Origin of the sequence: Massilia sp. UYP11 (genome assembly GCF_050434805.1) — a bacterium.
Classification (GTDB): domain Bacteria; phylum Pseudomonadota; class Gammaproteobacteria; order Burkholderiales; family Burkholderiaceae_D; genus Telluria.
In genome coordinates, this window is record NZ_JBNDJE010000001.1 from 1 (window position 1) to 115,343 (window position 115,343).

Genomic DNA, 115,343 nt, shown 5'->3' on the forward strand with positions numbered 1-115,343 from the left:
CCACCGTTTCTTCCCTGACAAAAGAGCTTTACAACCCGAAGGCCTTCTTCACTCACGCGGCATTGCTGGATCAGGCTTGCGCCCATTGTCCAAAATTCCCCACTGCTGCCTCCCGTAGGAGTCTGGACCGTGTCTCAGTTCCAGTGTGGCTGGTCGTCCTCTCAGACCAGCTACTGATCGTCGCCTTGGTGAGCCTTTACCTCACCAACTAGCTAATCAGATATCGGCCGCTCCAGGAGCACAAGGCCCGAAGGTCCCCTGCTTTCATCCATAGATCGTATGCGGTATTAGCGTAACTTTCGCTACGTTATCCCCCACTCTTGGGTACGTTCCGATATATTACTCACCCGTTCGCCACTCGTCAGCGGAGCAAGCTCCCTGTTACCGTTCGACTTGCATGTGTAAAGCATGCCGCCAGCGTTCAATCTGAGCCAGGATCAAACTCTTCAGTTCAATCTCTGTTTGTTGACTCTTTCGAGTCATCGGCTATTGCTAGCCGAGTCGCTCACTCAAAATACTGACCGTCACTTCATTGCTGAAGCAACGTTTAATACTTTGTGCGAACATTTGATATTTTAAGTATGCAAGAACCGAAGTTCTTGGCACCTTCATCAAACGCCCACACTTATCGACTGTTAATTTTTAAAGAACTTTATTCGGTACTGCACCCCTGCCGTTTGCTTCGAATCGTTTTGTTCGTCAGCAGCAGAGGAATGAGATTATGCTCGTCCTGCTGAGCTTCGTCAACACCTAATTTTTCAGTTTTGTGACGAAACCGCGTCGTTACGGAGGATGTCGACGAAGGCCTTTATCAGCCGGCGCACGATATATAGCCTCAACCAGTCTTCGACCACCTGGCGGCAGCCAAGCTCAGCCTGCCGCAGGACGTGCTGGCGCAGCGCGAAGCGATCGCTATTCCCGCAGCGTGAGCGTCGTATAGTTCGGATCGGCCCCGATACGCTCTTGTGTAAAGGGAAGGCTCGGCCACTCCTTGCGCGAATACATCATGGTCTGGTCGGCATACCAGGGCGACCTGGGGTCGGTCGACTGGCCATAGGTCAGCATGGCCTGGGCCACCGGCCCTTGCTCGTCGAACGTGACGGTCTGGATATAACTCTGGCCCCAGTGCGCGCCAACATAGCCCTGCGCCGTCAATCCACTGCGCATGGTCAGCGAACCATAGCTTCCTTCCTGATTACCGTTGCCGCCATGCAGGGGAATGCGCACGCCGTTACGCGGCTCGACCTGGTAGTCGCCCAGCCGGCCGTCGAACGGCACGTCGAGCGACTGCAGCTTGTCCGCCGCGCCTTTCAGCGCTGCCAGCAACGCCGGCATGGCCTTTGACGCCACCCCGGACGGCGTATTCACCGGGTCGGCCGGATCGAAGGGCACCGCCCATTTATCCGGAATCGCCGCCGCCGCGCGCCAGAATTCGCGGAACAGCACCGCCCCACGGCTATCTAGATCGGCGCGGCGATCCCAGCCCTGCAGCGCCGTGCAGGCCCGCCTCAGCAGCGCATCGTTCGCCGCCGCACAGGCCGGCAGCAGTTCCGGCAACACGAGCTCGGCCGCATACACGCGGTTCGAGAACGCCAGTGCCTGCATATCGCCCAGGCTCAGTTTACTGCGCCGGGCCAGCATATCCTCGACCTGGCGGAAACCGATCCGCGTGCGCAGGCTTTGCTCGACATTGGTCCGCCCATACAGCGGCGAATAGCCCAGCGGCGCCGGCCCGGTCAGCAAGGCCTTCGGGTTGGTCAGCCAATAACTGTCGTTCGAATTGCCGACATAGTCGGTGCGCATCATCCACGGGGCATTGGCTGGAGAATAAATGCCGGGTGGCGCCCCCGCATCCTGGCCCCAGCCGCAGCTGCTGCGTGAACCGTCGAACAGCAGCGCCGCCTGCAGCAACAGACAGCCATTGGCGAATTTGTCGGCGTTCATGTGCGGCACGACGCTGGCGTCCGCATACAGCGTGTTGCCGTCGCGGTCGGCCGCAACCGTATTTACCCACGGCAGGCCCACCACCTTGTCCAGCGAGTCCTTGAGCGCACGCACGTTGCTGGCGCTACCGATGCCCAGCCATTGCGCGAGCATGCGCGTATTGCTGCGGTTCGGGTCGGCCAGCACATAGGCCGCCTCCGCCGTCCACGTCATGCCCGCCGCCGGCCGGCTGATGACGGCGCCCTGGTGGCTGAAATAGAAGGTCTTGCTGCGCCGGCCAACCAGCCCGTCCGGCAGCAGCGCATCGACGTGGACCGTCTTCGCGGTCATCCTGCGCCGCTCGCCGTCATAGACATAGGTGGTGCCGCTGGCGTCGGCCGGATCCAGCGTCAGCCGGAAGGTGGTGAAGTGATAGGCGAACGTCACCGTATGGCTCCATGCCACGTCGCGGTTGAAGCCGATCACGACGGCCGGGACGCCGCCGATGATCACGCCCATCGCGTCATAGCGCCCCGGCACGGTCAGGTGGGCCTGGTAGAAGCGGTCGGTCGTGGTCCAGGGATAGTGCGGATTACCCAGCAACAGCCCCCGCCCATTGGCGGACAAGTCCTTGCCCACCGCCAGGGCATTGCTTCCAAACCCTTGTCGGTTGAGCTGGTCCAGCTGCGCCACCAGCGTCGAGGCGTCGATCTTGCGCGGCGCCCTCCTGGCCAGGCGCACGCTCGCGCCGGGAACCCTCCCGGCTGCGACAAAATCCCTGGCAAAGGCCTGGCCCGACGCGTGCAACGCCTTTTCCGCCACCACCAGAACCATATCGTCGAGCGTCATCGGCCGCACCCACTTGGCGTCGGCGCAGGCGGCCGGCAGCTTGCCGCCGGCATCCTTCAGGTAGCGGTTATAGCCGTCGACAAAGCCTTCGAGCAGATCGCGCGGCTCGCGGGGCCCCGCGGCATAGCCGGCGCGCAACTGCCCGATATCGAGGTAGCCCTTGAAGAAAAAGTCGCTTTCTTCATTGTTCAAGTCCATGAAACCGCTGCCGCCGCCATAGTCGTCGCCCGTGCGCTGGCGCGGACGCGCATCGGCGCCGAAGAACAGCGAGCGCTCGCCACGCACGGTCAACAGGGAATCGGCAAACATGCAGACGTTGTCCTGGGCATAGGCATACGCCAGCCCATAACCGAGGCTATGAAAATTATCGGCGCGCACGTGCGGCACGCCATGCGTGGTGCGTGCGAGCGAAACCTGGACACGGGCGACCGGCTCGGAAGGCGGCGGGGGCGGCGCCGGATCGTCGCCGCCGCTGCAAGCGCCTAGCGCCAGCGCAAGCAGCGCGCAGACAAGAAACCGGATCGCAGGGACAGGAGGCTTCATGGAGGCGCTTTCTGCGGCAATGGCCGCATGGTGATGGCGGAACGAAGGGCAAAAGGTGCAACAACTTTAACCCTGAATTAATGCCCGCATACCATTACTTACGCGTAAATCCTCAAAATAGATGATTGACGCAACGCCGTCGTGTCGGACCGCCAGAAAGCAAAAAAGCCCACCAGACATCTGGTGGGCTTTCTCTCTATTGAATAGCCTGACGATAAACTACTTTCACACTGGTTGCAGCACTATCATCGTCGCAATGTCGTTTCACGGTCCTGTTCGGGATGGGAAGGGGTGGTACCGACTTGCTATGGTCATCAGGCATAACTTGCTGGAAAACTGTTCCTCTACTGGGCAACAGACTTCCTGAATTCCGGCGAGCATTCTATCAGGCAAATCCTCGGAGCACCAGCGTTATCACGCCGCGGTCAAAACCGCGGCAAGGGACGTACTGCGCCGGATTGCATCCGCGCCTGGCGAATCGCCGCCCGTAATGCCGCGATGCGTGCATCCATCGATGGATGCGACGCCAGGTAGTGCGTGAACGCCGGCGTATCGCCCTCCGCGCGCCGCAGGCTTTCAAAGAATTCGGTGGCGCCGCCGGCGTGTCCGTAACGGCACTGCAGGATGTCCAGCGCCTTGCCGTCCGCCGCCGCTTCGCGCCCGCGCGAATAGCGCGATTCTCCCAGGGTTTGGGCCGGCAACAGCACACTGGCCGCTCCCGATCCATCCCCGGTCAGCAAGGTGGCGGCCGCCACCAGCACCAATCGCCGCCCGAGCGCGCGCAAGTGATCGCGATGCGCGAGATGGGACAGTTCGTGGGCCAGCACGAACGCCATGCCGTTCTCGGAACGCACGCTGTCGAACAGCGCCGAATGCACGACGATCAGCCCGCCAGGCGCGACCATCGCATTCGGCGACGTCGATCGGGTGATCCGCACCGTCACCGGCTCGCTCACCCCGGCGCATGTCTTCATGCCATCGACCAGGGCCTGCGCCCACGCCTCATGTTTGCGCAGCGCGGCTTCGGCGGGCGGCGGCGTCCACGCCACCAGCCGCGTGAGCCTGGCCTCGGTCCCAGGGTCCATGCGCTCGACGACCACGTCCACCAGCCATCCCAGCGCCAGGTAGGCCGCGAAAATCGCCGCCGACAGCCCGGCCAGGATCAGCACGAAATCCTTCAGTGGATGTTCGTGCGAGATATTGTCGTTGTGCTCGGGCAGCGACGCCTGGTATTTCATGCCGGTGCGGACCGCTCCACATAATAGATGGCGGTGCCGTAGGCCAGTACCTCGACCCCGGTCACCTGGCGCGGCTGACTGCCGGCCAGCGGCATGGTTTCCAGGCGCACGTTAACGATCTCATGAGCGCCGGGACAGCTTTCCTTCAGGCGCAGCAGCGCTTCGCGCTTGGCGCGGTCGAGCAGGGATTCATACGACTTGACCGAGCCGCCCACGATCGAGCGCAGGGCCGAAGCCGCCTTCTTGAAATGGTCGACCGAGATGACCACGCTGCCCGTCACCAGCTCGCTGCGCGCCACCGGTCCGGCGCCCAGTACCGTGCGCAGCGATGTAGCGGGCAGGTGCACGAACGCTTTTTCGCGCTCGATGATCGAGCGGTAATGCCGGCGCTCGGCCATCCTCCCAAACACATAGCCCAGCACCACGGGGATCGTCCAGAAGGCGATCAGAAAGAGGATTTCCATTATTCGACCGTCACCGCGGTGCCATAAACATAGATCTCGGCGGCGCCAGCGGCCACCGACGAGGTCGAGAAGCGCACGTTGACGATCGCATTCGCGCCCATCTGCGCCGCCTGCGCCTTCATGCGCTCGGTGGCCTGGGTGCGCGATTCTTCCAGCAACTCGGTATAGCCGCGCAGCTCGCCGCCGACCATGTTCTTCAGGCCCGCCATGATGTCCCGTCCGACGTGCTTGGAGCGCACCGAACTGCCGGAGACGATGCCGTGGCAGACCGTGATGTTCTTGCTGGGAATGGTTTCGATATTCGTGAGAAGCATGATGGCCCTGGATAAAAAAGAGTGGTCGATTGTAGACAGTAATCTTTACCACAAGCAATTCGCACTGCATAGTCGGCGCGAATGGCGCTTCAAGCACAGTAAAATACCGCCTTCGCGCCAGCCATCCTTCGCTTCCCCACCATGACGATCCTGCTCTCAACGCTCAATGCCCGCTATACGCACGCCTCGCTCGGCCTGCGCTACCTGGCGGCCAACATGGGTCCGCTGCAAGAGCAGACCACGATCCAGGAATTCGTCATCGGCGCCAAGACCACCGACCTGGTCGAGCGCATCCTGGCGCACGCGCCGCGCATCGTCGGCTTCGGCGTCTATATCTGGAACGTGGAAGAGACCACCCGCCTGGTGGCCCTGCTCAAGCGCGTGGCGCCGCAGCTCACCATCATCCTGGGCGGCCCGGAAGTCTCGCACGAGACGGGCGAGCAAGAGATCGTCAAGCTGGCCGACTACGTCGTCACCGGCTGGGGCGACGTCACCTTCCCCAAGCTGTGCCGCGAGATCCTGGACGGTCCCAAGCCGATCATGAAGGTGCATGCGGGCGTGCAGCCGCCGATGGGGGACATCGCCCTGCCCTACTCTTTATATGGCGAAGAAGACATCGCCCACCGCACCCTGTACGTGGAAGCCTCGCGCGGCTGCCCGTTCAAGTGCGAATTCTGCCTGTCCTCGCTGGACAAGACGGCATGGCCCTTCCCCCTGGATACCTTCCTGGCCGAGCTCGAGCTGTTGTACTCCCGGGGCGCGCGCCTGTTCAAGTTCGTCGACCGCACCTTCAACCTGAACGTCAAGACCAGCCTGCGCATCATGCAGTTCTTCCTCGACAAGATCGCCGCCGCGCCAGGCGACCCGGTATATGCCCACTTCGAGCTGGTGCCGGACCACCTGCCGGAAGCGCTCAAGGAAACGATCGCCAGATTCCCGGCCGGAGCGCTGCAGTTCGAGATCGGCATCCAGAGCTTCAACCCCGAAGTGCAAGGCCTGGTCAGCCGCCGCCAGAACAATGAAAAAGCGGCCGAGAACATCCGCTGGCTGACCCGGCACTCCACCGCCCACCTGCACGTGGACCTGATCGCCGGCCTGCCGGGCGAAGACGTGGCCAGCTTCGCGCGCGGCTTCGACCACCTGGTGAGCCTGGGCGCCGAAGAGATCCAGTTCGGCATCCTCAAGCGCCTGCGCGGCACGCCGATCATCCGCCATACCCAGGAATTCGGCATGGTCTACGATCCCTACCCGCCTTATACGGTGCTGGCGACGAACAGGATCGACTTCGCCACCATGCAGCGCCTGGTGCGCTTTGCCCGCTACTGGGACCTGGTGGCCAATTCGGGCCGCTTCGCCAACACCATCCCGGTGCTGCTGGGCGAGACGCCGTTCGACAACTTCATGGCCTTTTCGGACTGGATCTATGCGCACACCGACGCCACCCACCGCATCGCGCTGGACCGGCTGGCCAAGCTGGTGGCCCGGTGGCTGCAGGTGCGCGGCATGGCCGCCGACGAGGCGGCGGCGCTGCTGGCCAGCGACTATGCCGGCAAGGTCGACGCCCCGACCCGCCTGGTGACGCCGGCGGATGCGCCGAAAGCGGTCGCCCCGGCGCGCCAGGTGCGCCATCTGGCCGCCTGACGGGGCAAGCACGCAAGAGGATCGCGGCTGGCAACACATATGATTCTCTTTTACACTGGCGCAATGCGGATTGAAAATGCGCCAACATTAACCATTCAACAGTCCGGCCAGGGAGCCGGCCAATCCGTCATTGCCGAGGGGGTCTGGCAAGTCCACGGCCTGTCGCAGCGCGGCGTCCTCAAGGGCATCACGCGCCAGCTGGCCAGCCTGAAGGACAAGGGCGCCTGCGAATGGGACCTGTCCGGCATCGAAAGCCTCGACCACATCGGCGCCCAGCTGTTCTGGAATACCTGGAACAAACAGCGTCCCAAGCGCCTCAAGCTCGACCCGCGCCAGGAAGACCTGTTCCGCCGCATCGAGCAGGCCAGCGCCATCAAGCTGCCGCGCCACCGGACGAGCCCTTTCCATTGGGTGATCATTCTGGGCGCCGGCATCCTGAACTTCTTCGAACACCTGCGCAGCTTCATCGGCCTGATCGGGATCGTGGTCCAGGACCTGGGCCGCTTCCTGCGCCGTCCCCAGACCGGGCCGTGGCGCGAAATCTCGGCCAATATCTATCATTCCGGCTTCCAGGCGCTGGGCATCACGGCCCTGGTCGGCTTCCTGATCGGGATCGTGCTGTCCTACCTGTCGTCGCAGCAGCTGCGCATGTTCGGCGGCGACGCATATCTCGTCAACATCCTCGGCATGGCGGTGATCCGCGAACTGGGCCCGCTGCTGGCGGCGATCCTGGTCGCCGGCCGTTCCGGCTCCTCGATCACCGCCCAGCTGGGCGTGATGCGGGTGACCGAAGAACTCGACGCCATGCTGGTGATGGGCATCTCGCATGGCTACCGCCTGATCATGCCGAAAGTGGTCGCGCTGGCGATCTCGATGCCGCTGCTGGTGGTCTGGACCGACGCCATGGCCCTGTTGGGCGGCATGGTCTCGGCCAAGATCGAGATGGGCATGTCGTTCCGCTACTTCCTGCAAAAGCTGCCGGACGCGGTGCCGATCGTGAACTACACGATTGGCCTGCTCAAGGGCGCTACTTTTGGGGTGCTGATCGCCCTGATCTCGTGCCACTTTGGCCTACGCATCAAGCCCAACACCGAGAGCCTGGGCCGCGGCACCACCACCTCGGTGGTCACCGCGATCACGGTGGTGATCCTGGCCGACGCGGTGTACGCCATCATCTTCAGCGGGACGGGCTTCTGATGCCGGAAACCAGCAAACAACGCCGCCAGGAGCTGAACCTGCGCCCCGACGAGGAAGTCGGTGCGCCGGTGGTCCAGATCCGCAACCTGTGGACCCGTTTCGGGCGCACGGTGGTGCACCAGGACCTGAACCTCGAGATCTACAGCGGCGAAATCCTCACCATCGTCGGCGGCTCGGGCACCGGCAAGACCGTGCTGCTGCGCCAGATGCTGGGCCTCGAGCGGCCAGCGCAGGGCAGCGTGCACGTGTTCGGCGAGGACATCAGCGCGGCCTCGCCCGAACAGCTGCAGCGCATGCGCAACCACTGGGGCATGCTGTTCCAGCAGGGGGCGCTGTACTCGGCGCTGAGCGTGTTCGACAACATCGCCCTGCCGATGCGCGAGCTGCGCGCCCTGCCCGAGGACGTGATCCGCGACGCCGTGCTGCTCAAGATGGATATGGTGGGCCTGGGCCCCGAGCACGCCAACAAGATGCCGGCCGACCTGTCGGGCGGGATGGTCAAGCGCGCCGCGCTGGCGCGCGCGCTGGCCCTCGAGCCGCAGCTGCTGTTCCTGGACGAGCCCACCGCCGGCCTCGACCCCGACCTGTCGGACGCCTTCGTCACCCTGATCCAGACCCTGCACCGCGAACTGAAGCTCACGGTGGTGATGGTCACGCACGACCTGGATACGCTGTTCGCGCTATCCTCGCGCATCGCGGTGCTGGCCGAGAAGCACGTGCTGGCGGTGGGACCGTCGTGCGACGTGCTGCAGGTCGACCATCCCTTCATCAAACACTTTTTCCTGGGCCCGCGCGGCCGGCGGGCGCTGGAAGTGCTCGACGAGCGCCATGCCCAGCATGAATCGGAGAATCGATAGTTATGGAAAACAGGTCGCATGCCCTGATGACCGGCATCTTCACGATCGCGCTGCTGGTGGCGACCATCCTGGTCGGCCTCTGGTTCAGCCGCGACAAGACCGAGCTGGTGCCCTACGAGATCGTCACCACCCAGTCGATCCCCGGCCTCAACCCGCAAGCCACGGTGCGCTACCGCGGCCTCGAAGTGGGCCGCGTCGACGCGATCGTGTTCGACCCGCGCGTCACCGGCCAGATCCTCATCAGGCTCTCGGTGGACGCCGCCTCCCCGATCACCAGCACCACGTATGCGACGCTCGGCTACCAGGGCGTCACGGGCATCGCCTTCATCCAGCTCAACGACGACCGCACCGGCTCGCCGCGCCTGCAAACGGGGGATGATCGTATTGCCCGCATCCCGCTGCGTCCGGGCCTGCTCGACCAGCTCGAAGTGCGCGGCCTGGCGATCCTCGGGAAGGCAGAGAAAGTGACCGCCAGCCTCGACGAGCTGCTCAGCGAAGACAACCGCGCCAAGATGGTCGGCGCCTTCGAGAGCGTCGACCGCGCGGCCGACGCCTACGCCGCCATTCCCGAGCGCCTCGATCCGGTGATCGACCAGCTGCCCGCCCTGATTGGCAAGGTCAACCGCAGCATGGATTCGGTCGACACCCTGGCCACCAGCGCCACCTCGATGACCCGCAACTACGACCAGCTGGCGACCCGCCTGCAGGCGCCGGACGGCCCGATCGAGCGCCTGAACACCACCATCGGCGCGCTCGGCGCCGCCACCAGCGAACTGGAGCTGGAAACCCTGCCGCACGTGGTGCGGATGACCGACGAGGCGCGCTCTTCGCTGCGCGCGGTGCGGCGCACCGCCAACTCGTTCTCCGACCGCCCGCAGAGCATCCTGTTCGGCACCCCCGGCGACGCGCCCGGCCCCGGCGAGCCGGGCTTCGTGCCCCCGACCAAATGAGGACCACCGTGAACCGTCAATCCTTCCGCTTTCCTGGCGCCGCCGCCGTTGCCGCAGTTGCGTGTTCCGTGCTGCTGGCCGGTTGCGCCGGCCAGGAACGCGCGCAGAACACCATCTACGACTTCGGCGCGCCGTCGCTGGGGCCAACCGCCCCGGCCACGCCGCCCGCCGCGCCCCTTGCGATCGTGGTGATGGATGTCACCGGTCCCAGTGGCCTGGACACCGAGCGCATGTTCTACCGCCTGAACTACGCCGACGCCCAGCAGGCGCGCACCTACGCCAGCAGCCGCTGGAGCGCCACGCCGGTCGCCCTGGTCACCACCCGCCTCAAGACCCGGCTGTCGCAGGCGCACATGAAGGTGCTGTCGGCCACCGACGCCGCCAACGGCATACCGGTCCTGCGCATCGAGATCGACGACTTCGTGCATGCGTTCCCGAGCGCGGACCGGAGCGAAGGCCGGATCATGCTGCGCGCCTCGGTGTTTCTCGAGCACCGCCTGGTCGACCAGCGCAGCTTCGAGCGCAGCACGCCGGCGGCAAGCCAGGACGCGGCCGGCGGCGCGGCGGCGCTGGCGGCCAGCACCGACCAGCTGGCGGCCGACATCGGCGCCTGGCTGGCCGCCCTCGGCCTGCAAGGCAAATGACCAAGGCGGAAGTCCCTGCCGACGTCGCCGCCGGCCGCTCGCGCGGCTCGCCGATCGTGCGCGCCGCGCTGCTGGCCTATTTGCTGCTGATCGTCTACGCCAGCTGGTTCCCGTTCACCGGCTGGCGCGACAGCGGCATCTCGCCGCTGGCCTTCCTGAACCTGGTCAAGCAGCGCTACTGGACCGGCTTCGACGCCGGCGTCAACATCGTCGGCTACATCCCGTTCGGCATGCTGCTGGTGCTGGCGATGTATCCGCGCGTGCGCGGCGTATGGGCGGTGCTGCTGGCCACGCTCGCGGGGCTCCTCACCACCGGCACGATGGAAGCCGTACAGACTTACCTGCCCAGCCGCGTGCCGTCGAACCTCGACTTCGTCACCAATGCCGGCGGCTGCTTCCTGGGCGCCATCCTCGGCGCGCTGTGGGCCCCGGGCCTGCTCGACCGCAGCCGCCTGTTCAAATTGCGCCAGCGCTGGTTCGCGCCGCACGCCAGCCAGGGCTTGGTGCTGGTGGCCATGTGGCCGCTGGCCCAGATCTACCCGCAGAGCTACCTGTTCGGCCACGGCCAGGTGCTGCCGATCCTGTCCGGCTGGCTGTCGTCCTGGTTCGGCACCGAGATCGACCTGGTGGCCATGCTGCGCCCCGGCGACGACATCATGAGCGTCGAACAGTACTGGCTGTCCGAGACCATCATCACCGCCTGCGGCATGACCGGCGCCGCCCTCACCCTGATGTGCCTGGTGCGCCGCGGCGCCCCGCGCTTCTGGCTCATGCTGGCCCTGCTGGCCGGCGCACTCGTGGTGAAGGCGTTCGCCAGCTCCCTGCTGTTCCGGCCCGATAACGCCCTGGTGTGGGTGACGCCGGGCGCCGAAGGCGGCTTCTTGATCGGCCTGATCATGCTGTCCGGCCTGGCGTTCGCGCCCCAGGTGGCGCAGCGCCGGCTGGCGGTCGTGACCCTGATCCTGGCGCTGGTGGTGGTCAATACGATCCCGGTCAACCCGTATTTTTCGTCCACCCTGCAGGGCTGGGTGCAGGGCAAATTCCTCAACTTCAATGGCGCGGCCCAGTTCCTGTCACTGGCCTGGCCCTTTGTTGCATTGTGGTTCTTGCTGCTGCCCTCGCATAAACTCAATCGGCAATAGAGCCTGTCCCGGCAGGTGGGGCCTCCCACCTGTCGGGATAGGCGCGATAGCGCGTATCATGACGCTTTGGCGCGACGCCATGCCACTCTTTCCAATGAGAACGACATGAACGACCACGTGAATGACGAGCAGTTTTACAAGCACCATGTATTTTTCTGCATGAATGTCCGCGACGGCAAGGATGCGCGCCCGAGCTGCGGCAAGTGCGGCGCCGAGAAGGCGCAAAAGCATGCCAAGAAACGCATCAAGGAACTGGAACTGAGCGGCCCGGGCAAGGTGCGCATCAACCAGGCCGGCTGCCTCGACCGCTGCGAGGAAGGCCCGGTGCTCGTGGTCTACCCGGAGGGCACCTGGTACACCTACGTCGACAACGACGACATCGACGACATCATCGATACCCACCTGGTTGGCGGCAAGGTCGTCGACCGCCTCAAGATCTGATCCGACAAGACGCTCTATGAACATCCATTCGCACAAGTTCACCCTCGACGGACACGCCGGCAAGATGCAATGCCTGCTCGACCTGCCGGAAGGCGCGCCGCGCGGCGTCGCCCTGGTGGCGCATCCGCATCCGCTGTATGGCGGCACCATGGAGAACAAGGTCGCCCAGACCCTGGCGCGCACCTTCGTCACGCTCGGCTATGCGGCGGCGCGTTTCAATTTCCGCGGTGTGGGCGAATCCGAAGGCGTGCACGACGAGGGCCGGGGCGAGGTCGACGACATGGCCGTCATGTATGCCCACATGCGCGAACAATACCCTGACCTGCCGATCACGCTGACCGGTTTCTCGTTCGGCACCTTCGTCCAGGCCCAGTTTGCGCTGCGCCTGGCGGCCGAAGGCCGGCCGGCCGAGCGCCTGGTGCTGGTCGGCACGGCGGCCGGCAAATGGCCGATGCCAGAAGTGCCGCAAGACACCATCCTGATCCATGGCGAACTGGACGATACAATTACCCTGAAGGAAGTTTTCGACTGGGCGCGGCCGCTCGACCTGCCCGTGACCGTCGTTACGGGCGCCGACCATTTCTTCCATCGCAAGCTCGGCCACATTAAAAATCTCGTGATTCAACTGTGGCGACGTGACATTTAGCCGCAACAACCCCCTATAATCATTCCCTTCTCTTGAGGCAATGCTCCTTTCGGGGCATTGCCTTGCGCTCCACCACAGCCTTACTTAATGACGAAATACTTCCCATGAAAAAACTGTTAGCGGCCTTCGCCGCCAGCCTGGTGATGGTCTCGGCCAGTGCGCAAACCGTACCCGCGCCCGCCATCGCCGCCAAATCGTGGTTGCTGCTCGACGCGACGAGCGGCCAGGTCATCGCCTCGCAAGAACAGAACATGCGCATCGAACCGGCGTCGCTGACCAAGGTCATGACGGCCTACGTCGCCTTTGCCGCGATCCGCGACAAACGCATCACCATGGACCAGATGGTGAACGTGTCGGAGCGCGCCTGGAAAGTCGACAGCAGCAGCTCGAAGATGTTCATCGATCCGCGCGTGCCAGTGTCGATCAGCGACCTGCTGCATGGCCTGATGATCCAGTCGGGCAACGACGCCGCGGTCGCCATCGCCGAAGCGGTGGCCGGCGACGAAGCCACCTTCGTCACCCTGATGAACCGCGAAGCGCAGCGCCTGGGCCTGAAGTCCACCCGCTTCGCCAACCCGCACGGCCTGCCGGACGCGAACAACTACTCGACCGCGGCCGACCTGGCGCAGATGGCGGCCCACGTGATCCGCGACTTCCCCGAGTTCTACAAGATCGACTCGATCAAGCAGTTCACCTATAACAAGATCACCCAGCAGAACCGCAACCGCCTGCTGTGGCTGGACCCGACCGTGGACGGCATGAAGACCGGCCACACCAATTCCTCGGGCTACAGCATGATCGCCTCGGCGCGCCGTCCGAACGGCAGCACCGGCGAACGCCGCCTGATCTCGGTGGTGCTGGGCACCAGCTCGACCGACGTGCGCACCCAGGAAAGCCAGAAGCTCCTGAACTGGGGCTTCCAGAACTTCGACACCGTCAAGCTGTACTCGAAGGGCCAGGCGATCCAGACGCCATCGATCTGGAAGGGCGCGCAATCGACCGTCAAGATCGGCTTCACGCGCGACATCCTGGTCACCGTGCCGAAAGGCGTGGCCGGCAAGCTCAAGCCGGTGCTGGAACGCCGCGACCCGCTGGTCGCGCCGCTGGCACGCAACGGCCAGGTCGGCACCCTCAAGATGACGGTCGACGGCAAGCCGCTGCTGGTGTTGCCGGTGGTGGCGCTGGAAGAAGTGCAGGAAGCGAGCATTTTCGGGCGCGCCTGGGATTCGATGCGCCTGTGGATGCAGTAAGCCGGCGCGCTTGACCGTCGAAAGCCCGTCCGCGCATCGCGCCGGACGGGTTTTTTTTCATGCGCGGCGGCTGACGCGGGGCAGGCTTGCGGCCGTTATAATCATGCTATCCAGTCAGCACGAAAAAATCACGAAAGAACCCGATGCCACAAGCGCCTGCCGAACTTCTCTTCCCCCGCATTCCGACGCGCGAAGGCGGACTCGAACTGTCGCGCATCGTGGCCGGCATGTGGCGCATGGGCGAATGGGACATGCCGGTCGCGGCGCGCGTCGAGTTCATCGAACAGTGCCTGGCGCTGGGCGTGACCACCTTCGACCACGCCGACATCTACGGCAACTACGGCGTCGAAGAGCTGTTCGGCCAAGCCCTGCGCGCGCAACCGTCGCTGCGCGATCGCATGGAGCTGGTGAGCAAGTGCGGCATCAAGCTGTTGTCGGACAAGCACCCGGGCCACACCATCCAGCACTACGACACCAGCGCCAGCCACATCATGCGCTCGGCCGAGGAGTCGCTGCGCAAGCTGGGCACCGACCGCCTCGACCTGCTGCTGATCCACCGTCCTGATCCGCTGATGGAATTCGACGAGATCGCCGCGGCCTTCTCGCGCCTGAAGCAGGACGGCAAGGTGCTGCACTTCGGCGTGTCGAACTTCACGCGCCATCAGTTCGAGTCGCTCAACCGCCGCATACCGCTGGCCACCAACCAGGTCGAGTTTTCGCCCCTGCACACCGCGCCGATGTTCGACGAGACCTTCGACGGCCTGCAAGACCTGGGCGTGGCGCCGATGATCTGGTCGCCGCTGGGCGGCGGCCGCCTTTTCGACGCGGGCGATGCGGGCGATGCGCACGGCCAGCGCGGCGCCGCGCTGCGCCAGGCCATCCAGGACGTGGCCGAGCGCATGGACAAGCCGTTCTGCAGCGTGGTGTTCGCGTGGATCATGCGCCTGCCCTGCCGGCCGATCCCGCTCACCGGCAGCGGACGCATCGCGGCGGTCCGCGAAGCGGTGCTGGGCGCGAGCTTCGAGCTCGAGCGCGATGACTGGTTCCGCATCCTGCGCGCCGCACGCGGACACGAGGTGGCCTGAGATGGTCGAGGGCCCGATCCGGATCGTCGAGGGCAAGGCCCTCAGCGCGCAGCAAAAGAAGGATTTGCTGAACCGGCTGGCCCGGATCGAGGGCCAGCTGCGCGGCGTGCAGAAACTGATCGCGCTGGCCGATTTGCCGTCGGATTGCGACGCCGTCGCGCAGCAGATGGCGGCGGCGCGCAAGGCGCTCGACCGCTCCTTCGTGCAATTGCTGACCTCATCGATCCTGACCCAGACCGGCGACGCCGAAGACCTGGACGATGCCCGCGCCCGCGCCGCCCACCTGGCGGCGATGCTCGACAAGTTCGCGTGACGGGCGCCTAGTCTTCGAACACCTTGGGCGGCGCGACGCCGCGCCAGCCCAGCTTCCAGCCGATGTTGAGCAGCAGGGTCGCGCACACGTAGAGCACGAAGAACAGCACGAAGAAGCGCTCCTGCAGCAGCGCCAGCAGCACCGCGCACACGCCCAGCAGCGCCAGCATCACCTTGCCTTTCGGGTGCTTGGAGCTGGGGAAGCGGATGGTCGACACCATCAGCGCGCCGACGAAGACCATCAGCGCGCACACCAGGAAGGCCGGCGCTACCGCGACGACCGGATCGGGCCAGGCCACCACCACCGAGGCGACGCAGGCGGCGCCGGCCGTGATCGGCATGCCGACGAAGTAGCGCGGATCGGTGCGGCCATGGCTGATGTTGAAGCGCGCCAGGCGCAGCGCGCCGCAGGTGACGAACACGAAGCAGGCCAGGCCCCCCATGCGCTCGAGCGTCGGGTGCATGTCGCCCAGCTGGGTGAAGCCGTAGCAGTACAGCAGGAGACCAGGCGCGCAGCCGAAGTTCATCACGTCGGCGATCGAGTCGAGCTGCACGCCGAAGCTGGACTGGGTATTGGTGGCGCGCGCCACGAAACCGTCGAGCGCGTCGAACACGCCGGCCAGCACCAGCAGGATCGCGGCCAGGCGGAAGTCGTCCGGGTCGCCGACGCGCGCGTTGTCGACCGAGATCACGATGCTGGCGAAACCGCAGGCGATCGACAGCAGCGTCACGGAACTGGGCAGGGCGAACTTGGCGCGCGCGAGGCGTTGCTGGTTAGATAGCTTCAATGGTCGACTCGACAAGGGGAATGTTGGCTTATTCTACAGGGTGCCTTCCGAGGGTGTTGCGCGATGGTGGCGGAGGCGGTCACGATGGTCGTTTTTGGCCTAGAATGATGCCCCACGATTATGTATTGACGGGAGTTGCAAGATGAGCCATATGCCACGCTGGCAATCGATTGCCGCGATCCTGGGCGCTGCCCTGGCCCTGAGTGCATGCGGCGACGGTGGCGGCAGCAGTCCGGCGGTCCAGCCTGGCGGCGGCATGGCGGTCACGCCAAGCCCCGCTGCGCCCGCGCCCCCGCCCGCGCCCGCGCCGGCCGCGGATTCCCCCGCCCTGACCGGCAATATCGCCGTCGATGGCCGCAACTGGATGAATTACCGGCGCGGCCAGGCCGGCATGCCGACGGTCAGCCAGAACGCGCAGATCGGCAACGCAGCCCTCGGGCACGCCGAATACCTGCGCATCAATGACGTCCTGAGCCACGACCAGGAGCCGGGCCGCCAGGGCTTCACCGGCGCCACCGTGGCAGACCGCCTGAACGCGGCCGGCTACACGCTGGATCAGACCCGCGGTTTCGCCTATGGCGAAGTCATTTCCGGCTCGAGCAACGGCTCTGGCTTCTTCATGACCGAAGAACTGATCACGGCGATCTACCACCGCTTCGTGATCTTCGAGCCGACGTTCCGCGAGATCGGCACCGGCGCCGCCAGCGCCAGCCGCGGCTATCACTATTTCACCGCCGTTTTCGCCAGCCGCAACGGCTACGGCCCGGGCATCGCGCGCGGCACGATCGTCAGCTGGCCCTTCAATGGCCAGACCGGGGTCGCGCCCAACTTCTTCAGCGATACCGAGGAACCGGATCCGGTCCCCGACCGCAACGAGGTAGGGTATCCGATCAGCGTGCACACCAATCTCGATTCAACGCTGGCGGTCGGCAGCTTCACGGTGCGCCCGCGCGGCGGCGCCGACCTGCAGGTGCTGCGCGTCGATCCGCCGGGGCAGGCGACGGCGGCCTCCATCATCCCCGTGCTCCCGCTGCGCGCGGCCACCACCTACGAGGTCAATTTCACCGGTACGGTCAATGGCGCGGCGGTTGCGCGCGCCTGGTCGTTCACGACGCGGTGAGCGGCGCCGCAGTGGCGCCCGGCGCGCCGGCGATCGACTTCGCGGCTGGCCTCGAGCGGGTGATGGACGACCGCGCGCTGTTCCTGCGCGTGCTGGGACGGTTCGCCGGCGACTACCGCGACCTCGCGGCGCGCCTGCATGCGGCGCTGAATGCAGGCGACGCCGTGCTGGCGCACCGCATCGCCCACACGCTCAAGGGCGCGGCCGGGATGATCGAGGCGAACCGGCTGCGCCAACTGGCGCTGGAGGTCGAACTGGCAATGAAGGCCGGCGGGGCGGCGCCGCCGGCGCTGGCTGCGGCACTGGTTGCGGCGCTGGACCAGGAGCTGGCGCGGGTGCTGGCCGAAGTCGACGCACTGCTGGCCGCGCCGGAAATGCCGGCGCCGGCATCAGCAAGCTCGCCGGCCGCCCGGGACGACCTGGCGCGCCTGCGCGACATGCTCGACATCGGCGACGGCCGCGCGCCGGACCTGGCCGCGCAGCTGCGGCCGCACCTGCTGGCGGACATGGGGTGCGAGAAGGTGGCGGCGTTCGACGCGGCGCTCAGGCGCTTCGATTTCGAAGGCGCGCTGGCGCTGCTGGAGCAGGCCGACCGGGGCTAACGGCGCAATACGCCGCCGTCACTGAGCGGCTTTCACTGAGCGGCTTTCACTGCGCGGCGCGCGCCGTCAGCGTGTGAACTCGGCTTCTTCGTCGAAAGAATCGGCGCAGGATTTGCCGCAAAAGCGCCGCACGCTGTCGAGCGGCTTTTCGCAGTACCAGCACGAACCCTTGGCCGGAAGACTGGCGCGGGTCGGCATGCTGCCTGTGGAGGCAACGGAGACGGCCACCGGCGGCTCGGCGGGTAGCCCACTGTCCGGAAGACTCTCGTGTGTCGTTTCCAAGATCCACCCCCTGATACGGCAGCCTTTAGTCAGAGAAAGATTACTTCAGCGGAACTCCGTGCGCATGAGAAAGCGCAAGCCTGGCCGCGACAGGCGAACCCATCACGACTTTCGTTGCGTATCAGTGTGCGCCCAATGCCAGGCGGGTGCAATCCCCTGCCCCGCGCCCATGGAGTGATTTGACATGGGTGCAACGTTTCCGCTGCACGAGCCACGGTGCACCGCCAAAAACCGTAGTGTAATGACAACTGCCGGCATGCACGCTTGTGTGCGCTACTTGTTTGCGTTAGTTATGCGCCGCTTATTTCGCCGGTTCGAGCGTCACGACCAGGCCGCTGCGGGTGGTCTGGATTCGCGTGGGAACGAATTGCACACCCGCATAACGCAAGTCTTCCTGGTCGAAGGTATAGACCGGCATGTCGCGCGCCACGGTGTCGATCAGGCCGTTGGCAACCCGGGTCAATTGACGCTCGGCTTCGGCGTTGCCGAGCCGCAGGCTGTCGACGCGCGGCTCGGCCATCATGACGGCGGCGCGGCCCGGATCGACGTACAGGCGTCCCGAGAACGCGATATTGCCGGTCCAGGCGCGCGCGAACGGCGGCGAAACCGAAGCCTCGACGGCCAGCGCGACCCGGTCCTGGTCCGGCTGGATCGCCAGTTGCGGACGGGTGAGCTGGATGTCGAACAATTCCAGCAGGCGCTCATTGACGGGGAAGCGCTTGTCCAGGCCGGTCTGCAGCTTGTGCAGCGGCAGCTCGACCTGGCGCGGGCCGATCAGGCTGGAGCAGGAAGCGAGCAGGCTGGCGCCGACCGCGATGGCGGCCAGCCTGAACACCGTACGCCGCATCGGCGTGGAGGAATGAGGTGGCGTGTATTGATCCATATGCCAAGCCTAGCACGAGCCGGCCATAAGCCTGTTGATCGTTACTTGCCGATACAGAAGCGGCTGAAGATCACGCCCAATAAATCATCCGGCGTAAACTGACCTGTAATGCTCGACAGCCGATCCTGGGCCAGGCGTAGTTCTTCGGCAAACAGGTCGAGCGACTGGTCGTCCTGCATCGCGTGCCGGCGCGCCAGCTCCAGGTGTTTGCGCGCAGCGCGCAGGGCGATCAGGTGCCGTTCGCGCGCCAGGTACAGCGATTCTCCGGTCTGCTGCCAGCCGGCGATGCGCAGCAGCTCGGCGCGCAGCAGGTCGATGCCGAGCTTTTCGTGCGCCGACAGGTACAAGTGAACGGCGTCCGCGCTCTCGTCCTTCGACGGCTTGTGCCCCGACAGGTCGATCTTGTTCCAGATGCGCACCACCGGCACGTTCGGTGGGAAGGCCGCGACGATCGCCTCGTCGGCGGCGCTCGGGCCGAGATTCGCGTCCAGCAGGTGCAGGATCACGTCGGCCTTGCCGACCTCGCCCCAGGTGCGCTCGATGCCGATGCGCTCGACCACGTCGATCTCTTCGCTCACTGCGCGGATGCCCGCGGTGTCGATGATGTTCAGCGGGATGCCCTCGATCTGGATCGTCTCGCTCACCTTGTCGCGCGTGGTGCCGGCGATCGGCGTGACGATCGCCACCTCGGCCCCGGCCAGCGCGTTCAGCAGCGAGGACTTGCCCACATTGGGCTGCCCGACCAGCACCACGTTCAGCCCTTCGCGCAGCAGCGCGCCCTGCGCCGCCTGGCGGAACACGTTTTCCAGCGCGTCGATGATGCCGGCCAGCTGGCCGCGCGCGTTCGACTTTTCCAGGAAGTCGATTTCTTCTTCCGGGAAGTCGAGCGTGGCCTCGACCAGCATGCGCAGATTGATCGTGCGCTCGACCAGGGTGTGCACCACTTGCGAGAAGGCGCCCGACAGCGATTGCGAGGCCGACTTGGCGGCGGCTTCGGTGGAGGCGTCGATCAGGTCGGCCACCGCCTCGGCCTGGGCCAGGTCCAGTTTATCGTTCAGAAAAGCGCGGCGCGTGAACTCGCCCGGCTCGGCCAGGCGCAGGCTTGACGCCGCGCCGGCTTCCAGCACCCGGCCCAGGAGCATCTGCAGCACCACCGGGCCGCCGTGGCCCTGCAGTTCGAGCACGTCCTCGCCGGTATAGGAATGCGGCCCCTTGAAGTACAGGGCCAGACCTTCGTCGATGATGTCGCCATTGGCGGCCTTGAACGGCAGATAGGTGGCGTGGCGGGCGGCAAGGGTCACGCCGGGGAACAGGGCGTCGACGAGGAAGCCCAGCGATTTGCCGGAGGCGCGCACGACGCCGATGCCGCCGCGGCCAGGGGCGGTGGCGATGGCGGCGATGGGGGATGTGTCGAGTTTCATGGGGGGATTGTAAGGGATGCGAGGTGGATGCGGGTATGGCGGGTATGCGCGCTCACTTGGGTTCCCGCCTTTGCGGGAACGACGTGCATGAGCGGCAGGCCGAGGCATCGACCGTCGCCCGCTACCGTCAAACCGTCATTCCCGCGAAGGCGGGAATCCAAGGCCAGTGCACACCACAATGGCTGCATCGACCACAAACAAAAAACCCGCGCACAAGGCGCGGGCTTTTCACGAGAAGGCTGCGGATTACTTGGCCGCGGCGGACTCGAACTTGCGGGTGATGACCCATTGCTGGGCGATCGACAGGATGTTGTTGACCACCCAGTACAGCACCAGGCCGGACGGGAAGAAGAAGAACACCACCGAGAACGCGATCGGCATGAACAGCATCATCTTGGCCTGCACCGGATCGGTCGGCTGCGGATTCAGCTTGGTCGTGATGTACATCGACACCGCGTAGATCACCGGCAGGATGTAGTACGGGTCGGGCTGGGTCAGATCCTGGATCCAGCCGATCCATGGCGCGCCGCGCATCTCGACCGAGGCCTGCAGCACCCAGTACAGGGCGAAGAACACCGGCATCTGCACCAGGATCGGCAGGCAGCCGCCCAGCGGGTTGATCTTCTCGGTCTTGTACAGCTCCATGGTGGCCTGCTGCATCTTGGCCGGATCGCTCTTGTAGCGTTCGCGGATCGCCTGCATCTTCGGCGTCACCACGCGCATCTTGGCCATGCTGCGGTAGCCGGCGGCCGACAGCGGGAAGAAGGCCAGCTTGATCAGGATGGTCAGGGCGACGATGGTCCAGCCCCAGTTGCCCAGCATCGAGTACAGCTGGGTCATCACCCAGAAGATCGGCTTGGCGATCACGGTCAGCATGCCGTAGTCCTTCACCAGCTCCAGGCCCGGGGTGATGGTTTCCAGGATCTGCTCGTCCTGCGGACCCGAATACAGGCGGGTGTCGGTCGACACGGTCGCGCCGGGCGCCACGGTGCCCAGCGACTGCACGGTGCCGATCGCGTACAGGTTGTTGGCGATCTTCTTGGTGAAGATATCGCGCGGCGCCTTGTCGGCCGGGATGAAGGCCGAGACGAAGAAGTGCTGCGAGAGCGCGACCCAGCCGTTATCCGCCTTGGTCGAGTGATCGGCGTTGCCCTTTTCGATTTCCTCGAAGGTCAGCTTCTGGTACTTGTCGGCGTCGGTGTACAGGGTCGGGCCGGTGTAGCTCGGCATGAACCACGAATCGGTGGCCGGCTTGTTGCCGTCGTGCTGCAACTGCAGGTACAGCGACGGCTGGACCGGCGCGGCGCTGATGTTGGTGACGTCATGACGCACGCCGATCAGGTAGTCACCCTTGCGGAAGGTCAGCGTCTTGGTCAGGCGCACGCCGCCCTGCTCGGCTTCCAGCACGACCTGCGCCTGGTTGTTGCCGCCCAGCGTGGTCTGGGCCGACTTGACGGTGAACGGCGTGGTGTGGTTCGGCAGCACGCCGGCGGCGCTGGTGCCGATCAGGCCGGTCTGGCCCAGGTAGACGTTCGGGCCGTTCACGTTGAACAGGACCTGGTTCCTGGTCTTGTCAAAGTGATCCGGATAGTGCAGCAGCTCGAGGCGCTTGATGACGCCGCCGACCGAGTCGATGTCGACTTTCACCACGTCGGTGGTGACGGTGACGACCTGGCTGGAAGGCGCGGCCGGGGCAGCGGCAGGAGCAGGAGCGCCCGGCACGGCAGTGGCGGCGGCGGCGGGCGCACCCGGCACGGCGGCGCTGCCCGGCTGGGCCGCGGCTGGGACATCCGCCGGCTTGTTCTGCTGCGCGACTTGCGCTGGTGGTTGCGCCGAGAACAGCGACTGCTTGCCGTTAGCCACCATCCAATTGTTCCAGAGAACAATCAGGGAGATGGCGAACACGATCCACAGGACAGTACGTTTATTGAATTCCATTGGAGTCTTCAGGAGTGGTTGCAACCGCAAGCGGCTGAATGGGATTCCTTGGGGCCGTCTTTCGGCGGCACCGGGTCGACGCCACCCGCATTCCACGGATGGCAGCGGCCCACGCGGCGCGCGGCCAGCCAGGAACCGCGTGCGGCGCCATGGACGCGCAGCGCTTCGATTGCGTAATTGGAACAGCTGGGATAGAACCGGCAGCGCGGCCCGAGCATCGGAGACAGCAGCAACTGGTAGCCGCGAAGCAACCAGACGAGCAGCGTCTTCATGGCGTGCTGGCCGCGGTGGAATGCGGCCGCTGTTGCGATGCGAACAGGCGTGCCAGTTCCACCTTCAGCGCGGCCTTCAGGGCGCGCGTGGTGGCCGGGCCGTCCTTGGCGTTGACGGGACGCGACAGGCGCACGATGCAATCGACCGACGCCAGGCTGCTCGTACGGAACAGTTCTCGCGTCATGCGCTTGATCGTATTGCGGGTCACCGCGCGCGGCGCGAAACGCTTGGCCGCAACGACGCCCAGCCGCGCATGCGGCAAGGAGTTCGGACGCGTGTAAAGCACGAAATGCGCCGTTTTTTGCGTCGGCCGCAAACGAAAAACGGATGAAAATTCATCCGTTTTAACGATGCGCCGAGCGCGCGCGAAGTCGTGCGAACCTTCGCCTGTCATCACCGACCGCAATCGATCTGCGGTGCGTGACTTAGACAGCCAGACGCTTGCGGCCTTTGGCGCGGCGAGCGTTCAGGACTTGACGGCCACCACGGGTAGCCATACGTGCGCGGAAGCCGTGCGTGCGCTTGCGACGGACGACGGAAGGTTGGTAAGTACGTTTCATGGTGGTCTCGCTTAAAGCAAAATAAGATGCAAAATCGGGTCTGACGTCGTGTCAGATTCGGCGCCGATGACAGTTTCGCTCGAGGTTAAACCAGCGTCACGCCACAGCAAGTCTTTCGTCGCCCAACCACCAGCCGCTGAAAAATCACAGCCTGGCATGGCGCACGGACGGGGAACCCTGAATTAGACTCCATTTCACACCGTCATGTCAAGCCAGGTGTTGTTTCACCAAGCGCCGCCCACAGGCGTTTCCAGCTTGGCAAGGGGTCGACCTCGCTCGTCATTTCGGCGGAAAATATGTGCAGCGCCTGTGGATAACTTCGGCCGAGACAGGTAAAATAGCGTGTTACGAATCAAAAGCGAAGTATGGAAAATTTTTGGCAGACAGCATCCGCGCAGCTTGAGCTCGAACTCACGCCGCAGCAATTCAGCGCGTGGATCAAACCGCTCGTCGCCCTCGACTACGAAGACGGCAAGCTGCGCATCGCTGCGCCGAACCGCTTCAAGCTCGACTGGGTCAAGACGCAGTTCGCCACTCGCATCACCGAGCTGGCAGCCCAGTACTGGGAAGCGCCGGTCGAGGTGCAATTCGTGCTCGACCCAAAGAACAATCCTGCCCGCAAGACGGTAGACACGGGCGCATCCGGCAACTCGGCCACGGTCGACTTCAATGCGCCGCGCCCCGCGCCTGGCGCCGAAAACCCGAGCCCGTCCGCCGGCCCGAGCCCGAACCAGAACCTGAACATCGCCAACTCGCCCAAGCGCGAGCAAAGCCGCATCAACACCGAGCTGACGTTCGACAGCTTCGTGACCGGTAAGGCCAACCAGCTGGCGCGCGCTGCCGCGATCCAGGTCGCCAACAACCCGGGCGTGTCGTACAACCCGCTGTTCTTCTACGGCGGCGTCGGCCTCGGCAAGACCCACCTGATCCATGCGATCGGCAACCAGGTCATGGCCGACCAGCCGAACGCGCGCATCCGCTACATCCACGCCGAGCAGTACGTGCGTGACGTCGTCACCGCCTATCAGCGCAAGGGCTTCGACGATTTCAAGCACTACTACCACTCGCTCGACATGCTCCTCATCGATGATATTCAATTCTTCGGAGGCAAGAGCCGGACGCAGGAAGAGTTCTTCTATGCGTTCGAGGCGCTGATCGCGGCCAAGAAGCAGATCATCATCACCTCGGACACCTATCCGAAAGAGATCACGGGCATGGACGACCGCCTGATCTCGCGCTTCGATTCCGGCCTGACGGTGGCGATCGAGCCGCCCGAGCTCGAGATGCGCGTGGCGATCCTCTTGAAAAAAGCGCAGTCCGAAGACGTGACCCTGTCGGACGACGTCGCCTTCTTCGTGGCCAAGCACCTGCGCTCGAACGTGCGCGAACTCGAAGGCGCACTGCGCAAGATCCTGGCCTACTCGCGCTTCCACGGCAAGGACATCACCATCGACGTGGTGAAGGAAGCGCTCAAGGATCTGCTGTCAGTGCAGAACCGTCAGATCTCGGTGGAAAACATCCAGAAGACGGTGGCTGACTTCTTCAACATCAAGGTCGCGGACATGTATTCGAAGCGCCGGCCGGCGAACATCGCTCGTCCGCGCCAGATCGCCATGTACCTGGCAAAAGAACTCACGCAAAAGAGTCTTCCGGAGATCGGCGAACTGTTCGGCGGCCGCGACCACACGACCGTGCTGCACGCGGTGCGCAAGATCGCCGGCGACCGCCAGAAGAATCCGGAGTGCAACCACGAGCTGCACGTGCTGGAACAGACGCTCAAGGGTTAATTTTCTGCCCTTGAGCGGAATTTTTGTGTTTGCCTCAGGCAATGGCACAATATCGCTTTAGTAACACATCACCTTTCAAACGTACTGAGGATAACTATGCAATTGGTCAAAACCACCCGAGATACGCTTCTCCGGCCACTGCAGATCGTGAGTGGTATTGTCGAGCGTCGGCACACTATGCCGATTCTGGCCAATATCCTCATTCGCAAGACCGGCGAGAGCGTGTCCTTCCTGTCGACCGACACCGAAGTGCAGATCACCACGCACGCCAATATCGGCTCGGGCGACGACGTGACCGGCACCACGGTGGCCGCGCGTAAACTGCTCGACATCCTGCGCGCGCTGCCGGAATCGGGCGACGTCACCATGACCCTGCAGAACAAGCGCCTGGCGGTCCAGAGCGGCAAGTCGCGCTTCGCGCTGCAGACCCTGGCGGCCGAGGAATTCCCGACCGTCTCGGTGGCCGACAGCTACAACGCCTCGGTGACCCTGCCGCAGAAAACGCTGAAGCACCTGTTCAATATGGTGTACTTCTCGATGGCCCAGCAGGACATCCGTTACTACCTGAACGGCCTGCTCCTGGTGCTCGACGGCAGCAATATCATTGCCGTAGCAACGGACGGCCACCGCCTGGCGTTCTGCCAGGTGGAGACCGAGCAGCAGTTCGAGCGCCAGGAAGTCATCATCCCGCGCAAGACCATCATCGAGCTGCAGCGCCTGCTGGAAGAAAGCGATGAAACCGTGCGCCTGGACATCGCGGCCTCGCAGGTGAAACTGACCTTCGCCGACATCGAGCTGGTCTCGAAACTGGTTGAGGGCAAATTCCCTGACTACACCCGCGTGATCCCGAAGGGGTACAAGAACGACTTCACGATCAGCCGCGATGAACTGCTGCGCTCGCTGCAGCGCGCCGCGATCATGACCAGCGATAAATTCAAGGGCGTGCGCTGCATCATCGAGCCGGGCGTCATGAAGATCAGCTCGACCAATGCCGACCAGGAAGAAGCGGTCGAAGAACTCGAAATCGACTACGGCGGCGACGCGATCGACATCGGCTTTAACGTCACGTACCTGCTCGACGTGCTGAACAACCTGAAGTGCGACCAGGTGAACATCGCCCTGGGCGACTCGAATTCGTCGGCGCTGATCTCGATTCCCGACAATGGCGACTTCAAGTACGTCGTCATGCCGATGCGTATCTAAGAAGGTTGGCTCGACGGCATCGCGAAGAGTCATGCGTTAGCTTAAACCCGTCATTCCCGCGCAGGCGGGAATCCAAGTGCGGTGTGATCCGCCAGCAATCTTGGGTTCCCGCCTGCGCGGGAACGACGGTTCCGGGGTTGCAGGCCAGTGTTGAAGCCAGCTAGCCGCAGGCAACCGGATCCACCCGTTTTATAGAAAGCAGTCCATGTCCGAGAATATCCCAGCAGAAAAGCCCGTCGAAGTGGCGGATGAATACGGCGCCGCCTCGATCCAGATCCTGGAAGGCCTGGAAGCGGTGCGCAAGCGCCCGGGCATGTATATCGGCGACACCTCGGACGGCACCGGCCTGCACCACCTGGTGTTCGAGGTCCTCGACAACTCGATCGACGAAGCGCTGGCAGGTTATTGCACCGAGATCCACGTCACGATCCACTCCGATAACTCGATTTCGATCACCGACAACGGCCGCGGCATCCCGACCGGCGTCAAGATGGACGACAAGCACGAGCCGAAGCGCTCGGCGACCGAGATCGCCCTGACCGAGCTGCACGCCGGCGGCAAGTTCAACCAGAACTCCTATAAAGTGTCGGGCGGCCTGCACGGCGTCGGCGTATCTTGCGTGAACGCACTGTCAAAGCTGCTGCGCGTGACCGTGCGCCAGAACGGCAAGGTGCACCAGATGGAATTCACGCGCGGCGTCCCGGTGGATCGCCTGATCGAGATCCGCGACGGCTTCGAGGTCTCGCCGATGAAGGTGATCGGCGAAACCGACAAGCGCGGCACCGAGGTGCATTTCTGGGCCGATGAAACGATCTTCACGCTGGTGGAGTTCCACTACGAAATCCTGGCGAAGCGTATCCGCGAACTGTCGTTCCTGAACAATGGCGTCAGCATCAAGCTGACCGACCAGCGCACCGGCAAGGAAGAGCTGTTCGCCTTCGAAGGCGGCACCCGCGGCTTCGTCGAGTACATCAACAAGGCCAAGACCGTGCTGCACCCGACCGTGTTCCAGGCAACGGGCGACCGCATGTCGGACCAGAACACGAATATCTCGGTCGACGTGTCGATGCAGTGGAACGATTCGTTCAACGAGCAGGTGCTGTGCTTCACCAACAACATCCCGCAGCGCGACGGCGGCACCCACCTGACCGGCCTGCGCGCGGCGATGACGCGCGTGATCAACAAGTACATCGACGAGCACGACTTCGCCAAGAAGGCCAAGGTCGAGATCTCGGGCGACGACATGCGCGAAGGCCTGACCTGCGTGCTGTCTGTGAAAGTGCCCGAGCCGAAGTTCTCGTCGCAGACCAAGGATAAGCTGGTGTCGTCGGAGGTGCGCGGCCCGGTCGAGGAAATCGTCGCCAAGACGCTCACCGACTTCCTGATGGAAAAGCCGAACGACGCCAAGATCATCTGCGGCAAGATCGTCGAAGCCGCCCGCGCCCGCGAAGCGGCGCGCAAGGCGCGCGACCTGACCCGCCGCAAGGGCATCATGGACGGCCTGGGCCTGTCCTCCAAGCTGGCCGACTGCCAGGAACGCGACCCGGCGCTGGCCGAGCTGTACATCGTCGAGGGTGACTCGGCGGGCGGTTCGGCCAAGCAGGGCCGCGACCGCAAGTTCCAGGCGATCCTGCCGCTGCGCGGCAAGGTGCTGAACGTGGAAAAGGCGCGCTTCGAGAAGATGCTGTCGTCGGAACAGATCACGACCCTGATCGCGACGCTGGGCACCTCGATCGGCCCGGACGAATTCAACGTCGACAAGCTGCGCTACCACCGCATCATCATCATGACCGATGCGGACGTCGACGGCGCCCACATCCGTACGCTGCTACTGACCCTGTTCTACCGCCAGATGCCGCAGCTGGTGGAACGTGGCCACATCTATATCGCGCAACCGCCGCTGTACAAGGTCAAGGCCGGCCGCGACGAGCGTTACCTGAAGGATGACGTCGAAGAGGCCAGCTACATGATGAACGTGGCGCTGAACACCGCGTCGCTGATTCCACGCGAAGGCGCCGAGCCGGTGACCGGCGAGGCGCTGACCGAGCTGGCGCGCAAGTACAACCTGGCCAACGCCATCATGATGCGCCTGGCGCGCGTGATCGACCGCGCTGCGCTGACCGCGATCTTCAGCGGCGGCGTAGCACTGGACCTGACGACGCTCGAGAGCGCGGAAGCGTCGGCCAAGGCGATGGAAGCGGCGATCAACGATCCGGCGGTGAAGGTCAAGGTGAAGTCGGACGAGCTGTCCGAAAAACACGGCCTGCGCATCGAACGCATCTACCACGGCAACGTGCAGGTGACCGCGATCGACGCCGACTTCGTGGCCGGCGCCGATTACGGCGTGCTGGCCGATTCGGCCGCCACCTTCCAGGGTCTGATGGGCGAAGGCGCGATCGTGCGCCGCGGCGAAGGCGAGCGCATGAAGGAATTCGCGGTGCGCGATTTCCATCAAGCGATGGAATGGCTGCGTGAAGAAGCCGAACGTGGCGTGTCCAAGCAGCGCTATAAAGGTCTGGGCGAGATGAATCCGGAGCAGTTGTGGGAGACCACGATGGATCCGACCGTGCGTCGTTTGCTCAAGGTGCAGATCGAGGATGCGATCGCGGCGGATCAGATCTTTACGACGCTGATGGGGGATGACGTCGAGCCGCGCCGTAACTTCATTGAGACCAATGCGCTGCGAGCTGGCAATATCGACGTTTAAGCGTATTGCGCTTCAAGTCAAAACGGCCTCTTCGTGAGGCCGTTTTTTATTGCTGTTCAATCCTGCTCGGGTATCGGCCGCACCACCAGGAACTGGTACGACATCGCGCCAAGGAAGGCAATGCCGGCGCCCGTCAGCAAGGCCGGCACGAACGACCAGCCCTGCGCAATATAGCCGGTAAAGATCGGCGCCAGGGCGCCGCCGATAAAGCCGCCAAAGTTCTGGATCGCCCCCAGCGAGGCAATGCGGCTGCGCGGCGCCACCGCGGTCACCAGCGACCACGAACAGGCCGACGCCGCATTGGCCAGGAAAATCACGACCGAAATACAGGCAATCGCCGCGGTATTGCTCTCGACCAGCGCGGCGGGAATCGTGAACGCCACCATGCCCAGCATCGACAGCACCACCGCCGTCCGACGACCTGCGACGACCGATTTCGCGCGGCGGGTGATCTGGTCCGACGCCCAGCCGGCCGACAGCGCGCCCAGGAAACCGCACAGGAAGGGAATCGTCGCCGCCACGCCGACATAGGCCACGTCCATCTGACGTTCCGTGCGCAGGTAGCCCGGCAGCCAGGTAAGGAACACCCAGTTCAAATAGACCGATCCGAAGAAGCCAAGCAGCATGCCCCAGGTGGCGCGCTGGCGGAACAGCGCGCGCCAGGACGCGAAGCCCGTTGCCGGCGCGGCCTCCGAGGCCTGGCCTTCGTCCAGGTAGGCACGCTCGGCGTCGGTCAACTCTTCGCGCACCGGATCGCGATACAGCATGACCCAGACGATGGCCGCGACGATGCCCAGCGCGCCAGTGATGAAGAAGGCCCAGTGCCAGCTGGTCGCGGCGATCAGCGGCGACAGGCACAAGGGCGCCAGCGCGAAACCCAGCGGCGAGGCCGAGTTATAGATGCCCGTCGGCGTGCCGCGTGCACGCAAGGGGAACCAGTTGCTCACCACCCGCGCCGCGGCCGGGAATTGCGGCGCCTCGCCGATGCCCAGCACGACGCGCGCCAGCACGAACCAGCCGAAGGTGGAGACGAGTCCGCCCGCGGCCTGGGCCAGCGACCAGACCACCAGTCCCGCGCCAAGCAGCCAGCGCGGCCCGATCTTGTCGACCAGCGCGCCGACCGGCAGCTGGCACAGCGCATAGCTCCACGAGAAGGCCGACAGCAGCACGCCCATCTCGCCAAGCGAGAGGCCGAGGTCGGCGCGGATGAATTCATTGGCGACGGCCAGTGTGGCGCGGTCCAGATAGTTGATGACGCCGGTGACGACCAGCAGCACCAGTGCCAGGTTCTGGCGGTAGCGGATGCGCGGCGTTGCGGTCAGGTAAGTAGGGGTAACGTTCATTTCGGGATGGTATCAAACGACACCAGTCACCGGTTACGCCTTTTTTCTCCATGGCATGTTTGCAACACAGCGGCTGCAGCATGCACATCCCGCGCTGCCATCCGCTCCGGGCTGTGCAGGACGCCCAATCGCGCGAAAGCCAGCGCACCTGCCAACGTCCACAATGCGACCATTCTCGAGGAGTTCGATTCCTGCTCACTCACTGACGCCATAGCGAGAGCGACCAGTATCATGTGAGAAGGACTTGGTATGCGCCTCCACCGAAACACGCTTCCCGATGCCAATACCGATTTCCTGCGCCGCGTGCAAGCGGCTGCAAAGACTGATGTGATGTCATTGTCGAGCGAAAAGCCGCGCGCGACTAATGCGCACGGCTTTTCGGCTCGATCTGATCCTCATATTCATTCAGACGTCTCAGGACAACCGGATTGTCGCCGTACTTTTTCTTGAGACGGGCAAGCCTTGCGTCCGTGCCACGGCAAAACTTGTCGATCTGACGACTCACCTCCTTCATTCGCTCGATATCCTGCGGTTCCGGTATCTCACCGCGGAAGTGGTCGCAAGCGTCTCTTCGCTCGACGAAGGCCGACACGTCACTTGGCATACGTTCAGCAGCGTGAAGAGATAGACAGGTGAGCAGCAGCAAGAGCGTGATTGTCTTCACGGTAGGCTCCTCAAGCACCATTGTCAGCCCAATGTGGCTCGTCTCGTCCACGTCGGTTGTATTTGATGACACCGTAGCTTTCACCTACCCGATGGAGCTGCAAATTCATGCCGCTCCACGGAGGCGCACGCGCCAGCGCGCGTTAGCGCGATCATCCGGGAAGCTTGCACGATCATCCGAAGATGCGGGTCAGCGCCTACGGCAGCCTGATCTTGACCACCGCATTGCCGGACGTGACATACAGATTACCCTTGCCGTCCGTGACGATGCCGCGCACGTCGGCCAGGCTGCCCGGCAGGTCGCCGGTGCGCAGGGTCGTCGAGCGCGTCGATCCCGCCACCGTCGTGACCACGCCCTCCGGCGTGATCCTGCGCACCAGGTTGTTGATCGCATCGGCGGCGTACACATTGCCGCGCGGGTCGACCGTCAGCGCCACCACCTGCTCGAAGCGCGCGGCGTTGCCGATGCCGTTGATCGATCCCCGGGCATTCGGCGCACCGGCCAGCGGGATCATGTTGTTGACGCCGATAAAGCCATTCGGGTTCCAGCGGCTGATCTGGCGATTCAGGTCGAACACGAACACGTTGTTGTTGTTGTCCACCGTCACGCCGCGCGGCTCGAACTGGCTCACGCCAGTCAGGTCGTTCACGACGGATTGACCTTCCAGCATCAGCGTCTCGCCCCCCGCAATCCTGCGTGTACTGTAGCTATTGGTGATGAACAGGTTGTCGTTGGCATCGACCGCGATCGCGCCGGGCACCACGGAATCCAGCCGGCCCGCGCTGACATTGCTCCCGATCGGAATCGTCGCCGTGGTGCTGACGCGTCCAGCGGAAGTAATGCTCCGGATGCGCAGATTATCGGCCACATAGATGGTGCCGCGCCGGTTGACCGCCACGGCCACCGGATCGCTGAAGCGGGCATTGCCCGCGTCGCCATCGACCAGGCCGCTGGTGCCGGCCGCCCCGGCCACCGTCGTGACCACGCCGGCCGGCGTGATCTTGCGAATGACGAAGTTGCCGGTGTCGGCGACATACAGATTGCCATCGGCATCGATCGCAATGCCATGCGGCGATTTGAAGCGCGCAGCCGCACCGGTGCCGTCCATCGTGCCCTCGACCGTCGGATCGCCCGCCAGGATCGACAGCGCGGCCTGCGGTGGGGGCGCTTCGCCGCCATCCCCACCGTCTTCGTCCTTCGGTATGCCGTCGCCACAGGCGGAGCACAGCAGCATCAGCGCGGCGGCGCCGCACAGCTTGAGCCGAAGGCGGGCAGTATCGAGGGCATTATTGAGGGAGGTAGCGGTCACGGCACGGCGGGTCATGAATCTCTCCAGGAAGGTCCGTCTTCGATGCTATCACGCAGCAAACCACCCGCTGCGCCTCTCAGCCATGACGCCAGCATAAAATGCGGCGCCGCCGCTCTAGAACGGCGCCAAAGCGACACTTTCGCCGTGCCGTCCCCGTTCAACAAGATATTGAATTCCCCATACTTTCTTTTCCGCAATCGGCTATTTCCCGCTTGACATACGGTCGGGAGTTCCTTAAAGTCGAAATTATGTCTTTCACCCTGCATCTGTCGACCACCCTACCAGCCGCCGGCGCGCTATCGCTGGCTGCCCTGCTACTACGCGCGTAACGCTTCGCCGTACGTCCCGGCTCCGCCGGCCCCAACAGCAGCAGGATTCGCACCGATGTCTACCACGCCATTTTTCGCACCACCGAATGTCCCCACCGGGTTCGCCGTGGCGGCCGGCTCGCGCGCAGGCATCCGCCTGCTGCTAAAGCTACCGATCGGTTGCCGGGCCTAGCGTTTTCGTGGCCCGTCCGGCAGCCTGTCGCCACCTCTCAGACCTACAAGGTCGCCCAGTGACCACCCCATCAGGAGCCCCGATCATGCTGAACAACCCCGCCACCAAATACCGCCCTTTCCCCGCCGTCCCGTTGACCGACCGCCAGTGGCCGAGCCGCGCCATCACCACGCCGCCGATCTGGATGAGCACCGACCTGCGCGACGGTAACCAGGCATTGATCGAGCCGATGAGCGTCGAGAAGAAGCTGCGCTTCTTCAAGATGCTGGTCAAGATCGGCATCAAGGAGATCGAGGTCGGCTTCCCATCCGCCTCGCAGACCGACTTCGACTTCGTGCGCATGCTGGTGGAAGACAAGCACATTCCGGACGACGTGACCATCATCGTGCTGACCCAGTCGCGCGATGAGCTGATCCGCCGCACGGTGGAATCGGCGGTCGGCGCCAAGCGCGCCATCGTCCACGTCTACAACTCGGTGGCGCCGGTGTTCCGCCGCGTGGTGTTCGGCATGGAGCGCGACGAGATCGTGCAGATCGCGGTCAAGGGCGTCCAGCTGATCAAGGACCTGGTGGCCCAGCATCCGCAGACCCAATGGGGCCTGGAGTATTCGCCGGAATCGTTCTCGACCACCGAACTCGATTTTTCCAAGCAGATCACCGATGCGGTCAGCGCCGTGTGGCAGCCGACGCCGGACAACAAGATGATCGTCAACCTGCCGTCGACCGTGGAAGCGGCCACGCCGAACGTCTACGCCGATCAGATCGAATGGATGTGCCGCCACCTGAACAACCGCGAATCGCTGGTGATCAGCGTCCACCCGCACAATGATCGCGGCACCGCGGTCGCCGCCGCCGAGCTGGCGGTGATGGCCGGCGCCGACCGTGTCGAGGGCTGCCTGTTTGGTAACGGCGAGCGCACCGGCAACGTCGACCTGGTCACCCTGGCGATGAACCTGTACACGCAGGGCGTCAATCCGGGCCTGGACTTCTCGGACATCGACGCCGTGCGCCAGCTGGTGGAAGACTGCAACCAGTTGCCGGTGCACCCGCGCCATCCGTATGCGGGCGACCTGGTGTTCACCGCCTTCTCGGGCTCGCACCAGGACGCGATCAAGAAGGGCTTCGCCAAGCAGCAGCCCGACGCACTCTGGGAAGTGCCGTACCTGCCGATCGACCCGGCCGACCTGGGCCGCAGCTACGACGCCGTCATCCGCGTCAACAGCCAGTCGGGCAAGGGCGGCATGGCCTATCTGCTGGAACAGGAATACGGCCTGCAGCTTCCGCGCCGCTTGCAGATCGAGTTTTCGCGCGCCGTGCAGCGCGTGGCCGACGAAAGCGGCCGCGAGATCAACGCCGGCGACCTGCACGCGCTGTTCGCGCGCGAATACCTGGAGCAGGTCGAACCGTATCACTACATCTCGCACCGCATGGTCGAGGACAGCGAGCATGACGTGCAGCTCGACGTGACCGTGGCGCGCCACCATGCGCAGCAAACCTTCGCCGGCACCGGCAACGGTCCGATCGACGCTTTCGTGAGTGCGCTGGGGCTGGAGATCCGCCTGATGGACTACCACGAGCATGCGATCGGCTCGGGCGCCGATGCGCGCGCGGCCTGCTACGTCGAACTGCGCGTGGGCAATGGCCCGACCCTGTTCGGCGTGGGCATCGACAGCAATATCGTGACCGCTTCGTTCAAGTCGGTGCTGTCGGCGGTGAACCGTCACATGGCGGCCAGCGGAGAGAATTCGGCCGCGCTGGCGGCCTGAAGAAGGGGGACAGGGCGCGCGGCGCCCTGCCGGCGCCGCCAGTCGATCAGCGGCGGCGCTGCGGCGCGCGGCGCGGGCCGGCCGGTCCGCGCGACTCGAGGTGGCGGAACACGATGCGGCCCTTGGTCAGGTCGTAGGGCGAGAGTTCGAGCGTGACGCGGTCGCCCATCAGGATGCGGATGTGGTTCTTCTTCATGCGGCCGGCCGTATAGGCGATCATCTTGTGGCCGTTTTCCAGCTCGACGCGGAAACGCAGTTCCGGCAGCACTTCCGACACTAGGCCGTTCATTTCGATCAGTTCTTCTTTTGCCATGCAGGTTCTCCTGGGTGCGCCGCCGGAAGGATTCGGGCGTCGTTGATGCGGGGGATCGTTGGGCCCGGCATCGAGCGCCAGGAGAGGGATGAAAAAAAAGCCCGCATCCTGCGGGCTTCGTTTCAAAGCATTACCGATGTATCGCCACTCCCGCCCATGCTATCTGCGTGGTGCCGGAGCTATGGACGCCCGCGCTATCTGCGCGGTGCGGCCGCTGTACAGGCTGACTGACATACCGAAAACACGTCCCCCGGAAAGTCGCGCACTGCACAGGCGCGGTCACGGATCAGGGGACTTTCGACCAGGCGTGGCCTGATCGATTGGTCGAGTATAACAGCTTTCTTTGTGCGGCGCACAAATAATTTTCGCCGATGTCAGAGCGGCGCCGGTTCGTCGCCGTCGTCGCGGCCGGCCCTGAAGCGTTCGGCCACGATCGACGCATCGTCGTCGAGTCGGGAAGGGACGGCCGCCTCGGGCGGATCGAGCATGTCGGCCAGCATGGCGTGCAGTTCCGGCGTGTCCCACTCCTCGCCCGCGCGCAGCCGGCGGTGGATATAGTGCTGGATCTCGCTATGCTGTTCGGCGGTCAATGGCAGGCCGTGGAACGTGGTGCCCGGGGTCGCTTCGCGCATGCTGCCTCCTGTGCCCCGCCGACATGGCCGGATGTGTCGACTATACGCCGGCGCGCTCCGGGCGGCGCGCGCTTCACGCCGTCCCGCTCGTCCCGCCCATTCCGCTCATCCGGTCCAGCATCTGCAGCGAGGCGCGTTCGCTCATCACCAGCACCAGTTTCAGGCGCGCGCGCGTCATGCCGACGAAGAGCTTGCGCAGCGCGCGTTCGTCCAGTTCCTCGAAGTCGATCTCGGTGAAGATCAGCGCCGGCGCCGACTGGCCCTTGAAGCGGTACACCGATTCGGCCAGCAAGCCCCCTTCGCGAAACACCGGGTTGCCGAACAGGTCATAGGCCCCCGTGAACGAGCGCAGCGTGTGCGAATCGCTCAGGCGGTCGAGCCTCAGGATCGCCGATTTCTCCCGCCCGCGAAACGCGCAGATCGCGATGTCCTGGCGCCCGAAGCCGGCCGCCAGGCACGAGGTCACGGCGCGCCGGGTCTGCGCCAGCATCGCTTCTTCGTCCCCTTCCGGATACGTCAGCTCCTCGATGTCGGCGCCCTTGAACGGACTGCCCGCCTCCACCGGCTGGCGCGCGGCGCCGAGCGCCGTCAGCATGTCGACGATCTGGCGCGGGCTGCGGTAGTTGGTATGCGAATGCAGGGTGACCCAGCCCGGCAGCGGCACCATCGCGCGGCCGTACAGGTTCTGGTCCGGGTCTTCCATCCAGATCGCGCGCGCGCCCGGCTTGAGCATGCGCAGCACGATGTCGCGCCAGGCCACCGAGAAGTCCTGGCCCTCGTCGACGATCACCACGTCGAACTGCCAGGTCTCGGGCAGCTCGGCGTCCGTCATCGAGTGTTCGATGCGGTCCCAGACGTCCGCCGCGCCATAGTCGGGCGTGACGTCCTGCGCGCGCAGCCAGGCGTCGGACAGCATGTGGAAGGTGGCCACCCGTCCGCCGGCCGGCGCCAGGCGCTCGATGTGGTCGGCCAGCGGCCGGTTGAAGCAGACGTAGAGCGGACGCAGGCCGGCGTCGAGCGCGGCCGTGTATTCGGCCAGCGCCAGCTGGGTCTTGCCGCTGCCGGCGGTGCCGATCACATGCAGGCGGAACGGCGCGAATTCGAGCCGTCGGGCCCATGTCGCCAGGCCGCCCGACAGCCGCGTCACCATGTTCACCGCGTTGCCGATCATGGCGCTCGGGTCGGGCCGCAGGTTCAGCGTGTCGCCCAGGAAGCGCGTGACCTTGTCGAAGTCGTCGGTGCGGTCGGTGACCGGCAGCGACTCGCGGATCACCCGCGCCAGCCGCGGCTTGCTGGTGGCGTCGATGATGTGGTCGGGATCGATCCCGGCCAGCTGCTGGTCGCGCACGATGTAGTCGGGGCAGTACAGCAGATAGTCGACCGACAGCGCGCCATGGTAGCGCTTGGTCAGCCCCTCGACGGTCGCCAGGATCTGGCTGCGGATCTTGCGCGGTTTACCCTGGTAGCTTTTCACCAGGCCTTCCGGGGTCTCGTTGAGAAAGCCGGCCACCTGCTCGATCACCAGCATGCGGCCGTTCGGGGCGAGCACGATGAAGTCGACGTCGCCATACACCGAGTAACCCTGCTCGACGTTGGTCCAGTGCACGCCGTGGTAAATGACGTAGGGGGTGTCGGCCAGGCGCTGCTCGAGATAGGCCAGGGTTTCGATCTCGCGCGCGGCGGCGCCGGTGACCGCCATCTCGCGCCAGCCGGCAGGTTGGATATGGGCCATGGTGTCCGCAAGCGTTAGTATGGTGGAAACTATTGTAAGTCTGTTTCCATCATAGTCACACACCGTTGTGCGGGGAACGCACATCGGGCCATCAATAAGGGGCAATTCATTGCCATAACGAAAAATTCATTGTCGTGGGGCGCCTAACTCATGCACACTTTCGTTCATTAAGCTTTGCAGGATCCTTTGTGCATTTTCCCCCCGTCCCTTTGCCAGTATCGACACGCGCCCCGCTGTGGCGCCTGTGGTCATGCCTGCTTCTCGTCCTGGGCCTGTGCCTGATGGACGCAGCCCATGCCAAGACCTATACCTTTGATGGCGGCAAGGTGCTCAACTGCAGACACAAGGCGAAGGTCTATACCTGCCCCAACCTCCGGTTGCCCGATTGGGACGACAACATGGTCATCGAAGACGGCTATACCGTCAACGTCAGCGACGACGTCAGCTTCGGGTGGAACCAGGGCCTCAGGATGTCGGGCACGGCGCGCCTGACCAGCACCGGCAGCATCAACCTGACCGGCCTCGGGCCCGGCAGCCTCTTCATCAATGGCGGCTCGTTCGAGGCGGGCGGGAACTTCGCGGTCGGGGGGCGGACGCCGTTCAGGGCCGACGTCACCGCCGGCACGCTCACGCTGGGCACCGGGACCGATATCCGGATCACCGGCAAGATGGTGTCGCGCGGCGCGGTATCGGTGGCCTCGAACGCCACCATCATTGGGCCGGTGAGCGGCACGTCGATCATGACCAACTCACCTTTCAAGATCACCGGCGACGTCACGGCCAGCGGCACGCTCAAGATTGCGTCCGGCGCCATCATCGAGGGCGCGATCAAGGGCTCCGTCATCACCGCCGATTCCCCGGTCACGCTCACGGGCAACGTCACCGCCACCAGCAGGTTCACCCTCGGCTCCGGCAGCACGGTCAGCGGCAATATCGTGGCGCCGGAAGTCGAGCTGCATGCCTCGAAGAGCAATATCACCGGTAACATCACCGCCAGCAAGCTCCTGACGATGGGCGACTCCGTCAAGGTCAAGGGAACGGTCGATACCGGGACGCTGACGATGAATGCTTCCAACGCCATGATCGAAGGCGCCGCCAAGGTCAACTTCGCCACGCTGTACTGGAACGGGCGGGTCACCCAGCCCATCGTGTGCAAGGCGGGCACCCGTCCCGGCCATTGCGACTGCGTCGACAACCAGAGCGGCAACCCGGTCAACTCCACCAACGGTCCGCGCTGCGAGGGTCCCAGTCCCGTGGCGGGCACCTTGAGCCATTTCCTGATCGAGCATGACGGCAACGACGCCGCCACCTGCTCGACCAAGGAAGTCAAGGTCAGCGCGTGCACCAATGACAACTGCAGCCAGACGCTCTCCACGCCGACCCGGGTCACCATGCAGCCCGGCGGCGCCAGCGCCAGTTTCACGGGTTCCGGCACGGTCCAGGTAGCGAGCGCCCGCAAGGGTGTCAACCAGCTGTCGCTGACGTCCGACGGCGCGGCAACGCCGGTCCGGTGCCGCAACACCAAGAACAACGCGGCCAGCTGCGACGTCAACTTCACGGGCGATGTCGGTTTCCGGGTGTCCGTGCCGGACCACAAGGCGGGCAACTGGGTGCGCGCCGAACTGCAGGCGCTCAGGACGGACGGCGCCGCCTGCGTGCCCACCTTCGTCGATGTCAAGAAGCCGGTCCAGTACTCCTGCAGCCATACCGAGCCGAAGACCGGCACCTTGCCGGTAAAGCTCCGGCGCACGGAATCCAGCCCCGACACTGCCGTCGCGCTGATGTGCGACCCCAACAAGCTGGTGCTCTGGGAGACCACCTTCGACGGCCAGGCGAGGACGGCCATCGAGCTTACCTATACCGATGCCGGCAAGGTGACGCTCAACGCGAAGACGGATGACATCAGCGGCGCCGACGCGTTTATCGCCGCTCCGGACCATTTCGTCATTGCCACGCCCAGCCCCTTGCGCGCGGGCCTGGACTTCGACGTGACGCTCACGGCGAAGAACGCCGACAACAACACGACCCCCAATTTCGACAAGAACGGCTACACCGCCACCGGCGCGACCACGACGACGGTCAGCATGCCCTGCAAGGCAGGCAACGGTGTCATGCAACCGGTCGAGACCGAGTTCAGCGGCGGGAAGGCCAAGATCGCGGCCAACTTCACCGAGGCCGGCTGGATCAACCTGCAGGCGGAGTTGAACGAGTTTCTCGGCAGCGAGGTGACGACGGTCAGCGCCACCGGCAACAATGCGGTCACGCCCTGCACACTCGAGGTCGGCCCCTTCGTGCCCATGTACTTCCAGGTCGAGCTGAACGACACCGGGCGCATCGTCGCGGCCAAGGACGGCAAGGAACTCGCCTACTACTATTCGCGCGAGCCGATCCCGCTCAAGGTCACCGCCATGAACGCACAGGGCCAGCCGACGACCAATTATCCGGACGTTTATGGATCGGATCACGCATTCGCCCTGAGCGCCGTCGCCACCGACGGCACGTCGCTTGACGCCGGCGCCGGCACACTTGCCGGGACGCTCGCGGAGAGCGATTTCGTGGCGGGCGTCGCCACCTGGACCCCTTCCACCAAGTCGCCACAGGCGACCTTCCAGTTCACGAACCCGCGCGCCAAACCCATGCAGATCCGCGTGCGCGTGGAAAACAAGGCGGCCACCGGCGCCCTGCCTACCGGCCACGACATCACGTCGGCGGGCGCATCCGCGCATGAAAAGGCGCAACCGGAAATCCGCATCGGACGGCTGCGCATCGCCACGGTATTCGGGCGCGCGGCCTCCACGCTCAAGCTGCCGGTCACGGCGGAATACTGGAGCGGCAACAGCTGGCTGCGCAACGACAAGGACGATTTCACCATCGTGCCTGCCGCCGCCATCGCACAAACCTCGCATGCGCACGCCAACGGCAGTGGCGCCAAGCCCAGGACCCAGGTCTTTTCCGACCTGGAGCTGGGGGGCGGCGAGGCCCTCCTGCCAGTCCAGGGCGATGCGGCCGGCTGGATCGACATCGCCTTCAACCTCGGCCCCGGCACTGGCGTTGGACCAGACCAATCCTGCCTGAAGTCGCATCCAACCACCACGTTCGCCGGCATGCCCTGGCTGCAATCGCTCAGCGGCTGCATCGACCCTTCCGGGCGCGCCACCTTCGGCATCTTCGCGCCCGAGAGCCGCCGCATCATCCACATGCGCGAGGTGTTCAATTGAAGCGCGCATGGCGGCGTCAAGCCGGCTTCACGATGGTCGAACTGGTCACGGTGATGGTGCTGGTCGGCGTGCTGGCCGCGATCGGCATTCCGCGGCTGATGGGCGGGAACAGCATCAATGCGGTCGTCTTCGGCGACCAGGTGGCCAGCGCATTGCGCACGGCGCAGAAGAGCGCGGTGGCCAAGCGCCGCATCGTGTGCGTGACGACCTTCGAGCGACGCATTGAACTGCGCATCAGCACGGCTGGCGGCGCGGCCGCCTGCAACCTGCAGCTCGACGGCGCCGGGGACGGCACGTTCGACAGCACCGATGACAAGATCAGCATGAACAATCCGCAGCCCGCGCTGTTCTTCCGTCCGGACGGCACCATCGCCGCCACGGCGGGCGGGGCGCCGCTCGAAGGCTTCGACGTCACGGTCAGCGATGCCAGCGGCGTGCGGCGCACGATCCACGTCGACGGGAGGACCGGTCTTGTCAATTAAGCGCATGGCCGGGATGACCCTGGTCGAACTGATCATCGCCATCGTGATCGTGGGCACGGCGCTGGCCGGCCTGGTCGCGGTCTACAACCGCGCCAACGTCGCCAGCGCCGACCCCTTGATCACCCAGCAGATGCTGGCCATTGCCGAGACCATGATGGAAGAGGTCATGCTCAAGCCCTATATGACGGATGGCAGCAATGCCCCACAGCCGGCAATCCGCGCCGACTACACCGAGATTGACCACTACAACGGGTACGCCACCAGCGGCGGCATCGTCGACGTGGCGGGCGATCCGGTCGCGGGCCTGGGCCGCTACGACGTCGCGGTCAGCGTCACCCCGACCACGCTGACGAACATCGCCAATGCCGCCGATGTCCGGCGCATCCAGGTGGTGGTGACGGAACGCGGCGGCCAGCAATTGCAGCTCACCGGATGGAGGACCAAGCCATGGCAGCCAGCGCAACCATGAGGCGCCCTCGAGCGCGCGGCTTCACGCTGGTCGAGCTGATCGTCGTCATCGTCCTGATCGGCATCATCGGCGGCGTGCTCGTCCTGCAGCTGCTGCCCGCGATCCGCAGCTACCTGCTGGTCGGGCAGCGCGCGGCGCTGACCAACCAGGCCGACACCGCCCTGCGCAAGATCGTCGGTGAAGTGCGCAGCGCGGTGCCCAATTCGCTGCGGCTCGAATCGTCCACGTGCATGGAACTGGTGCCGACCAAGGATGGCGGCCGCTATCGCATGGGTCCCCACGTCGACCGCGACGTCGACCCCGTCGTCGTGGCCGGCGACTTCCTCGACGATACCGGAACCAAGACCCGCTTCGACGTGCTGACCGACGCCGTCAATGCGCCCGTGCCGGGCGACGCCATCGTGATCGGCAACCAGAACACGAGCGACGTCTATAACGAGGTGAACGTCGGCATTGTCAACGCATCGGGCGTTCCCACGAACGCCGCCACCGGGGTGTCCAGCATTACCCTCGATGCCGCGATCCAGATCCCGCCGGGCTACGATGGCGGACGCTTCGTGGTCGTGCCGAAGGACGAAAAAGTCGTCACCTACCTGTGCCTCGGCGCGAAGCTGGACAAGGACACCGGCACCGGTGCGGGCAAGCTGTATCGCCTCGCCGACGCCAACTTCCACCTCGACCCGACCTGCCCGGCCGTGGCGCCGGCCGGCGCGGCGCTGGTGGCGGACAAGGTGTCGCATTGCGCCTTCATCTATTCCCCCAACCAGGGCGCGACCCAGGAAAGCGGCTTCGTCCAGCTGCAGCTGACCCTGAGCGACAAGGGCGAATCGGTCCCGCTCACCATCGGCGCCCACGTGGACAACGTGCCATGAGCCGCCCGCGCCCACAATCCGGCTTCGCCTACATCGCGGCGATCGTGTTCCTGGTGGTGATCGCCGGAATCGCGGTGGCCCTGCTGCAGCTGACCACGACCCAGCAGACCACCGTCAACCAGGCCCTGCTCGGCGCCCGCGCCGGCCTGGCCGCGCGCGCCGGCATCGAATGGGTCTACGAGGACCTTGGCAGCCGCTGCGCGCAAACCGGCACCATCACGGACCTCGGCGATTTCGTCAACGACGCCGGTTTCCACGTCAGGGTCACGTGTTCGTACCGCGTCTATCTGGAAGGCGAGCAACTCGACGCCAGCGGGGCGCTGGAAGCGGTCGTCAAGCACATCTACCGGATCGAGTCGGTCGCCTGCAACCGCAATGGCCCCGGCGCTTGCCCGGACGACGCCAGCGTCCCACGGCCGGACTATGTGGAACGGAAACGGGTCGCCACCGTCTGCATGACCGCCAACAACAACAACAACAACCCGTTCTGCAACTGAGATTGCTATCCATACCGAAACAATGATCTCGGTTTTCGAGGAATGATTTTTTCCCGATAACAGCGCATCATGGAGTCCTCAACCATCCCGAGGAGCATTCCATGACCCCATCCAAAGTCGCCATCGTCACCGGCGCCTCGCGCGGCATCGGCGCCGCCGTCGCCCGGCGCCTGGCCGAAGACGGCTACCGCGTCGCCGTCAACTACGCCAGCAATAGCCAGGAAGCCGAGAAAACCGTGGCCGAGCTGCACGCGGCCGGCCACACGGCCATTGCGATCCAGGCCGACGTCGCCCAGCCCGACCAGGTGCGCGCATTGTTCGACACCACCGAGCGCGAGCTGGGCAAGGTCGACGTCCTGGTCAACAATGCCGGCATCCTCAAGACGGTGCCGCTGGCCGAGACCAGCGACGCGCTGTTCGCGCGCACCTTCGCCATCAATGTGCAGGGCAGCTTCAACACCATGCGCGAAGCGGCCACCCGCCTGAACGAAGGCGGCAGCATCGTCAACTTCTCGACCAGCGTGGTCGGCCTCAAGCCGCCCGGCTATGCGATCTACGGCGCCACCAAGGCCGCCGTCGAGACGATGAGCCAGATCTTCGCCAAGGAGCTGCGCGGCCGCCGCATCCGCGTCAACGTGGTGGCGCCGGGCCCGGTGGCGACCGAGCTGTTCTTTGACGGCAAGACTCCCGAGCAGATCGCCCATTTCGCCCAGCTGCCGCCGCTGGAGCGCCTGGGCGAGCCGGACGATATCGCGCGCGTCGTGTCCTTCCTGGCCGGCCCCGACGCCGCCTGGGTCAACGGCCAGGTGCTGCGCGCCAACGGCGGCGTGGTCTAGCCGGAGCAATCCTTGCGGAGCATTTCACCCGATTTACAGGGTGTAACAGGCGCATCAACGCCACCGCACCGCCAGCAGCACGATGTCGTCGCCGCCTGGCGCTTCACGACATCCTGTATGTAGGACAGGAAGGCCCCCACCAGGTTGGTATCGGATTCTTGGATCATGGGAAGATTGGATGAAATCTGCTTCCCGCTAATCAAGGCGCATGGCATTCGGTCGCCAATCGAACTACCGTTGTTCCGCCCTCTCCTATAATCGGGCCATGACCATTCTTTCACCGGCTTCGCAGATGGGCTACCGCCTGGCGATCTTCGACTTCGACGGCACGCTGGCCGATTCCTGGCCCTTCTTCCTGAGCGTGTTCAACGATATCGCCGACCAGCATGGTTTCCGGCACATCGACGCCGGACAGGCCGAGCGGCTGCGCCACTACGGTCCGCGCGACGTCATGCGTCACGTCGGCATGCCGGCCTGGAAGCTGCCGTTCGCCTCGCGTTCCTTCATCGACCGCATGCGCGCCGTCACCGGATCGGGCCGCATCCCGCTGTTCGACGGCATCGGCGCAACCCTGCGCGAGCTCGACCGCGCCGGCCTGCGGCTGGCGGTGGTGTCCTCGAATGCCGAGGAGAACGTGCGCGCCGTGCTCGGGCCCGAGCTGGCGGCCCTGATGGGCCAGTACGAATGCGGCATGTCGATCTTCGGCAAGGCCGCGCGCATCCGCAAGGTGGTGCGGCGGGCGAGCACGCCGCCATCGCAGGCGCTGTACGTGGGCGACCAGACCACCGACGCCGACGCCGCGCGCCGCGCCGGCATCGCCTTCGGCGCGGTCAGCTGGGGCTATGCGCCGATCGAGATGCTGCGCCGGGTGGCGCCGGAACGCGAGTTCGGCGCGCCGGCCGACCTGCTGTCGCTGGCGCGGCAGTAAGCGTCAACTGCCGAAGTCGGCGTTGCGCTCGATCGCCTTGCGTACCGCCGTGACGAGACCGGGATAGCTGCCGGCGCGGCACAGGTTGTCGGGCGGCGTGCATGGCGCCGGATTGCGCTCCGGATCGCGCTCCGGATCGTGCACCGCGGCGCGTGGCGCAACCGGAGCGGCGCCGGGACGGGCAGTCAGGCTTTGGTCTTCATTCATGGACAGGCTCGCTTGGTGGAAGATGGGAGGCTCAGCCCTTCACGCACACCACCTGCTTGAGGGTGTGGACCACGTCGACCAGCTCGCGCTGGGCGTGCATGACGGCGTCGATGTCCTTGTAGGCCATCGGGATTTCATCGATCACGCCTTCGTCCTTGCGGCATTCGACCCCGCGCGTGGCGCGCTCCTGGTCGGCCACCGTGAAGCGGCGCCTGGCTTCGGTGCGGCTCATCACGCGACCCGCGCCATGGCTGCAGCTGTGGAAGCTTTCTGGATTGCCCTTGCCGCGCACGATGAAGCTGCGTGCGCCCATCGAGCCGGGAATGATGCCCAGCTCGCCTTCACGCGCGGACAGCGCACCCTTGCGCGTGATCAAGACGTCCTTGCCGAAGTGGCGCTCGCGCTGCACGTAGTTATGGTGGCAATTGACCGCTTCTACATGCGTCTCGAAAGGCTTCCTGATCACGCTGCGCACCGCGCCGATCAGGTTCTGCATCATGACTTCGCGGTTGATGCGCGCGAACTTCTGGGCCCAGCCGACCGCCTCGACGTAGTCGTCGTAGTGCCGGGTGCCTTCTTCGAGATAGGCCAGGTCCTGGTCCGGCAGGTTGACCATGTGGCGCCGCATGTCCTGGCGCGCGAGCTCGATGAAATGGGTGCCGATCGCATTGCCCACGCCGCGCGAGCCGGAATGCAGCATCAGCCAGACGAAGTTTTCCTCGTCCAGGCAGACCTCGACGAAGTGATTGCCGCTGCCCAGGGTGCCCAGGTGCTTGTAGTGGTTCGCATGGCGCAGCTTGGGGTACTTGCGGCAGATCTCGTCGAACTCGCTCTTGAGCCTGGCCCAGCCGGCATCGACGGCCGGCGGCGGGTTGTCCCAGGAACCGGCGTCGCGGCCCCGGGCGTGTCGCGTCTTCGGCGACATGCCATGCGGCACCGCCTGCTCGATGGCGCTGCGCAGCTTGCCCAGATTGTCGGGCAGGTCGCCGGCGCGCAGGGTGGTCTTGGCAGCCATCATGCCGCAACCGATGTCGACGCCGACCGCGGCCGGGATCACGGCCCCCAGGGTCGGAATCACGCTGCCGATCGTCGATCCCTTGCCAATATGGACGTCGGGCATGACGGCGACGTGGTGGAAGACGAATGGCAGTTGCGCCAGTGCCGACAACTGTTCCTTCGCGCCAGGCTCGGCCGGCACGCCCCTGGTCCACATCTTCACGGGGCGGCCATCCGCCGGACGAAGCTGGTCCGTAGCGCCGAGCAATTCATAGTCGTTGTGGTCCATGCGGCGCATGATCGCGCAAAACGACAATCCGCGCTGTCCGCCTGAATCGGCCCCGCCTGTATCGCTATTGCTATACTCGGCACACCACACTGTTGCATGAATGAACAATGACACTGCCGATGCGCCTTTCCCTCGTCCTCCTGGCTCCGCTGCTGCTGAGCGGCTGCTTCCTCGAGACGGCCACCTATTCCATCGATCCCAATACCGATCACGCGATCACGGTCAGGGTCGAGAAAGACACCTTTTGGGCCAAGGAGGGAACGTTGCGCGTGATCATGTCGCGCCTGCCGGAATGCCAGCGCCAGCTCGAGCTGGGTTCGGTATGGCTGTCGGGTTTGCAGGTAGAATTGTTCGGCAACGGCAACAACATCTATACCTTGCGCGCCGACGACCAGGCCTGGCAGATCGACACCACCGGCTGCACCGAACGGCAGGCGCCGGATGCCGACGCCGTCACCGGCCTGCCGCTGGGAATCTTCGCACTCGGCGACGACGACAAGCTCACCTTTGAAAAGCCGGAAGCGTCGACCGGCGAGTAATCAGGGCCGCAGCCAGCCGCGCCCGATCGGCAGCGCCAGCAGCCGGTGATAGACCAGCTCGAGCGCCGGCAACGCCCGGGCGCAGGCGGCCTGCGCCAACGGCGTATAGGCCAGCAGCGCAAAGCCGCCCGACACCAGCAAGGCCCCGATCATGTCTTTCGGCCAATGCACGCCGAGATAGACGCGCGACCAGGCCACGACCAGCGACAGCGGCAGCATCACCAGTCCCAGGCTGCGCGCCAGCGGCACGCGGCTGAAGGCCAGCACCAGCGCCACCGAGAAGATGCTGGTCGCGTGGTCGCTGGGGAAGGAGCTGTCGGGGGCATGCAGCAGGAAGGTATGGCCGACCTCGGCCACGAAAGGACGCGGGCTGTACCACAGGTGGCCGATCATGGCGTTCAGCGTCAGCGCACAGGCCGCCGCCAGGAAGGCGCGCAGCGCCACCTCGCGCCGCGGCCCCGTTCCGCTGGCCCACAGCAGCACCAGGGAAAAAGGCACAAGGAAAATCAGCCATTCGGCCGCGAACACCGCCCCCAGCAATTGCCAGCCAGTCAGCTCAGCGTGGGCATTCAGGACAGAAAACAGGATCAGATTGACGTGCTCGAACATGGCGCAGGGCTATTGATGAAAGATTGATAACTTTTTTCATAGCTTAGCCCATCCATTCTTGTGCACCTTTGGCAAAGTGCAACAGAATGTGACAAAAAGGTGACAGCACCCCAGGCTGTGCCTAGCGTTTGTGTAGCAAGGAGCGCAACTGGGCGAGTTCTTCCTGCCGTCCCGCTTTCTCCAGCACGCTTTCGAGCAGCGACTGGCCATTCTCGCGCTGCATGGTCCACTGCGTGAAATACTCGTGCACGGTACGCCAGGGGGGATAGCCGGCCGGCATTGCGCGCCAGGTGGAGCCGGTATGCAGGAAGTACAGCACGGCGCAGAACACATCGTACAGATCATGCTTGCGCGGACGCGTCTTGCGCCGGGCCGCCTCGAGCATGGGGCGTATCACCTCGAACTGCTCACGAGTAATATCGCTGGGATAGGCTGGACGATCCATATTGACCTCCAAAACAACTTGGAGGTCCTGATCTGGAACAGGTTCCCGTTGTATTTACACGGCAACCTGTTCCCGGAATCTCAGTCGCGTGCCAGTGCCAGGAACTCGGTGCGCAGCGCCAGGTTCGGTTGCAGCTCGCCCAGCAGGGTCGAGGTGATGGTTTCTTCGCCGATGGCGCGGATGCCACGGCTCTCCATGCACATATGGCGGCACTTGACGACGACGCCGACGGCCTTCGGTTCCAGCACCTCCATCAGCGCATTGGCGATCTGCATCGTCATGCGTTCCTGCACCTGCAGCCGCTTGGAGAAGATGTCCACCAGGCGGGTCAGCTTCGACAGGCCCACGATCTTCCCGTTCGGCAGGTAGCCGACGGTGGCCTTGCCGAAGAACGGCGCCAGGTGGTGTTCGCAATGGCTGTAGACCGGGATGCCGCGCACCACGATCAATTCATTGTATTCCTCGGCGCCATCCTCGAACGCCTTGAGCACTTCCACTGGATCCTGGTCGTAGCCCGAGGTCCAGTGTTTCCAGGCTTTCGCGACGCGCGCCGGCGTTTCGACCAGGCCCGGACGTTCCGGATTTTCGCCCAGGCTGGTCAGGAGACGACGCCAGTCGTGTTCGGTGAAAGCTTCTTTGTCAGACATGGTGCACCTTAAAAAAACGATTGCCGCAAGTATATAGGGAAGCACTGTGGCCGGCTGCCGGCCGCCTTATTCTTGAGGAAAATTAAATCCTATATCACACGGTTAGCTTAGCGTTGAGCGTGGTTCCAGCCTGGGAGAGCGCTATGTTCGGCAGCACGGTTCTGGAAGTCGCCATCGGCTTGGCATTTTGCTACGGCACCCTGGCGCTGGTCGTCACCACGTTGCAGGAAGCCCTGGCGGCAAGCTTCCGGCTGCGCGCCGGCATGCTGCAGGACGCCGTCAAGCGCATGCTGAACGATCCCCGCTTCGACGCCACGGCGCGGGTGCTGTATGCGCATCCGCTGGTCAACCCGCGCGCCGGTGGGCTCGATCCCGGCGCACGCCTGCCCGCCCGGCTCCGTCCATCCTACATCGAACCGGCCAACTTCGCGATCGCGCTGATCGACGCCATCCGCGGCAGCCACGGCTCGCTCGAGGCCGACATCGCCGCCGTTCCCGACCCCCAGCTGCGGCGCACCCTGCAAACGCTGTACCAGCAGGCGGGCGGCGACCTGCAGCGCTTCCAGGCGGCCCTTGCCGGCTGGTTCGAAACCGCCATGGAACGCCTGTCCGGCGTCTACAAGCGGCGCCAGCTGCTGATCTCGTTCCTGGTCTCGCTACTGCTGGCGATCCTGTTCAACATCGACAGCATCCACCTGTTCCAGATCCTGTGGCAGCATCCCGCCATGGCCGCCCACATCACCGCCGTGCCCGACGGGCTGGACGCCGACGTGATGGCCCAGCTGTGGGTGCTGCCGATCGGCTGGCAAGCCTTTCCTCCGGTGCTCGATGCCGATTTCGCGCTGCAGGCCTCGGGCTGGCTGGTCACCGCCAGCACCACCTTGTTCGGCGCGCCGTTCTGGTTCGACATCCTGCAGCGCGCGATCAACCTGCGCAGCACCGGCGCCAAGCCGGCCCCGCTCAATGCCGAACAGGTCATGGCGCCGGCGCCGGCCACCGCCCGCGCGCCGGATGGCGTGACCGTGGTGGTGGCGCCGACCCGGCCCTGATCCCGCTTCCCTGAATGCGTCCGCCGGTGCGCTCCTGAGCACTAGCGGCCGGGCGGGCGATGGGCGTCCATCAGGACGCTCGAGATCGACATCTGCGGCACCCGCTCCGGCCATTCGTCATCCGGCCCGAACCAGCGCGCCTCCGCGATCTCGCTGGTGTCGACCCGGATCTCGCCGTCGAGGTAGTCGGCCGTGAAGGCCAGCATCAGCGAATGCGGGAACGGCCACGACTGGCTGGCGAAGTAGCGCAGGTTGTGCACCCGCAGGCCCACCTCTTCGAACACCTCGCGGTGGATCGCTTCCTCGATCGACTCGCCCGCTTCCAGGAAACCGGCCAGCGGCACGAAGCGCTGCGTCGCGTGCTGCAGGTGCTTGGCCAGCAGCACCGAGTCGCCCTTGCGGATCAGCACCATCATGGCCGGCGAGATGCGCGGGTAGGCCGCGTGGCCGCAATTGACGCACTTGTAGCAGCGCTCGCCGATGGCCAGCACGGTGCCGCTGCCGCACACGCCGCAGAAGCGATGGGTGCGCGCCCATTCAGCCACTTGCGCCGCACGTCCCGCGACGCCCACCAGCGCCTCGTCGATCACCCCGAACAACGCCCGCAGGCCGCGCCAGGCGTGGCCCGGCGGCAGCGCCGGTTCCAGGTCGAACCAGCCGGCCTGGCAATACCGTCCGTCCAGCAGGCCCAGCGGCTGCAGCGTGCCGGGCGCCACGCCCATGCGTTCCAGGGCCGCCGCGTCCGGCAATGCCGGCCCGTCTTCGCGCACCAGCAGCTGCCCCTTGTGGAACAGGAAGGTCAAGGGTTCCGGGTCGGGATGCGGCGCGAACAGCGGCGTGAAGGTGGCAGGCGTCTGGAGCATGGTCGGAAGAATGGTGGCCGGAGTCCAAGGATGATACCGCCTTTCCGGACGACGTACCGGCGCCGGCGCGGCGCGGCGCGGCCGGCCCGGCCCGGCTGGCCGAATTCGCCGCGTGGCCGCGAACTAATCCTGAACAGTCGCGCTCAAAGAATGGCTGACTACCAATGGCTGACTACCAGTGGCTGACAACCAGTGGCTGACTACCGCACGCTGGCGGCAGCTGTTATCCGCCCTACGACACCGGCGTTCGCCCCCGGTGTTCAACCCACCGATCCGCCGCTGCGCTGACCAGGAGAAGACGATGGACGATACCCCCGTTGTGCTCGGCATAAACCGCGACCGGCATGCGAGCGTCTGTCTCATGCACGGCTCACACGTGCAATGGGCCATCCAGAAAGAGCGCCTCACGCGCCACAAGCACCACCCGGGAGAACCGGGCGACATGGAGGCGTTCTACCTGCCCCACCTGTCCGGGCTCGAACGACCGCTCGACGTGCTGGTCGAATGCCATGCCTCCGGCGCGGTGGACGACACGGTGGCCGGCGACGACGGCGACCGCGTGCTCGCCTTCGCCCGCGGCGCGCGGCGCGCCCGCATCCCACGGCACCTGGCGCAGGCGGTTGGCGCCTTCCACCCATCCCCTTTTCGCGAAGCGGCGGTGATGGTCGTGGGTGGCCGCGGCAGCCTGGGGGCCGACGGGCGGCGCGAAGTCGCCTCCTGCCATCGCGTCGACCGCGAACGCATCGCCTGCATCGGCCGGCAACTGGAGACCGATGGCGACCGGCACGCCGCCGGACTCGGCATGTTCTACGCCCGGCTCACCCAGGCGCTGTTCCCGGGCCAGGGCAACGAAGGCAAGGTGACCGACCTGGCGCCCTACGGCGATCCGCACGCGCTCGGCCTGCCGCCCCTCGAGGTCGACGGCATGCAGGTCGCCATCCCGCGCGCCTGGCCGGCGCTGCTCGAAGACGCCGACCGGTTCCGCTTCGGCTTCGGCTCGCCCAAGGCCAGCTTCACCGACTGCGCCAACCTGGCGGCGGCCGGCCAGCGCGCTTTCGAAGACGCGCTGCTGGCGCTGGCCCGCTGGCTGCACGGGCGCACCGGCCTGGACGACCTGTGCCTCACCGGCGGCGCCGCCCTCAATGGCGCGGCCAATGCGCGCCTGCTGCGCGAGGGTCCGTTCCGCCGCATGTTCGTGCCGCCGGCGCCGGGCGCGGCCGGCGCCGCCCTCGGCTGCGCCCTCTATGGCCTGCTCGAGCTGGCCGGCCGCAGCGTCGACTTTCGCTGGACCCACGACTATCTCGGTCCGGCGCCCCAGCTGGCCGACATCGAGGCGGCGCTCGATGGCGCGAGCGACCTGATCGTCGAGCATCCGCGCGGGCGCGACGCCCTGTGCGCGCGCATGCTCGACCTGCTGTGTTCGGGGCGGGTCGTCGGCCTGTACCAGGGCCGCAGCGAATTCGGCCCGCGCGGGCTTGGCCACCGCAGCATCCTGGCCGATCCGCGCCGCGAGCGCATGCGCGACTGGATCAACGTCCGCGTCAAGGAACGCGAGTGGTTCCGCCCCTTCGCTCCCATGGTGGCCGAAGAGCGCGCGTCCCAGTATTTCGACCTGCGGGCGCCATCGCCCTTCATGCAGTTCGCGGTGCCGGTGCGCAGCAGCGTGATGCCGCTGCTGGCGGCGGTCACCCATGTCGACGGCAGCGCGCGCCTGCAGACGGTCGGCCCGAGCGACGATCCGGTGCTGCGCGCCCTGCTGGCCGGCTTCGAAGTGCGCACCGGGGTGCCGGTGCTGCTGGGCGCCTCCCTGTGCGGCAGGCACGAGCCCCTGATCGAGACGCCGCAAGAGGCCGTCGCCGCCTTCCGGCGCCTGCCCCTGCACGGCCTGGCCATGCCGCCCTACCTCGTCATGAAGCGCCAAGAACCCGGGTTGCCGGCATGATCCGCGGCTACCCACGTCATGCCAGCATCCGGCCCGGCGCTCGCCTGCAGCTGCAGGCGTCGACCGACCGGCCGCGCTTTCGCGCCGCGCTCTACCGCTGGGGCGATGGCTTCGAGCCCGGGATGCGCAGCGACCGGCTGCCCGGCAAGCATGCCGTCGATGAAGGCCCGGCCGACGACTGGCACTGGCCCGACTACGCGCTGGCGCTGGGCCTACCCATGTGTTCCGGTGTCTACCTGGCGCAGGGCGAGCACTTCGGCCACGACACCTGGCCGCCCCTTGCCGGCCCTGCCTGCGACGGCGCGCCGCTCGCCGCCTTCGACCACGACAGCGGCAAGGCGACCCTGTCCGCCTTGTGCCATCGCGCCGGCACGCCGCACAGCTACCAGGTGCTGGCGGCATGCCACCTCGACCGCCACTGGCAAGATCTTCCTTCGCGCGAGTGGCACGCCGCCTGCGAAGGCATCCACGCCGCCACTCTGGGCATCTACCAGCGCGGCGGCGCCGTGTTCTCGGCCGGGACCACCGACTGGGCGCACGTCATTGACGGGCCGCGCGACCGCCGCGTCGAACGCATCACGCGCAATGTGCTCGACCGCTTGCTGGCCTGATGCGGGCACGGCCTTTGCGCGCAAGGCATGGCATGGCGAGCAAGAGGTTTGATGCAAGGAGAAGGGCAATCGGCGAACGACAAGAATTCGCCGCGATGAAAAACGATGTTGAGAGGAGAAAGAGCCATGCTCCGGCGACCATTGCTGCATCGCCTTCCTGTCCACTCGGTCGTGGTGTTCCGTGCGCTGCATGTCGGCGACATGCTGTGCGCGGTCCCGGCGCTGCGCGCCTTGCGCAGCGCCCTGCCCAAGGCCCACATCGCCCTGGTCGGCCTGCCATGGGCGGTGCAATTCGTCCGGCGCTTTCCCGCCTACCTGGACGAGTTCCTGTCTTTTCCCGGCCATCCCCTACTGCCTGAGCAAACCGTGCACCATGACGACCTGCCCCCGTTCTATGCCACGGTGTGCGCGCGCGAATTCAGCCTGGCCGTGCAGCTGCACGGCAGCGGCGACATCGCGAACCACATCGTTTCCGGCTTCGGGGCGACGGCGATGGCGGGCCACTGCCGCGGCAAGCCATTGATCACCGAAAAGACCGTTCTCGTTCCCTACCCCGAAACAGGCGCCGAACCGGAACGCCTGCTGCACCTGGTCGGCCAACTCGGGGCGCCGGTGACCGACACGCACCTCGAGTTCCCGATCCTGCGTGAAGACGAGGACGAGCTTGCCGCCAGCGGCCTGGCGGCAGGCCTCGAGCCGGGCAGCTATATCTGCGTGCACCCGGGAGCGCGCCAGCGCGACACCTGCTGGCCGCCGGAACGCTTCGCCAGGGTGGCCGACCAGCTTGCCGACGAGTTCGGCATGCGCATCGTCCTGACCGGATCAGCCGACGAAGCGCCGCTCGCGCAGGCGGTCGCCGATCGCATGCATGTGCCGGCCATCATCGCCGCCGCCCCGCTCTCGATCGGCGCCATGGCGGCCCTGCTGAGCCGTGCACGGCTGCTGATCTGCAACGACACCGGGGTGTCGCACATCGCGGCCGGGCTGGGATTGAACAGCGTGGTCATCTTCAGCAAGGCCGACATCGCGCGCTGGGCGCCGCTCGACCGCCAGCGTCACCGCTGCATCTGGGATCCCGGCGCCGAGCGCGCCACCGTCGTGCTGCAACATGCGCGCACCTTGCTCACCGGCGCCGAACCCAGCAGGCAACGGGCGGCGGGGATGTGGCCGTACTGGTGACTCACCCAGACCGAATTGATCTTCTTCCCAGCATGTGATTTGCCTGGTCGGCCCAGTGTCCGAGCACTTGCCTTGTGTCGGAATAACCGACACTGTCGCGCACGTTGGCGATCTCCTTGCGCAATGCTTCACCATTGTTCGTCATGAACTGACTATGAACCGATAGCGGACGGCCATGAAGCGCCGCAAACCGGTTTTCCGGGTTATGTTGCAATGCCTGCAGGATACGGCTGTGTTTCATCTCCATGCGCAGTTCGATGCTGGATACAGCAGTTTGCTGGTTGGCTGGGCGAAGAGCGAGGTTTTCAAGCAAGTATACCGCGCGTTGGGTGGTATGAAACCGGTGGCGCCAACGGCGGTGGCAGCAGGATCAGCACGCCGACCACGGCGGTGGTCACGTGCTTGATGCGTTGATTGTTAATGGAGTGAATAGGTAACAAGGCGATTGCCGACAAGCGTTGTATTTCGCGTGAATTTTCATCAAGTTCCACGCAGAAACCCGTCACTCGTCCAGAATAGCTGTCACTCAGTCGAAATTAAATGTTTATGGATAAGTTGTCATCGATGGTTGGTCGTCAGTCCTTCAACGCCCGTATTTTCTACAACGGCACGTTTTGCGACGGCAATCGTTTCATCGGAAATGGGACCTCGGGGCAACTACACCTGGTGCGCTCCGGAACGGTGGACTTCGTGCATGACGACGGTGGCGTCGTCAGCATCACGGAGCCGAGCCTGCTGTTTTATCCGCGCGGCGATAACCACGCCCTGCAGGTGCGTCCCGGCCAATCCGCCAATCTGCTGTGCGCGCACATCACGTTCCAGGACGGGTTGAGCAATCCGCTGGCGCGCGTGCTGCCATCGTGCCTGGTCATTCCCCTTGCGGAAATCGATGGGCTGCGCAGCACAATGGACCTTCTGTTCGACGAAGCGGGCAAGGAAGACCATGGTTCAGACATGATCGTCGACCGCCTGTGCGATGTGCTGCTGATCCAGGTCATCCGCCGCGAATTCGACAACGGCAGGCTGTCGGTGGGCTTGCTGGCCGGGCTGTCCGACCGCCAGTTGTCCCTGGCGCTGGCAGCCATCCACGAGCGGCCGCAAGAACCATGGAGCCTGCAATCGCTGGCCCAGGTCGCCTGCATGTCGCGCGCCGCGTTCACCGAGCGCTTCCGCGACGTGATGGGGGTCCCGCCTGGCGAATACCTGACACGCTGGCGCATCGGCGTCGGCACGCGCCTGCTGCGCGAAGGCATGCCGGTCAAGCAGGTCAGCAGCCGCACGGGTTACACCAGCCCATCCACGTTCACGCGCGCCTTCACGACGATGATGGGCGCCTCGCCGCGCGAGTGGCTCAAGCGGGTCGCCGGCTGATCCAGACAGCGCCAACGACGACGCAGACGGCCCTTGCGGACGCGTCTGCGTTGTGAACATGCCGGCGGCCAGCCAGGCCGCCAAACCGGTTACTTCAGCAGGCGGGTGCGGCACGCCACCATGGCGATCACCAGGGACAGGCCGCCGACGTAGGCGATGGCTGCCTGCATGCCGACGAAGTGGGCGACCGCACCGATTGCCGGCGGTCCCATCAGGCTACCGCTGTAGGCCATGCTGGCCACCGCCGCCAGGGCTGCCGGGCCCTGCGCGCCGGCGGCGCTGAACACGAACGGGAACACCAGGGCCAGGCCGACGCCGGCGATCGCGAAGCCGCCCAGGGCGACGTAGGCGTTCGGCGCCAGCACCGCGAAGAACAGGCCCGACGCCGCGACCAGTCCGCCCAGGGTCACCAGGCGCTTGGCCCCATGGCGTTCCTTCATCTTGTCGCCGACCATGCGCGACATCAGCATCATCACCGAGAACGAGGACAGTGCCAGCGGCGCCAGGCCGTCCGACGCACCGAAGTGCTCTTTCAGGAACAGGCCGCTCCAGTCGGCGATGCTGCCTTCGGCCATCGAACCGAAGAAGCCCAGCAGACCCAGCAGGACCAGCGGGCCGCGCGGCAGCGCGAACTTCTTCTTCTCGACCTTGACGCCGGCTTCATCCGCTTCCAGCAGATTGACGGCGAGCCACAGCAACACGGCCAGCGGACCGGCGAGCATCAGGAAGTGGGTGGCCGGCGCGATCTTCATGCTGGCCATCAGGCTGCCCAGGGTGGCGCCCACCAGGCCGCCGGCGCAGCACAGGCCGTGCAGGCGCGACATTTCCGACTTGCCGCTCGCTTTTTCGCGGCGGGCGGCGGCCGAGTTCATGGCGACGTCGAAGGTGCTGGCGGTGATGCCCAGCATCAGGACTGCCATCATCAGGCGCGACACGTCCGGCGCCATGCCGATCGAGACCAGGACACACAGCAGGGCCAGTCCCGACATCATCAGCGTCTTGCGCGCGCCGAACCGGCCCATCAGGAACGACGAGATCGGATACGAGATCACGGCGCCCAGGCCGCCGCACAGCAACACCATCGACAGCGCCGCATGCGAGATGTTGACGCCAGCAGCCAAGGCCGGAATGCGGCCGGCCCACGAGCCCATGATCAGACCGAACAGGGCGAATACGACCGGTAGCGAGAACAGCTGGGCTTGTACGAGTACGGAAGACGAACGACGTGAAACAGAAGCAGTGGTTTGCATGGAAGCGCGAATTGTTAAATTTCTTGAGATATAAAGTAATTGCCAGAGTGCTTTTTACAGCCCGAACGTGTCTGAAATATTTACGTCAGGAAGCTGATGGACGGCAATTCTAAACCCTTTTTTCGCTTTGGTTTTCCGTGCGGAAAAATATATCGTACCGTTGTATTGCGCTGACGCAAAGATGACAACTTACTTGCCAGGCGCACATGAAAACGTGCTAAATAAACACTGCTTTCGCATGGAGAAGTAAGGATTTAGCGACATATGTAACCATTTATTGCCGAGAACGTTAGCATCGGACAGATAGCTCAAATCGCTGCAATGCAGCATATTTCTTCCAAAAACGGCGTGAACGTGGTGTGCCACGACGTATGACTCAATCAATGCGAACGCTGCCGTGACCGGCCCGTGTTCATGATCGTGGATCGCTGTTAATTGCTTCCCTCCAGCCGGGGAATATTTCCCCAATTGTTAAATCCACCGGCATCAGAGACACTGATCGGCCCGCCTGACGGCGCAAAAAAGGCCGCCCTCAGGCGGCCCGATCAGGGGGCTAACGCACTTTATGGGCCAGGTGCTTTTTCAGTTCGGCGCATAAACGGATCATTTGGCGACAGTGGCGACAGACTGACCATATTCACGATTAAATCGTACGCTACCAATTCAGTCTGGCGAACGGCGTATTGGCAGGTTCCCCTTTCCCCGGCTACCCGGGGAGCGGCGCATCACACCAGTTGCAGGGTCACATCGATATTGCCGCGGGTAGCGTTCGAGTAAGGGCAGACGATATGCGCGCGGTCGACCAGGGTTTGCGCTTCATCGGCCGGCACGCCGGGCAAGCTGATCTTGAGGACGACGTCGATGGCGAAACCGGTCGGGATCGGACCGATGCCGACGCTGCCCTCCACCGACACGTCCGGGGAGATGGTCAGCTTGTCGCGGGCGGCGACGAATTTCATCGCGCCCAGGAAGCAGGCCGAATAGCCGGCCGCGAACAGCTGTTCGGGGTTGGTCCCTGGCAGGCCGGCCCCGCCCAGTTCCTTCGGGGTGGTCAGTTTCACGTCCAGCACGCCATCCGGGGAAACGGCGCGGCCTTCGCGGCCGCCCGAGGCGGTGGCGCTTGCACGGTAGAGGACTTTGTCGATTGCCATGATAAAACTCCTTGTCATTGTTGGCGGCGCTTGCCACCAGGTTTACTAAAGCACTATTTTATAGTGCACTATTTAAAAGCCTTGATAATGCTGTCGATGATGCATTGCTGCCCTGGCCGCCGACCCGTTTGCTGGTCCGTTCGGCGCTGCCATGGAAAGGATATTACATAGCTCACTATTTAATAGCAAGCTATATTTCCAGCTACATGTTACCGGATGTAACCGGGCGCCTGCGCCCGGCTCACAGCAATCTGACGGATTCCCGCACGATCAGGCTCAGTTGCGGCACCTCGCCTTCCGGCTGCTCGTGCGCGAGCATCGCCAGCATGCGGCGTCCGATGCCGATCCCGGCGTCGTACAGCGGCTGGCGCACCGTGGTCAGGGGCGGCGTCGTATACATCGAGCTTTCCAGGTCGTCGAAGCCGACCAGCGAGATGTCTTCGGGCACCCGGATATTGCGCCGGTACAGGGCCAGCCGCGCCCCATATGCCATCAGGTCATTGCCCGCGAAGATCGCGCTGAAGCGCTGGTTGGCGGCCAGCAGCCCATTCAGCGCCAGCAAGCCGCCGGATTCGCTGAAGTCGCCCGCCACCACCAGCCGCGGATCGGCCTCGATCCGGTGCTTGGCCAGGGTGTCGTGGTAGCCGGCCAGGCGCGCCCGCGCGTCGCGGTGGTCGTCCGGACCGGCGATGTGGGCGATGCGGCGGTGGCCTTGCGCGATCAGGTATTCCACCGCCTCGCAGGCGCCGCGGTAGTTGTCGAGGCAAAAGCCGTGGGCGCGCGCGCCCTGGACGTCGCGCCCGAAGGCGACGATCGGCACCCGCTTCGAGAAATCGAGGATCTGCTGGTCGCTCATGTTCCCGGTCAGGATCGCCACGCCGTCGACGCGGCGCCCGATCAGGAGCTCGACCCGCTCGGCTTCTTCGTCGGCATGCCAGTGCCCGCTCATGATCAGGAGCGCATAGCCGGACGCCTTGACCGCATCCTCGATGCCGACCATCGCACGGTTGAAGTAGCCGCTCTCGAACGACTGGGTCAGCACGCCGATGGTGCGGGTGCTGCCGATCTTGAGGCTTTGCGCCAGGCGGTTCGGCTTGTAGTTCAGCTCATCGATGACGCGCTCGATGGTGCGCCGCTTGTCTTCGGACACCTTGGCGGTGCCGTTCAGGAAGCGCGATACCGTGGCGGGAGAGACGCCGGCAGCGCTGGCGACCTGGTACAGGGTGCTGGTGCTGCTCTCGACGTTTTTCATGATGCGTTCCGGACTCATACAAGGCAGATAGTTGCTTGAAGTATATCACCGATACTCACCCGGAAAGGATAGAACGCGCGGCGGCATGACACCCTTTTCATCGAAGGGTCGTCGTTGAGATGCAACAAACCCGGCAAGCGTGTTCACAAATTCTCATTGACATTTTTTTACGGACGAAATTACTATGAAACCGTTTTCACAATTTATGAAATCGATTTCTCGCGATCCATTTGTTAGCGCTCTCAGCGCCCACGATGTACGCATAAAACAATACTCGGAGACAAGCAATGACCATGACTACGCCCGTGGGGGCCGCAGTGCGCACTTCGTCGTCCACCCCCATCCGCCTCGCCATCCTGACCCTGCTCGCCGGCATCGGCAGCGCCCAGGCCCAGAGCGCATCCGACCCGGCATCCGCTGCCGCCGCCACGCCGCCCGCGGTGGTCGACAACGGCCAGATCGCCGAAGTGAAGGTCACCGCCACCAAGCGTTCGACCTCGCTGCAGCGCACCCCGATCGCGGTCACCGCGCTCAGCGCCGCCACCCTGCAGGACAACCACGTGCAGACCATGCTCGACGTGGTGGCGCTGGTGCCGGGGTTCCAGGCCACCGCCCAGGGCGACCACGGCGTCACCACCATGACCCTGCGTGGCATCGGCAACGACAGCGCCAAGACCGAATATGCCGACCCCGAAGTGGCGTCCTTCGTCGACAACGTCTATTCGCCGCGCGCCGAAGGCGCCACCGCGCTGCTGTTCGACGTCGAGGGCATCGAGGTGCTGCGCGGCCCGCAAGGCACGCTGTGGGGGCGCAACTCCACCGTCGGCGCGGTCAACATCCAGACTGTCAAGCCGGAACTGAACAGCAGCGCCGGCTACCTCGAGGGCGGCATCGGCGACTACAACCGCCTGGGCGTGCGTGGCGCGGTCAACATCCCGCTCGCCGACAATGCCGCGCTGCGCTTCGCCGTGGTGCACGAGCGCCACGACGGCTACGTCGACTACCAGCGCTTCCAGAACCCGTCGGTCGAGTCGCAACGCGCCGCCTATCTGGCTTCCGGCGCCGATCCGGCCGGTTTCCGTCCGATCAACCCGAACCACTTCGTCCTGGGCGGTGACAAGTACAGCGCTCAGGACCAGAGCGCGGCGCGCCTGTCGCTGCTGTGGCAACTGGCGCCCAACGTGCGCTGGGACATCGCCTATGAAAAATTCATCGACCGCGGCACCCCGAGCGCCAACCTGATGCAGGTCCCGCGCGCGGGCAAGAAGCACTGGTCGACCCTGTCCGACAGCGCCCCGTGGATCGACCGCGACAGCCACAACGTGCGCAGCCGCCTGAGCTGGGACATCAGCCCCGACGTGGCGCTGCAGTACGTGGCCGGCTGGTCCAAGTACAGCGGCGACATGCGCTTCGACCAGGATGGCGGCACCGTCGTCCCGACCTCGATCACCACCGGCGGCATCTTCCAGGAACACACCACGGTCGACTCCAACTACAAGAGCCACAGCCACGAGCTGCTGCTGCAGTCGACCGGCACGCGCAAGGTCGACTGGCAGGTCGGCGCCTATTATGGCAACGAGAAGAACGACGTCCGCTTCGACATCGCCGGCATGAGAGGCACCCCGGACGGCGCCGTGAACTGGCAGGGCTCCTTCATCCAGCCGAAGCAGACCGTGGACACCTCGGCCGTGTTCGGCCAGGCCACCTGGAACATTACCGATGCCTGGCACCTGACCGGCGGCGTGCGCTACACCCACGACAAGCGCGTCCACACCGGTGGGCGCGGCTACACCTGGGGCAATGACGCCAGCGCGCCGCAAGTGCCGCTCAACCCGCACATCGACCCGCGCGACCCGGTCAACGGCTACGTCGAAGGTGTGCCGAACGACGGCCGCTACAGCGACAACAAGGCCACCGGCCTGGTGCGCCTGAACTACGACATCAACCGCAACAATATGGTCTATGCCAGCGTGTCCACCGGCTACAAGTCGGGCGGCGTGCAGGACCGCGGCCTGCCCTACCAGCCCGAGACGCTGACCAATTACGAGATCGGCTCGAAGAGCACCTTCCTGGACGGCGCCCTGCGCATCAACAACGCGCTGTTCTACATGGACTTCAAGGACTTCCAGTTCAATTCGCCGGTCAGCTTCGCGGACGGCAGCCGTGGCCTGGCCATCGAGAACGCCGACGGCGCCGAGGTGTACGGCCTGGAAACCGAGATCGCCGCCCGCGTCGCGCGGGACGGCCGCCTGTCGATCGCGCTGGCCGTGCTCGACACCAAGCTCGGTCACCTGATCGCCGGCTCGAACGACTACGCGCTGCCGCCGTGCACGGTCGATCCGCGCATCGCGAACTGCCTCGACGTCACCGGCAACAAACTGCCGCACGCGCCGAAGTTCTCGGCCACGGTCCAGTACCAGCACACCTTCCGCCTGGCCAACGGCGGCAGCATCGTGCCGCGCATCACGGCGCGCTACGAGGACGAGGTGCGCCTGAGCGTGTTCGACCTCGGACCGGAAGACCGCCAGAAAGCCTATGCCAGCGCGGACGTCGGCCTGCGCTACCAGCAGGACAAATGGTGGGTCGACGCTTTTGTCCGCAACGTGAGCGACAAGAAGATCAAGACCAGCGCCTTCAACAGCTTCGGTCCGTGGCTGGCGCAGTACAAGCCGCCGCGCACCGTCGGCATCAACACCGGCTTCGATTTCTGAGCCGCAGCACCGCAGGCCCACTCCCCCGGGCCTGCTTTTTGTTTTTTACGCGGGTTCGCCCCGCGATTAGAGATTTCCATGACCAAGAGTCCCGACTTCGACTTTCACAACGACTTCCCATCCGACTTCACCTGGGGCGTGGCCACCAGCTCCTTCCAGATCGAAGGCGCGCACGACGTCGACGGCAAGGGCCCGTCGATCTGGGACACCTTCTGCAAGAACAAGGCCAACATCAAGGATGGCAGCGACGGCACTGTCGCCTGCGACCATTACCACCGCTACCGCGAAGACGTCGCCATCATGGCTTCGTTGGGCGTGGACGCCTACCGCTTCTCGATGGCCTGGGCGCGCGTCCAGCCGGATGGCAAGGGCGCCTGGAACGAGGCCGGCTTCGGCTTCTACGACCGCCTGCTCGACGCGCTGGCGGAAAAGAACATCCGCCCGCACGCCACCCTCTACCACTGGGACCTGCCGCAAGGCCTGCAGGAAGATGGCGGCTGGCTGAACCGCGACACCGCGCACCGCTTCGCCGACTACGCGCATGAAGTGGCGCGCCGCTTCGGCAACCGCATCGAGGCGATCGCCACCCACAACGAACCGTGGTGCACGGCCAACCTCGGCTACGGCAACGCCCAGTTCGCGCCGGGCGTGACCGACCTGAAGCAGTCGATTCAGGTCTCGCACCACCTGCTGCTGTCGCACGGACTGGCCATGCGCGCCATGCGCGAGGCGGGCGGCACGGCGCAACTGGGCATCGTGCTGAACCAGTGGACGGCCGACGCCGCCACCGGTTCCGAGGCCGACCGCGCGATGGCCGAATTCGAGTACGCGCGCTCGGTGCAGTGGTTCATGGACCCCATCTTCAAGGGCCGCTATCCGGAACTGGCCCTGCGCGGCCATGGCGCCAACGCGCCGGTGGTAGCCGACGGCGATTTCGACATCATCCGGCAGAAAATCGACTTCCTCGGCTCGAACTATTATTTTCGCAGCTGGTGCAGCGCCGCTAACCCGCCGGTGCCGCCGCCGGCCAGGCACGGCGTGACCGACATGGGCTGGGAGATCTTCCCGGAAGGCCTGCCCGAACTGCTGGTCAAGCTGAAGGCCGAGTATCCCGACCTGCCGCCGGTGTACATTACCGAGAACGGCATGGCCAATCCCGACGTGGTCGAGAATGGCCGGGTCCACGATCCGGCACGCATCGCCTACGTGCGCAGCCACCTGGCCGCGCTCAAGGCGGCGATGGATGCCGGCGTCGACGTGCGCGGCTACTTCCTCTGGAGCCTGCTCGACAACTTCGAGTGGAATTCGGGTTACGCCAAGCGCTTCGGCATCGTGCACGTGGATTATGCGACCCAGCAGCGCACCCTGAAGGACAGCGCACTGTGGTATCGCGAGTTCATCGCCAATCGCATCAAGACTTGATCGCCACACACAAGAGCGACGAGGAGGAGACATGCAGACAAACACCTATCCCGACGGCCCGCGCCTGCTGGCCGACATCGGCGGCACCAATGCGCGCTTCGCGCTCGAGACGGCGCCGGGCGCGATCCAGGCCGTGCGGACGCTGGCCTGCGCCGACCACGCCCGCTTCGAAGACGCGGTGCGCCTGTACCTGGCGCTCGCCGATACGAAGGTAAGCCACGCGGTGATCGCCATCGCCAATCCGGTGGACGGCGACGCCATCCGCATGACGAACCACCACTGGGCGTTCTCGATCGAGGCGGCGCGCCGTGCGCTGGGCCTGGAGACGCTGCTGGTAGTGAACGATTTCACGGCGCTGGCGATGTCGCTGCCGGCCCTGCAGCCGGCCGACCTGGCCCAGGTCGGCGGTGGCACGGCGCTGGCTGGCAGCACTGTCGGCCTGGTCGGCGCCGGCACCGGCCTCGGTGTCTCGGGCCTGGTGCCAAGCGGCAAGCGCTGGATTCCCCTCAATAGCGAAGGCGGCCACGTCGCCTTTTCGCCGCTCGACGAGCGCGAGGTGACCGTGCTGCGCCATGCCTGGCAACGCTATGACCACGTCTCGGCCGAGCGCTTCGTCTCCGGACCCGGCCTGGTGCTGATCCGCGAGGCGCTGGCCATGAGCCGCGGCATGGCGACCGACAAGGACCTGTCGCCGTCCGACATCGTGACGCGCGGCCTGTCCGGCGACGACGCCCTGTCGCTGGAAGCGATCGACTGCTTCTGCGGCATGCTGGGCACGGTGGCGGCCAACCTGGCGGTCACCCTCGGCGCGCGCGGCGGCATCTATATTGGCGGCGGCGTCGTGCCGCGCCTGGGCGCCTATTTCGTCGACTCGCCGTTCCGCCCGCGCTTCGAGCGCAAGGGCCGCTTCAGCGAATTCACCGCGCGCATCCCGACCTGGCTGATCACGGCGCCGGCGCCGGCCCTGCGGGGCGCGGCGGCGATGTTGGCAGATACCCTGGCGGATCACCTGGCGCAAGAGCGCCCCATGACGCGGCATGCGCGCACGGAGTCCGCCCATGCATAAAATCGCCTCCCCGCTGCTGTGGGTGCCGACCGGCTACTTCACGATGGCGCTCGGCTACGTGATGCTCACCAGCGTCACCGCCATCATGTTCAAGAACCTGGGCATGGACAACGGCCGCGCCGCCCAGTATTCGAGCCTGCTGATCCTGGCGTACACCGTCAAGCCGCTGTTCGCGCCGTTCGTCGAGATGTACCGCACCAAGAAATTCTTCGTACTGTGCGCGCAGGTGGCGATCGGCGCCGGCTTCGCCGGGGTCGCGCTGCTGATGGAACTGCCCGGCTACATGAGCTTCCTGATGGCGATCTTCTTCGCCCTGTCGTTCATCGGCGCGACCCAAGACATCGCCAGCGACGGCGTCTACGTCACCTCGCTCGACGCCCGCGCGCAATCGCTGTACTGCGGCGTCCAGAGCCTGTCCTGGAACATCGGCCCGATCGTGGCCGCCGGCGGCATGGTTTATCTCTCCGGCTACCTGCACACGAACGTCTTCGGCCATGATCCCGCCGTGTTCGGGCCGGACTGGATCGACGCCTGGCGCATCATCTTCCTGCTGGTCGGTGGCCTGACCCTGTTGATGGCGCTGTGGCACTGGCGCACCATGCCGCAAGGCGCGCGCGCGGCCGACACGCCGACTTCGGTGAGGGACGCAGGCCGCATCCTGCTCGACGCCTTCGTCACCCTGTTCCAGAAGCGCGGCGTGTGGCGCATGATCGCCTTCGCCTTCCTGTTCCGCTTCAGCGTGGGCCTGCTGGAAAAGATCGGCCCGTTCTTCATGGTCGATCCCGCCTCGAAGGGCGGCCTGGGCCTGTCCAACGAGATGCTGGGCCTGATCTACGGCACCTACGGTCTGGCCGCGGTGCTGGTCGGCTCGCTGCTGGGCGGACTGTACGTGGCCAGGCGCGGCCTGAAGGCGACGCTGTTCGTGCTGTGCTGCGCGATCAACATCCCGAACGTGGCCTTCCTGGTGCTGGCGCTCACCATGCCATCGAGCCTGGTCCTGATCACGCTCGGCGTCGCGATCGAAAAATTCTTCTTCGGCTTCGGCGCCGTCGGCTTCATGATCTACCTGATGCAGCAGCTCGCGCCGGGCAAGTACACCACCACCCACTATGCCTTCGGCACGGGCCTCATGGGCCTGTGCGGCATGGTCACCGGCGTGATCAGCGGCCACCTGCAGGAGATGATGGGTTACGTCGGCTACTTCGCGCTGGTGATGGTCGCCACCATCCCATCGTTCCTGGCCACCTGGTTCGCGCCGTTCCACCACGCCGACGGCGGCCAGCCGAAAACCAAGCCGGACTCCGGCGCAGAAGGAAAGGCGGTACCCGCATGAAAAGGATGATACTGCCGCTGTTGTGGCTCGCCGCGGGCGCGGCTTCGGCGCAGGCGATCAAGGTCAACCAGGTCGGCTTCCTGCCGCAGGCGCACAAGCTGGCCGTGGTCGCGCAGGCCGGCGCCTTCGAAGTCGTCGACGCCGATGGCAAGACCGCGTTCAAGGGCACGGCGGGCCCGGCGCTGCGCTGGGAGCCGTCCGGCGAAACGGTGCGCGTGCTCGACTTCAGCGCCCTGACGCGGCCGGGGACCTACCGCATCAGGATGCCCGGGCTCCCGTTATCGGACCCGTTCGCAGTGAACGCCGACGGCTACCGCGCCCTGAACGCCGCCGCCCTCAAGGCCTTCTATTTCAACCGCAGCGCGATCGCGCTGGACCCGAAATACGCCGGCGCCTGGGCGCGCCCGGCCGGGCACCCCGACGACAAGGTGCTGGTGCATGCCTCGGCCGCTTCGCCGGCGCGGCCCGCGGGCACGGTGCTATCCAGCCCCAGGGGCTGGTACGACGCCGGCGACTACAACAAGTACGTGGTCAATTCTGGCATCTCGACGTATACGCTGCTGGCGGCCCTCGAGCACTACCCTGCATTCTTCGAGCGCGACACCGGCATTCCGGAGTCGGGCGACGGCGTGCCCGACATCCTCGACGAGGCGATGTGGAACCTCGAATGGATGCTGACCATGCAGGACCCGGCGGACGGCGGCGTGTATCACAAGCTCACCAACCTGCGCTTCGACGGCATCGTCATGCCGCACGCGGTGGCGGCGACCCCGCGCTACCTCGTGGCCAAGGGCACGGCGGCGGCGCTCGACTTCGCCGCCACCATGGCCACGGCCAGCCGCGTGCTGGCGCGCCATGAGGCGAAGTGGCCGGGCATGGCGGCGCGCATGCTGGCGGCGGCGCAGGCGGCGTGGCGCTGGGCGGAGAAGCATCCGGAGCTCGCCTTCAAGAATCCGCAGGACGTCGCCACTGGCGAATACGGCGACGCGCAACTCGGCGACGAATTCGCCTGGGCCGCCGCCGAGCTGTTCATCGCCACCGGCGACCGGCGCTACGCCACGGCGCTGCTGAAGCACGACGCCGCGCTGTCGACGCCATCCTGGGGCGACGTGGCGGCGCTGGGCTGGATGTCGCTGGCCCACCACCGTGCGCGCCTGGCGCCCGGCCTGGAGCGCGACCTGGTCGAGCGCCGCATCGACGGCCTGGCCGCGCAATTGGCAAATGCCTGGCGCGGCAGCGCCTATCGGCTGGCGATGACGCCGAAGGATTTCGTCTGGGGCAGCAATGCGGTGGTCCTGAACCAGGGCATGATGCTGCTGCAGGCGTATCGCCTGAAGCCGAACCCGGATTACCTGCACGCCGCGCAAGCGAGCCTCGACTATGTGTTGGGCCGCAATCCCACCGGCTACTCCTTCGTCACCGGCATCGGCGCGCGCCCTTTCCAGCATCCGCACCACCGCCCCTCGATGGCCGATGGGGTCGCAGCCCCGGTGCCGGGTTGGCTGTCCGGCGGCCCGAATCCCGGCCAGCAGGATGCCAAGGAGTGCCCGCCCTACCCGAGCAAGCTGCCGGCGCTGTCGTATATCGATCACGACTGCAGCTACGCCGCCAACGAAGTCGCCATCAACTGGAATGCGCCGCTGGTCTATGTCAGCGCGGCGCTGTCCGTGCTCACGCCATCGACCATGAACCAGGAACCCACCGTTTCGCTCGACGCCCTGCTGCAGGAAGAACGACAGCTCCAGTTCGAGCGCTTCGACGGGGACACCGCCGCCGCCCTCGGCGCGGCGCTGGTGGCGCGGGCGCGCAGTGCCGGCCGGCCCGTGACGGTCGAGATCAGGCAAGACGAGACGGTCCTGTTCGCGCATGCGATGCCGGGCGCCTCGCCCGACCATGCGGACTGGATCCGGCGCAAGAACAACCTGGTCAGGCGCACCGGACACAGCTCCTTCTACACCCATCACCAGGTGCGCCAGGCCGGCGGCGACCACGACAGCTTGCCCGGTCTCGACATGCGCGACTACGCGGCCCACGGCGGCGCCTATCCGGTCGTCGTGCGCGGCCGCGGCGTGGTCGGCACGGTCACGGTGTCGGGTTTGCCCGGCGCGGACGACCACGCGCTGGTGGTGGCCGCGCTGAAAGACCATCTGGCGTTCGGGGGGCAGCCGTGACGCGCATCATCCGCTGGGGCATCCTCGGCACCGGGCGCATCGCGCGCGACTTCGCGGCCGGCCTGCGCGCCACGCCCGACGCCCGGCTCGCAGCGGTCGCCTCGCGCAGCAGCGAAGGCGCACAGGCCTTCGCGCAGCAGTTCGCGCAGTCACCCTCCGCGCAGTCACCCTCCGAAATGCCGCTGGCGTTCGGCGCCTACGAGGAGCTGGTCGATTCGCCCGACGTCGACATCGTCTATATCGCCACGCCGCACCCGATGCACGCCGCCAACGCCCTGCTCGCCCTGCGCGGCGGCAAGGCGGTGCTGTGCGAGAAGCCGTTCACCATGAACCGGCGCGAGGCGGGGGAGGTCGTGGCGCTGGCGCGGGCCAACAAGCTGTTCCTGATGGAGGCGATGTGGACCCGCTTCATGCCGGCCCTGGCGCAAGTCAAGCGCATCATCGCCTCCGGCGAGATCGGCGCCGTGACCCAACTGCACGCCGACTTCGGTTTTTCGGCCACGCCCGACCCAGCCCACCGCGTCAACGATCCGACCCTGGGCGGCGGCGCCCTGCTCGACCTGGGCATCTATCCGCTGTCGATCGCCTGCGCCCTGCTGGGCCGGGTGGAGGCGGTGCAGGCGCAGGCCGTCATGGGCGACACCGGTGTCGATCTCACCACGGCCTTCACCATGCGCCACGCGGGCGGCGCCTTGTCGATCTGCAGCTGCTCGCTGCGGGCGCGCGCGCCGGGCGAGCTGGTGGTGTCGGGCACGCGCGGCAGCGTGCGCATGCACCGCATGTTCCACATGACCGACAGCGTCACGGTCGACCTGCTGGACGGCTCTTCACGCACGATTGCCACGCCCTGGCTCGGCAACGGCTATACCCACGAGGCGATCGCCGCCGGACAGTGCCTGCGCGACGGACTGCTCGAGCATCCCGACATGACCCACGACGATACGCTGGCGATCATGGGCCTGCTCGACACGATCCGCAAGCAGATCGGCCTGCGCTATCCGAGCGACGCCTGAGACTTCGCCAGCAGCGACTCGAGCCGCTGGATATTGGCCGGCTTGACCAGGTAGTGGTCGAAGCCGGCGTCCATCGCGGCCTGGCGGTCGGCGTCGCTGCCGTAGCCGGTCAGCGCGATCAGGAGCGGCGTGCGTTCGCCCAGCCCGGCGCGGATGCGGCGCGCCAGTTCGCGGCCGTCCATGTCGGGCAGGCCGATGTCGAGGATGCAGGCGTCGGGAACGCCCGTCAATACCCGCTGCAGAGCGGGCGCCGGGGCGTGCTCGACGTCCACCCGATAGCCTTCCGCCTCCAGCAGCAGCGCCAGCGACGCCGCGGCATCGACGTTGTCGTCCACGACCAGCACGCTCGATGCGCACACGCCGTGCGCACGCCCCGTCTGCACCGGCGCCGCCGGCGCCGGAATGGATGCCTCTTCCACGCGCAGCAGCGTCACGGTGAACGTGCTGCCGTGGCCTGGCCCGGCGCTCTCGACACGCACGCGCCCCCCGTGCAGTTCGACCAGGTTGTGCACCAGCGCCAGCCCGAGGCCCAGGCCGCCCTCGGCCCGGTCGGGCGTGCGCCGGGCCTGGGTGAACAGGCCAAAGATGTCCGGCAGCAGTTCGGGGGCGATGCCGATGCCGTCGTCGCGCACCGCCAGCACCGCTTGCGCCCCCTCGATCCGCACCGACACGTGCACATTTCCTTCCTCGGGCGTGTATTTCGCCGCATTGTTGACCAGGTTGGCCAGCACCTGGATCAGGCGCTTGGCGTCGCCCTCGACCAGCACCCGGGTAGCAGGCAGCGCGGTGCGCAGGCGGTGACGCTTCATGTCCAGCAGCGGCTGCACCTGTTCCAGGGCGGCGCCGACCACCTGGCGCAGGTCGACCCGCTCGCGCTTGAGTTCGATCATGCCGCGCGTGACGCGCGACACGTCGAGCAGGTCGTCCACCAGGTGCACCATGTGGTCGACCTGGCGCGCGATGATTTCGCTGGTGCGCCGGACCGCGACCGGATCGCTCGCATACACGCTCCTGAGCAGGCCGGCGGCGGTGCTGATCGGCGCCAGCGGATTTCTCAGCTCGTGCGCCAGCATGGCCAGGAACTCGTTCTTGCGCTCATCCGCCAGGCGCAGCGCCTGCAGCGCCTCGTTGCGTTCGCGCTCGGCCAGGCCGCGCGTCAGGTCCTGGCGGTACAGCTGATAGGCGAAGCGCCACACCACGGCGATCAGGATCACCAGCAGGCCCCACACGAACAGCCAGATCATGGTGGTCAAGTCGATGGCCGGCGCCGCCGCCCGCACCGCGGCGGTGGCGACCAGGCCCAGCGCGATCGGGGCCAGCAGCAGCGGCGCCATCAGCCGGCGCAGCGTGCGGCTGCTGGGCGTGGGGCTGACCAGCGCCACCATCATGCCCTGGTCCGGACGCAGCGCCAGCGCCGCTCCGGAGGCCAGCATGAAGGCGAGCGTGGTGCGCAGGGAGGTGCCGCGCCCAGGGAGCAGCTGGTACAGGAAGGTCTCTTCGGCGGCGAAGCCGGTCAGGGTCAGCACGGAGAACAGCAGCACGCTGGCGGCCAGCGCCTGGGCGATGCCGACGGTGCGGCGCACGTCCATCAGGACCAGGCTGGTTCCGAGCACGGCGAGCAGGCCGGCGGTCAGCGGCGCCGGCAGGCTCCAGGCGCTGGCCGCGCTGCCCAGCCCCAGCGACAGCGGCGCCGGCGCCCAGCCGGACACGCGCAGCGCCAGGCTGCCGGCGCCGATCGCCACCAGCAGCATGGCCGGCGCGCGGCTGGCGCGGGCGAAGGCGCGCACCGGATGCAGCTGCAGCAGCAGGCTGGCGCACGCGCACACGAAGCCGGCCGCCGTGAACGGGTACATCCGCGGGAAGCCGGCGGGGGCGCCGATCAGCGCCGTCGACTGCAGGCTCCAGCCGGCCAGCACGGTGAAGGCGAGCAACAGGCAGGCCAGCGTGGCGCCGGCCGGAATAGCATGCCGGGACAAAAGAGTCTTCATGGGCAGGTGGATGGTGGACGATGCCCGTCCATCCTACCAGTCCCGGCTCGTCAAGCGGGCACGGATGCCGCCAACCAACCCGTCAGGGCTGCAGCGCGCTCCCGTACCAGCCGTATTCCCAGCGCCACGGCATGTCGTTCCGGCCCAGCGCCAGGCGTGCGATCGCGGGGAAGATGCGTTCGGCGCGCACGTCGTTGGACAGCATCACCAGGCAGCGCCGGCGCGCCTCGAGGCAGATTGCCATGTTCCCGGTGCTGTCGTTGTGCCCGCCCTTGAACCATCCGCGCCCGCTGCGGTCCTGGAAGGTGACCACGCCCAGGCCGGCCGCCAGCCCCGGCACCGGCGCGCCGGGCCGCGACGCCAGGGTCGGGAACTGGCCGGCGCTCAGGATCGGCAATTGCGGGCGCACCATCTCGGCGCGCAGCGCGGGGCTCAAGCCGTCGCCGCGCACGAGCGCCGCCCACATGCGGGCCTGGTCGGCGATCGTGGTGTCCATCGAGCCGGCGGCGGTGACGGCGCTGCGCTGGTCGTGCGGCTCCATCTTGCCGTCCATGGTGTAGCCGTCGGCCAGGTTGGCGGCGAAGTCCGACCGCCAGCGCATGCCGGTATTGGGCATCCCCAGGCGGTCGAATACGCGCACCTGCATCTCGCGGCCGGCGTCGAGCCCCAGGCCCTGCTCGACGATCAGCTGCAGGATGTACATGCCTTCGGCCGAATAGGCATAGCGCGCGCCGGGGTCGAAGTGAAAACGCAGCTTGCCGTCCGGCTCGAGCCGGCGGAAGTTGGCGAAGCCGCCCGCGTGCGCGAGCAGGATGCGCGGGGTGAGCCGGCGCCAGCGTTCGTCGCCGGCCAGGTCGCTGAAATCCCTGCGCTCGCCGAGGCGGTAGTCGGGCAAGGGCCTGGGCAGCAGCCGCGTGAGCGGAGCGTCGAGGTCGAGCCGGCCTTCGCTGGCCAGCTGCAGCAGCATGTAGGCGAAGGCGGTCTTGGTCAGCGAAGCGCCATACATGACGGTGTCCGGCGCCAAAGGCAGGTCGCGCTCCAGATTGCGCTTGCCGTAGGCCGCGACCTTGACCACCTGGCCCTCGTCGATCAGCGCCAGCGCCAATCCCACCACCTTCTCGCGCGCCATCAGGGCCGTGATGTCGCGGTCCGAAAAGCCAGGATCGGGCCCGCGCGGCGCGCCCGAACAGCTGACCAGGAACAGCGCCACGACTGCCATAAACAGCGTTTTCATCGGCTTTTCCTCTCGCATTCCGGTATTGACGACAGAAAAACCAAGTGTAGCGCCATGCTCGGCGCCGGACAATCGCCCGGATCAGAAGGCGTGGCGCAGGCCGAGCGCGGCGCCCTTCAAGGTGGCGCCGGGCGCCGCTCCCAGGCCGTTGATCCCGAAGTCGTAGGCGCCGTTGGCCTCGTTGTCGAGGTGGGTGACGTAGGCATGCAGCGCGGTGCGCTTCGACAGCGTGTACTCGTAGCCGAGCGTGAGGTGGGTGGCGCCGGTGCGTGCGCCGCCGCGGATGAAGCCGACCCGGTTGCCGTCCGCGCCATCGCCGTCGCCGGCGCGCGCCAGAGCGAGGCGCAGGCCGTGCGCTCCGAGCTGATGGGTGACCGAGACATACCAGGCATTGCGATCCAGGCGGCCGGCGGCCGTCTCGTATTCGAGGCGTTCGGCCAGCAGCGCCACCCGGGTGTCGCCAAAGCGGCGCGCCACGGCCAGCCTGGCGCCGCTGTCGCTCAATCCCGGCCCCTGGTATTCGTGGTGCCGCTCGTGGGCCAGCGCGGCATACCATGGCCCCTGCTCATAGACCGCCGCGACCGACGTCATGGACGGCTTGGCGCCACTGGCCGGGCGCTCCTCGGCCAGGCCATGCGTGAGACGCAGGCCAAGGCCATTCCAGGGCCGGCTCCAGTAATGGATGGAATTGGCCTGGCGCCGGTCGAAGGACGAGGTGTTGCCGACGTTGTCGGTCGACGCGGCCGAGCCGTTGCCGATGATGCTCGTATAGCCGGCGGTCGTCGGATAGAACGGATCGAGGCTGGACGTGGCGCCATTGTAGGCGGCGGTCCAGTGGCCGGCGAACAGGGTGCCGAAGTCGCCATCGAGGCCGACGCGGGTGTCGCGCCGCGCGAGTTCGCCGGCCCCCGTATCGGGCGCGAGCGCTGCCTCGACCTGGAAGATGGCGCTCACCCCATTCCCGAGGACCTCGCTGCCGCGAAAGCCCAGCACCGAGCGGTTGTTCGATAAGCGCTGCTGGCTCAGGCGCGGGCCGTCGGCGCTGGCGGACGCCTTCATGTATTCGGCCGAGACGTTCAGGCGGCCATAGAACTGGACCTGGGTCTGGGCCTCGGCCTGGGCGAGCGCGCATGCCGCGAGCGCCATCACACTGCGGCGCAAGTATCTACTCATCGTGACCCTCCTTGCGAGAATTGTTGGCCATGCGGCCCGTCCCGGCCTATCCCCAATCGGGGGGATCCATCCCCCGATCGTGTTGGTTCCAGGCCGCTCTGGATTGCCCGACCTGCGCCGCGCCGCCGCTCGACGTCGGCGCTTGACGTGCAATTGCGGCGGGATTGCGGCGGGATTGCGACATGGTTGCCGCTCGATGATGAGCGAAAATGCTGTATCGCATCCGGAGTTATCCGAAGTAAATTCGAAATAACTGAAGAAACGCGTTGTAGTCAGGTCGGCAACTACGGTAGAGTGTCGCCTTCCGACAAGACTTTCCATGAGGCGGCGCATGCCAGATCCCAGCCCGACTACGCCCCCCGGATTGTTGCTTGCGACGGACCTGAGCGCCCGCTGCGATCGGCCGCTGGAACGCGCCAAGCAGCTGGCCGACGAATTTTCCATACCGCTGGTGGTCCTGACGGTGCACGACGCACCCCAGGCGCCCGGCGACGTGCTCCAATGGCTCGACGCCGACGCCGGGCGCGAACACCAGGAACGCGCAGCGCGCGAGGAGTTTGCGCGTGAATTCGCCGGCTCGCCCCTGCAGGTCACCCAGCGCTTCGCCGCCGGTCCGGCGGCCGCCGCCATCCTCGACGGCGCGGCCACCCTGCCCGGCGCCATCGTGGTCGCCGGCGCCTCGCAGCACGACAGCCTGGGTGACCTGCTGCTCGGGTCGACCGTCGAGAAACTGGCGCGCGGCCTGGCGCAACCGCTGCTGGCGGTGCGCCAGCGCGTGCGCGGCCCCTACCGCCGCATCATGGTCGCAACCGACTTCACGCCGGCCTCGAAGCTGGCGCTGGAAACCGCGGCCGGGCTGTTCCCGCGGCGCCGGATCACCGTGTTCCATGCGCACGATTCCGACGCCCTGGCGCCGGACGACGCGCCGCATGCGGCGCTGATGCGCTTCCTGGAAGGCTGCGCGCTGCCGCCCGGAGCGCGCGAACTGGTCGACCCGGCGATCGGCGAAGGCGAACCCGCTTCGCAGCTGGCGCGCCATGTAGTGGATAATGACATCGATCTGGTCGTGCTCGGCCTGCACGAAGAATCGGCGCTGATGCGCCTCCTGACCGGTAGCCGCAGTGAATACCTGCTGCAGGCAGTCGTGTGCGACACGCTGCTTGTGCGTCCCCCTGTGCGCCCTGGAGAATATGATGAGAATGAAAAAAACTGAAATCGCCCCGCGCCTCTGCGCGCGCCGCTATATGTCGCACTGCCCCGAAGGATGATGTCGATGACCTCACTGCCACTGATCCTGCTCGTCCTTCTTCCCTTCGCCGGCGCCTTCGTCGCCGCTTGCCTGCCCAATGGGTCGCGCAACCGTCCCGCCATCGCGGCCGGCGCGTTCACCCTGATGGCCCTTATCTTCGCCATTTCCCAGTTCGGCCGGTTGGAAGCCGGCGAAGTCCTGCAGTCGCGCCACAGCTGGCTGCCGATGTTCGGCCTCGACCTCGTCATCCGCCTGGATGGCCTGGCCTGGCTGTTTTCGATCATGGTGCTCGGCATCGGCCTGCTGGTGATCGTGTACGCGCGCTACTACATGTCCAAGCGCGACCCCGTCGCGCGCTTCTTCGCCTACATGCTGGCCTTCATGGGCTCGATGATGGGCGTGGTCCTGTCCGGCAACCTGATCCAGCTGGTCGTGTTCTGGGAACTCACCAGCCTCACGTCCTTCCTCCTGATCGGCTACTGGCAGGAGAGTAACGACGCCCGCCGCGGCGCGCGCATGGCCTTCACCGTCACCACCGCCGGCGGCCTGTGCCTGCTGGCCGGCGTGCTCACGCTCGGCCACATCGTCGGCAGCTACGAGCTCGACGCCGTGCTGGCGGCCGGCGACCAGATCCGCGCGCACGCGCTCTACGTGCCGGCGCTGGTGCTGATCGCCCTCGGCGCGCTGACCAAGAGCGCGCAATTCCCGTTCCACTTCTGGCTGCCGCACGCAATGGCGGCGCCGACCCCGGTGTCCGCCTACCTGCACTCGGCCACCATGGTCAAGGCCGGGGTGTTCCTGCTCACGCGCCTGTACCCGGCCCTCGGCGGCACTCCGGAATGGACCTGGATCATCGTCGGCGCCGGCGCCATCACCCTGGTGCTGGCGTCGTTCTTCGCGATCTTCCAGAACGACATGAAAGGACTGCTGGCCTACTCGACCATCAGCCACCTCGGGCTGATCACCTGCCTGCTGGGCATCGGCACTCCGCTGTCGGTGGTGGCGGCGGTGTTCCACATCATGAACCACGCGATCTTCAAGGCGTCGCTGTTCATGGCGGTCGGCATCGTCGACCACGAGACCGGCACGCGCGACATGCGCGTGCTGCGCGGCTTGCGCCGTGCGATGCCGGTGACGGCCGCGCTGGCGATCGTGGCCTCGGCCTCGATGGCCGGGGTGCCGCTGCTGAACGGCTTCCTGTCGAAGGAGATGTTCTTCGCCGAGACCGCCCACGTGGGCGGCAGCGAAGACTGGACCATGTCGTACGTGGCGGTCGCCATGGGCATCTTCAGCGTTGCCTATTCGCTGCGCTTCATCAGCGTGTTCTTCGGCCGCCTGACGAAAGACCTGCCCCACGAGCCGCACGAGCCGGCGCGCTGGATGCGCTTCCCGGTCGAATGCCTGGTGGTGCTGTGCATCGCGGTCGGCGTCATGCCCGAGCGCGTGGTCGGCGACGTGCTGGCGGTCGCCTCGGGCTCGGTCCTGGGCAGCGCCATGCCGGAATACGACCTGGCGATCTGGCACGGTTTCAACCTGGCGCTCCTGATGAGCGGCGCCGCGCTGCTGCTGGGCGCCCTGCTGTACTGGTTCCTGTGGCGCCGCCACGACCTGCGCGAGCGCACCAGGGTGCCGGTGCTGCACCGCCTCAAGGGCGCGCAAGCCTATGAAAGCACGATGCTCGGGCTGTCGACCGGCGCCAATGCGCTGATCCGCTGGACCGGCACCCGCCGCCTGCAGCCGCAGCTCCTGGTGCTGATGGCCGTCATGATCGCCGCGCCGCTGCTGCTGGTCGATCCTCTGCCCGCGATTCCCGCGCTGAGCGTGCATTCGCTCGATCCGCTGTTCGCGGTGCTGTGGCTCATCGGCGCCGGCTGCGCCCTCGGCGCGGCCTACAAGGCCAAGTACCACCGCCTGGTCGCGCTGGCCCTGGTCGGCGGCACCGGCGTCGTCACGGCGATCACCTTCGTGTGGCTGTCGGCGCCCGACCTGGCTCTGACCCAGCTGATGGTGGAGACCGTGACCACGGTGCTGATCCTGCTCGGCCTGCGCTGGCTGCCGCCGCGCCTCGCCCCGGCCCGTCTCAACGACAGGGCGCCGGCCAGCACCTGGCTGCGGCGTGGGCGCGACGGCTTCATCGCCATCGCCGGCGGCCTGGGCATCGCGGCCGCCAGCTATGCGGTCCTGCGGATCTCGCCGCCGCCCTCGATCGGCGAGTTCTTCGTGCTGCGCGCGCTGACCGAAGGCGGCGGCTCGAACGTGGTCAACGTGCTGCTGGTCGACTTCCGCGGCTTCGACACCCTGGGTGAAATTACCGTGCTGTCGGCCGTCGCCTTGACCGTCTATGCCCTGCTGCGCCGCTTCCGCCCCGCCACCGAAAGCATCGCGATCCCGGTGCAGCAGGCCAGCGACGTCGACCCGGCCGTCAAGCAAACCCCGGGCGAGCAGGCCTCCAGCGGCTACCTCATGATTCCGGCCATCTACCTGCGCATGCTGCTGCCGGTGATGGGCGTGATGGCCGCCTACTTCTTCATGCGCGGCCATAACCTGCCGGGCGGCGGCTTCGTCGCCGGCCTGATCTTCGCCACCGCGCTGATCGTGCAATACATGGTGGCCGGCACCGACTGGGTCGAGTCGCACCTGCGCCTGCGGCCGCACCGCTGGATCGCCTGGGGCCTGGCGTGCGCCGCCTTCACCGGCATCGGCGCCTGGTTCCTCGGCTACCCGTTCCTGACCAGCCATACCGCCCACCTGACGCTACCGATCCTGGACGAGATCCACGTCCCGAGCGCGTTCATGTTCGACCTGGGCGTGTTCCTGGTGGTGGTCGGTTCCACCATGCTGACCCTCGTCGCGCTGGCCCACCAGTCGCTGCGCAGCCACCGCGCGGCGGCCGACGCCACGCGCGCCACCATCCCGCCCGCCAAGGAGATCTTCTGATGGAGCTCGTCATTTCGCTCGCCATCGGCATCGTGTTCGGCTCCGGCATCTGGCTGATCCTGCGTCCGCGCAGCTTCCAGGTGCTCGCGGGCCTGATGCTGATGTCGTATGCCGTCAACCTGTTCATTTTCATCATGGGCCGCCTGTGGGTCGACGCCCCGCCGCTCACCCTCGCCGGCACGACGCCCAACCCGGCCGTCCTGGCCGACCCGCTGCCGCAAGCCCTGGTGCTCACGGCGATCGTCATCGGCTTCGCCACCACCGCCCTGTACCTGGTGGTGATGATCGGTTCGCGCGGCCTGACCGGCACCGACCACGTGGATGGCAAGGAGCCTGAATTATGAGTTTGCACTGGACCCAGCACCTGATCCTGGTGCCGGTATTGCTGCCGCTGCTGGTGGGCGCCGTCCTGGCCCCGCTGACGCAGGGCTGGCATCGCCTGAAGTTCTGGCTCAGCTACGCGTCGCTGATCGGCCTCCTGGTCACGGCCGTGGCCCTGATCCAGATGACCGACGGCGGCCACTGGCCGGGCGGCATGGGCGTCTACCTGGCCGCCAACTGGAGCGCGCCGTTCGGCATCGCCCTGCTGGCCGATCGCCTGAGCGCCATCATGCTGCTCCTGACCGCCGTGCTCGGACTGGCCGCGCTGCACTTCACCAAGACCCGCTGGGGACGGATCGGCGTGCACTTCCACACGATGTTCCAGTTCCTGCTGATGGGCATCAATGGCGCCTTCCTGACCCACGACATCTTCAATCTGTTCGTGTTCTTCGAGGTGATGCTGGCCGCGTCCTACGGCCTGGTGCTGCACGGGTATAACGCCGAGCGCATCCGCGCCAGCATGCAGTACATCGCGATCAACCTGGCCGCCGCCCTGCTGTTCCTGATCGGGATTGCGCTGACCTACGCCACCACCGGCACCCTGAACATGTCCGACCTGGCCGCGCGCGTGCCGCTGCTGGTCGGCGATGAGCTGGCGCTGTTCAAGGTCGGCGCCACCGTGATGGCACTGACCTTCCTGACCAAGGGCGCGATGTGGCCGCTGGGCTTCTGGCTGCCCACCACCTATGCCGCGGCATCGCCTCCGGTGGCGGCGATGCTGGTGCTGATGACCAAGGTCGGCGCCTATGTCGTGCTGCGCATGTGGCTGCTGATCTTCTCGGATAACGCGGGCGGCGCGGCCGGCTTCGGCGGCGACGCGCTGATGTATGGCGGCATGGCGACCATCGTGTTCGGCGCCGCCGGGATGCTCTCGACCGACACCGCCGGCCGCATGGCCGGCTATGCCGCGATCGTCTCGTCCGGCACCCTGCTGGCGGTGATCGGCTATGGCCAGCCGACCCTGGTCACGGCCGGCATCTACTACCTGATCGGCTCCACCATCGCGGTGGCCGCCTTCCTGCTGCTGATCGAACTGATCGACCGCATCCGCACCCCGCGCTCGGCCATGCTGGCGCTGACAATGGAAGCCTATGCGGTCGAGGATGCGCCGGACGAACCGGTCGGGCGCGGCGTGCCTGCCGCGATGGCTTTCCTGTCGCTGGCCTTCGCCGCCTGCGCGCTGATGATCGCCGGCCTGCCGCCGCTGTCGGGCTTCGTCGCCAAGTTCGGCATGTTCCATGCGCTGCTCAATCCGCAGATCGACGGCGCCGGCACGATCGAAGGCAGCGCCGCGATCCCGGTCGCCGGCTGGATCCTGATGGTCCTGATCATCCTCTCGGGCCTGATCACCGTGATCTCGATGATGCGCTTCGGCGTGCGCACCTTCTGGGCCAGTGGCGCTACCGAACCGCCCAAGGTGCACCGCTCCGAGGTGGCGCCCATTCTGCTGCTGCTGGGCCTGTCGGTGCTGATGACGGTGCAGGCCGAGCCGCTGTTCGGCTACCTGAGCCGCGCCAGCGACGACATCCATCGCCCCGGTTCCTACATCGACCGGGTGCTGTCCGAACCGTCCGTGCCGGGCCCGACGTCCGCGGCCCCTTCCACCCTCTCGATCCCGGAGGCGCCATGAGCCGCTGGCTCCCTTACCCCTTCGTGTCGCTGGCGCTGTGCGTCCTGTGGCTGCTGCTGAACCAGACCCTGTATCCGGGCCACGTCCTGCTCGGCGCGGCGCTCGGCATCGCCGCGCCGGTCCTGACGCGCCACCTCAATCCGCTGGGCTATCCGCGCCTGCACAAGCCCATGATCGCCGTGCGGCTGCTGGGCTCCGCGGCGGTCGAGGTGGTGCGCTCGTGCTTCAACGTCAGCCGCATCATCGTGCTCGCCGACTACGCCAAGCTGAACTCGCAGTTCATCCGCGTTCCCCTGGACATGCGCGACCCCTACGGCCTGGCGGCGCTGTCCTGCCTGATCAACATCACGCCGGGCACGGTGTGGACCGAACTGCAGCCCGGGAAGATCCCCGGCCGGCACGAGCTGGTGCTGCACGTGTTCGACCTGCACGACGCAAAGTGGTGGGTCGACACCATCAAGACCCGCTACGAACAGCCCCTCATTCACATCTTCGACACGGAGGCCCGCCATGGCGACCCTGCTTGAAATCTCGATCGGCTACGCCCTCGTGTGCGTGCTGGCGGCGATGGCGCTGTGCGCCGCCCGCCTGCTGATCGGCCCCTCGGCCCACGACCGCGTGCTGGCCCTCGACACCCTCTGGATGTGCGGCATGCTGCTGGCCCTGGTGCTGGGCATCCGCTTCGGCACCCAGGTCTATTTTGAAATGGCGATGCTGATCGCGCTGGTCGGCTTCGTCTCGACCATCGCGATGGCGAAGTTCCTGATGCGCGGGGAGATCATCGAATGACCGGCATCGAACAACTGCCCGACTGGGCCGCCCTGCTGGTCTCGCTGCTGCTGATCCTGGGCGCCAGCATCATCCTGATCGGCGCGCTCGGCCTGCTGCGCCTGCGCACCTTCTACCAGCGCATCCACGGCCCGGCGATCACGATCACCCTGGGCGCCGGCAGCCTGCTGATCGCCTCGATGCTGTACTTCACGGTGGCGCAGTCGCGGCCGGTGGTCCACGAGATCATCATCACCGTGTTCGTGCTGCTGACCGCGCCCGTGGTGTCGATGATGATCATGCGCGCCGCCGTCTACCGCGACCTGCGCGCGAAGAAGGGCGATGCCGGCGCGACCGCGGGCGAGGTGTACACCATCACACGCGAATAAGGGCATCGGTCTCGATCCCGACCTCGGCCTGGAAATATTCCAGGCCGTTTCTTTTTGTGCGCCCCAACGTCGAGTAAATACAACATCATGTAAAAATAGATTGCGCGCCGCAACAATGTTAGCGCTATCAGATTTTCATGGCACTTTCTGAGTGAAAAGCCCTCGACCTTCGATGACGCCACATGCAAAGCGGCAAATTCGAATCCAGATCGTATTGCATTGCAACATCGATAACGTGTTTACAAAAGCATTTAGCTGAACAACACTCCAAAAAACGCGATGTTAGCGCTAACGGTCTTGTAAGGAGAAACGATGTCAGCATCAAGCGTCAACACCCCGTCGCAGCTCGCCGGCGCCCTGCGCTGGGTCGTCATGGGCGTCAGCGGATCGGGCAAGAGCACAGTCGGCGCCGCGCTGGCCAGCCACTACGCCGTCCCTTTTCTCGAGGGCGATGCCTACCATCCGGCCAGCAACGTCAACAAAATGTCGGCCGGCATCCCGCTCGACGACGACGACCGCGCCGGCTGGCTGGACGCGCTGGCGGACGAGATCCGCCAGGCCCGCGGCCAGGGCCTGGGCCTGGTGCTGTCCTGCTCGGCGCTCAAGCGGCGCTACCGCGACCTGCTGCGCGCGGCCGACCCGGCGCTGCGCTTCGTGCACCTGGCCGGACCGCGCGAGTTGATCGCCATGCGCATGCATGGCCGCCCCGGCCATTACATGCCGCCCTCGCTGCTCGATTCGCAGCTGAGCATCCTGGAACCGCTCCAGGCCGACGAAGCCGGACTCACCCTGGACATCACCCTGGCGCCGGCCGCGCTGGTGGAACGCATCACCAGACACGACTGAACAAGGACGACTGAACGACGGCGCCTGGACCCACGGGCCTGGCGCCGGGGTTCGGCGAGATTCACCACAAGCAACCAGTTGCACGCTGTCGCGCAGCCGACCACAGAGAAGGCGCGCTCCCAACCAACAAGCATCGAGGAGACATCATGCGTACACCAGTTCAACGGACTCTCATCAGCCTGGCCGTGGCCAGCGCCTGCTGGAACGTGGGCATCGCTCACGCCCAGGCGCAGCCCGAGCCGGCGCCCGCCGCCGACAGCGCGCAGCAGGCCGCGCCGCCCGACGCCGCGCCGACGGCCGACGCCCCTGCTGCGGCCCCTGCTGCGGCCGACGGCAGCGCCAGCAACGTCGTGCGCATCTCCGGCTCGCGCATCGCCGCGCGCGGCTTCACCATGCCGACGCCGACCACCAGCCTCACCAGCGCCGACCTCGAGAAATCGGCCAAGCCGAACCTGTTCAACACCCTGGCCGAACTGCCGGCCCTGCAGGGCAGCACCGGTCGCACCACCAGCACCAACAGCACCAGCAGCGGCATCCAGGGCCTGTCTTCGCTGAGCCTGCGCGGCCTGGGCACGATCCGGACCCTGACCCTGCTCGACGGCCAGCGCGTGGTCGGCGCCAACGTCACCGGCGTGACCGACGTCAGCCAGTTCCCGCAGTTGCTGGTCAAGCGCGTCGACGTGGTGACCGGCGGCGCCTCGGCATCCTATGGTTCGGACGCGGTGGGCGGCGTGGTCAACTTTGTCACCGACAAAAAATTCACCGGCTTCAAGGCCCACGTCCAGGGCGGCCAGACGAAGTACGACGACGACCGCGGCGGCAGCGTGCAGGCGGCCTGGGGCCGCGCTTTCCTGGACGACCGCTTCCACGTGACGGCCAGCGCCGAGTTCACGAAGGAAAACGGCATCGAGTCGCCCGGCTTCGGCGGCAAGGGGCCGAACGGCCGCACCTGGTACCAGAACCCGGCCTACTCGGTGCGCCCCTTGAGCCAGACCGGCGACGGGTTGCCCCAATACCGCGTGATCGAACAGGCGCAGCAATACCAGTACGCCAAGTACGGCCTGATCACCAGCGGCCCGCTGCAGGGCACGGCCTTCGGCGCGGGCGGCGTGCCTTACCAGTTCCAGTACGGCTCGAACGGCCGCCCGACCGGCACCGGCGCCGTCACCAACTGCATCAACCCGTTCTGCATCGGCGGCGACTTGAGCGGCAGCGTGGGCTCGGGCACCAACCTGGCGATGAACTTCAAGCGCCAGGTGGCCTATACCCGCATGTCGTTCGACCTCAATCCCGACCACCAGCTCTACTTCACCGCCAACTACGGCCAGGTGGCGTCGCGCTTCTCGCCCAACCCGGGCGCGGCCAAGAACGCCAACCTGAACATCCAGTGCTCGAACCCCTTCCTGCCGGCGTCGATCGTCGATGCCTGCGCCCGCAACAACATCACCAGCTTCCAGTACGGCACCGCGAACGCGGTCTTCCCCGAGAATATCGACGTCCAGCCGACCCGCACCCAGCGCCGCTTCGTGCTCGGCGCCGAAGGCAAGTTCGCCCTGTTCGGCAAGGACTGGTCGTACGACGCCTACGTGACCCACGGCGAGAACAAGACCAATCTCGACGCCTTCAACATGACGCTCAACGCGCGCTACAACAATGCGATCGACGCGGTGCGCGCGCCGGACGGCCGCATCGTCTGCCGCAATCCGGTGGCCGCGGCGTCGGGCTGCGTGCCGCTCAACATCATCGGCGACAACCCGATCGATCCTGCCGCCTGGGCCTATATCGCGCCGGCCAACGGCCCGCGCCAGCGCACCACGCAAAGCCAGGACGTCGGCAGCTTCAACATCAACGGCGAGCTGTTCGAAGGCTGGGCCGGGCCGATCTCGCTGGCGACGGGCGCCGAATACCGGCGCGAGAAATACCGTGTGCGCGGCGACGCCTACGGCAACGGCGTGACCCCGGATTCGCCGAACAACGCCATGTATCCAGCCGACCCGCTGCTCAATACCACGGTCGGCAACAACTGGTACGCCGGTAACTTCCACAACGGCGAAGGCAGCTACAACGTGCGCGAAGCCTACGTGGAACTGAACATCCCGGTGTTCAAGTCCGAGACCTGGGGCGAGGCCAACCTCAACCTGGCCGACCGCGAGACCAAGTACAGCACCGCCGGCAGCGTCGGCAGCTGGAAGCTCGGCGCCACCTGGCAGACGCCGATCGACGGCCTGCGCCTGCGCGGCGTGACCTCGAAGGACGTGCGCGCGCCGAACCTCTCCGAACTGTTCGCGGCGCCGGTGGTGGTCAACAACGTGGTCCAGTACCAGGGCAATACCATCAGCGTCCAGGAGCGCACGGTGGGCAACACCAACCTGCGGCCCGAGATCGCCCGCAACAACACCTTCGGCATCGTCCTGAGCCAGCCGAAATGGGCGCCGGGCTTTTCGATCTCGGCCGACTACTTCGACATCGAAGTGAAAAACGTGATCTCGGCGCTGACGATCCAGCAGGAAGTCGACCTGTGCGTGGCCGGCAATCAGGAAATCTGCAACGCCATGGTCTTGAACAGCCCAGGCAACAACTACGTCACGGTGCAAAACTTCAACCTGGCCTCGCTCAAGGTCAAGGGCTTCGACATCGAGACCGCCTACAGGACGGGTCTCGAGCGCCTGAACCTGCCGGGGCGCTTTACCTTCCGCGCGCTGGCCACGCGCAATCTGCACTACATCACCGAGTCGGGCGTGGTCGGCACCATCGCGGTGGATTCGGCCGGCTCGAACATGGGCAACACGCCGAAGTGGAAGGTGCTGGCGCAGCAGACCTGGGAAAACGACAAACTGAGCGTCACGCTGACCGAGCGCTGGATCAGCGACGGCACCTACCGCAACGACTTCATCGAGTGCCAGACCGGTTGCCCGATGTCGACTCTGATCCACCCGACCATCTACGACAACAAGATGAAGGGCGCGGCCTATCTCGACATCGGCGCCAGCTACAACCTGTCGAAGCAGCTGCAGGCCTACTTCAAGATCGACAACGTGACCGACCGGGCGCCGGAAGCGGCGCCGCAGACCAACGCCAGCTACGGCATCAATCCGGCGCTGTACGACGTGGTCGGGCGCACCTACCGGGTCGGCCTGCGTTACGGCTTCTGACGCGAGCCTGCCGTGTGGAACATCGTTTCCGTGCTGCTGGCGGTCGGCCTGCTGACGCTGCTCATCGCCTGGGGCAAGGTGCAGCCCCTGCTGGCCTTCGTGGCGGCATCGATCGCGGCGGCGTTGCTGCTCGGGGTGCCGCCGTCAAAGATCCCGGGCGCGATCGAGAAGGGCATCGGCGACCTGCTCGGCTCCCTGGTGGTGATCATCTGCCTGGGCGCCGTGTTCGGCAAGCTGATCGCCGACAGCGGGGCCGCGCGCCGCATCGCCACCTGCCTGGTCGACGCGCTGGGGCCGTCGCGCATCCCGGTGGCGCTCACCGTCACCGGCTTCGTGGTCGGCATCCCGCTGTACTACAACGTCGGCTTCGTGCTGCTGGTGCCGCTCATCTTCACGCTGGTATACAGCTCGGGGCGGCCGGCGGTGGCGCTGGCGATCCCGCTGCTGGCCGGGCTGTCGATCGCCCACGGCTTCCTGCCGCCGCATCCGTCGCCGGTGGCGCTCGTTTCGGCGGTCCACGCCGACATGGGCACCACCCTGCTGTACGGGATCGTGGTGGCGATACCGACGCTGATCATCGCCGGTCCGGTGTTCGCGATGTCGCTGCGCCGCATCCAGGCGCAACCGGCGGCCATGTTCCAGGATGGCCGCGCGCTGCAGGAAGGAGAACTGCCGGGCGTCTTCAACAGCTTCGCCACCGCTCTGCTGCCGGTGCTGCTGCTGGGGGCGACCACAGCGCTCATGATGGCGCGGCCCGACCTGAACGGCAGCCTGTCGTTCCTGGCCAATCCGCTGGTGGTGATGCTGGTGTCCTACGTGATCGCGATCTGGACCCTGGGCCTGGCCCAGGGCCGGCGTTTTTCCACCGTGATGCAGGGCCCGGCCGAGGCGATGCGCGAGATCGCGCCGATCCTGTTGATCATCGCCGGCGCCGGCGCGCTCAAGCAGGTGCTGGTGGAATCGGGCGTCAGCGCCGATCTCGGCGCGCAGCTGGCGGACATGCCGGTGCCGCCGCTGGTGCTGGGCTGGCTCGTCGCGACGGTGATCCGCATCTGCCTGGGATCGGCCACGGTCGCGGGCGTGACGGCCGGCGGGATCGTGGCGCCGCTGGTGCACGGCTCGGGCGTCGACCCGAACCTGATGGTGCTGGCCATCGGCGCGGGAAGCCTGATGTGCAGCCACGTCAACGATTCCGGCTTCTGGATGTTCAAGGAATATTTTGGTTTGTCCCTGAAGGATACCTTCCGCTCCTGGACCCTGATGGAGACCCTGGTGGGCGTGTTCGGCCTGCTGTTCGTGATGCTTCTGTCGCTGTTTCTACAATAGCCGAGGAAAAGATCAATGATGACAACACATACCAATCTTCCGCGCGCCCTGGCGCTGTCGCTGCTGGTGGCCGCCAGCGCACTGGCCCCTGCGCTGGCGGCGCCATCGCCTTCGGTGTCCGCCTACCAGTTGATGCCCGAGGATCCACGCGCGGTCGTGGTGAGCGCCAGGGGCGACGGCCAGGCCGACGACACTGCCGCGATCCAGAAGGCGCTGGATGCCGCCGCCAACAAGGGCCAGGGCGGCATCGTGTTCCTGCCGTCGGGGCGCTACCGCATCACCCGCTCGCTCCTGATCCCGCTGGCCGTGCGCCTGTATGGCGTCGGGCCGACCCGTCCCGTGTTCGTGCTGGCCGAGAACACGCCCGGTTTCCAGAAGGGCGTGGCGAATATGGTCATCTTCACCGGCGGCGACCAGTACAGCGTCGGCAAGGTGCCGATGCCGGTGCCGAGCGCGGTGCCGTTCAGCGCGGAGGAAGGCAAGGCGGTGCGTAACGCCAATTCCTCGACCTTCTATTCGGCGCTGTCGAACGTGGACTTCGAGATCAAGGACGGCAACCCGGCCGCAGCCGCGGTGCGCATGCACACGGCCCAGCACTCCAACCTGAGCCACATCGACTTTCATCTGGGCTCAGGCCTGGCCGGCGTCTACCAGGTCGGCAACGTGGCCTACAACCTGCGCTTCTACGGCGGCCGCTACGGCATCCTGAGCGAGAAGACCTCGCCCGCCTGGCAGTTCACGCTGATGGATTCGACGTTCGAGGGCCAGCGCGACGCCGCGATCCGCGAGCATGAAGCCAGCCTCACGATGATCAACACGGAAATCAAGGACACGCCGGTCGGCATCGAGATCAACCGCGGCTATGGCGACTGGTTGTGGGGCAAGGACGTGCGCTTCGAGAACGTCAGCAAGGCCGCGCTCGTCGTCAGCAACGAAGACAATGTGTATACCCAGGTTGGCATGGAAAATGCCATCGCGCGCAACGTGCCGACGTTCGTGCGCTTCCGCGACAGCGGCAAGACGCTGGCCGGCAAGGGCCGCGACTATACCGTCAGCGAATTCAACTACGGGTTGTTCATCAAGCAGATGGGCGAGCCGGGCACGTTCTCGACCAACTACAAGACGGCGGCCCTGTCGTCGCCCTTGAAGGCTCCGGTCCGCGCCCTGCGAGCGCTGCCGGCCTCGAAAGAATGGGCCAACGTGCACACCTACGGCGCGAAAGGCGACGGCAGGACCGACGACACGGCGGCGATCCAGAAAGCGATCGACGCCAACCGCGTGGTCTACCTGCCGCTGGGCTTCTACCTCGTCAACGACACCATCCGCATGCGGCCGGACAGCGTGATCATCGCCCTGCACCCGGGGCTGACCCAGCTGCTGCTGCCGAACGGATCGCCCAGGTTCCAGGGCGTCGACAGCCCGAAGGCGCTGCTGGAAAGCGCGCGCGGCGGCGACGGCATCGTGTCCGGCATTGGCCTGGCGACCGGCGAGATCAACAACCGCGCGGTGGCGCTGCTGTGGCGCGCCGGCGAACACTCGCTGGTGGACGACGTGCGCATCCAGGGCGGCCACGGCACCCGCCTGTATGACGGCCGGCGCGCCGACCCGTACCAGAAGGATGCGAAATTCGACACCACCGCGCACTGGGACCGCCAGTATCCGAGCGTGTGGGTAACGGACGGTGGCGGCGGCACCTTCTCCGGCATCTGGTCGCCCAGCGGCTATGCGCAGGCCGGCTTCTACGTGACCAATACCAAGACCCCGGGCAAGGTCTACGAGCTGTCGGCCGAGCACCATATCCGCGCCGAGATCGTGCTGGACAATGTGGAGAACTGGGAATTCCTGGCGCCGCAGACCGAGGAAGAAATCCGCGACGGCGCCGATGCGGTGTCGCTGGAGATCCGCAATTCGAAGAATCTCCTGTTCGCGAACTACCACGGCTACCGCGTGACGCGCTCCTATAAACCGATGCCGGCGGCGATCCTGATCACCAATTCCAGCGACATCCGCTTTCGCAATGTCCACGTGAACGGCGAGAGCGGCTTTGCCACCTGCGACGACAATGGCTGCACCACCTACCTGCGCGCCAGCAAGTTCGCCTACGAGAACGCGATCCGCGACGTCACCAACAAGTTGGAGGTGCGCGAGCGCGAGTTCGCCGTGTTCGACTACACCGGCAAGCAGCGCAAGGCGCCGGCCGCGCTGGGCAAGGTCGACAAGCTGGAAGGCGGCTTCTATTCGATCGCCGGCGCTACCGTCGACCCCAAGGGCAAGCTGTACTTCGTCGACCGCCACTGGAAGCGCATCTACAGCTACACGAAGGACGAGGGCCTGGTCGTGGTGCGCGACGCCCCGCTCGATCCGGTGAACCTGGCCATGGACGACAGCGGCAACCTGATGGTGATCTCGAACTACGGCCCGCAGGCCAGCGTGTATGCCTTCAAGCCGGGCACGCCGGGAACGGAGATCACGATGATCAAGCCGACCCCGGTCGCATCTCGCCAGGGCGCGCGGGTCGCGGTGCCGGTCAACTTCTGGCAGAACGGCGAATTCAAGGACCAGCTCAACTACGACACCTTCGAATTCACGACCCTGGCCGAGATGTTCGCGCGCGACGTCGCCCTGCCGAAGAAGGAAGAATACGTGTCGCCCGACGGCAGCCTGGTGCTGCCCGCCTACCGCGTGCTGCGCCAGGGCGCGCCGGATCACCTGGGCTGGCGCTGGGCCGACTCGCTGCAGGCGTTCGGTTTCGTGACCGCGCCAGTGGGCCAGCGCGTGGTGTTCACCAACGGTTCCGAGAACCGCACCTTCAGCGGCACCGTGAACCAGGGCGGCGGCATCACCGACCTCAGGCTGCTGGCCAACCGCGGCGGCGAAAGCGCGGCGGTCGGCCCGAACGGCGACGTCTATGTGGCCAATGGCCAGGTCTTCATCTACGGCAAGGATGGCAAGCAAAAGGGCCGCATCGACGTGCCGGAGCGTCCGCTGCAGCTGATCTTCGGCGGTTCTGACAAGCGCACGCTGTTCATCCTGAGCCATCACTCGCTGTACTCGACCCGGATCGACTGAGGAGAACCCATGGTACGCGTGACAACGATGCTGGGCGCCGTCGTCCTGATGACGGCGGCGGCGCCCAGCCTGGCCGAAGACCAGTTCAAGCTGCTGGTACTGGCCACGCCCGGCAAGTATCACTACGAATACATTCCGATCGCGCGCGACAACCTGGAGCGCCTGGCCAAGCTGCATTCGTTCGCGCTGTCCTACACCAACAAGACGCAGGTGTTCGAAGGCGACCTGAGACAGTATGCCGCCGTGATGTTCCTGAACACGCCGGGCGAAGAGTTGAACCCGGCGCAGCGCGCCAACTTCGAGGACTACATGCGCGGCGGCGGCAATGCCGTGGTGGTGCACCGCGCGGCGATCGCCAAACCGAACGACTGGGTCTGGTTCGAGAAGATGGTGGGGCGCACGGTCGGCCTGCATCCGAAGCTGCAGACCGGGGTGGTGACCGTCGTCGACAAGCGTTTCCCCGCCACCTTCGGCCTGCCCGAGCGCTGGGTCTGGAGCGACGAGTTCTACACGTTCACCAATCCCTACAACGTGACGATCAACCCGGTGCTGAACGTGGACGAGTCGAGCTACGACCCGACCCTGATCTGGCCGGGCCAGACGGTCAAGGGCATGGGCAAGGACCATCCGATCGCCTGGCACCACCAGCACGAGAAGGGCCGCGTGTTCGTCACCACGCTCGGGCACAACGGCGAGATGTACCGCGACCCGCACTACCTGGGCCACCTGCTGGGCGGGATCTACTGGGCGGCGACCGGCCGCGGGCAGCAGCGCTGATCGGCGCACGGCAGGGCGCTCGCCGCGGCAAACGGGCGGGGTCGGCAACCGGCGTTCACTGTTTGCTCTCGGTTTGCGCGGGTTCGATCAGCACCAGCTGGCCGGTCGCGGGGTCGCGATAGACTTCGCCGACGCGGTCGTAACCGCTGCCGTCCCGGGTCACGCCGCTGGCGGGACGCTCGATCTGGCGCCCCTTCTCCACCGGCTGCGGCGTCGTCAAGGCCCCTTGCGCGCCGGCGATGGCGGCGATCAGGCCGCAGGCGAACACCAGCATCACGTCGACCAGGTTGACCAGGCTGGCGCGCGGATCTTCGTCGCCCTGGTCGAAGCGCGCGTCGAGGTGGCGGTACAGCCGCAGTTTTGCGCGCGTAGTCATGCCCGGGACTCCATCGCGTCCAGCGTCTCTTCGTACCAGCGGCGGCGCAGCTTGCCGATCACCAGGCCGCCGATGCCGGCCACCAGGCCCAGCACGGTGGCGTCGAAAGCGACGGTCACGGCGCTGGCCAGCTTGGCGGGGTCGCCTTCTCCCAGCGCCGCCAGGCCCGGCCCGAGCGGGATGATGGTGGCCATCAGGCCCAGCATCGGCGGGATGCGCGCCAGCAGATCGGCGCGTTCCAGGCGGTGGCGGGCAATCCGCTGCACCGCCTCGACATCGCCGCTGTCGCGCAGCCTGGCCAAGCCGTGGAAGCGTTCGCCGACGGCGATGCCGGATTCGACCAGCGCGATCGCGCAGCCGGCCAGCAGCGCCGCCAGGGACGGCGCGAGCAGCCAACTGACGGCGTCGTGCAGCCAACCATAGGAAATAAAGTCCGAAGAAAGGGTTTCGATCATGGATGACTCCTGAGAGGTTGAGGGATGTGCCGGCCGCGCCACAGGCCGAGCGAGAACAGGGCGAGGCAGGCGGCCAGGATGGCCAGCGCCTGCACGATGCGCCCGGCGGCGGGCTGCGCGGGTTCGGGTCGCTGGGTCAGTTCGTAGACGCGCATCGGTTCTGGAGCGGGCGCGGGCGGCGCCGGTTCTGCCGTCGCACCGGCGCCGGATACCGCCGCCTGCCGCGCTGGCGCGGTCTGCGCCGCTGCGGGAACCGACGCGGCGGCCACCGGCAGCATCTCGCCGCGCGCCTTGGCCAGCGTCACGCCGAGGCTGGCGGCGTCGGCGCCATCGAGTTGCGGCGCCAGCCAGCCCCACATCGGATGGTGTGGCGCCGTATGGCCGCTGCCCGGCAGGCCGTTGGCCGCCACCAGGCGCGCGAGCTCTCCGCCCATGCGGCGAATCGTCTCCGGGTCGGTCTTCCAGTAACCCTTTTCGGCGGCCACCATGAACACCGCCAGCATGTGCGCCTTCACGTGCGCGTTGTGGCGCAGGCCCAGGAATTCGGGCAGGCCGAGCTTGTGCCGGTCATCGAAGTAGACGGCTTTGACTTCGTCCCAGGCCCAGTTCTTGACCAGGTCGGGGCGCGTGACCTGCCAGCCCCACAGGTTCTCGATGAATTCCTGGCCCATGGTGCGCGCGCCCGAGTAGCCGTTGTCCATCAGCGGCCGCAGCCAGGCCGGGTTCAGGAAGCGTCCGCGCAGCTCGCCCAGCAGGGCGCTGGCGAGCGGCTCGACGTCGGCCTGGCCCGGTCGCGCATGCTGCAGGATCAGCGCGTCCGGCACGCGCCCGGTGCGCATCTCGACCGCCAGCGACAGGCCGCCCAGGTAGTCGAAGGCGTCGTTGTTGTCGAGCAGGCCATACAGGTTGCTGGCGCGGCCATGATAGGTGCGGTGGATGCCGTCCAGCGCCACGTCGAAGGCCTTGTGGCGCGATTCGCCGTCGGCATCCAGGCCATAGGCATGGCCCATGCGGTTGCGGTAGGCGCGGCCGATCTCCTCGCGCTCGCGCCAGGCGCCGGAGCGCTCGGTCAGGCGATTCACGCCGGTGCCGTAGGCGCCCGGCGCATCGCCGAACACGCGCAGCGCGGCGGCCTGCCCGGCCTCGCCCGCCGCCATGCCGCCCGCCGCCAGCGCGCGCTGGCGGGTCAGCCACTCGCGCGCCACGCGGTTGTCCGTGGCCGGCTCGCTGCCCCAGCCCTTGCCATCCCCTGCGCCTTCGATCGGCGCCAGCGCCGCCTGAAGCGCTTCGCGCAAGGAGGGGTCCTGCTCGACCAGCGCCTGCGCCGACGCCGCCAGCGCCAGGCGGCCGGCGCGGTCGATCAGGCGGATCAGGTTCGGGTACAGGTCGCGGAACAGGCCGGAGGTGGTGACCACCGCATCGCGCCGGATGGCGCCGGGCGTGAGTTTCACGTCGGTGACGATGCCGCGCGCGTTCCACACCGGCTCGGCGCCCATCATCGCCAGCGCGAAGCCGACCATCACGCCTTCGTCGCGCACGGCGTCGGACGCCCACAGGATGATGCCTTCGCTGCCCACCCCTCCACCATTGACCTGGTCGCGCCCGGCGGCCTTGCCCGCCATCTGCCGGCCCAGGCCAAACCCCAGGCGGGTCGGCAGGATGTCGCCGTCGACCGCGTGGAAGTTGCGGCCCGTCGGCAGCGCCTCGGGCGAGCGCAGCGGATCGTTGCCCTTGCCCGGCTCGATGTAGCGGCCATCCAGGCCGGCCAGCAGCGCCGCCATCTCGCGCCGCGGCGAATCGCGCAGTTTATGCACGACGTCGGGGTCGTCGATGCCGCTCTTCTTCATCGAATCGAGCATCAGGTCGAGCGACTCGCGGCTCCACGGCCGGCCGAACACGTGCAGGCCGTGGGGCATGAATTTCTCTTGCAGCTTGGTGAGATAGTGGCCGATCTCGTGCGCGAGCAGGTCGTCGTCGGCGGCATCGAAGCCGATGCCGCGCACCGCCAGCACGTCGGACATCGACGCTTCCAGCTCGGCGCGCAGGTTCAGGGCGACGACCCGCTCGCGCATCAGCTGCGCGGCCTGGGCCTTGAGCGATTCGGACGATGCGGCCTCAAAACTCTCGACGAGCTGGCGCAGCGACAGCAGCTCGTCGTACAGCGGCGTGGCGGCCAGCGGCGGCGTGAGGTGGTCGACGATGACGGCCAGGCCGCGGCGCTTGGCCTGGGTGCCTTCGCCGACGCCGTCGACGATATACGGGTAGATGCCCGGCAGGTCGCTCGCGATCAGGCTCGGATAATCGTCGCTCGACAGGCCGACGGCCTTGCCCGGCAAGAATTCATAGGTCGAGTGGCGGCCCACGTGCACCACGGCGTCGGCCTTGAAGCGGTCGCGGATCCAGTGATAGAAGCCCAGGAACTGGTGCGGCGGGGTGATGCTGGTGTTTGCGTGCAGCAGTTCCTCGTCCACTTCCCAGCCGCGCGGCGGCTGCGGGCCGATGAAGACGTTGCCGAACACCAGTCCCGGCACCAGCATCTTGCCGCCGTCGACCATCACCTTGCCCGGCGCCGGCCCCCAGCCGCGCATGCCTTCGATGCCGTATCCGATCAGGCGCCGGTAAAGGGGCGCAAGCGACTGGCAGGCACGCGCCCTGGCTTCGTCGAGGCAGGCCATATAGCCGTCTTCCAGCGCATGCAGGTCGCGTGTGGCCTGCACGCGCTGCGGGTGATCGACGCCTTCGACCAGGTGCAGCAGCTCCTCGATCACGGTCGCGGCCTGCTTGCGGCCCAGCGCGCGTTCGCCGGCCTTTTCGGCCGCCAGCACGTCGGCATGCAGGCGCCCCAGCAAGCCGTCCCGCATCTCGCCCCGCACCCGCGGCGACAGGGTCGCGAACCAGCGCGCGTACTCCTGCGCCGGGACGCCGTTGACGGCGCCGGCCATTTCGCGCAGGGCGGCGCGGTCTTCCGGCAGGTTGACGCCGCGCGCCATGATCATGTCGAGCAGCGCCTCGGGCGAAGCCGGCAGCTCGCCGACCGTGTAACCCGCCGCCTTGAGCGCATGCAGCATCCCGAACAGCGACTCCGGCACGTTGAGGTTGTCGGCGCCGATGTTCTGGCGGCCCGGCGGATGGTTGTAGTAGACCATCGCGATCTTCTTGTCCGCGTTCGATTTGGCGCGCAGCGCCAGCCAGCGCGCCACGCGCCCCGACAGGCGGTCGACTTCGGCCGGCAGCAACACGGGCGGACGGTTCTCGATGCCGGTCTGGCGGTCGCGCCGGGCCTGGCCCAGGGCCGCCACCACCATCGGCTGGCCGATGCCCTGCAGCTCGGGCAGGGCCACGCGGTACTGGACCGAATCGGGCGGCAAGCCGTCGGGCGACAGCTGCCACTGCATCGCGGTGCGGTCCGACAGGCGGATCGCCTTGAACACCGGGATGTCCAAACGCTTGAAAGCATCCTCCACCGCCTCCCGGCCCTCGGCGGCGCCGACCACGAAGTCCTGCAGCACCACCAGCGCGGCCGGTTTCGCCGGCGCCACCAGCTCGGGCAGCCGTTCGAGCGCTTCGCGCGAGGCGCCGCCCCAGCGCGTGAGCAGTTGCACGCAGGGCTGGCCGAACTCTTCGATGCGCCGGCACAGCGCCGCGGGCACCACGCCATCCATGTTCGCCAGGTCGAGCACGACCACGGTCGGGCGCTCGCGCAAGCCGAGCGTCGACGCATTGCCCCAGGCGCCGGCGTCCTGCAGCTCGCGCTGCCCCCTGCGCAGGCGCAGGGTCGGCTCCGGCCGCGGATCGGCCAGGGGCGTGCCTGGCGCGAGCAGGTGCCGCATCAGTTCCGCGGTGTTGTCGACGCCGCCCGCCTGCCACACGCGGCGCGCGGCCAGCCAGTGGCGGGCGGCGGGGTCGCCCTCGGCCGCCCGCAGCGCGGCCTGCGGCGGCGCTTCGCCCGAGAGCTGGCGCAGCAGCTCGGGCGAGAAGCCGGCCAGGCTGCCGTGGCGCGAGCGCGTCATGAGGTTCAGGGTCGCTTCGCCGTTGAGCGCCAGCACGGCGGCGTGCGGCCTGGCGTGGCGCGCAAGGGCATCCTTCATGCGCCGCGCCGGGTCGCCGAACAGCGACACCGCCAGGATGGTGTCGGCGCCGCCGATCCACTGCGCCACTTCGCGCTCGCCCGCGGCCATCAGCTGGGCCGGGGTGCGCAGCAGGATGCGGTCTTGCGGATGGCTGGCCAGGTGGCGATGGGCGGCTTCGACGGCGCCCGGCGCGGCGCGCTCGGTGACCACCGCGAACAGGGTGGCGGCGCTGGCGTGCTGAAAGCCCGCCATGCAGGCGAGCAGGAACGAGGTGAGCAAGAACGAGGCGAGCAGAAACGTCAGCGCAGCGCGGATGCGGACCAGGAGAAGCGTGTTCATGTGAACGTCGACCTTTCAGCTGCGCGCTTGACGCGCGCACGACAACAGGCAGCCGTCATCCTTCCACGATGAACAGGGACGCTTGCGCGCGCCGCATGGGCGAACGATCGCAGCGCATGATGCGAGCAAACGAAGAAGGAACGACGAACAACCGACAGGCACGCCCTCACCCCGGGACGTACGGATGCATCGTGGATGGCCGGTCTTCTGGCTCGCCGTCTTCCTTCCCCGGTCCTGCCTTCCCGTGCACGGGGCACAGTGGCGTTCGACCGGGGTCGTCAGGCTTACAGCAGCGGGGGCTGCGCCGGACTGGCGCGCGATGGCTATCGCGCACGTCACCGGCTTCCCGTTTCACCTCCCTGCAGACGAGCAGGAAGGCACCATTCACTTGATTGGGCGCGATTCTACCGCCAAGTTCGATCGCTTGTCACCGCATTATTTCTTGGCAGGCAAGCGCGAAGAGGCCCGGCGCGGCAACCAACCGCGCCCGATCGGCCCGAAAAATAAGTCGCATAGGTTTATTTAGCGGAAGGACGTATACTTGCCGTCTCCCGCTGCCCTGCCCATCGAACGCCGCGCCATGCCGCCCTATAACGCACCGTCTCCCGCCGTTGATCCCGCCACGATGCCGCTGCTGCGCACCGTCGGCTCGAACCAGGTGGGCATGCGCGAGTTCAACGAGCGGGTCGTGCTGCAGGCGATCCGCACCCATGGCAGCCTGCCCAAGGCCGAAGTCGCGCGCCTGACCAAGCTCAGTACGCAAACGGCCTCGGTGATCATCAACCGCCTGCTGGACGAGCAACTGGTGGTCAAGCGCGACGCCGTGCGCGGCAAGGTCGGCCAGCCGTCGCAGCCGATCGCCCTGAATCCGGAAGGCGCGTTCTCGATCGGCATCCAGATCGGCAGGCGCGCGCTGGACGTGGTGCTGCTAGATTTCACGGGCGCGCTGCGCTGGCAGTCGTCGACGCCCTACGCCAGCCCCGACGTGGAACAGGTTTTCGCCGCCATCGACGCCAGGCTGCGCGAGGTGGACGCCTTTCTTGGCCCGGAACTGGCGCCGCGCCTGACCGGCATCGGCCTGGCCGCCCCGCTCACGCTGGGCACCTGGCATGGCCTGGAAAGCCTGCTGCCGCATCAGGCCGAAGCCTGGCGCCGGGTCGACCTGCGCATCCGCCTGCAAGCCATGACGCCGCTCCGCGTGGACTTCGCCAAGGACACGATCGCAGCCTGCGTGGCCGAACTGGTTGCCGGCCGCGGACGCACGCTGAAAAGCTATCTGTACGTGTTCGTCGACACCCTGGTCGGCGGCGGCCTGGTGATCGATGGCGAGCCGCACAGCGGCCAGTTCGGCAACGCCGGCGCGATCGGTTCGATGCCATTGGGCCTGGCTGGAACGGACGAACGCGGCGTGGCGCCGCAATTGCTCGGGGCGGCTTCGCTGGTGCGGCTGGAAGAAATGCATGCGCAGGCGGGCTTGGCGCCGCTCGCCTTCAACGACGACCGCCTGTTGAGCGGCCCGTGGGAAGCGGTGACCCTGCAATGGATCGAGGAAGCCGCCAATGCGATCACCTTCGGCGTGACCGGTGCGGCCTGCCTGCTCGACCTGGATGGCGTGATCGTCGACGGCGCCGTCAGCCGGCCCCTGCTCGAACGCCTGATCGCCGCGATGCAGGAGCAGATGACGCGCTACAGCTGGCAGGGCACCGAGCGGCCGCTGGTGATGGCGGGGACGATCGGGATGACGGCCAAGGTGATCGGCGCGGCTTACCTGCCGCTGCATGCGAACTTCGCGCCGGCGCACGGGTTGTTCCTGAAGGCGGAGCGGCGCTAGCAAGGCGAGCGCGGGGTGTCGTCTACCCCTCCGGGTACGGCGGCATGAATCGGGCGAGCGCCATCACGTGGGAGGCCGGCGACGAGTTCGACGACATCGTCGCCGCACTGCGGGCCAAGGGCGGACGGGAATATTTTGCATATCAACGGTAGCCGAGTGCCGTTCCAGGCCAGGCGAGTGGATCACCGCATATAAAAAAACCCTGCGAGTGGTGCACTCGCAGGGTTCGTCGTACTGATCAGACTGGCAGCCTCAGAACGGAATATCGTCATCCATATCCGAGAAGTTCGGCGCCGGTTTCGGCTGCGGACGTGCGGCCGGGGCCGGTGGCGCCTGGCGCGGGGCCGGACGCTGCGGGGCCGAGTAGTCGTCGTCCATGCCGCCGCCCATACCGCCGCCCATGCTGTCGCCGCCCATACCCTGGCGACCGCCCAGCATCTGCATGTTTTCAGCGATGATGTCGGTGGCGTAGCGCTCGATGCCGTCCTTGTCGGTGTATTTGCGAGTCTGCAGGCGGCCTTCGACGTAGACCGACGAACCTTTCTTGAGGTACTGGCCCACGATCTCGGCCAGGCGGCCGAAGAAGGAGATGCGGTGCCACTCGGTCAGTTCTTTCTGTTCGCCGGTATTACGGTCTTTCGACTTGTACGACGTGGCGACCGCGATGTTCGCGATGGCGTCGCCGCTCGGCATGTAGCGAATTTCCGGATCGCGGCCCAGGTTGCCGACGATGATGACCTTGTTGACTGATGCCATGATGTGTCCTTGGATAATGTTGTGAGCCCTGACTCTGCAGTTGACTAAGCGTCAGGGAACTGTGGTGTTGCAATTCAATATTATGAGGCCAGCGACGCGGTTTCAAAAGTGGATTTTACTGGCTGGAGTCAGCGTTCTAAACGGTGCAATCCAGCCCGAAAAACGGTCATCGCATTCCGGATCCAACAATTTTTTCGCTTTCTGAGCGTTTTGTCATTGAAGCGCCCGGAGAATGGCCCACATACGACAGACCCGGCTGTCTGCGGCGCTCGCCGCTTTCCAGAAAGGCATGCCATACGGGCATCCATGGTACGCCAACCACTGGATAGATGTACAGCCGAAACAAAAACGCGCTACACTTACGGGTTCTCCCCGATTGGCCCGCCTACCGCGCCGCTGGCGTCTGCGGCCCCGCAAAAACTGATAGAAAGTCTGCCCAACTTAATGGAAGAAATTCGCATTCGTGGTGCCCGCACGCACAATCTGAAGAACATCAACCTCGACCTGCCGCGCAACAAGCTGATCGTGATCACCGGCCTGTCGGGCTCGGGCAAGTCGTCGCTTGCCTTCGACACCCTGTATGCCGAAGGCCAGCGCCGCTACGTCGAATCGCTGTCGGCCTATGCGCGCCAGTTCCTGCAGCTGATGGAAAAGCCGGACGTCGACCTGATCGAGGGCCTGTCGCCGGCGATCTCGATCGAGCAGAAAGCGACCTCGCACAACCCGCGCTCGACCGTCGGCACCGTCACCGAGATCCACGATTACCTGCGCCTGCTGTACGCGCGCGTCGGCACGCCGTATTGCCCGCAGCACCCGCACCAGCCGCTGGCGGCCCAGACCGTGTCGCAGATGGTCGATGCCGTGCTCGCCATGCCGGAAGGCACCAAGCTGATGATCCTGGCGCCGGTCGTGGCCGGCCGCAAGGGCGAGCACGGCGACCTGTTCCAGGCAATGCAGGCCCAGGGCTTCGTGCGCTTTCGCATCGCCAGCGGCGTCAATGCCGCGAAGATTGTTGAAATCGATGAACTGCCCAAGCTCAAGAAGACCGAGAAGCACAGCATCGACGTCGTGATCGACCGGGTGAAAGTGAACCCGGACATCAAGCAGCGCCTGGCCGAAAGCTTCGAGACCGCCCTGCGCCTGGCCGATGGCCGCGCCGTGGTCTATGAAATGGATTTCGAGAAGGAAACCGTCTTCTCGAACAAGTTCGCCTGTAATGTGTGCGGCTACTCGCTGCAAGAGCTGGAACCACGCCTGTTCTCGTTCAATAACCCGATGGGCGCCTGCCAGGAATGCGATGGCCTGGGCCATATCGAGTTCTTCGATCCGAAGCGGATCGTGGCCTTCCCGCACCTGTCGCTGGCCTCTGGCGCCGTCAAGGGCTGGGACCGCCGCAACCAGTTCTACTTCCAGATGCTGCAGAGCCTGGCGGCCCATTACGACTTCGACCTCGACCAGCCTTTCGAGCAATTGCCGAAATCGTCGCAGGAAGCCGTGCTGTTCGGTTCCGGCAAGGCCACGATCCCGTTCAGCTATGTCAACGAGCGCGGCCGCACCGTGATCCGCGAGCATACCTTCGAAGGCGTGGTCAACAACCTGCAGCGGCGCTACCGCGAGACCGATTCGATGGCGGTCAAGGAAGAGCTGGCCAAGTTCATCAACGAAAAGAAGTGTCCGGCCTGCGAAGGCGCGCGCCTGCGCACCGAAGCGCGTTTCGTCAAGATCGGCCAGGGCGAGCAGCAGCGCGCCATTTATGAGGTGTCGGACAAGCCCCTGCGCGAAACGCTCGACTACTTCGACAAGCTGGAGCTGAGCGGCGCCAAGCGCGACATCGCCGAGCGCGTGATCAAGGAGATCGTGTCGCGCCTGAAGTTCCTGAACAACGTCGGCCTGGATTACCTGTCGCTCGACCGCAGCGCGGACACCCTGTCCGGCGGCGAAGCCCAGCGTATCCGCCTGGCCTCGCAGATCGGTTCGGGCCTGACCGGCGTCATGTACGTGCTCGACGAACCGTCGATCGGCCTGCACCAGCGCGACAACGACCGCCTGATCGCCACCCTCAAGCATTTGCGCGACATCGGCAATAGCGTGCTGGTGGTCGAGCACGACGAGGACGCGATCCGCACCGCCGACTACATCGTCGACATGGGTCCGGGCGCGGGTGTACATGGCGGCCAGATCATTGCCGAAGGCACGCTCGAGCAGATCATGAACAACGAGCATTCGGTGACCGCCCAGTACCTGGACGGCCGGCGCAAGATCGAAGTGCCGAAGAAGCGCACCAAGGCCGACCCGGCGCGCCAGTTGGTGATCACGGGCGCGAAAGGCAATAACCTGAAGGACGTGACCCTGACGTTGCCGGTGGGCCTGATGACCTGCGTGACGGGCGTCTCGGGTTCCGGTAAATCGACGCTGATCAACGACACGCTGTACCCGGCATTGTCGCGTCACCTGTACGGTTCGCAGACCGAGCCGGCGGAGCACAGCGCGATCCACGGCCTGGAACACTTCGACAAGGTGATCTCGGTCGACCAGGCGCCGATCGGCCGCACGCCGCGCTCGAACCCGGCGACCTATACCGGCCTGTTCACGCCGATCCGCGACCTGTTCGCGACCGTGCCGACCGCCAAGGAACGCGGCTACTCGGCCGGGCGCTTCTCGTTCAACGTCAAGGGCGGCCGCTGCGAAGCCTGCCAGGGCGACGGCGTGATCAAGGTCGAGATGCACTTTTTGCCGGACGTGTACGTGCCATGCGACGTCTGCCACGGCAAGCGCTACAACCGCGAAACGCTGGAAGTGCAGTACAAGGGCAAGAACATCACCGAGGTGCTGGACATGACGGTCGAGGATGCGCACGAGTTCTTCAAGCCGGTGCCGGTCATCGCGCGCAAGTTGCAGACCTTGCTGGACGTGGGCCTGGGCTACATCAAGCTGGGGCAGAGCGCCACCACGCTGTCCGGCGGCGAGGCCCAGCGCGTCAAGTTGTCGCTCGAGCTGTCCAAGCGCGACACCGGGCGCACCCTGTACATCCTGGACGAGCCGACCACCGGCCTGCACTTCGCCGACATCGACCTGCTGCTGAAGGTGATCCACCGCCTGCGCGACCAGGGCAACACGCTCGCGATCATCGAGCACAACCTGGATGTGATCAAGACCGCGGACTGGATCGTCGACCTGGGGCCGGAAGGCGGCGCCGGCGGCGGCATGATCGTGGCGTCGGGTACGCCGGAGCAGGTGGCCAAGGTCAAGGACAGCCCGACCGGCAAGTACCTCAAGCCGCTGCTCAAGGCTTGACCTTCACGGTTCGGCCCAAGTAAAACAGGGGCAACGCCACCGGCGTTGCCCCTGTTCTTTTTTTATATGGCCGCTTTCAACAGCGGCCTCTCCCCCACTCGGCCGGCCTTAGCCGGCCAGTTGTTTCTCCAGACGGTCCCTGGTGTCCACCAGCTCTTGCGGCAGGCGGTAGGCCAGCTTGTCGAACAATTCGCCGTGCAGCTTCAGTTCTTCGGCCCATGCGTTCTTGTCGATCGAGGTGATCTGGGTGAACTGCGCTTCGCTGAACGCCACCCCATCCCAGTTCAGGTCGCCATACGACGGCGAGGTGCCGAACAGGTGCCGGTTGCCGGCGGCGGCGCTGCCTTCGGTACGGTCCAGAATCCACTTCAGCACGCGCATATTGTCGCCGTAGCCCGGCCATACGAAGCGGCCGTTGTCGTCGGTGCGGAACCAGTTGACGCAGAAGATCTTCGGCAGCGCAGCCGGATCGATCGCGGCCACTTTCTTGCCGAGATTGAGCCAGTGCTGGAAATAGTCGCTCATGTTGTAGCCGATGAACGGCAGCATCGCGAATGGATCGCGGCGCACCACGCCCATCTGGCCGGCGGCGGCGGCGGTGGTTTCCGAACCCATGGTCGCGGCCATGTACACGCCGTCCACCCAGTCGTTGGCCTCGGTCACCAGCGGCACCGTGGTCGAGCGGCGGCCGCCGAAGATGAAGGCCGAGATCGGCACGCCGGCCGGATCGTCCCAGGCCGGGTCGATCACCGGATTCTGGGTCGCGGCCACGGTGAAGCGCGCATTCGGGTGCGCCGCCTTGCCGCTTGACGCCGGGGTCCAGTCCTTGCCCTGCCAGTCGATCAGGTGTGCCGGCGCTTCCTTCGTCATGCCTTCCCACCATACGTCGCCGTCGTCGGTCAGCGCCACGTTGGTGAAGATCACGTTCTCGCGCAGCGAGGCCATGCAGTTCGGATTGGTCTGTTCATTGGTGCCCGGGGCCACGCCGAAGTAGCCGGCTTCCGGGTTGATCGCGACCAGCTTGCCGTCCGCGGCCGGCTTGATCCAGGCGATGTCGTCGCCGATGGTGGTCACCTTCCAGCCGTCGAAGGTCTTCGGCGGAATCAGCATCGCGAAGTTGGTCTTGCCGCAGGCCGAAGGGAAGGCCGCAGCCACGTATTTCTTGTCGCCCTGGGGCGACTCGACGCCCAGGATCAGCATGTGTTCGGCGAGCCACCCGGTGCCGCCGGCTTGCGCCTCTTGATAACCCATGTTCGAGGCGATGCGCAGCGCGAAGCATTTTTTGCCCAGCAGCGCGTTGCCGCCGTAGCCCGAGCCGAAGGACCAGATCTCGCGGGTTTCCGGATAGTGCACGATGTACTTGGTGGCATTGCATGGCCAGGCGACGTCTTGCTGGCCGGCGGCCAGCGGCGCGCCGACCGAGTGCACGCAGGGAACGAACTCGCCATCCGGGCCCAGCACGTCATAGACGGCCTTGCCCATGCGCGTCATGATGCGCATGTTCACGGCAACGTAGGGCGAATCGGACAGTTCCACGCCGATGTGGGCGATCGGCGAGCCGAGCGGGCCCATCGAGAACGGCACCACGTACAGCGTGCGGCCAGCCATGCAGCCGTCGAACAGGCCGTGCAGGGTGTGGCGCATCTCGCTCGGCTCCATCCAGTTGTTGGTGGGGCCGGCCTGCTCCCTGGTGGCGGAGCAGATGAAGGTGCGGTCTTCGACGCGCGCCACGTCCGACGGATCGGACCAGGCCAGGTAGGAATTCGGACGCTTGGCGGGGTTGAGCTTCTTCATCGTGCCCGCGGCGACCATCTGTGCGCACAGGCGGTCGTATTCTTCTTCCGAACCGTCGCACCAGTAAATGCTCTCAGGCTTGGTCAGCGCTGCAATTTCTGCGACCCAATTGATGAGCTTTTGGTGTTTGATGTAAGCTGGAACGTTCAGTGCGGCGACGCCGCCCATCACGGGCTGATTCATGGGGAGTCCTCCAAATGCCAATTAAGAATTCGGGTGGATCGCTGGGTCGGGATCAATCAATGACCAGAGTGCCTATGGTCGGAACCCTGTATGGGTCGGGATCGACGGTGGGCAAGCGGTCTGGTCAGGATCGCGGTGGGACAGCGGTCGGATCGGCAGCCTTTGGCCAGGCTGAGCGGCACGTCTCATGAGCGCCGTTAAATACGTGTCATTCCTTTAAGTTCTGAGCCGATTGTACACCCCAAAAACCGCCTCACGGCCCCTTTCACTACAAAAAAGTAGGAAAAATGCCCTAGTAATGTAGTAGGCTATTTGGGCAAATGCCCTACCCTGTTATTTGTTTACATTTAACTGATATAACTCTGACAACACCAATGAAAATCGCGATTCTTGACGATTATCAAGACGCAGCACGCGGTCTTGACTGTTTCCGACTGCTCGACGGCCATGAGGTCAAGGTCTTCACCAGCACCACCCGCGGCCTGGGCCAGCTGGCGATTCGCCTCGCCCCGTTTGACGCCCTGGTGCTGATCCGCGAACGCACCGCCTTCACCCCGGCACTGCTGGCGAAGCTGCCGAACCTGAAGCTCATCTCGCAGACCGGCAAGGTCAGCGGCCACATCGACGTGGCCGCCGCGACCGCGCACGGCATTGCCATCGCCGAAGGTGTCGGCTCGCCGCTGGCGCCCGCCGAGCTGACCTGGGCCCTGATCATGGCGGCCAGCCGCAAGATCGTGCCGTATGCGAACAATCTGAAGGATGGGTTGTGGCAGACGGCATCGATCAATCCGGCGCTCAATGGCGTGGGACGGGTGCTCCATGGGCGCACCCTTGGCCTCTGGAGTTACGGCAAGATCGGCAAACTGGTGGCCGGCTATGCGCGCGCCTTCGGGATGCGGGTGCTGGTCTGGGGCAGCGAGGCCAGCCGCGCGACGGCGGTCGCCGACGGCCTCGAGGCCGCGCCGACGCGCGAAGCGCTGTTCGAGCAGGCCGACGTGCTGAGCCTGCATTTGCGGCTGGCGGAATCGACGCGCGGCATCGTCACGGCCAGCGACCTGGCGCGCATGAAGTCGGATGCGCTGTTCGTCAACACCAGCCGCGCCGAACTGGTGGCGGACGACGCGCTCGAGCAAGCCCTGAAGCAGGGGCATCCGGGCGCGGCGGCGCTGGACGTATTCACCAGCGAGCCGCTGGCGCCGGATGCGCCGCTGCTGCGCATCCCGACGGTGCTGGCCACCCCGCACCTGGGCTATGTTGAGAAAGACAGTTACGAGATGTATTTCCAGGCGGCGTTCGAGAACATCGTCCAGTTCGCGCAAGGAAAACCTGCGAACATCCTCAATCCGGAAGCGCTGGGCAAGCGTTGAAACCGACGCGCCCCGCGCTCAGCGCAGTTCGGGCTCGCCCGTGAGCTTGATTTTTGGCGCCGGCATCACGTGGGTGCCGGTCCACAGCCCCGCCCAGCCCGGCGGCCAGCCGATGTCGGGGCCGCTGTAGCCTTTCAGGCCCGCGCGCACCGGCACGATCGGCACCGCCGGCGCCTCGACCAGCCCGCCGCCCACGGGACGCTCCATATTGAGGCTGTACATATAGCCCGGCAGCAACAGCTCGCAGGCGCGCGCAAACCAGGCGGTATGGTCTTCGTCGCGACCCAGCGCCTGCGCCAGCCCTTGCGGATCGAACTTCGCCAGTGCGTGGATCAGCTCGTCCGTGGTGGCGCCCGGCACGTCGCCCCAGCCCATCACGGGATTGTTGTTGTACTCGGCGCCCGAGCCATACCAGCCTTCGCGCCAGGTGCGCTGCATCCAGTTGCGCGGCCCCGTGAACAGGTGCCAGCGCCAGTGCAGGCCGGAGGGCTTGGGCCAGGAATACAGGTACAGCTTCTGGTAGCCGGCCTCGTGCAATGCGCGCACCACGGCCATCAGGCGCGCATGCGGCATGCGGTCTGGCGGCGCGCGGCGGAACAGGATCGGCTCGCCGTCGGCGTGCTGGACTTCGTCGCTCGACAGGTTCAGGTCGAGGGCGCGCGCCTCGTCGTTGAAACGCGCCGAGATCCAGCCGGTCAGCAGGTTGACGTGGGTGATCACGCCATAGCCGCGATGGCGGTGGAAGATGACGGTGCCGGGTGCAACTACTTTCATGGCGGGCGAGAATAAAGAGAAGAAAAACGATGAGTGTACTCATCCGATCCAGACGATTCTAGCGCAGTCACGGTCGGATACACTATGGTTTGCGGCTATCATGACGCACCTTTTTTCTGCGAGTAGATAAACCAACATGACTTTGCGACTCATCGCCACCGGTGGCACTTTCGACAAGCATTACAATGAACTGAATGGCGTGCTCGGCTTTGCTGAAAGCCATCTGCCAGAGGTGATCAAGCGCAGCCGCATGACGGTGCCCGTCGCGCTCGACGTGCTGCCGCTGCTCGATTCGCTCGAGATGGGCGATGCCGATCGCGAGCGCGTGCTGGCCAGTTGCCGCGCCGCCAGCGAGAAGGCGATCGTGATCGTGCACGGCACCGACACCATGCGCGAGACCGCCGCCGTCCTCGGCGCCGCCAGGCTGGACCAGACCATCGTGCTGACCGGCGCCATGATCCCGTATTCCATCGCCAATTCGGACGCGCTGTTCAACCTCGGCTTTGCCTGCGGCGTGGCGCAGACCCTGCCGGCCGGCGTGTACGTCGCCATGAACGGCCAGGTATTCCCATGGGGTAACGTGACCAAGAACCGCAGCGAAGGCGTGTTCCAGCAGTTGTAGCTGTCAGCCGGAGTTCCGTCGACTTTTACCGGAATTAAAGCGGGGTCAGCCGCGCGCTGCCTTCTCGTTCGCTTTCCTATACTGCATTGCTCCATCAGCGATTCAGAGGAGAAGGCAAATGAACGACCAGCGTCCCACGCTGACCACGCGCCAGGGTCATCCCGTCCACGACAACCAGTCCCTGCGTTCGGTCGGCGAACGTGGCCCGGCCACGCTCGAGAACTACCAGTTCATCGAAAAGATCACCCACTTCGACCGCGAGCGCATCCCCGAACGCGTCGTGCATGCGCGCGGCACCGGCGCCCACGGCTTTTTCGAAGCTTATGGCAAGATCGGCGACGAGCCCGCCTCCAGATACACCACTGCGCGCGTGCTCAACGAGACCGGCGTGCAGACCCCGGTGTTCGTGCGCTTCTCGACCGTGATCGGCGCCAAGGAATCGCCCGAAACCGCACGCGACCCGCGCGGCTTCGCGGTCAAGCTGAAAACCGTCGACGGCAACTGGGATCTGGTGGGCAATAACCTCAAGGTGTTCTTCATCCGCGATGCGATCAAGTTCCCGGACATGATCCACGCCTTCAAGCCCGACCCCGTCACCAACCAGCAAGAGCCGTGGCGCTTCTATGACTTCATCTGCAGCCATCCGGAAGCGCTGCACATGATTACCTGGGTCAAGAGTCCATGGGGCATCCCAGCCAACTACCGCGAGATGGAAGGTTCGGGCGTCAACACCTACAAGCTGGTCAACGACCAGGGCGTCGCCCACCTGGTGAAATTCCACTGGCAGCCCAAGCAGGGCGTGCGCAACCTGACGGCCAGCCAGGCGGCCGAGATCCAGGGCCGCGACACCAGCCACGCCACGCGCGACCTGTACGACGCGATCGAGCGCGGCGACTACCCGGAATGGGAATTCTGCGTCCAGATCATGGTCGACGGCGCGCATCCCGAGCTCGACTTCGACCCGCTGGACGACACCAAGCGCTGGCCGGAAGACCAGTTCCCGCTGCTGCCGGTGGGCCGCATGGTGCTGAACAAGAACCCGGACAATGTGTTTGCAGAAACCGAGCAGTCGGCCTTCGGCACCGGCGTGCTGGTCGACGGCATCGACTTCTCGGACGACAAGATGCTGCAGGGGCGTACCCTGTCGTATTCGGACACCCAGCGCTACCGCGTAGGGCCCAACTACCTGCAGCTGCCGATCAATGCGCCGCAAGAGAAGGCGAAGGCGCGCACCAACCAGCGCGACGGCCAGATGACGTTCTATGTGGACGGCGTCGACGGTTCGGACGAGGACAAGCACATCAATTACGAACCGAGCCTGATGGGCGGCTACAAGGAAGCCGACCGCCCGGCTCGCGAATACCACCAGTGGGTGGAAGGCCACCTGGGCCGCTACCAGACCACGACCACGCGCGACGACTACCGGCAGGCCGGCACGCGCTACCGCACGTTCGAGGACTGGGAGCGTGACGACCTGGTAAGCAACGTCGGGGGCGACCTGAAACAATGCCCGGAACCGATCCAGCTGCGCATGGTGTGGCATCTGTGGCACTGCGACGAGGATTATGGCCGCCGCGTGGCCGAAGTCGCCGGGATCGACCTGGAGAAGGCGAAGGCGCTGCCGCCATTGCCGAACCGTCCGGCCCCGCATGAGGATCGCCAGGGGTCGACCTATACCAGCGGGGAGCTGGAGAGTGGCGCCGCCGCGGGTGGGAAGACGGAACCTGCCACGAGCGAAGAAGTCGCAAAGTAGGGTTGGCGGCTTCGCCGCCGACGCGTTCAACCGCGTTTGCATGCCACACGGCCGTGCATATGCCGGTTGAACGCGTCGGCGGGAAACCCGCCAACCCTACGTGAACGGGGTTTGATCCGCCGTCGATCAGGCCTTCGCTTCGCCGCCCAGCGCCTCGACCACGTCGGCCAGCAGCTTGGCCAGCTCGCCCGTCATCAGCACGATGTCGTTGTCGAAACGCTCGTCGTCGCTATGGGTCGGGCTTTCGCCTTCCTTGATCACGTCCAGCGGCTTGATGCCCTTGATCGCCAGCGACTCGGTCAGCACGAAGCTGATGCGGTCGTTCCAGGTCATGGCCAGGCGGGTGCACTGCTTGCCGGCGGCGATGTGGCGGCGGATGTCGTCCGGCTCCAGCGTGTGCTTCACGTAGCGCACCGCGGCGCGGCTTTCGCCGGTCGCGCGCAGCTCGGTGTCCTGGTCGATCGTGAAGCCATACGGCGCTTCATCGGCTTCGAGCCAGCCGGTCATCACGGCGACCGGCGACTTCTGCACGCGCAGCGATTCCAGCGGCATCTTGTCGACGGCCTTGAGCAGCAGCTTCACGATGTCGTCGGCCTTCGCCGGGCTTGCCGCATCGACCACCAGCCAGCCGTTGACCGGGTCGATCCAGGTCCAGACGTTGCTGCGCAGCGTAAAGGCGCGCGGCAGCAGTTCGTCGGCCACGCGCTCCTTCAGTTCCTTCATTGCCTTTTTGCCGGGCGGGAAGCCCTGCTGCTCTTCGAGCTCGGCCGCCTTGGCCTTGGCCACCTGGTTGATGACCGAGGCCGGCAGCAGCTTCTTTTCGGTGCCCAGCATGATCAGCATCTGCTTGTTGACCACGTGGACCAGGCCGCCGTTCGGGCGCGGCTTGTCCCAGCCCTGGCGCAGCAATTCATTGCTGGTGGCAGGCACGAAGCTCTGCGGCTCGAGGGCTTTTTCCAGTTGTTCGGGGGTATAGGCCCATGGGGCCGGCAGACGGTAAATCTGTAGATTCTTGAACCACATAGGTTATCCGATTGTGTCAGTATTTCGAAGGATCGATATTCTACGCTGCTATACGGCAACGTCGCATAAAAAGCTCAGGACCCGATCGACTCGTCCTGAACGTCGTCGAACAGCCGCAGCTGCTCGACGGTCTCGGACTCGCCCAGGCGCACGCCCACGCCCAGCAGGCGCACCGGGCGGCTGGCGCGAGCCCAGCCGGTTTCCATCAGGCGCGCATAGGTCGGAATATGTGGCGCATAGCCCACGCACTCGACCGTCGTCTGCTGGAAATCCGAGAATTTGATTTTCACGAACAGCTTGTTGATGAATTTTTCGGCATGCGCGCGCTTGATGCGGCCCAGCAGGTGCTCGTACAAATCGGGCAGCAAGGCCAGGCAGCCGGCCAGGTCGGGCACGTCCGGGGTATAGGTTTCTTCGGTGCTGATCGACTTGCGCTCGCGCGAGACGTTCACTTCGTGGTGATCGATGCCGCGGCTCAGGTCGTATAAACGCGCGCCGAAGCTGCCGAAGTGTTCTTGCAGCTGGTCGATGTTCCACCCACGCAGGTCGGCGCAGGTCTGCAGCCCGAGCCGGTGCATCTTTTCCGCCGTCACCTTGCCCACGCCATGCAGCTTCTTGACCGGCAGCGCCGCAACGAACGCGTCGACTTCGTCGGGCCGCACCAGGAACAGCCCGTCCGGCTTGTTCCAGTCGCTGGCGATCTTGGCCACGAACTTGTTCGGCGCCACCCCGGCCGAGGCGGTGATGCCGACGGTCTCGAAGATGCGGCGCCGGATCTCTTGCGCGATCAGCGTCGCGCTACCCTTGCAGTGCGGCGAATCGGTGACGTCCAGGTAGGCTTCGTCGAGCGACAGCGGCTCGACGATCTCGGTGTAGTCCTGGTAGATGGCCATGATCTGGGTCGAGGCGATGCGGTACTTTTCCATCGCCGGCGGGATCACCAGCAACTCCGGACACAGCTTGATGGCGGTGGCGGTGGCCATCGCCGAATGGATGCCGTAGCGGCGCGCCTCGTAGTTGCAGGTGGCGACCACCCCGCGCTGGTCGGGCCGGCCGCCGACCGCCAGCGGACGGCCGCGCAGCAGCGGATCGTCGCGCATCTCGACCGACGCATAAAAACAATCGCAATCGCAGTGGATGATTTTTCGAAGCGGGGCGTTCACTTTAGGGAAGCGCTGATTTATTCATGGCGGCGGTCTTGGCACGGAAAAAGCGCCCTGCTGCGTTGTAAATCCTCGCCATACCACGCGGTATGGCTGCGGTTTATGCGCGGCCGGCGAGGCCTTGCCGGGCGCCTTTTCCGTCGCCAATCCCATCCGCCAGAATAAATCAGCGCTTCCCTAGGGCCGCGCCCCGGGAACGGGAATTGGGGCCGGCTACTGTAATTGCATACAGTATTATCCGAAAAGCTGTTTCGTGCAAGCCGCCTTGCCCCAGAAATCCTCGTGGCGCCACCGCAGCTGCTCCAGGTCGGGCGCGAAATCGAGGGCGCGTTCGGCGCGCGCCATCGCCAGGCAGGCGTGGCGGCGCGCCACGGCGCGCGTCTGCTCGTGGCCACAGCAACCGAGTTCGCCCAGCACCCGCTGGATGCGCATCGCGACCTCGACGGCCCCGGCGCCATCGCGGGCCATGGCGGGAAACACGTCGTCGAACAGATCGTCGACCGACAGGGCCGGCACCTCCACCAGGTCGTACTCCGGCGCCTCGGCGTCGACCGGGCGCGCCCATTCGCTCAGGATGCGGTACACCGAACCGAGCACCCCGATCGCGGTCCCGGGATCGTTGATGCCCGGAGACAGGGCGCGGCTGCCGATTTCCGCGAGCGCGACCAGGCCGAAACGGGGGTCGTCGTCGAAGTGGCGCAGCGGGCCGATGGTGAAGGCGTCGCGCAACAGGCCCGGCTCGACCGCTTCGCTGCAGGCGCCGTCCGGCAGCACGTAGCCCAGCGGCCGGGACGGCACCACCATCGATCCCGGCACGACCGCCAGCGTGATGCGCAGCTTGCGCGCCGCCGCGATCCGCTGCAGGGCCTCCATGTCGACCCGCTGCAGGTAGCCGCTGGTGTCGCTGTGGAAGGCCAGGCCGATGGCCGGGCCGAAAGCGGCCATGCCGCCCAGGCAGGGACGCCGGCTGCGCCGGGCCATGGCGCGCGACGTGGCTTGTTCGACCTTGGCGATGACCGCGCCCAGGCGGCCGAGACGCGCGATGCTGTCGACCCAGCGCACGAACACCACGATCACGAGCGCCAGCGCGGACAGCGTGAGCATGAACAAGGTGAACCGCCCGGCCTTGCCGAAATAATCGTTGGTGGTGGCGCTCAGGCCCACGATCGCGAAGATGAAGGTGCCGACGAAGATCGACAGCGCGTTCTGCGAGACGTCGTCGGCGACGATCAGCGGAAAGGCGCGCGCGGTGGCCGACTGGCCGGTCGACGCGTAGGCCGCCACCATCGACGCGACCGCGAACGTGGCCACGCCCAGCATGCTGGCGGCAATCACCTTCAACAGTTCGACGACCGAGTCCTGTGCGATCTCCGGCACCTTCCAGTCGACCGGGACGCTGTCGGCCAGATGCGCCAGCGCCACGCCCGCGACGGACAGGACGCAGGCGACCAGCGGCTTGACCCACAGCCGCTCGCGCAGGCGATTGAGCAGGAACTGCAAACGGTTCGGAAGCTGCATGGATACGCTCAGGACGGCGCCGCGTGCGGCTGTTCCGGCCAAGCGCCGATGGAATTGCCCAGGATGTCGTACCGCATTGAGTTCCTTGCATATGGGATTGGTCGGAAAAGGGCGTCGGCGATGGCGCGCGCCCCCCGATTGCATGCAGACATTCTATGGGCATCAAAACATTTGCACAAATGTCAAACGCGCGCAGCGGTTCCCATCCGGACAGCCCTTCCCAGGAAGCCGGCGCGATGGGTATGCCGGCGTGGCGGCGGCGCGCCCGACGGGCACCGGAAAAAAAACGCGCGGTCGAGACCGCGCGTTCCCCTCATCCTGGCGCTGGCGCTTACCAGGTGAGCTTCAGGCTGTACTTGCCGTTGGTGGCGCCGGTGCCGCCGCTGTAGTAGGTCACGCGCACATAGCGGGTCGAGGCGCTGGTGCCGGTATTGCTGGAGTTGACGCTGTCCACCGCGCCCGCGCCGTTCTGGCTGGTGCCCAACTGCGTGCCCGATGCGTTGTACACGTACAGGTCGTAGTCGGCATTGGACAGGCCCGGGGTCAGCACCGCGCTCAGGGTGCGGCCGGCCGGCAGGTCGACGCGGAAGAAGTCCGTGTCGGTGGTCGAGCCGAGGTTGCCGTTCACCGTCGTGTTGCCGACCGTGACCAGGTTGGCGGTGGCGAGGGTGTTGTTCGTCTCCGCCTCGTTCACGGTGGTGGCTGGGGTGCCGCCGCTGGTGGCCGCGTCGACAGCCGCGTTGGCGTCCACGATGCCGGTGCCGCAACCCGAGCAGGTGGCCGGGAAGGCGCGCGCCGTCGATTTCAGTTTCGACTCGATCTCGTCCGGCGTCAGGTTGGTGTTCCGCGCCAGCATCAGCGCCGCCACGCCGGCCACGTGCGGCGTGGCCATCGAGGTGCCCTGGTAGGCCGCGTAGCTGTCCGAAGCCGGCGCGGTGGTGCCGGTGTTCAGCGTCGACAGCACCCCATTGGCGCCGTCGCCGCCTGGCGCGGCCACGTCGATCAGGGTGCCGTAGTTCGAGTACGAAGCGCGCCCGCCCGTGCGGCCGGTGGCCGCCACCGCGATCACGCCCGAGCAGTTGGCGGGGCTGGCGTTGCTGACGTTGACGGCGGAGTTGCCGGCGGCGACCACCACCACCGCGCCGCGCGAACGGGCGCCGTTGATGGCGTTCTGGGTGGTCGCGCCGCACGCGCCGCTGCCGCCCAGCGACAGGTTCAGCACGCGCGCCTTGTTGGCATTGGCCGGCACGCCCGACACGCTGCCGCCCGACGACCAGGTGATCGCGTCGGCGATGTCCGAGGTGTAGCCGCCGCACTTGCCGAGCACGCGCACCGGAACGATCTTGGCGTTGTAGGCCACGCCGGCGACACCCGTGCCGTTGTTGGTGCGCGCCGCCACGGTGCCGGCGACGTGGGTGCCATGCCAGCTCGAACCCTGGTCGCGGGTCGGCTGGCCGCTGCCGCATTCGCCGGCCACCACGGCGTCGCCCGGATCGCTGGCGTCGCTGTCGCGGCCATTGCCGTCGTTGCCGATGGCGGCGGTGCTGATGAAGTCATAGCCGGCCAGCAGCTGGCCCGAGAGGTCGGCGTGCGGCCGGTAACCGGTGTCGATCACCGCCACCACCACGCCGCTGCCGGTCGACTTGTCCCAGGCGCTCGGCAGGCGCAGGCCGCCGGCGGTTTCATAGTAGTGCCACTGGTCGGTGTAGCGCGGGTCGGTCGGCGTGGCCAGATGGGTCATGATGCGGTCCGGCTCGGCGTACTCGATGGCCGGGTCGCGCGCCATCATCTCGGCGGCCAGCGATTCGACTTCCTTCAGGTGGCGCCGGCGGTCCAGCTTGAACACCTGGGCGCCGGTCGAGATGGCATGGCTTTCCTTGACCACCATGCCGAACTGCTGGCCGGCGCGGTCGAGTTTCGCCTTGCGCTCGGGGCTCAGGCTGGCGACCCGGGCCACGACGCCATTGGCGGCAGGCTTCGCGTCGCGGTATTTCACGATGAGTCGGTCTGTCTCCACGACGAACTGCGGCGCGCTGCTGCCGTCCCCGCCGGCGGCGGCGAAGGCGGCTCCGGCTCCCAGCGCCAGCGCGACTGCTGCACACATCTTCAACACGGTCGGACGAATCGAATGCGTTTGCTTCATGGTTCTTCCTTGTTCAAGGTTTTCCGTCAAGCGATGGTTCGCTTGTGTCGTTGTAGGACCGGCAAGCCGGTGCCGTCTCGAAGCGGCGAACTCAGCTTAGCTTGAAGAAAAGAAACGGCAGGAATAATTTCTCATCGCTTTCGGCGTGCATACAACAGTTAACTCGGCACATCCAGCAAAAACATGATTTATTCGGTTAAACGTTAAATATACAAAATATTTACTGGTTCAACAACGATAGAAAACGCATATGCATTGCGAATAAGGTAATTATCAGATAAATATTCATGTAACACTTCTGGTCGTGATGCCATGCACCGCGGGCCAAAACGAAAAAAAGGCCGCGCAGTGCGCGGCCTTTCCCATTCAGGCGAGCTGACTGTTTACACGATCAGAAATTGCCCTTGAACTGCATACCCCATTGGCGCGGCTCGTTGGTAAAGCCCGTCAGGTTGTTGAAGTCGATGGCGCCGGTGATGCGGCGCTGGTCCAGGACGTTGCGGCCGAACGCGGCGACTTCGTACTTGCCGTTGCCGAAGATGTAGCCGACGCGCACGCCGCCTTCGGTCAGCGGAGCGCCGGTGAACTCGGTGGCCTCGTACAGGAAGAAGTTGATCTTGCTGCGGTACGACCAGTCGGTGAAGACGTACAGTTCGCCATCGCGGAACGGCACGCCGTAGCGGGCGGTCGCGTTGAAGGTCCAGCGCGGCGCCTGCGGCAGCGGGTTGCCGTCGATGACCACGCGGCCGACGGCGTTCAGCGGGTTGGTGATGGTGCACTGGGCGCACCTGTTCACCGACAGGCTGGCGTCGCGGATCTGCGTGTAGTTGTAGCTGGCGCCGGCGCTCACGCGCAGGGCGGTGCTGACGGCCGCTTCGAAGTCGAACTCGGCGCCCTTGCCCTTGGTCTTGTCGGCGTTGATCAGGCGGTTGACGTTCGAGTTGCCACCCACCACGGTCAGTTGCTGGTCTTCGATCGTGTAGTCATAGATCGAGAACGAGGTGCGGGCGCGGCGGTCGAACAGGTCGGCCTTCACGCCCAGCTCGAACGACTTGATGGTTTCCGAATCGGCCACGGTGATCGGCACTTCGGCCGAGGCGGCGGCGATGCTCGGCGCGCGGAAACCGGTCGCGGCGCGGCCATAGACGTTCACGTTCGGGGTCAGCTTGTAAGTGGCCGACAGGTCCCAGTTGATCTTGTCCTTGCTTTCTTCCACCGACGATGGGCCGATCTGGACGACGTTGGTCGCCTCGATGGTGCGGAATTCCTTCTCGTCCTTGGTGTAGCGCAGGCCGCCGCGGATGGTCCAGTCCGGGGTCAGGTCGTAGCTTGCCGATGCGAACGCGGCCCAGGCTTCGTTCTTCTGGTTCGAACGCAGGCGCGAGGTGCGCGCATAGGTGGTGCTGTTGAAGTTGTCGCTGCCGCCAGTCACGTCTTCATCGAAGAAGTACAGGCCGGCCTGCCAGTTGAGCGGACCGGTGTATTGCGACTCGAGGCGGAATTCCTGGGTGTACTGGTCCAGGTTCTCGATGTAGCCGTTGGTCTCGACCTGGAACGGAATGAAGCCCGGGCCGGCCGGGGTGCCGCCGTCGATGTCGCCGCGGCTCGAGTAGTCGACGATGTGCTCGTAGCCGGTGATCGAGTGCAGCCTGTAGTTGCCGAGATCCCACTGCAGGCGCAGGTTGATGCCGTTGGTCTTCAGGCTCTGGAAGTTCTGGGCGTTGGTGACGATCTTGTCGAGATCGGTGCCATCGGCGAAGGTATTGCTGCCCTTCTTGATCAGGTTGGCGCGGAACAGGCGTGCGCTGCCGTTGGTCTGGCGCTGATGAAAGCCCAGCAGGCCGCTGAAGCCATCCTTGCTGTACAAGAACTGGACGCGTTCGGCATGCTCGTTGTAGCCGTCGAGCTCACCGCGCTTCTGGGTCATGGCCACGTCGCTGAAGTTGTCGACGTAGTCGTCGCGGTGCTGGCCGACGGCCGACACGCGCATCGCCACATTGGTCGACAGCGGCACGTTGACGGCGCCCTCGGCGTTCATCGTGTAGTGCGAGGCGGCCGACAGGTTGTAGTAGCCCTCGACCTTCTTCAGGTTCGGCTTCTCGGATTCGAATTTCACGACGCCGGCCGGGGTGTTGCGGCCGAACAGGGTGCCCTGCGGGCCGCGCAGCACTTCGACGCTGGCCAGGTCGAAGATCGGGAAGCCCTTGAGGATCGGGTTTTCCTGCA

The 115,343-nt window shown here is 65.9% G+C and carries 94 protein-coding genes, 2 rRNA genes, 3 pseudogenes and 1 riboswitch (1 of these 100 running past the window's edge); of the genes and pseudogenes, 54 read left to right on the forward strand and 45 right to left on the reverse strand.

Annotated features, from left to right (window positions below):
* The 6 genes from ABIB38_RS00005 to ABIB38_RS00030 all read right to left on the reverse strand — a co-directional run.
* A 16S ribosomal RNA gene (locus ABIB38_RS00005) occupies window positions 1-453 on the reverse strand; the annotation flags it as partial.
* Window positions 454-912: 459 nt separating this feature from the next.
* Window positions 913-3,315, reverse strand: a complete 2,403-nt coding sequence (locus ABIB38_RS00010; protein WP_429200666.1) for a penicillin acylase family protein — start codon at window positions 3,313-3,315, stop codon at window positions 913-915.
* Window positions 3,316-3,521: 206 nt separating this feature from the next.
* A 5S ribosomal RNA gene (gene rrf, locus ABIB38_RS00015) occupies window positions 3,522-3,634 on the reverse strand.
* Window positions 3,635-3,740: 106 nt separating this feature from the next.
* The gene (locus tag ABIB38_RS00020; RefSeq protein WP_429200668.1) at window positions 3,741-4,553 is read right to left on the reverse strand and encodes a M48 family metallopeptidase; all 813 of its coding nucleotides are present in this window, start codon (window positions 4,551-4,553) and stop codon (window positions 3,741-3,743) included.
* A complete protein-coding gene (locus ABIB38_RS00025) occupies window positions 4,550-5,017 on the reverse strand; it encodes a YbjQ family protein (RefSeq protein ID WP_429200670.1) in 468 nt (155 codons plus the stop codon). The genes ABIB38_RS00020 and ABIB38_RS00025 overlap by 4 nt, the downstream gene beginning before the upstream one ends.
* Window positions 5,017-5,331, reverse strand: coding sequence for a YbjQ family protein (locus ABIB38_RS00030; RefSeq protein WP_429200672.1), 315 nt, complete (start codon window positions 5,329-5,331; stop codon window positions 5,017-5,019). Before ABIB38_RS00030 ends, ABIB38_RS00025 begins: the two co-directional genes overlap by 1 nt.
* A 141-nt stretch (window positions 5,332-5,472) precedes the next feature.
* Between ABIB38_RS00030 and ABIB38_RS00035 the strand changes: the two genes are divergently transcribed.
* The 11 genes from ABIB38_RS00035 to ABIB38_RS00085 all read left to right on the forward strand — a co-directional run bounded on the left by ABIB38_RS00035 (window position 5,473) and on the right by ABIB38_RS00085 (window position 15,497).
* Window positions 5,473-6,972, forward strand: coding sequence for a DUF4080 domain-containing protein (locus tag ABIB38_RS00035; protein ID WP_429200674.1), 1,500 nt, complete (start codon window positions 5,473-5,475; stop codon window positions 6,970-6,972).
* 63 nt (window positions 6,973-7,035) lie between these two features.
* Window positions 7,036-8,169 carry an MlaE family ABC transporter permease gene (locus ABIB38_RS00040; RefSeq protein WP_429200676.1) on the forward strand — a complete coding sequence of 378 codons (1,134 nt, stop codon included), beginning with the start codon at window positions 7,036-7,038 and terminating at the stop codon, window positions 8,167-8,169.
* Window positions 8,169-9,026: an ABC transporter ATP-binding protein gene (locus tag ABIB38_RS00045; RefSeq protein ID WP_429200678.1), complete on the forward strand. Its 858-nt coding sequence runs from the start codon at window positions 8,169-8,171 to the stop codon at window positions 9,024-9,026. The genes ABIB38_RS00040 and ABIB38_RS00045 overlap by 1 nt, the downstream gene beginning before the upstream one ends.
* A gap of 2 nt (window positions 9,027-9,028) precedes the next feature.
* Window positions 9,029-9,976, forward strand: coding sequence for an MlaD family protein (locus ABIB38_RS00050; protein WP_429200679.1), 948 nt, complete (start codon window positions 9,029-9,031; stop codon window positions 9,974-9,976).
* A gap of 8 nt (window positions 9,977-9,984) precedes the next feature.
* On the forward strand, window positions 9,985-10,620 hold the full coding sequence (locus ABIB38_RS00055; protein ID WP_429200681.1) for an ABC-type transport auxiliary lipoprotein family protein: 636 nt from the start codon (window positions 9,985-9,987) through the stop codon (window positions 10,618-10,620).
* Window positions 10,617-11,762 carry a VanZ family protein gene (locus ABIB38_RS00060; protein ID WP_429200683.1) on the forward strand — a complete coding sequence of 382 codons (1,146 nt, stop codon included), beginning with the start codon at window positions 10,617-10,619 and terminating at the stop codon, window positions 11,760-11,762. The genes ABIB38_RS00055 and ABIB38_RS00060 overlap by 4 nt, the downstream gene beginning before the upstream one ends.
* 105 nt (window positions 11,763-11,867) lie before the next feature.
* Entirely contained in the window at window positions 11,868-12,203 is a 336-nt protein-coding gene (locus ABIB38_RS00065) for a (2Fe-2S) ferredoxin domain-containing protein (protein ID WP_429200684.1), read from the forward strand.
* A gap of 16 nt (window positions 12,204-12,219) precedes the next feature.
* Window positions 12,220-12,849: an alpha/beta hydrolase gene (locus ABIB38_RS00070; protein WP_429200686.1), complete on the forward strand. Its 630-nt coding sequence runs from the start codon at window positions 12,220-12,222 to the stop codon at window positions 12,847-12,849.
* 104 nt (window positions 12,850-12,953) lie between these two features.
* Window positions 12,954-14,099, forward strand: coding sequence for a D-alanyl-D-alanine carboxypeptidase family protein (locus tag ABIB38_RS00075; protein WP_429200687.1), 1,146 nt, complete (start codon window positions 12,954-12,956; stop codon window positions 14,097-14,099).
* Between the two features lie 143 nt (window positions 14,100-14,242).
* Window positions 14,243-15,184, forward strand: a complete 942-nt coding sequence (locus ABIB38_RS00080; protein WP_429200689.1) for an aldo/keto reductase — start codon at window positions 14,243-14,245, stop codon at window positions 15,182-15,184.
* A 1-nt stretch (window position 15,185) separates the two neighbouring features.
* A complete protein-coding gene (locus ABIB38_RS00085) occupies window positions 15,186-15,497 on the forward strand; it encodes a metal-sensitive transcriptional regulator (protein WP_429200691.1) in 312 nt (103 codons plus the stop codon).
* A 7-nt stretch (window positions 15,498-15,504) separates the two neighbouring features.
* Here the strand turns inward: ABIB38_RS00085 and pssA are convergent, their stop codons facing one another.
* A complete protein-coding gene (gene pssA / locus ABIB38_RS00090) occupies window positions 15,505-16,284 on the reverse strand; it encodes a CDP-diacylglycerol--serine O-phosphatidyltransferase (RefSeq protein ID WP_429200693.1) in 780 nt (259 codons plus the stop codon).
* A gap of 142 nt (window positions 16,285-16,426) precedes the next feature.
* On the opposite strand from pssA, the gene ABIB38_RS00095 reads away from it, so the two are divergent.
* On the forward strand, window positions 16,427-17,404 hold the full coding sequence (locus ABIB38_RS00095; protein WP_429200695.1) for a CAP domain-containing protein: 978 nt from the start codon (window positions 16,427-16,429) through the stop codon (window positions 17,402-17,404).
* Window positions 17,401-18,006 (forward strand): Hpt domain-containing protein, encoded by a 606-nt coding sequence (locus ABIB38_RS00100; protein ID WP_429200696.1) that lies wholly within the window; start codon window positions 17,401-17,403, stop codon window positions 18,004-18,006. The genes ABIB38_RS00095 and ABIB38_RS00100 overlap by 4 nt, the downstream gene beginning before the upstream one ends.
* Window positions 18,007-18,072: 66 nt before the next feature.
* Here the strand turns inward: ABIB38_RS00100 and ABIB38_RS00105 are convergent, their stop codons facing one another.
* From ABIB38_RS00105 to rpmH, 7 genes are all read right to left on the reverse strand, one after another.
* The gene (locus ABIB38_RS00105) at window positions 18,073-18,288 is read right to left on the reverse strand and encodes a hypothetical protein (RefSeq protein ID WP_109345944.1); all 216 of its coding nucleotides are present in this window, start codon (window positions 18,286-18,288) and stop codon (window positions 18,073-18,075) included.
* Between the two features lie 301 nt (window positions 18,289-18,589).
* Window positions 18,590-19,171, reverse strand: a complete 582-nt coding sequence (locus tag ABIB38_RS00110; RefSeq protein ID WP_429200698.1) for a DUF1439 domain-containing protein — start codon at window positions 19,169-19,171, stop codon at window positions 18,590-18,592.
* A 41-nt stretch (window positions 19,172-19,212) separates the two neighbouring features.
* Window positions 19,213-20,592 (reverse strand): tRNA uridine-5-carboxymethylaminomethyl(34) synthesis GTPase MnmE, encoded by a 1,380-nt coding sequence (gene mnmE, locus ABIB38_RS00115; RefSeq protein ID WP_429200699.1) that lies wholly within the window; start codon window positions 20,590-20,592, stop codon window positions 19,213-19,215.
* Between the two features lie 246 nt (window positions 20,593-20,838).
* Window positions 20,839-22,530, reverse strand: a complete 1,692-nt coding sequence (yidC, locus tag ABIB38_RS00120) for a membrane protein insertase YidC (protein WP_429200701.1) — start codon at window positions 22,528-22,530, stop codon at window positions 20,839-20,841.
* Window positions 22,531-22,538: 8 nt separating this feature from the next.
* Window positions 22,539-22,802, reverse strand: coding sequence for a membrane protein insertion efficiency factor YidD (gene yidD / locus ABIB38_RS00125; RefSeq protein ID WP_123067961.1), 264 nt, complete (start codon window positions 22,800-22,802; stop codon window positions 22,539-22,541).
* A complete protein-coding gene (rnpA, locus tag ABIB38_RS00130) occupies window positions 22,799-23,197 on the reverse strand; it encodes a ribonuclease P protein component (protein WP_429200704.1) in 399 nt (132 codons plus the stop codon). Before rnpA ends, yidD begins: the two co-directional genes overlap by 4 nt.
* Window positions 23,198-23,228: 31 nt before the next feature.
* Window positions 23,229-23,363 (reverse strand): 50S ribosomal protein L34, encoded by a 135-nt coding sequence (rpmH, locus tag ABIB38_RS00135; protein ID WP_040378179.1) that lies wholly within the window; start codon window positions 23,361-23,363, stop codon window positions 23,229-23,231.
* Window positions 23,364-23,728: 365 nt separating this feature from the next.
* Here rpmH and dnaA point away from each other — a divergent pair, with 365 nt between their 5' ends.
* The 3 genes from dnaA (at window position 23,729) to gyrB (ending at window position 29,060) form a co-directional block, all read left to right on the forward strand.
* Complete coding sequence (dnaA, locus tag ABIB38_RS00140; protein WP_429200707.1) at window positions 23,729-25,150, forward strand: chromosomal replication initiator protein DnaA; 1,422 nt, start codon at window positions 23,729-23,731, stop codon at window positions 25,148-25,150.
* Between the two features lie 96 nt (window positions 25,151-25,246).
* Window positions 25,247-26,353, forward strand: a complete 1,107-nt coding sequence (gene dnaN, locus ABIB38_RS00145; RefSeq protein WP_005664571.1) for a DNA polymerase III subunit beta — start codon at window positions 25,247-25,249, stop codon at window positions 26,351-26,353.
* Between the two features lie 205 nt (window positions 26,354-26,558).
* Window positions 26,559-29,060 carry a DNA topoisomerase (ATP-hydrolyzing) subunit B gene (gene gyrB, locus ABIB38_RS00150; protein WP_429200710.1) on the forward strand — a complete coding sequence of 834 codons (2,502 nt, stop codon included), beginning with the start codon at window positions 26,559-26,561 and terminating at the stop codon, window positions 29,058-29,060.
* Between the two features lie 56 nt (window positions 29,061-29,116).
* On the opposite strand, the gene ABIB38_RS00155 is transcribed toward gyrB, so the two are convergent.
* The 3 genes from ABIB38_RS00155 to ABIB38_RS00165 all read right to left on the reverse strand — a co-directional run bounded on the left by ABIB38_RS00155 (window position 29,117) and on the right by ABIB38_RS00165 (window position 32,391).
* Window positions 29,117-30,403, reverse strand: coding sequence for an MFS transporter (locus ABIB38_RS00155; RefSeq protein ID WP_429200712.1), 1,287 nt, complete (start codon window positions 30,401-30,403; stop codon window positions 29,117-29,119).
* A gap of 361 nt (window positions 30,404-30,764) precedes the next feature.
* Window positions 30,765-31,067 (reverse strand): hypothetical protein, encoded by a 303-nt coding sequence (locus ABIB38_RS00160; protein WP_429200714.1) that lies wholly within the window; start codon window positions 31,065-31,067, stop codon window positions 30,765-30,767.
* Between the two features lie 196 nt (window positions 31,068-31,263).
* Complete coding sequence (locus ABIB38_RS00165) at window positions 31,264-32,391, reverse strand: hypothetical protein (protein WP_429200715.1); 1,128 nt, start codon at window positions 32,389-32,391, stop codon at window positions 31,264-31,266.
* Window positions 32,392-32,959: 568 nt separating this feature from the next.
* On the opposite strand from ABIB38_RS00165, the gene leuA reads away from it, so the two are divergent.
* Window positions 32,960-34,642, forward strand: coding sequence for a 2-isopropylmalate synthase (gene leuA, locus ABIB38_RS00170; protein WP_429201772.1), 1,683 nt, complete (start codon window positions 32,960-32,962; stop codon window positions 34,640-34,642).
* A 46-nt stretch (window positions 34,643-34,688) separates the two neighbouring features.
* Here leuA and infA read toward each other — a convergent pair whose 3' ends face one another.
* The 3 genes from infA to ABIB38_RS00185 all read right to left on the reverse strand — a co-directional run bounded on the left by infA (window position 34,689) and on the right by ABIB38_RS00185 (window position 37,319).
* A complete protein-coding gene (infA, locus tag ABIB38_RS00175) occupies window positions 34,689-34,955 on the reverse strand; it encodes a translation initiation factor IF-1 (RefSeq protein WP_005664553.1) in 267 nt (88 codons plus the stop codon).
* A gap of 374 nt (window positions 34,956-35,329) precedes the next feature.
* Complete coding sequence (locus tag ABIB38_RS00180; RefSeq protein ID WP_429200717.1) at window positions 35,330-35,587, reverse strand: hypothetical protein; 258 nt, start codon at window positions 35,585-35,587, stop codon at window positions 35,330-35,332.
* A gap of 73 nt (window positions 35,588-35,660) precedes the next feature.
* Window positions 35,661-37,319, reverse strand: a complete 1,659-nt coding sequence (locus tag ABIB38_RS00185; RefSeq protein WP_429200719.1) for an ATP-binding domain-containing protein — start codon at window positions 37,317-37,319, stop codon at window positions 35,661-35,663.
* 281 nt (window positions 37,320-37,600) lie between these two features.
* On the opposite strand from ABIB38_RS00185, the gene ABIB38_RS00190 reads away from it, so the two are divergent.
* The 7 genes from ABIB38_RS00190 (at window position 37,601) to ABIB38_RS00220 (ending at window position 44,621) form a co-directional block, all read left to right on the forward strand.
* On the forward strand, window positions 37,601-40,537 hold the full coding sequence (locus tag ABIB38_RS00190; protein WP_429200721.1) for a DUF6701 domain-containing protein: 2,937 nt from the start codon (window positions 37,601-37,603) through the stop codon (window positions 40,535-40,537).
* Window positions 40,534-41,019: a pilus assembly FimT family protein gene (locus tag ABIB38_RS00195; RefSeq protein ID WP_429200723.1), complete on the forward strand. Its 486-nt coding sequence runs from the start codon at window positions 40,534-40,536 to the stop codon at window positions 41,017-41,019. The genes ABIB38_RS00190 and ABIB38_RS00195 overlap by 4 nt, the downstream gene beginning before the upstream one ends.
* On the forward strand, window positions 41,009-41,488 hold the full coding sequence (locus ABIB38_RS00200; protein ID WP_429200725.1) for a type IV pilus modification PilV family protein: 480 nt from the start codon (window positions 41,009-41,011) through the stop codon (window positions 41,486-41,488). Before ABIB38_RS00195 ends, ABIB38_RS00200 begins: the two co-directional genes overlap by 11 nt.
* Complete coding sequence (locus ABIB38_RS00205) at window positions 41,485-42,360, forward strand: prepilin-type N-terminal cleavage/methylation domain-containing protein (RefSeq protein ID WP_429200727.1); 876 nt, start codon at window positions 41,485-41,487, stop codon at window positions 42,358-42,360. The genes ABIB38_RS00200 and ABIB38_RS00205 overlap by 4 nt, the downstream gene beginning before the upstream one ends.
* Complete coding sequence (locus ABIB38_RS00210) at window positions 42,357-42,857, forward strand: MSHA biogenesis protein MshP (protein ID WP_429200728.1); 501 nt, start codon at window positions 42,357-42,359, stop codon at window positions 42,855-42,857. The genes ABIB38_RS00205 and ABIB38_RS00210 overlap by 4 nt, the downstream gene beginning before the upstream one ends.
* Before the next feature lie 101 nt (window positions 42,858-42,958).
* The gene (locus ABIB38_RS00215) at window positions 42,959-43,693 is read left to right on the forward strand and encodes an SDR family oxidoreductase (protein WP_429200730.1); all 735 of its coding nucleotides are present in this window, start codon (window positions 42,959-42,961) and stop codon (window positions 43,691-43,693) included.
* Window positions 43,694-43,958: 265 nt separating this feature from the next.
* On the forward strand, window positions 43,959-44,621 hold the full coding sequence (locus ABIB38_RS00220) for an HAD hydrolase-like protein (RefSeq protein WP_429200732.1): 663 nt from the start codon (window positions 43,959-43,961) through the stop codon (window positions 44,619-44,621).
* 3 nt (window positions 44,622-44,624) lie between these two features.
* Here the strand turns inward: ABIB38_RS00220 and ABIB38_RS00225 are convergent, their stop codons facing one another.
* Both ABIB38_RS00225 and ABIB38_RS00230 read right to left on the reverse strand, forming a co-directional pair.
* Entirely contained in the window at window positions 44,625-44,828 is a 204-nt protein-coding gene (locus tag ABIB38_RS00225) for a hypothetical protein (protein WP_429200734.1), read from the reverse strand.
* A gap of 31 nt (window positions 44,829-44,859) precedes the next feature.
* Window positions 44,860-46,113 carry an RtcB family protein gene (locus ABIB38_RS00230; RefSeq protein ID WP_429201774.1) on the reverse strand — a complete coding sequence of 418 codons (1,254 nt, stop codon included), beginning with the start codon at window positions 46,111-46,113 and terminating at the stop codon, window positions 44,860-44,862.
* Window positions 46,114-46,232: 119 nt separating this feature from the next.
* Between ABIB38_RS00230 and ABIB38_RS00235 the strand changes: the two genes are divergently transcribed.
* Complete coding sequence (locus ABIB38_RS00235; RefSeq protein ID WP_429200735.1) at window positions 46,233-46,652, forward strand: hypothetical protein; 420 nt, start codon at window positions 46,233-46,235, stop codon at window positions 46,650-46,652.
* Here ABIB38_RS00235 and ABIB38_RS00240 read toward each other — a convergent pair whose 3' ends face one another.
* The 3 genes and pseudogenes from ABIB38_RS00240 to folE all read right to left on the reverse strand — a co-directional run bounded on the left by ABIB38_RS00240 (window position 46,653) and on the right by folE (window position 48,353).
* A complete protein-coding gene (locus tag ABIB38_RS00240; protein ID WP_429200737.1) occupies window positions 46,653-47,261 on the reverse strand; it encodes a phosphatase PAP2 family protein in 609 nt (202 codons plus the stop codon).
* Between the two features lie 169 nt (window positions 47,262-47,430).
* Window positions 47,431-47,706: pseudogene (locus ABIB38_RS00245) on the reverse strand (transposase); the annotation flags it as partial.
* An 80-nt stretch (window positions 47,707-47,786) separates the two neighbouring features.
* Complete coding sequence (gene folE / locus ABIB38_RS00250; protein WP_109345918.1) at window positions 47,787-48,353, reverse strand: GTP cyclohydrolase I FolE; 567 nt, start codon at window positions 48,351-48,353, stop codon at window positions 47,787-47,789.
* A 143-nt stretch (window positions 48,354-48,496) separates the two neighbouring features.
* Here folE and ABIB38_RS00255 point away from each other — a divergent pair, with 143 nt between their 5' ends.
* Window positions 48,497-49,402: a hypothetical protein gene (locus ABIB38_RS00255; protein WP_429200738.1), complete on the forward strand. Its 906-nt coding sequence runs from the start codon at window positions 48,497-48,499 to the stop codon at window positions 49,400-49,402.
* Window positions 49,403-49,443: 41 nt separating this feature from the next.
* Here the strand turns inward: ABIB38_RS00255 and nudC are convergent, their stop codons facing one another.
* Window positions 49,444-50,265, reverse strand: a complete 822-nt coding sequence (nudC, locus tag ABIB38_RS00260) for an NAD(+) diphosphatase (RefSeq protein ID WP_429200740.1) — start codon at window positions 50,263-50,265, stop codon at window positions 49,444-49,446.
* Window positions 50,266-50,566: 301 nt separating this feature from the next.
* Between nudC and ABIB38_RS00265 the strand changes: the two genes are divergently transcribed.
* From ABIB38_RS00265 to ABIB38_RS00275, 3 genes are all read left to right on the forward strand, one after another.
* Window positions 50,567-52,207 carry a carbamoyltransferase C-terminal domain-containing protein gene (locus ABIB38_RS00265; RefSeq protein ID WP_429200741.1) on the forward strand — a complete coding sequence of 547 codons (1,641 nt, stop codon included), beginning with the start codon at window positions 50,567-50,569 and terminating at the stop codon, window positions 52,205-52,207.
* A complete protein-coding gene (locus ABIB38_RS00270) occupies window positions 52,204-52,818 on the forward strand; it encodes a hypothetical protein (protein WP_429200743.1) in 615 nt (204 codons plus the stop codon). The genes ABIB38_RS00265 and ABIB38_RS00270 overlap by 4 nt, the downstream gene beginning before the upstream one ends.
* A gap of 126 nt (window positions 52,819-52,944) precedes the next feature.
* Window positions 52,945-53,997 (forward strand): glycosyltransferase family 9 protein, encoded by a 1,053-nt coding sequence (locus ABIB38_RS00275; RefSeq protein ID WP_429200744.1) that lies wholly within the window; start codon window positions 52,945-52,947, stop codon window positions 53,995-53,997.
* A gap of 1 nt (window position 53,998) precedes the next feature.
* Here the strand turns inward: ABIB38_RS00275 and ABIB38_RS00280 are convergent, their stop codons facing one another.
* Window positions 53,999-54,310, reverse strand: a complete 312-nt coding sequence (locus tag ABIB38_RS00280) for a hypothetical protein (protein WP_429200746.1) — start codon at window positions 54,308-54,310, stop codon at window positions 53,999-54,001.
* Complete coding sequence (locus ABIB38_RS00285) at window positions 54,303-54,488, reverse strand: hypothetical protein (protein ID WP_429200748.1); 186 nt, start codon at window positions 54,486-54,488, stop codon at window positions 54,303-54,305. Before ABIB38_RS00285 ends, ABIB38_RS00280 begins: the two co-directional genes overlap by 8 nt.
* A 55-nt stretch (window positions 54,489-54,543) precedes the next feature.
* Here ABIB38_RS00285 and ABIB38_RS00290 point away from each other — a divergent pair, with 55 nt between their 5' ends.
* A complete protein-coding gene (locus ABIB38_RS00290; protein ID WP_429200749.1) occupies window positions 54,544-55,368 on the forward strand; it encodes a cupin domain-containing protein in 825 nt (274 codons plus the stop codon).
* 89 nt (window positions 55,369-55,457) lie between these two features.
* Here the strand turns inward: ABIB38_RS00290 and ABIB38_RS00295 are convergent, their stop codons facing one another.
* From ABIB38_RS00295 to ABIB38_RS00305, 3 genes are all read right to left on the reverse strand, one after another.
* A complete protein-coding gene (locus tag ABIB38_RS00295) occupies window positions 55,458-56,618 on the reverse strand; it encodes an MFS transporter (protein WP_429200750.1) in 1,161 nt (386 codons plus the stop codon).
* Window positions 56,619-57,343: 725 nt separating this feature from the next.
* The gene (locus tag ABIB38_RS00300) at window positions 57,344-57,769 is read right to left on the reverse strand and encodes an organic hydroperoxide resistance protein (protein WP_429200751.1); all 426 of its coding nucleotides are present in this window, start codon (window positions 57,767-57,769) and stop codon (window positions 57,344-57,346) included.
* Window positions 57,770-58,010: 241 nt separating this feature from the next.
* A complete protein-coding gene (locus ABIB38_RS00305) occupies window positions 58,011-59,021 on the reverse strand; it encodes a LacI family DNA-binding transcriptional regulator (protein WP_429200752.1) in 1,011 nt (336 codons plus the stop codon).
* A 287-nt stretch (window positions 59,022-59,308) separates the two neighbouring features.
* Between ABIB38_RS00305 and ABIB38_RS00310 the strand changes: the two genes are divergently transcribed.
* From ABIB38_RS00310 to ABIB38_RS00340, 7 genes and pseudogenes are all read left to right on the forward strand, one after another.
* The gene (locus tag ABIB38_RS00310) at window positions 59,309-61,732 is read left to right on the forward strand and encodes a TonB-dependent receptor (protein WP_429200754.1); all 2,424 of its coding nucleotides are present in this window, start codon (window positions 59,309-59,311) and stop codon (window positions 61,730-61,732) included.
* Between the two features lie 78 nt (window positions 61,733-61,810).
* Window positions 61,811-63,154, forward strand: a complete 1,344-nt coding sequence (locus tag ABIB38_RS00315) for a GH1 family beta-glucosidase (RefSeq protein WP_429200756.1) — start codon at window positions 61,811-61,813, stop codon at window positions 63,152-63,154.
* 31 nt (window positions 63,155-63,185) lie between these two features.
* A complete protein-coding gene (locus ABIB38_RS00320; protein WP_429200758.1) occupies window positions 63,186-64,220 on the forward strand; it encodes a glucokinase in 1,035 nt (344 codons plus the stop codon).
* On the forward strand, window positions 64,213-65,553 hold the full coding sequence (locus ABIB38_RS00325; protein WP_429200760.1) for an MFS transporter: 1,341 nt from the start codon (window positions 64,213-64,215) through the stop codon (window positions 65,551-65,553). Before ABIB38_RS00320 ends, ABIB38_RS00325 begins: the two co-directional genes overlap by 8 nt.
* Window positions 65,554-65,558: 5 nt before the next feature.
* Window positions 65,559-67,193 (forward strand): annotated as a pseudogene (locus ABIB38_RS00330) (glycoside hydrolase family 9 protein); the annotation flags it as partial.
* Between the two features lie 81 nt (window positions 67,194-67,274).
* Window positions 67,275-67,724 (forward strand): annotated as a pseudogene (locus ABIB38_RS00335) (heme-degrading domain-containing protein); the annotation flags it as partial.
* Complete coding sequence (locus ABIB38_RS00340) at window positions 67,721-68,737, forward strand: Gfo/Idh/MocA family protein (protein ID WP_429200762.1); 1,017 nt, start codon at window positions 67,721-67,723, stop codon at window positions 68,735-68,737. The pseudogene ABIB38_RS00335 and the gene ABIB38_RS00340, both read left to right, overlap by 4 nt.
* Here the strand turns inward: ABIB38_RS00340 and ABIB38_RS00345 are convergent.
* From ABIB38_RS00345 to ABIB38_RS00355, 3 genes are all read right to left on the reverse strand, one after another.
* Window positions 68,719-70,725 (reverse strand): ATP-binding protein, encoded by a 2,007-nt coding sequence (locus ABIB38_RS00345; protein WP_429200764.1) that lies wholly within the window; start codon window positions 70,723-70,725, stop codon window positions 68,719-68,721. The two genes, ABIB38_RS00340 and ABIB38_RS00345, sit on opposite strands and share 19 nt — an antisense overlap.
* Window positions 70,726-70,807: 82 nt before the next feature.
* Window positions 70,808-71,959, reverse strand: coding sequence for a serine hydrolase domain-containing protein (locus ABIB38_RS00350; RefSeq protein WP_429200765.1), 1,152 nt, complete (start codon window positions 71,957-71,959; stop codon window positions 70,808-70,810).
* Window positions 71,960-72,040: 81 nt separating this feature from the next.
* Complete coding sequence (locus ABIB38_RS00355; RefSeq protein WP_429200767.1) at window positions 72,041-73,132, reverse strand: porin; 1,092 nt, start codon at window positions 73,130-73,132, stop codon at window positions 72,041-72,043.
* A 331-nt stretch (window positions 73,133-73,463) separates the two neighbouring features.
* Between ABIB38_RS00355 and ABIB38_RS00360 the strand changes: the two genes are divergently transcribed.
* The 12 genes from ABIB38_RS00360 to ABIB38_RS00415 all read left to right on the forward strand — a co-directional run bounded on the left by ABIB38_RS00360 (window position 73,464) and on the right by ABIB38_RS00415 (window position 89,656).
* A complete protein-coding gene (locus tag ABIB38_RS00360) occupies window positions 73,464-74,345 on the forward strand; it encodes a universal stress protein (protein WP_429200768.1) in 882 nt (293 codons plus the stop codon).
* A gap of 60 nt (window positions 74,346-74,405) precedes the next feature.
* Window positions 74,406-77,318 (forward strand): monovalent cation/H+ antiporter subunit A, encoded by a 2,913-nt coding sequence (locus tag ABIB38_RS00365; protein ID WP_429200770.1) that lies wholly within the window; start codon window positions 74,406-74,408, stop codon window positions 77,316-77,318.
* Window positions 77,318-77,662: a Na+/H+ antiporter subunit C gene (locus ABIB38_RS00370; protein ID WP_429200772.1), complete on the forward strand. Its 345-nt coding sequence runs from the start codon at window positions 77,318-77,320 to the stop codon at window positions 77,660-77,662. The genes ABIB38_RS00365 and ABIB38_RS00370 overlap by 1 nt, the downstream gene beginning before the upstream one ends.
* Window positions 77,659-79,329, forward strand: coding sequence for a monovalent cation/H+ antiporter subunit D (locus ABIB38_RS00375; RefSeq protein ID WP_429200774.1), 1,671 nt, complete (start codon window positions 77,659-77,661; stop codon window positions 79,327-79,329). The genes ABIB38_RS00370 and ABIB38_RS00375 overlap by 4 nt, the downstream gene beginning before the upstream one ends.
* Window positions 79,326-79,856: a Na+/H+ antiporter subunit E gene (locus ABIB38_RS00380; protein WP_429200775.1), complete on the forward strand. Its 531-nt coding sequence runs from the start codon at window positions 79,326-79,328 to the stop codon at window positions 79,854-79,856. The genes ABIB38_RS00375 and ABIB38_RS00380 overlap by 4 nt, the downstream gene beginning before the upstream one ends.
* A complete protein-coding gene (locus tag ABIB38_RS00385; protein ID WP_071361077.1) occupies window positions 79,840-80,118 on the forward strand; it encodes a K+/H+ antiporter subunit F in 279 nt (92 codons plus the stop codon). Before ABIB38_RS00380 ends, ABIB38_RS00385 begins: the two co-directional genes overlap by 17 nt.
* On the forward strand, window positions 80,115-80,486 hold the full coding sequence (gene mnhG, locus ABIB38_RS00390) for a monovalent cation/H(+) antiporter subunit G (RefSeq protein WP_429200777.1): 372 nt from the start codon (window positions 80,115-80,117) through the stop codon (window positions 80,484-80,486). Before ABIB38_RS00385 ends, mnhG begins: the two co-directional genes overlap by 4 nt.
* A 312-nt stretch (window positions 80,487-80,798) precedes the next feature.
* Window positions 80,799-81,332, forward strand: a complete 534-nt coding sequence (locus ABIB38_RS00395) for a gluconokinase (RefSeq protein WP_429200778.1) — start codon at window positions 80,799-80,801, stop codon at window positions 81,330-81,332.
* 146 nt (window positions 81,333-81,478) lie between these two features.
* Window positions 81,479-84,484: a TonB-dependent receptor domain-containing protein gene (locus ABIB38_RS00400; RefSeq protein ID WP_429200780.1), complete on the forward strand. Its 3,006-nt coding sequence runs from the start codon at window positions 81,479-81,481 to the stop codon at window positions 84,482-84,484.
* Between the two features lie 12 nt (window positions 84,485-84,496).
* Entirely contained in the window at window positions 84,497-85,810 is a 1,314-nt protein-coding gene (locus ABIB38_RS00405) for a gluconate:H+ symporter (RefSeq protein WP_429200782.1), read from the forward strand.
* Window positions 85,811-85,825: 15 nt separating this feature from the next.
* Window positions 85,826-88,879: a glycosyl hydrolase family 28-related protein gene (locus ABIB38_RS00410; protein ID WP_429200783.1), complete on the forward strand. Its 3,054-nt coding sequence runs from the start codon at window positions 85,826-85,828 to the stop codon at window positions 88,877-88,879.
* Between the two features lie 9 nt (window positions 88,880-88,888).
* Complete coding sequence (locus ABIB38_RS00415; protein WP_429200785.1) at window positions 88,889-89,656, forward strand: ThuA domain-containing protein; 768 nt, start codon at window positions 88,889-88,891, stop codon at window positions 89,654-89,656.
* 55 nt (window positions 89,657-89,711) lie between these two features.
* On the opposite strand, the gene ABIB38_RS00420 is transcribed toward ABIB38_RS00415, so the two are convergent.
* The 3 genes from ABIB38_RS00420 to ABIB38_RS00430 are packed head-to-tail and all read right to left on the reverse strand — an operon-like array spanning window position 89,712 to window position 94,896.
* Window positions 89,712-90,032, reverse strand: a complete 321-nt coding sequence (locus ABIB38_RS00420) for a hypothetical protein (protein ID WP_429200787.1) — start codon at window positions 90,030-90,032, stop codon at window positions 89,712-89,714.
* Window positions 90,029-90,487, reverse strand: a complete 459-nt coding sequence (locus ABIB38_RS00425; RefSeq protein ID WP_429200789.1) for a MotA/TolQ/ExbB proton channel family protein — start codon at window positions 90,485-90,487, stop codon at window positions 90,029-90,031. Before ABIB38_RS00425 ends, ABIB38_RS00420 begins: the two co-directional genes overlap by 4 nt.
* Window positions 90,484-94,896, reverse strand: coding sequence for a cobaltochelatase subunit CobN (locus tag ABIB38_RS00430; protein ID WP_429200791.1), 4,413 nt, complete (start codon window positions 94,894-94,896; stop codon window positions 90,484-90,486). The genes ABIB38_RS00425 and ABIB38_RS00430 overlap by 4 nt, the downstream gene beginning before the upstream one ends.
* A 180-nt stretch (window positions 94,897-95,076) precedes the next feature.
* A riboswitch (cobalamin riboswitch) is annotated at window positions 95,077-95,296 on the reverse strand.
* Window positions 95,297-95,437: 141 nt separating this feature from the next.
* Here ABIB38_RS00430 and ABIB38_RS00435 point away from each other — a divergent pair.
* Complete coding sequence (locus ABIB38_RS00435; protein WP_429200793.1) at window positions 95,438-96,727, forward strand: ROK family transcriptional regulator; 1,290 nt, start codon at window positions 95,438-95,440, stop codon at window positions 96,725-96,727.
* 252 nt (window positions 96,728-96,979) lie between these two features.
* Here ABIB38_RS00435 and ssb read toward each other — a convergent pair whose 3' ends face one another.
* Window positions 96,980-97,483: a single-stranded DNA-binding protein gene (gene ssb / locus ABIB38_RS00440; RefSeq protein ID WP_109345880.1), complete on the reverse strand. Its 504-nt coding sequence runs from the start codon at window positions 97,481-97,483 to the stop codon at window positions 96,980-96,982.
* Window positions 97,484-97,927: 444 nt separating this feature from the next.
* Here ssb and uvrA point away from each other — a divergent pair, with 444 nt between their 5' ends.
* Window positions 97,928-100,777, forward strand: a complete 2,850-nt coding sequence (uvrA, locus tag ABIB38_RS00445; RefSeq protein ID WP_429200795.1) for an excinuclease ABC subunit UvrA — start codon at window positions 97,928-97,930, stop codon at window positions 100,775-100,777.
* A gap of 108 nt (window positions 100,778-100,885) precedes the next feature.
* On the opposite strand, the gene ABIB38_RS00450 is transcribed toward uvrA, so the two are convergent.
* Window positions 100,886-102,754 carry a phosphoenolpyruvate carboxykinase (GTP) gene (locus ABIB38_RS00450; protein ID WP_429200797.1) on the reverse strand — a complete coding sequence of 623 codons (1,869 nt, stop codon included), beginning with the start codon at window positions 102,752-102,754 and terminating at the stop codon, window positions 100,886-100,888.
* A gap of 374 nt (window positions 102,755-103,128) precedes the next feature.
* Between ABIB38_RS00450 and ABIB38_RS00455 the strand changes: the two genes are divergently transcribed.
* Window positions 103,129-104,121 (forward strand): D-2-hydroxyacid dehydrogenase family protein, encoded by a 993-nt coding sequence (locus ABIB38_RS00455; protein WP_429200799.1) that lies wholly within the window; start codon window positions 103,129-103,131, stop codon window positions 104,119-104,121.
* Between the two features lie 18 nt (window positions 104,122-104,139).
* Here the strand turns inward: ABIB38_RS00455 and ABIB38_RS00460 are convergent, their stop codons facing one another.
* Window positions 104,140-104,895, reverse strand: coding sequence for an L-asparaginase (locus ABIB38_RS00460; RefSeq protein WP_429200801.1), 756 nt, complete (start codon window positions 104,893-104,895; stop codon window positions 104,140-104,142).
* A gap of 136 nt (window positions 104,896-105,031) precedes the next feature.
* Here ABIB38_RS00460 and ABIB38_RS00465 point away from each other — a divergent pair, with 136 nt between their 5' ends.
* Window positions 105,032-105,517 carry an asparaginase domain-containing protein gene (locus ABIB38_RS00465; protein ID WP_429200803.1) on the forward strand — a complete coding sequence of 162 codons (486 nt, stop codon included), beginning with the start codon at window positions 105,032-105,034 and terminating at the stop codon, window positions 105,515-105,517.
* Window positions 105,518-105,635: 118 nt separating this feature from the next.
* A complete protein-coding gene (locus ABIB38_RS00470; RefSeq protein ID WP_429200804.1) occupies window positions 105,636-107,270 on the forward strand; it encodes a catalase in 1,635 nt (544 codons plus the stop codon).
* Between the two features lie 126 nt (window positions 107,271-107,396).
* Here ABIB38_RS00470 and ABIB38_RS00475 read toward each other — a convergent pair whose 3' ends face one another.
* From ABIB38_RS00475 to ABIB38_RS00495, 5 genes are all read right to left on the reverse strand, one after another.
* Window positions 107,397-108,293 carry a recombination-associated protein RdgC gene (locus ABIB38_RS00475; protein WP_429200806.1) on the reverse strand — a complete coding sequence of 299 codons (897 nt, stop codon included), beginning with the start codon at window positions 108,291-108,293 and terminating at the stop codon, window positions 107,397-107,399.
* Window positions 108,294-108,367: 74 nt separating this feature from the next.
* Window positions 108,368-109,435, reverse strand: coding sequence for a DNA polymerase IV (gene dinB, locus ABIB38_RS00480; protein WP_429201775.1), 1,068 nt, complete (start codon window positions 109,433-109,435; stop codon window positions 108,368-108,370).
* A gap of 255 nt (window positions 109,436-109,690) precedes the next feature.
* On the reverse strand, window positions 109,691-110,974 hold the full coding sequence (locus tag ABIB38_RS00485) for a DUF2254 domain-containing protein (protein WP_429200808.1): 1,284 nt from the start codon (window positions 110,972-110,974) through the stop codon (window positions 109,691-109,693).
* Window positions 110,975-111,305: 331 nt separating this feature from the next.
* A complete protein-coding gene (locus ABIB38_RS00490) occupies window positions 111,306-113,117 on the reverse strand; it encodes a S8 family peptidase (RefSeq protein WP_429200809.1) in 1,812 nt (603 codons plus the stop codon).
* 391 nt (window positions 113,118-113,508) lie between these two features.
* Window positions 113,509-115,343, reverse strand: the 3' portion of a protein-coding gene (locus ABIB38_RS00495) for a TonB-dependent receptor (protein WP_429200811.1). 397 nt of this gene lie beyond the right edge of the window; the window shows 1,835 of its 2,232 coding nt (coding positions 398-2,232); its start codon lies off the right edge, out of view; the stop codon is at window positions 113,509-113,511.

Bases quoted from the DNA above. Each gene is read 5' to 3' on its own strand.
- ABIB38_RS00010 (WP_429200666.1), bottom strand. From the start codon at position 3,315: ATGAAGCCTCCTGTCCCTGCGATCCGGTTTCTTGTCTGCGCGCTGCTT.
- ABIB38_RS00020 (WP_429200668.1), bottom strand. From the start codon at position 4,553: ATGAAATACCAGGCGTCGCTGCCCGAGCACAACGACAATATCTCGCAC.
- ABIB38_RS00025 (WP_429200670.1), bottom strand. From the start codon at position 5,017: ATGGAAATCCTCTTTCTGATCGCCTTCTGGACGATCCCCGTGGTGCTG.
- ABIB38_RS00030 (WP_429200672.1), bottom strand. From the start codon at position 5,331: ATGCTTCTCACGAATATCGAAACCATTCCCAGCAAGAACATCACGGTC.
- ABIB38_RS00035 (WP_429200674.1), top strand. From the start codon at position 5,473: ATGACGATCCTGCTCTCAACGCTCAATGCCCGCTATACGCACGCCTCG.
- ABIB38_RS00040 (WP_429200676.1), top strand. From the start codon at position 7,036: ATGCGGATTGAAAATGCGCCAACATTAACCATTCAACAGTCCGGCCAG.
- ABIB38_RS00045 (WP_429200678.1), top strand. From the start codon at position 8,169: ATGCCGGAAACCAGCAAACAACGCCGCCAGGAGCTGAACCTGCGCCCC.
- ABIB38_RS00050 (WP_429200679.1), top strand. From the start codon at position 9,029: ATGGAAAACAGGTCGCATGCCCTGATGACCGGCATCTTCACGATCGCG.
- ABIB38_RS00060 (WP_429200683.1), top strand. From the start codon at position 10,617: ATGACCAAGGCGGAAGTCCCTGCCGACGTCGCCGCCGGCCGCTCGCGC.
- ABIB38_RS00065 (WP_429200684.1), top strand. From the start codon at position 11,868: ATGAACGACCACGTGAATGACGAGCAGTTTTACAAGCACCATGTATTT.
- ABIB38_RS00070 (WP_429200686.1), top strand. From the start codon at position 12,220: ATGAACATCCATTCGCACAAGTTCACCCTCGACGGACACGCCGGCAAG.
- ABIB38_RS00075 (WP_429200687.1), top strand. From the start codon at position 12,954: ATGAAAAAACTGTTAGCGGCCTTCGCCGCCAGCCTGGTGATGGTCTCG.
- ABIB38_RS00080 (WP_429200689.1), top strand. From the start codon at position 14,243: ATGCCACAAGCGCCTGCCGAACTTCTCTTCCCCCGCATTCCGACGCGC.
- ABIB38_RS00085 (WP_429200691.1), top strand. From the start codon at position 15,186: ATGGTCGAGGGCCCGATCCGGATCGTCGAGGGCAAGGCCCTCAGCGCG.
- ABIB38_RS00095 (WP_429200695.1), top strand. From the start codon at position 16,427: ATGAGCCATATGCCACGCTGGCAATCGATTGCCGCGATCCTGGGCGCT.
- ABIB38_RS00110 (WP_429200698.1), bottom strand. From the start codon at position 19,171: ATGGATCAATACACGCCACCTCATTCCTCCACGCCGATGCGGCGTACG.
- mnmE (WP_429200699.1), bottom strand. From the start codon at position 20,592: ATGAAACTCGACACATCCCCCATCGCCGCCATCGCCACCGCCCCTGGC.
- yidC (WP_429200701.1), bottom strand. From the start codon at position 22,530: ATGGAATTCAATAAACGTACTGTCCTGTGGATCGTGTTCGCCATCTCC.
- yidD (WP_123067961.1), bottom strand. From the start codon at position 22,802: ATGAAGACGCTGCTCGTCTGGTTGCTTCGCGGCTACCAGTTGCTGCTG.
- rnpA (WP_429200704.1), bottom strand. From the start codon at position 23,197: ATGACAGGCGAAGGTTCGCACGACTTCGCGCGCGCTCGGCGCATCGTT.
- rpmH (WP_040378179.1), bottom strand. From the start codon at position 23,363: ATGAAACGTACTTACCAACCTTCCGTCGTCCGTCGCAAGCGCACGCAC.
- dnaA (WP_429200707.1), top strand. From the start codon at position 23,729: ATGGAAAATTTTTGGCAGACAGCATCCGCGCAGCTTGAGCTCGAACTC.
- dnaN (WP_005664571.1), top strand. From the start codon at position 25,247: ATGCAATTGGTCAAAACCACCCGAGATACGCTTCTCCGGCCACTGCAG.
- gyrB (WP_429200710.1), top strand. From the start codon at position 26,559: ATGTCCGAGAATATCCCAGCAGAAAAGCCCGTCGAAGTGGCGGATGAA.
- ABIB38_RS00155 (WP_429200712.1), bottom strand. From the start codon at position 30,403: ATGAACGTTACCCCTACTTACCTGACCGCAACGCCGCGCATCCGCTAC.
- ABIB38_RS00165 (WP_429200715.1), bottom strand. From the start codon at position 32,391: ATGACCCGCCGTGCCGTGACCGCTACCTCCCTCAATAATGCCCTCGAT.
- infA (WP_005664553.1), bottom strand. From the start codon at position 34,955: ATGGCAAAAGAAGAACTGATCGAAATGAACGGCCTAGTGTCGGAAGTG.
- ABIB38_RS00180 (WP_429200717.1), bottom strand. From the start codon at position 35,587: ATGCGCGAAGCGACCCCGGGCACCACGTTCCACGGCCTGCCATTGACC.
- ABIB38_RS00185 (WP_429200719.1), bottom strand. From the start codon at position 37,319: ATGGCCCATATCCAACCTGCCGGCTGGCGCGAGATGGCGGTCACCGGC.
- ABIB38_RS00190 (WP_429200721.1), top strand. From the start codon at position 37,601: ATGGACGCAGCCCATGCCAAGACCTATACCTTTGATGGCGGCAAGGTG.
- ABIB38_RS00205 (WP_429200727.1), top strand. From the start codon at position 41,485: ATGAGGCGCCCTCGAGCGCGCGGCTTCACGCTGGTCGAGCTGATCGTC.
- ABIB38_RS00210 (WP_429200728.1), top strand. From the start codon at position 42,357: ATGAGCCGCCCGCGCCCACAATCCGGCTTCGCCTACATCGCGGCGATC.
- ABIB38_RS00215 (WP_429200730.1), top strand. From the start codon at position 42,959: ATGACCCCATCCAAAGTCGCCATCGTCACCGGCGCCTCGCGCGGCATC.
- ABIB38_RS00220 (WP_429200732.1), top strand. From the start codon at position 43,959: ATGACCATTCTTTCACCGGCTTCGCAGATGGGCTACCGCCTGGCGATC.
- ABIB38_RS00225 (WP_429200734.1), bottom strand. From the start codon at position 44,828: ATGAATGAAGACCAAAGCCTGACTGCCCGTCCCGGCGCCGCTCCGGTT.
- ABIB38_RS00230 (WP_429201774.1), bottom strand. From the start codon at position 46,113: ATGGACCACAACGACTATGAATTGCTCGGCGCTACGGACCAGCTTCGT.
- ABIB38_RS00235 (WP_429200735.1), top strand. From the start codon at position 46,233: ATGCGCCTTTCCCTCGTCCTCCTGGCTCCGCTGCTGCTGAGCGGCTGC.
- ABIB38_RS00240 (WP_429200737.1), bottom strand. From the start codon at position 47,261: ATGTTCGAGCACGTCAATCTGATCCTGTTTTCTGTCCTGAATGCCCAC.
- folE (WP_109345918.1), bottom strand. From the start codon at position 48,353: ATGTCTGACAAAGAAGCTTTCACCGAACACGACTGGCGTCGTCTCCTG.
- ABIB38_RS00255 (WP_429200738.1), top strand. From the start codon at position 48,497: ATGTTCGGCAGCACGGTTCTGGAAGTCGCCATCGGCTTGGCATTTTGC.
- nudC (WP_429200740.1), bottom strand. From the start codon at position 50,265: ATGCTCCAGACGCCTGCCACCTTCACGCCGCTGTTCGCGCCGCATCCC.
- ABIB38_RS00265 (WP_429200741.1), top strand. From the start codon at position 50,567: ATGGACGATACCCCCGTTGTGCTCGGCATAAACCGCGACCGGCATGCG.
- ABIB38_RS00270 (WP_429200743.1), top strand. From the start codon at position 52,204: ATGATCCGCGGCTACCCACGTCATGCCAGCATCCGGCCCGGCGCTCGC.
- ABIB38_RS00275 (WP_429200744.1), top strand. From the start codon at position 52,945: ATGCTCCGGCGACCATTGCTGCATCGCCTTCCTGTCCACTCGGTCGTG.
- ABIB38_RS00290 (WP_429200749.1), top strand. From the start codon at position 54,544: ATGGATAAGTTGTCATCGATGGTTGGTCGTCAGTCCTTCAACGCCCGT.
- ABIB38_RS00295 (WP_429200750.1), bottom strand. From the start codon at position 56,618: ATGCAAACCACTGCTTCTGTTTCACGTCGTTCGTCTTCCGTACTCGTA.
- ABIB38_RS00300 (WP_429200751.1), bottom strand. From the start codon at position 57,769: ATGGCAATCGACAAAGTCCTCTACCGTGCAAGCGCCACCGCCTCGGGC.
- ABIB38_RS00305 (WP_429200752.1), bottom strand. From the start codon at position 59,021: ATGAAAAACGTCGAGAGCAGCACCAGCACCCTGTACCAGGTCGCCAGC.
- ABIB38_RS00310 (WP_429200754.1), top strand. From the start codon at position 59,309: ATGACCATGACTACGCCCGTGGGGGCCGCAGTGCGCACTTCGTCGTCC.
- ABIB38_RS00315 (WP_429200756.1), top strand. From the start codon at position 61,811: ATGACCAAGAGTCCCGACTTCGACTTTCACAACGACTTCCCATCCGAC.
- ABIB38_RS00320 (WP_429200758.1), top strand. From the start codon at position 63,186: ATGCAGACAAACACCTATCCCGACGGCCCGCGCCTGCTGGCCGACATC.
- ABIB38_RS00325 (WP_429200760.1), top strand. From the start codon at position 64,213: ATGCATAAAATCGCCTCCCCGCTGCTGTGGGTGCCGACCGGCTACTTC.
- ABIB38_RS00345 (WP_429200764.1), bottom strand. From the start codon at position 70,725: ATGAAGACTCTTTTGTCCCGGCATGCTATTCCGGCCGGCGCCACGCTG.
- ABIB38_RS00350 (WP_429200765.1), bottom strand. From the start codon at position 71,959: ATGAAAACGCTGTTTATGGCAGTCGTGGCGCTGTTCCTGGTCAGCTGT.
- ABIB38_RS00355 (WP_429200767.1), bottom strand. From the start codon at position 73,132: ATGAGTAGATACTTGCGCCGCAGTGTGATGGCGCTCGCGGCATGCGCG.
- ABIB38_RS00360 (WP_429200768.1), top strand. From the start codon at position 73,464: ATGCCAGATCCCAGCCCGACTACGCCCCCCGGATTGTTGCTTGCGACG.
- ABIB38_RS00365 (WP_429200770.1), top strand. From the start codon at position 74,406: ATGACCTCACTGCCACTGATCCTGCTCGTCCTTCTTCCCTTCGCCGGC.
- ABIB38_RS00370 (WP_429200772.1), top strand. From the start codon at position 77,318: ATGGAGCTCGTCATTTCGCTCGCCATCGGCATCGTGTTCGGCTCCGGC.
- ABIB38_RS00375 (WP_429200774.1), top strand. From the start codon at position 77,659: ATGAGTTTGCACTGGACCCAGCACCTGATCCTGGTGCCGGTATTGCTG.
- ABIB38_RS00380 (WP_429200775.1), top strand. From the start codon at position 79,326: ATGAGCCGCTGGCTCCCTTACCCCTTCGTGTCGCTGGCGCTGTGCGTC.
- ABIB38_RS00385 (WP_071361077.1), top strand. From the start codon at position 79,840: ATGGCGACCCTGCTTGAAATCTCGATCGGCTACGCCCTCGTGTGCGTG.
- mnhG (WP_429200777.1), top strand. From the start codon at position 80,115: ATGACCGGCATCGAACAACTGCCCGACTGGGCCGCCCTGCTGGTCTCG.
- ABIB38_RS00395 (WP_429200778.1), top strand. From the start codon at position 80,799: ATGTCAGCATCAAGCGTCAACACCCCGTCGCAGCTCGCCGGCGCCCTG.
- ABIB38_RS00400 (WP_429200780.1), top strand. From the start codon at position 81,479: ATGCGTACACCAGTTCAACGGACTCTCATCAGCCTGGCCGTGGCCAGC.
- ABIB38_RS00410 (WP_429200783.1), top strand. From the start codon at position 85,826: ATGATGACAACACATACCAATCTTCCGCGCGCCCTGGCGCTGTCGCTG.
- ABIB38_RS00415 (WP_429200785.1), top strand. From the start codon at position 88,889: ATGGTACGCGTGACAACGATGCTGGGCGCCGTCGTCCTGATGACGGCG.
- ABIB38_RS00420 (WP_429200787.1), bottom strand. From the start codon at position 90,032: ATGACTACGCGCGCAAAACTGCGGCTGTACCGCCACCTCGACGCGCGC.
- ABIB38_RS00425 (WP_429200789.1), bottom strand. From the start codon at position 90,487: ATGATCGAAACCCTTTCTTCGGACTTTATTTCCTATGGTTGGCTGCAC.
- ABIB38_RS00430 (WP_429200791.1), bottom strand. From the start codon at position 94,896: ATGAACACGCTTCTCCTGGTCCGCATCCGCGCTGCGCTGACGTTTCTG.
- ssb (WP_109345880.1), bottom strand. From the start codon at position 97,483: ATGGCATCAGTCAACAAGGTCATCATCGTCGGCAACCTGGGCCGCGAT.
- uvrA (WP_429200795.1), top strand. From the start codon at position 97,928: ATGGAAGAAATTCGCATTCGTGGTGCCCGCACGCACAATCTGAAGAAC.
- ABIB38_RS00450 (WP_429200797.1), bottom strand. From the start codon at position 102,754: ATGAATCAGCCCGTGATGGGCGGCGTCGCCGCACTGAACGTTCCAGCT.
- ABIB38_RS00455 (WP_429200799.1), top strand. From the start codon at position 103,129: ATGAAAATCGCGATTCTTGACGATTATCAAGACGCAGCACGCGGTCTT.
- ABIB38_RS00460 (WP_429200801.1), bottom strand. From the start codon at position 104,895: ATGAAAGTAGTTGCACCCGGCACCGTCATCTTCCACCGCCATCGCGGC.
- ABIB38_RS00465 (WP_429200803.1), top strand. From the start codon at position 105,032: ATGACTTTGCGACTCATCGCCACCGGTGGCACTTTCGACAAGCATTAC.
- ABIB38_RS00470 (WP_429200804.1), top strand. From the start codon at position 105,636: ATGAACGACCAGCGTCCCACGCTGACCACGCGCCAGGGTCATCCCGTC.
- ABIB38_RS00475 (WP_429200806.1), bottom strand. From the start codon at position 108,293: ATGTGGTTCAAGAATCTACAGATTTACCGTCTGCCGGCCCCATGGGCC.
- ABIB38_RS00485 (WP_429200808.1), bottom strand. From the start codon at position 110,974: ATGCAGCTTCCGAACCGTTTGCAGTTCCTGCTCAATCGCCTGCGCGAG.
- ABIB38_RS00490 (WP_429200809.1), bottom strand. From the start codon at position 113,117: ATGAAGCAAACGCATTCGATTCGTCCGACCGTGTTGAAGATGTGTGCA.